Consider the following 109,564-nt stretch of genomic DNA (forward strand, 5'->3'; position numbering starts at 1 on the left):
AAGGAACGTACTCTGTAAAAATACCAGCGCAGAAAGCAGGCACTACTCTTACCGTGACGGCCAAAGATGTTGCGGGGAATGTTAGCAGCGGAGCGACAACAAAAGTCGTGAAGCATTAATCAAAGAAGGAGGTGACTATGGTCACCTCCTTCTTTGATATAGTTAAAAAATCGTTTTTTTATACAAAGCGGTTGTCAACGCTTTCTCTTTCAATCAATTCATAGTTAGAAAGTGTAAGCTTTTCAACTTCTTCTCCGTTGACTAGCTTAATAATTCGCTGTGCCCCCATTTGTCCCGCTTCTTTATAGTAATATTTTACGGTTGTTAAGCTAGGATGAATCACACCCGTAATTTCGTAGCCTCCAAAGCCGGTAATGGATACATCTTCCGGAACGCGAAGTCCGTTTAAATAAGCTGCCTTTAACGTGCCAAGTGCAATGTTATCGGTCGCACATACAATGATGGACGGATTAAATTCTTTCATCACAGCCGTAGCGGCCCCGATTGCATCGCTCATGTTAAAGCTTGTTTGATAACAGCGGATCTCGCAATCTCTGTCTTTAAGACCTTCCTTTACACCTTCTTTTCGCTTTACACCTACAGCTATGTCTTTTTCGGTTACGCCTAAAAAAGCGATTTTTTTATGCCCCTTTTCTCCTATGTACCTTCCAATGTCGCATGCCGCCTCGTAGTCTTGGTGAATTAAACTGTGGACTTCTTCATGCTGCTGTCCAATTAGCAAAACGGGAATTGAAATTGTGCGGAAAGCATCCAAATGAGCTTTTGTGATTTGAACGGCAAGAAGAATAATACCTGCTACCTTCTGCTTAGCCAGCGTATAGATATTTTCGATTTCTCTTTCTAAATCTTGATTAGAATTGGAAATAATCATTTGATAGTGGTGGTCTCTAAGTTCTTGGTCAATACCATCTAATGTGCGGGAAGTCGCAAAAGAACCCATGCGCGGAACAATTACACCAATGATGTTTGTTTTTTTTGCTTTTAAGCTTTGGGCAAACGCATTTGGGCTATAGTTTGTTTCTTTAATAATCTCTTCGATTTTTCGTTTCGTCGCATCGCTCACAGACCCTCCGTTAAGGTAGCGGGATACAGTGCTTTTTGCTACTCCTGCAAGCCGAGCGATATCTGCAATAGTTGTCATTCTCTCATCTCCGTATTTTGTTGCTGCTTCTTTCACAGTATACACGAATATCGCGCGTATATTAAGTAACTGCTTTACTTTTTGCTTCATAAGCGGTATGATAATCTAAACATGGATAATCATTATCCACGTTGTACACATAAAGCAGGAGATGATGTTTTTGCATATGAAAACAGGCGTTGAGCAATCGGTGTATGCCATTTTGCTACTTACGTTTTTACCTGAAAAAGCTGTGTTGCCAGGAGATGTCATCAGCACTCAGCTCGGGGGCTCGCCTACGTATTTTCAAAAGCTTCTTCGCAAACTGGTTAGCGCTGATTTACTTGCTTCCGTTCCTGGTAGCAAAGGTGGATTTCGCTTAAAGAAAACGCCGGAAGAAATTCGTATTTATGACGTATACGTAGCCATTGAAGGTAAGCAGTCTCTTTACTCATCAAGCGGTATTTTTCACGACATGCTTAACTTAAAAGACAAAGACATTTGCTTATTATCCGATTTAATGGAAGAAGCCGAATCTTCGTGGCAGTCTATCTTAAAACGGCAAACCATTGCTACGCTCACAAATGAAATTAACAAAAAATGTCCGAAAGAAAACCTGGACATGCTAAAAGCAACAGTAGAAGAAAAAATGGTGCTGTAGCACCCAAAGGAGATCATCATGGAAAACTTAAATAGATATTTTGATTTATTCGATCAATCACGTACAAGCGAACAAGCATTTGAAGAATTAGTGGGGCTTTTTTCAGCCGATATCGTATTTGTCTTAAACGGCCACGAAAAGCAAGGCATTGAAAACTGGAAGCTGTTTGTAAAAATGGTGTTTAAAGAAAATGCTGATATTAAGCATATGTTCGAAGGCTGGAAAGCAGTTGAAGGTACAGATAAGTTTGAAACGCCTTGGGCAGTATGCGGAAAACGTGCATCTGGCAGCGTCTTTACTCAAACGGGAAAAGATATTGCTAAGCTAGATGAAAACGGGAAAATCAGCTATTTAGAAAACGTACCTGACGACACGAACATGTTTGATACGTATAAAAACTAATATAAAAAAGAAGGGCTCTTCTAGCCCTTCTTTTTTTACGGGGCAAATCCCTCTTGAGAAAGATAAATCATCGAAGAAGGATAAAATTTTTCAAAATAACGAATGGCTTTGATATGAATGTCTTTGTCATACCAGTCTAGGAAACCGTACTTCTCAAATAATTCCGGCATTCCTAGCCTTTTAGACGTTTTACCTAAGGAACCGTCTCCTAAGTACAAGGTATCAATGCAAATTCGGTCCATCATTCCTTCTATTTTTTCAGGAAATTCAGGTGTGAAAGGAAGCATTGGAGCAATGGTTACTTGCGTTGAAATTCCGCTTTCTTTTACTTTTTTTAACGCGTTCATACGAAGTTTCATCCCCGGAGCATAAGGAGAAAAAATTTGTTTTACATCTTCTCGGTCCGTTTCAACAGTCATCGATACGCGAAGATCACATACTTTTTGAAGCTGTAAAAACAAATCAATATCCCTCGTCACAAGTGGCGACCTTGTTTGAATCAATAAAAAATCAGGGGGATGATTGATCATCGTTTCTAAAAGGGCACGTGTGATGCCTGCTTTGCGCTCAGCAGGCTGATAGGGATCTGTCGCTGAAGACATAAATATGCGTACCGGCTGCTCTTTTTTTCGCAGTTTTTGTATTTCTTTTTGATAGACTTCAGCTGCGTTGACTTTAAGCTCTAGCCATGTCCCCCACTCCATCTCTTTAAAACGCTGAATTGGCAGCTCTCGCACGTAGCAAAATTTGCAGGAAAATGCACATCCGGCATACGGATTTAAACTATGAGTATAACCAGATGCTAAAAAGCCGGTCGCTTTTGTTAAAATACTTCTCGAAACCACGTCTCTTTTGTTCATCTTTCTCACCTCGTTGTCCAATAAGTATATCAAGTTCGCAAATGAAAAAACTACTTTCCACATGGAAAGTAGCCCTTTATGTTTTCAATTCATCAACTTTGATTTTCTTTCTTTTCACTTGTCGTTTCAAGTAAAGAGGTTAAATATGAATTTAACTCAAATTGGTCCTTTTCAATAAAATCAGATAATACCGGCTGCTCTTCTTTTCTCATCTTTCTCCACTCCCTTTGTTTTTTATGTATGTGTTTTCATTCATCAATGGATAAAAGTAATGTACTTAACTCTACCCGTATTAAAACAAAAATAATCATGGTATTTTATACTATTTTTTAATTTATGCACGTTTTATTTGTATATTTTTTACAATATCACACACATTAATAGCAAGATTAGCAAACGTATATATTTTACTATGCAACATGAGAGGAATTTCATCATGACGATTAACAAATCAAACGATTGTTCTAGTCTAGCTGAAGTAGTTGACCGCATCTTAGATAAAGGCGTGGTAATTGACGTATTCGCTCGTATTTCCGTTATTGGTATTGAATTAATTACCATCGAAGCTCGAATCGTTATTGCCAGTGTGGACACATGGCTGAGGTATGCCGAGGCAGTTCGGCTGCTTCATAATGAAAGAGAAGATTTTCTTTCTTCGAATAACGGCGGAAAAAAACTTGAACAGCTAAACCTTTTACAAGATTTAGATTTATAAACTCATAAAGGTGGGTTAGAGAAGTGAAAGTAGCCGAAATTATGGAATCCGTGACTGATTTTTTTAAAGAACACGTTGCTCCTCCTCACCGAATTATTTCGTATGAATCGATTCAAAATGGAGGATGGAAAATAACACTTGAAGCATTTGAAGAACAGGAGTATATGAGGCGCTATGCAAAAGATGAACTGCTTGGTATCTATGAAGTGCTGGTCAATAAGCAGCACAACATTACGTCTTTTTCACGCACCAGCCTGCGCTATCGAAGCTCTCCAGCAGAGAAGTAAGCTGATTATTTTAATGGAAAGGAATGAAACAGAAATCAATGAGTGAAGAAACGGGCATTTATATTTTTTGCAGTATTCCCGCCACCGAGGCGCATACGTTTGGCAGCGTCACGATTGATCAGCAAGAAAGAGCTACTTTTACCATTCATTACCGAGATGCAGCTATAGTGGCTGCTGCCTTTCCTCTTAAAATTTATCATCCTACAAAAGAGAACGTCACAGCGCACCAGCAGGTGATTTCCAAAGTAATGAATGAGCATGATTCGGTCATTCCAATCAGCTTTGGCAACGTGTTTCATAGTCAACAAGATGTTGAAATGCTGTTAGAAAACTTATATCCACAGTTCGCCTCTCTTTTCCCACAGTTAAAAGGAAAAATAGAAGTCGGACTAAAAGTAATTGGGAAACCGGACTGGCTGAAACAAAAAGTGAATCAAGATTCTTCTTTGCAGCAAGTACGAAACCCGCGTTCTGCCAGTGCTGATTTTTATAAACAAATTGCGCACGGAGAAACAGCTCAGAAATTCTTTTTAAAGCTTCAGCACGACTGTAAAAAAGAGCTGTATCAACATTTAGAACCGATAGCTGAAGCGTCGAGACTCAATCCTCCTATTGTCGAAACAATGCTTTTGAACGCTTCTTTTTTAATTGACCGAGAAAAAGAAGCAGCGTTTGATGAACGTGTAAATGACCTGTATGAAAAATGGAAGCACAAAGCCGATTTTAAATATTCCGGACCGTGGGCTGCTTATAACTTTATTAATATTCAACTAAAGGTAGAAGAGAATGTATGATTCATAAACTGCTGCTGTCTCCTGTTACGCTCATTGTAAAAGTCGGACAGAAAATCAAGGAAGAAGCGGATAAAGAACTTTACGATGTCTCTTTTATTCAGCAAAAAATCGTTCATCTTCAAATGATGTATGAGCTTGGAGAAATACCAGAAGATGCATATATGGAAAAAGAAAAAGAACTGCTGCTGAGGTATGAAGCAGCAAAAGAATATGAATTAAAAAGATGGGAATCAATGACGAAGAAACAAAAGTGAGGTTAAAAGATGGAAAAGCTCATTTATTTATATGGTCTAGTTCCAACCGAAGAAGCTAATGAAATGCCCTTTCCTTCACTTGAAGGTATGGATCAGAACAACCCTATCTATGCTCTTTGCTTTGATGACATTACCGCATTTGTATGCGACTTGCCAAGCGATGAGTATTCGGAAGAAATGCTGAAAGAAAAGATCGAGCACGATATGAAATGGCTGCAGGACAAAGCCATGCATCACCATGAGATTCTTCTTTTCTTACAAAGTCACTACACGCTTCTTCCCATGAAATTTTGTACGGTCTACAAAAGCAAGGATAGCTGTCAAAAAAGTATTGCTGATAACAAAGAAAAAACCCTCTCTTCTCTTCAGCTTTTAAAAAGATCTGAAGAATGGAATATAAAAGTGTATGCCCATACGAATTCTTTAAAGAACTATCTGCTAACGAACAATGAAACGATCCAAAAGAAAAAAGAAGAAATAAATACGCTGCCTCCAGGCAGGCAGTTTTTTGAACGTAAAAAGATAGAAAGGCTGATCGAAGAAGAGACAGAAAAAGAACAGCTTTCGCTTTGTGATCACTTGCACAGTGAGATAAGCCGCTACGCCGCTTACCACACAATCAAAAATAACTGGAGTCAAAAAATAACCGGCGAGAGCTACAGCATGTGCTGGAACAGCATCTACCTTCTTTCAAAGAACAATGTAGAATCATTTTTAAAAGCCATTAGCGACAAGCAAACGTTTTATAGTGAAATGGGACTGAACATCGAAGTAACGGGACCATGGCCTGCTTATCATATCGACACTCTGCGCTCGGAGAAAGATGCGGGATGACATCGCTGCGAAAACAAACGCTGGAGCAAAAGGACATCGCCCTCATTGATATATTAGATGTGATCCTCGATAAAGGAATTGCCATTAAAGGTGATTTATTGATTTCAATTGCCGGAATTGATTTAGTCTATCTTGATTTGCGGGTATTGATTTCTTCTGTAGAAACGCTGATAGGCTCTCATGATCGTCAAATCATTTCTTCTCAGCAGCTTGAACAGGAAACGGAGGCGTTGAGAAATGGAAAATAACCTCAAACGAAACGGCCGCATTGAGCTGAGTGCGGAAAATGCTGAACAAGGCCTAGCGCAGCTTGTTTTAACCGTCATTGAATTACTGCGGCAGCTCATTGAAAAACATGCGATTCGCCGAGTCGACAGCGGAAACCTGACGGACGCTCAAATCGAAGACCTGGGCGTGGCGTTGATGAAGTTAGAGAACAAAATGGAGGAGCTAAAATCAGTGTTTAACTTTACAAATGAAGATTTAAATATTGATCTAGGTCCCCTAGGAAAAGTGCTATAACAAGGAGTGAAAAAATGGCGGTGGAACATAACGGGCATCTGGGCACCATTGTAGAAGTATTGGAAAAAGTATTAGATAAAGGTCTTGTTATTGCTGGAGATATTAAAGTGCAAATTGCTGATGTTGAACTCTTAACAATCAAAATCCGGCTGCTTGTCGCTTCTATTGATAAAGCAAGAGAAATTGGCATGGACTGGTGGGAAACAGACCCTTACCTATGTTCAAAAGCAAATCAGTCTTATCAAAAACTCCAGGCGGAAAATGACAGTTTAACGCAGCAAGTGGCATCTTTAACGCAGCGAATTCAAGATGATTTGCTTTCGCTTGATTAACAGCTCACTTTATATAAGGAGGAATAACAAACATGAATCCTGAACAAAAATCTACGCTGTCTCCTATTTCACAAGAGCAGCAAAGCCCCGATACTCAGCTAACGGAAAAAGAAGAGCGTATGCCCGAGTATACGCATACTTCGCTTAATCCAGATTCATAGAACCAAAAGAGAAATGCTTCGGCATTTCTCTTTTTAATGTTTCTATACTTTTCTTCATTAATCATGACATTGAAACAAATGGAGGTAAATACAATGAACATAGCGAATGAGTACCATTATCTATCAATTACAAAGGAGAACGAGCATGAAGAAAAGAGCATTTGGAGTAGTCTATACTCTTTTAACGCTGTTCATTTTAGGTGCCTGCAGTACCGAAGACGTTGTGACAAATAATTCTGATCCAAAAGTTTCTGTTTCTACTACAGTTAAACCGCTGACGAAAAAAGAATTTAGTGAAGTTGGAACATCAGGGTTAACAAGCCCTTCAAAAAAAGATTTTCACAAAGTACATATGACCCTTACCTTACGCGGCACGGATTACCTGTCGAATATTCAAGTTAAGCTACCTAACTATAAAGAAGCTTTTAATAACATCAAAGACGATCAGCAAATAAGATATTGGTTTGGCAACGGTGCAGATGAAGAGCAAGAAAATAAAAACATCTATACAAGAGAATTTGTCCTTTATATGAAAGGCTTAAACGATAAGCAAATTAAAGAAATTTTATCAGCAGCTAAGGTAAAGACGTCCTGGGTGGTAAAGGATACAAAAGCGAAGGATCAATCCGAATTTGCTGCTGGTAAAAACATAAAATTTGAAGCAAAATGAGAAATGCATCAATTAGCAAAAGCCCCCTTTATTAAAAGAGGGCTTTCTCTTATTATATGAAGAACGACTACCTTGTCACCTGCAGCTAAAGGTTTGGATTTGAGGCCAGACTTTCAGAATGCAGCATATTTTCTAAGCTATCTATCCGTTATAAACGCTAGCGCATGTTCCAGGCTTTGGCTCGTAGTAACAGTGATTTTTGTATTGACCAGAAGCGGGTTGACCGTACCAGGTTGGAGGGCATGGAGCGGATGGATTAAAGTACCACAGTGCATATTTCCCCGGGTGTTCTCTCCAATAATCCAAATTCTTTTTGGCTAACCTTTTTTCAACACCTCTTGCTCTTTGATAAAATACGTTTCCTTTTTGAACAGCTTCGAACGAATAGTTGCCTCCCTGCACCTGATAAATAACTTGCGGAACGGATCTTAAATTCTTGAAATCTAAACAGTTTGCTTTAAGACGATTTACAATGACATTTCCAACATACAGCATTCCTTGTTTTCCTTCGCCTTCAGCTTCTGCTCTCATCATCCTTGCCATTAAAGCAACGTCTGAATCTCGATAATTTACTCTTGGCATTTTTTCACCCCAAAAATATACTATGAAAAAAGGACGCTCTTGATGTCACTGTCCCTAAAATAACAATAGCTGGATGTTAAATACACGATGAGCACACTGACACTGCAGAAAGAGTTTTTATTACGAAAAGCTTATTCTTTTTCATAATAAAGCTGAGCAATTTGCCCGTACTGTTTTATATCGGTAAGCTTCAAGTTCATTTCGGGAATTCCTCGTTTAAACAGCGGAATACCAGCCCCAAGCAAAACGGGAATGACCGATATAATAAATTCATCCACCCTCTTTGCTGTTAAGAAATCAGCGAGAATATCAGCGCCTCCCACCAGCCATATTTTTTTAGTTTCTTGACTGAGGTTGTTGAGAAATAACGCCACGCTTTCGTTTATAAACTCGACATATTGATCTTTTCCTTGAGCTGAGCGGCTAAACACGTAGCATTTTTTACCGAGATACGGAAACTCAGGTGTGAGCTTCAGCACGTGGTCGTACGTAGCTTTTCCCATAACAACCGCATCACACGTTTGATAAAACGCTTCGTAGCCGTTGTCTCCCTCTCCTTCTACGCTTTCCAGCCAGTCAATCTCTCCGTTTTCTCTTGCAATATATCCGTCTAAGCTTGCCGCAATATATACGACGATTTTTTTCTTCATTCCCTTTTCTCCTTTCAACTTTACTGTTTCTGTATGATATCATCTTAATACGACACTTTTTGTCATATTAAAAGAAAAAGGTGAAAATAAATGGCTAAGTCTAGACGGCTTGTTGATATGCTCATGTTTATTAATACAAAAAGAACGTTTACGGCAAAAGAACTAGCGGAGGAATTTGGTCTTTCCGTGCGGACCGTCCAGCGCTATTTACTGGACTTAAGTGAATTAGGGCTGCCTCTTTACAATGAAAAAGGGCGGAGCGGCGGTTACAGAGTGCTAAAAAATCGTATTCTCCCTCCCATTTTGTTTACGGAAGAAGAAGCTATTTCTATCTTTTTTGCTTATCAAGCTCTGCAGTATTATCATGACCTTCCGTTTGATGCAGGAATTCATGCGGCTCTTCAAAAATTTTATGTGTACCTGTCTGAGGAAACAAAGAAAAAAGTAGATAAAATGAGTGCTCATATTGCGTTTTGGAATCCTAAAAGAAACCTTGACACTCCTTATTTAAAAGAGCTTTTAGAAGCAAGCCTTGCAGGAAAATATATTGAATTTCTTTATGATTCAAAGGCGGGTCAAACAAGAAAAGAAGTCAAACCCCTTGGAATTTATGCTCATAACGGTTTATGGTACTGTCCTGCTTATTCCTTCAATAAGCAAAAAGTGTTATTATTTCGAGCGGATCGTATTCACTCGTTAAAAGTTTTAGAAAAAGACGAAAATATGTCTCTTACGTTAAAGGAATGGCTTGAAACAGAACCGGTAAACTCACAGCCGATTTCGTTAAAAGTAACCTTGACACACGAAGGCGTTCGTCAGTGTAAAGGCGTTCCGTGGCTTGAAAATCATGTGAAGGTGGCGCGTGATGGGAATGGCTATATCGATACAATAACTGATGGAAATGAAATAAATTACATGGCTTCTTTTTTCTATACCTTAGGGGCTCATGCTTTTATTGAAGAACCTCAGAAGCTAATTGAAAAAATCTGCTGTCACGCAGAAGAAACGTTAAGACGCTATAAAAATGAAGTGGGGACAAAAGACGAATAAACGGGAGAAATGAACTCGTATAAATTGCTTTAGGCACCGGGGTTGATTTTCTTGCAAGACTTCGCCTTGCACTCCGATCAACCGCTACAAGTCACTAAATAGATGAAATCTACGTTCACTCTACCAATAAAAAGATCCGAACGATTCATCGTTCGGATCTTCCTTCAACCAACTAAACTACTTTTATCCTAGCCTCTTTTTAATTTACCCAGCCCACACGTCTTTTGCGTATCGGCCTTTTTCTTCTAGCTGCTGCAGCCATAAGCGAGCGTCTGCTTCACTCACTTGGTGAACGTCAGCATAGCTTTTCATAAGCGTTGCTTCAACTTCAGGTGCCATTTGGCCTCCGTCTCCGCAAATATAGAAGTGCGCTCCTTGATCAAGAAGTTCAATCAATTTCTTGCCGTCTTGTTCCATCACGTGCTGAACGTATGTTTTCGGCTGATTTGGCACGCGAGAAAAAGCGGTATGAAGCGTAATGATGCCTTCATTTTGGGCGTTTTCAAGCTCTTCTTGGTACAGATAGTCTTCATGAGGTGAACGGCAGCCGAAGTATAAATGCGCTTCTCCAAGCGACTGTCCTTGTTCTTTTAGCTGTTTGCGAGCCTGCACGAAACCTCTAAACGGCGCGACGCCTGTTCCCGGTCCGACCATGATAAGCGGCGTTTCAGGGTCTTTTGGCAGCGTAAATCCTGACTGCGGTGTGGAAATAAAGCACGTAATCGTATCTCCTTCTTGCAGCTCGGCAAGATAGTTCGACGCAATTCCTTTATATTCTCCATATCCGCTCCACGCTTCTCCTGAGACAACGCTGACCGTGATGCTTGCTTGTTTTTCATCGACACGAGGTGATGAAGAAATTGAGTAATAGCGCGGGCGTATGCTTGGCAGAAGGGCGATAAATTCGCTGAACTCCATTTCACACGCCGGGTATTTTTCAAGCAGTTCAAGCATTGTTAAACGTTTTGCCAGCACTTGTTCTTTGTAGGCTTGCTTTTCAAGCAAGGCTTCAAGCTCTACTTTATGCGGCGGGCAGACCGTTTTAGCAGCCATTGCGCGAAGCTGCGTGCGCGTAACAGGATCTTGAAGCTCCACGTATTGCAGAAGCTCTTCTACTGATACTGTTTTAGCGAGTGGCAAATGAGCTAATTTTTCTTCTTCTGCTTCCAGACGGATTTGCTGTGATGCATCTAGACCGAACCTTGCTGTTACACGGTTTACTATTCCTTCATAGTTGCGAGGAATAACGCCTAAATGATCTCCTTCTTGATAAGAAGCTTCTTTTGGAAGTTCAATTTCAAGATGACGCGTGCTTCGTGCACTGCCTGGCTGTTGAAGTTCTTTGCTTGCTACGACGTTCGCTGAAAACGCACCGTGCATTTTCGCAAGCGGCATATCCGCGGCGCTGTCGACGAATTGAAGTGAAAGTGTAGATTTATTATCTTCACTGTTTTCAATGTCGAGGTTAAAGTAGGCTGCTACATCACTCCACATATGTTCACGCCATTCTTCATATGTGCCTTCAAAGTCGTCGCTTGCATCTGCTTCACCGCGGTCAGCGATGTTTTCTGCCCCTTTAGCGGCAAGCGTTTCATCGATAAAAGCAGGCACTTTTTGATACGTTGTCGCCCAGTTTTTATCACCGCATCCAAATACGGAGTAGCGAACGCCTTTTACTTCATCAGCAGACGCTTGGTCTAACCAGTCGACAAATTGCTTTGCGTTATCAGGCGGGTGTCCGTTATAAGACGCCGTTACAATTAATACAGCTCCTTCGCGGGGAAGATTTCCGGCGTGCGAATCAAGGGTAGCGACCTGTGGTGCGAATCCTTTGCTCATTGCAATATCTGCTAAATCACGCGCCGTTCCTTCAGCTGTTCCCATATTTGAACCGTATAGCACAAGCAGCGGCGTATTATGAGCGTTTTCTGTCTTTTTGCGTACTTTTTTAGCAGACTGTTCAGTGCTAGGTGAAGGAATACCGCCAAGCGGAATTTTTTTCGATTTTGCTTTTACCACAAAGCCTTCAGGTTTTAACGTTAAAGTTTCTTTAATATCCAGCTCGTAGTTTGTATGATCTTCAAAGTCAAAGTGTTTTAGCATCATACCAAGTACAAGCGTTGCTTCATGAAGAGCGAACTGCTGACCGATACACGCACGCTGACCGTTTCCAAACGGTTTAAACGCATGCTGCGGAATCGCACTTGGATTTTCAAAACGCTCTGGACGGAACTCTTCCATATCGTCTCCCCAAATTGTTTTATCACGGTGAAGCTGAGGAATCAGAACCATTAGTTCGTCGCCTTTTTCTAAAGGATATTCTCCTCCAAGCACCGTATCTTCTTTTGCATATAGGGAAAACGCAGGAGCCGTTGGCCATAAGCGCAGCGCTTCGTTTAAGACCATGCCCACATATTTAAGCTGTTTGACTTGTTTGTAGCTTGGAACAGGATCTACTAGAACTCGTGCTGCTTCTTCTGCTGCTTTTTGTAATACATGTGGATTTTTCACTAAGAAATACAGCGCAAATGATAAAAGACCGCTTGTTGTTTCGTGTCCCGCAATTAAGAATGTAATAATTTGATAGCGAATGTTCTCGTCATCAAGCGGCTCACCTGTTTCTGGATCTTTTCCGTTTAGCATATGCGTTAACAAATCATCGCTTTGTTCACCGCTTGCTTTGCGATCTGCAATAATTTTATCTACTAGGTTGTTCATTACTTGAACATCTTCTTGAAACTGGCGCTTGTTTTCATCATAAGCTGGGTCATCTGGATTTGCTCGCTGCAGCTTGTTCATCGATTCATCCAGTGCACGGACCATACTCGTAATAAACGGATGCGGCTGATCTCGGTAAAAGCTGTTAAAGCGATAGTTAAAGCCGCAAAGACCGATTGTATCAAGCGTTAAACGCGTCATATCTTCCGGTACTTCAATATGCTCATCTGCATTTAGACGCTCCCATTTTTGAACAAGCTGCACGGCGATATCGACCATCATCGCATGATAGCCTTTCATTGCCTGCTGACTGAAGCTTGGAAGTAAGATATTATGCGCTTTTTTCCAATTTTTTTCGTGCGTCCAGCTTGTAAATAACCCGTCTCCTGCAAAATCACGTACAAATTTAAGCGCTTGACTTAAGTTTTTATCAAAACGTGATTCATCGCATGCTTCTTTAATTAGACGCTGACTTGATAAGTAACGCGTTACACGGCCAGGCGCCTCGAATTTAAAGATTTCTCCTAATTCATCCGCAATTTTCATCAAAGCTTGAACCGGTTTATCTGTGTTTAATAACGGTAAATTTTTAAGCTCTCCAAACGTTTTTGGCTGAGGCATTTCTTTAATTGTCATGTTATCCCTCTTTCACTTGTTAAGTTTCATGATTGTCTGCTAAGTGCTGCCCACAGACTCTCTTCTACACCAGTAAGAAGTTCATTAGTTAAAGATAAGTAGTCATTTTCAATCATTTCATATACTTCCATGAAACTTCCAAATAAAATAGCAATTAGCGCATTTTCAGGAAGATTTCTAATCACACCTTGCTTTTGTCCTTCTCTGAAGAACGTGCAAACAAATTCCACCAGCTTTTGATATGCGAAGCGGCTCTCTTCCGTTAAAAAAGCTCCTTGGCTATGAGTTTTAATAAATCCAAGAGCACGAGGATGATTTTTAGTAAATGTCACCATACCTTCAAAGATATGATGAAACCCATCTCGGTATCCATCTCTTTCGTTTGCCAGACCGCTTTCAATGCACTGTAAAAACTCGTTTACGTGCTGTTGAAATAATTCATTTACAAGGCTTTCTTTATTTTTAAAGTAGCGATAAATTGTTCCTGCTCCTACTTTGGCATTTTCTGCAATCATTGGCATCGTGGTTGCATCAAACCCTCTTTCTGCAAACAGCAGAAGCGAAGCAGAAAAAATCGCTTTTTGTTTTGTTGGAGTAGATTCCACTTTATCACCTCTTTCCAAAAGCGGAATGAACGTTCATTCCTCTACAATTACAAGTATAAAAAACTGCATCTTAATAGTAAAAAGATAACTAGAAAAGTGGAAAGAAAAGGTTCTTTCACTCTAACTTTCTACCATTTAAAGGTAATTAACCGAGTCTTTCAGAATCTTTAGTGCTTACAGAAAATTAGTCCACTTATCCCCTCTATTAGCATAATTTAGCACAACTTATTAAGGACAGAAGTTTAAAGGAAAAGCAACGTGGAAATAGAAAAGAGTTACACAAGGCGTAAAGGAGGATTAAAAATGAATCAAGCAAGAGTTATAGAATACGAAGAAATGCTTCGCTCAGCCATGCTTTCTAATAACATAGAGCTATTAGAAGAATTACTTTCAGATGAGCTTATTTTTGTGAATCACCTTGGGCAATGGTTGTCAAAAGAAGAAGATATAAATGTTCATCGTTCAAAAAGTCTTGATATAGCGGGCATGGAAGTGTTGGAACAAGAAGTTAAACTGTTTCAAGAACTTGCCGTTACGATTACAAAAATAGCGTTGAATGGGGCACTGGCAACCGGTGAATCGATCGGAGGCGAATACAGCTATACGCGAGTTTGGAAAGATGTTGAAGGGAAATTAAAGGTTGTTTCTTGTCACTGCAGTTCTAGCGTATAATCGACGCTGCCATAATAAAAAACATCCCTCCTGTACTAAGAGGGATGTTCCTTTTGCTCGTTAAAAGATTTTCTTCCTGTCTCTGTCATCTTTTAAAATCTCCACGGCCTCGCGGAACCGCTGTGAGTGAACAATCTCTCTTTCTCGTAAAAATCGTAAGCTATCGTTTAAATCAGGATCATCTGATATATCAATTAACCATTGATATGTAGCTCTTGCTTTTTCTTCTGCAGCTATGTCTTCATAAAGATCTGCAATCGGATCGCCTTTTGCCTGTATATAAGTAGCTGTAAACGGAACCCCAGCAGCATTATTGTAATAAAGTGCACTATCATGGTTCACATAGTGTTCTGCTAATCCCGCTGCCTTCAGCTGCTCCGGCGTTGCATCTTTTGTTAGCTTATAAATCATTGTAGCAATCATTTCAAGATGAGCAAACTCTTCTGTTCCAATATCGTTTAGCAGTCCAACAACTTTATCGGGAATTGTATAGCGCTGATTCAAATAACGAAGTGCTGCTGCAAGCTCTCCGTCCGCTCCCCCGTATTGTTCCATTAAATATTTGGCAAGCGTTGGATTACACGTGCTTACTTTCACTGGATACTGCAATTTCTTTTCATACACCCACATATAGCTCCCGCCTTTATCTGCTTATATTTGCCATGGCCAAGGGCTTGTTCCCCAGCTCCACTTTCCGTCGGTATAGCTGTTTCCATATTGCTGAAGCGGCCCGTACTTTGTTTCAAAGGTTCTTTTTAACTGCATAGCCTGCTGCGCGTATTCGTTAAACTGCTGCATAGCCTGCTGGTCATTTGGATGGGTATCTAAATACAGCGTTAATTCTACTAGTGCAAAATCAATCGCCTGTATTTCTTCTAAATCCTGATAGTACTCCGGAGGTAGATTTTTCATTCTTCATCCCTCTTCTTATCTTTGTATGGATTTTCATAGTAGTCCCAAAAAGCCGGCCACAGCGTTCCTTTTTTTAGCGCTTCTTTCGGTGAAAACTGCTGCAGATTCGGCGGCTGAAATCCCATGTATAATTGAGGCGGCGTAGAATAATATTTAACTCCTATCGGCCGGCAAGGATCATAGATACTGTGGAAAGGTTGATAGGTCTTAACCGGTGTAAACATCTTTTTCGGATTGTTATCCATGAAAAGTCCTCCTCTAAAAACACACTCTGTTTTATCCTATTCAGCTTTTATCGAGTTCATGAAGGAATTTATTTCCGACTTAGGAACCAAACTTTTCTTCATAAAAAAGACCTATGTAAAAAACGCTGTAATTGCCCAATCCCTTTAGGCAGCTTTCTCATACTTTATAAAATAGTGATAAAAAATAGAGGTGATTAAAAAATGGACATTAACTACATGGATTTTTATTTGTACCTGACAAGATTTCCTGGACCTCAACTCCCACCCGGTCCACCTAGACCACCAGGCGGTTTACCTACACCTAGCCCGGAGCAAGCCCCAACTTCCCCTCCGCCGGCATTTATTCCGGCTCAACAAACGGCAACTCCATTTGCCGTTGACCCAGGAGCCATTTCTCTATGTCTATTCCGCAACACGTTCATATGGCTTAGAAACGGCTCTAGCTTCTGGTATTTTCCTATTTTTGTAGGCCCGCGATCGGTTGCAGGATTTAGATGGAACGGACGTTTTTGGACCATTTTCGGTGTGGATACACGACAAATTGTTTCGTTTACGTGTTTTTAAACGTAAAAAAAGCCTTATTTTTCAATAAGGCTTTTTTGCTTACTAACTACGATTACACTATTGTTCTTATTCCAAAACCAATCAGCAGCACGCCACTGCATCGTTGAAAGGCTTTTTGAAACACCGGTTTTTTAAACCATTTTTTCACGTAATCTATTACATACACCAAGATTAAAAACCACCCTACCGCTATAAGCGTCAGAATAAAACCGAGTATCAGCAGCTGTTGATTTGTGTGTGCATCCAAGTTAATAAACTGTGGCATAAACGTAATATAAACTAATACCGTTTTAGGATTAAGAAAATTACTAAGAGCCCCTTGCATATATGATTCTCTATAGCAGCGACTAGATGAAGACTTTACAGTTTTTGTTTCTTCTGAAATGCCCTCTAATGAGAGCGTATTTTTGGTCAGAAATATTCTGATGCCTAAGTAAAATAAGTACGCTGCCCCTATGTATTTAATCGTGTTAAACAGATACACCGACTGCGCAATAGCAACAGACAAGCCAAGCACAGCAATTAACGTCCAAAACGTGAGGCCTGTAGCCATGCCAAGTATAGTAAAACGTCCTGCTTTTGCTCCGTGATGAAGCGTATTTTTCATGATAAGAATTGTATCAGCACCAGGTATCATCGACATAACCAGCGCCATCAGCATGTAAGCAGCTAAATGATCCACAGCTCTTCTCTCCCTTCTAAGCTATTACTAGCATCCTGTTTTCTTTTCACTTTCAAATATTTTCATGTATTGTTTTGGCGTTAGCCCAACCTGACTTTTAAAAAATTTAGTCAAATGACTTTGATCACTGAAGCCAGTTAAAAAAGATACGTCAATCGGTTTTTTTTCTTGCTCTAGCAGCTTTTTAGCCTGATTGATTCGAATTGTTTCCAAGTAGCTGTATGGAGAGATTCCTTTTTGCTTTGTAAAAGAGCGCAGCAGCCGGTATTTGCTCCATCCAATTAGCTGACTTAACTCATCCAGCGTGATCTTGTTTGTATAGTTGTCTTCCAAATAGCTGCAGATTGTTGTGATTTCATGGGACGTGTCAACGTCTGACGAAAGAAAAGAAAGATTTGAATGATCCTGCATGAGTTCTTCCAGCAAATATAAAAATAACTCTTCTTTCTTAAACTCCCGTTCACCATTTGAAATTTGTAAATGAAGCTCTTTTAAACTAGAGACAGCATCACTTCTTTGCACCACGCTGCTGTTAAAACGTGGAAGACTTTCACTGCCGTTAATGTCAAAAACAGCTTTTTTCATCACTTCTGGCGTCACGTTAATACAGCGATAATCAAGCGTTTTGCCGTCTATTTGTTCACAGCTATGGACATCATACGGATTAAACAGCAGCAAATCTCCTGGATTAATGATGTATTCTTTGCCTTGGCAAATTAAATGACGCTGACCTTCTTCAATAAATCCAATCACATAATACTCGTGAAAATGAGCAGGAAACTTTTGCATAATCCCTTTAAAACGATAAGCTTCAATATGTAAATCGGCGTCAACGTGCGCCGTGCGAATTTCTTTTGTCATCAATGACCCCTCCTTGTCACATACTAAGCTTTTTAAGCATACCTTTCACTCAAAAATTTTTCTTGTATGATATTGCAGATGAGACTTTTTTCCACTACTTTTATCCGTTCAGCTAGGGGTGGTACCAATCACTCTTAAGAGTGATTTCTCTTCTTTCCTCTAGTAATTTTCCGCTCAAATGATAAAATATAGACACATTTTATGGACGAAAGAAGGGATACCGTGAAATATAGACAAATTAAATGGCTGATTTTGCTTCTTCCAACTCTGACCATCGCGCTTTGGGAGTACGTTCGTCATGCCTTTTTGCTCCCTTACATCTCAATGGATATGGGAAATGTGCTTTCTCCGCTCCTTGTCTTTTTTGTAACGCTTGTATTTGTCCGCTATTTATTTTCTATTTTAGAAAAAATGCAAGAGGAACTAAGACAAGAAAAAGAAAAGAAAGCAGCACTTATTGAACGTGAAAAATTAGCTCGTGAACTGCATGACGGCATTGCACAGTCGCTGTTTCTCCTATCTGTTAAAATGAACAAGTTCGGAAGAAAAAATAAATTAGAACAGGATCCTGACTTTATCCGGATGAAACAAACTCTTCAGCATGTCCATGACGATACGCGTCAAGCGATTACGAATTTAAAGCACTCTCCGTCTGACTCTTCCGAAAGCTGGACCGAAAGCATTCATCAATACGTCGATGATTTAACACATACTCATTTACTAGATGTAAACCTAGATTGGAGACTGTCAGAAACAACGCTGTCGAGGAAAGAAAAAAACGAGCTGTTTGCTTGTGTAAAGGAAGCGGCTATGAATGTAATCAAACATGCAAAAACGAATAAAATCTGGATTACAGCCACTGAAACGGCCGGGGGATGGATTTGTGAAATTACAGATTTCGGTACAGGTTTTACGTCCGACTCTCTCAAGTCCGGTCTTGGTTTGCAAATTATGAAAGATCGTGCGAAGGACATGAACTGGGACTTTTCCATTGAGCGAAAACAGAACCAAACCATTGTTAGCATTAAAAAGGGGATTATGTAAATGCAGCCGTTTCGTATTTTGATTGTAGATGATCATGCTCATGCGAGAGAAGGCATTCGCGATATTTTAGAAGAATATGAAGATTTTATTATTGTTGGCGAAGGAACCAACGGGCAAGAAGCCATTGAACTGACCGGAAAATTAATGCCTGATATCGTACTAATGGACATTGGAATGCCTGTGATGGACGGGTTGGAAGCGACAAAACAAATTAAGCTTCGGTTTCCGTACGTTAAAATTGTGGTTATCACGGTTTCAGACGATATTACGGATTTATTTGATGCGCTGAAAAAAGGCGCACAGGGCTATTTGTTAAAAAACCTGCAGTCTGAAGTGTGGTACAGCTATTTGCGTGCGTTCGCTTTAGATGAAGTTCCTATGTCAAAAGAAATTGCGTTTCAAATTTTAAAAGAGTTTCCGCAAGAAACATCGATAAAAAAAACCGACACTCCCCTTTCTGCACGAGAGCTTGAAGTACTTCAATTAGTGGCTAAAGGACTGTCGAACCGCGATATCTCCGCGCAGTTATTTATTTCTGAACACACAGTAAAAAGCCATTTGAAAAATATTTTAAGCAAGCTTCATTTAGAAAATCGCGTGCAGCTGACAAGCTATGCGTTTCAAAACGGCTTAATGAACTAACAGCTTTCACGAGCTGTTTTTTTATTAGCAGCTTCCTCTTATAAGTCCCAACAATCACTCTCAGGAGTGATGGCTAATTCTCCCTTTCCTTCTATAATGAAAGCACGTTCGTTAGTAAAAAGGAGGAAAAAATGATGCAGGAAAAGCGCGAAGAAACAACAAGTACAACTAAAAAAAGCACGGCGCGTTCTCAAGGCCTATACAAAGCCATATGGCGCTGGCACTTTTATGCGGGCTTAGTGTTTACTCCGTTTCTTCTTATATTAGCTGTTACTGGAGGCGTGTATTTGTTCAAGCCTCAAATTGAAGAAAGACTGTACCACGACTTGTATCATGTTCAAGCTCAATCACAGTCTACATCCCCTTCAGCACAAGTGCAGGCTGTAAAGGAAAAGTATCCAGGCGCTGACGTGTTGACGTATAAGCCCAGTGAGCGCTCCACTCGTTCTTCAGAAGTAGGAATCTCATTAAAAGACCATACATATACGATTTTTGTTAATCCTCACAATGGTCACATTGTAGGAAAACTGGATGATTCGAGTCGCTTAATGAATCAAATTGAAGAATTTCACGGAGAGCTAATGGCAGGAACAGCGGGTGATCGTATCGTAGAACTTGCGGCCTGCTGGGCGATTGTCTTAATTGTAACCGGTGCTTTTTTATGGTGGCCGCGCAAAAAAGACAAAATAAAAGGTGTGCTGATTCCTCGTTTTTCAAAAGGTAAAAACGTGTTTGCACGAGACCTTCATGCGGTACCGGCCTTTTGGATTTCAGCTGGTATGCTTTTTCTCGTACTAACGGGCCTTCCGTGGTCAGGACTGTGGGGCAATGCGTTTCAGCAAATCGCCACAAACGCAGGTGTTGGGTACCCTCCGTCTATTTGGGTAGGCAGTGCACCTACTTCAACCGTGCAAACAAAAGATGTAGCGGACGTGCCTTGGGGAGCTGAAACGTTAGAAGTTCCAAACTCCACAGCTTCGCAATATACAAAAGTATCGCTTGATGACATTGTAGATATTGCAAAAGAACAGCATATGCACGACGGTTATACCATTTCTATTCCGCAAGAACCTCAAGGCGTGTATACGCTCTCTGTTTTTTCACCAAGAGCTCAGGATGAAGCAACCATTCACCTTGATCAATACACCGGCGCTGTGTTAGCCGATTATCGGTACGACAACTATGGATTTATGGGAAAATTGATTGCACTTGGTATTACGCTTCATAAAGGTACACAGTTTGGGTTTATAAATCAGCTTATGGGCCTCATTGTTTGTATCGGAATTGCTGGTATTGCTATCAGCGGAGCCTTACTGTGGTGGAAACGAAAACCAGCTAAAAACATAGGCGCTCCTAAAGTTCCTGAAGGAAATGCAATGCGCATTGTGACGTGTATAATCGTGGTGTTTGGTCTCGTCTTTCCTTTAGTCGGACTGTCCTTAGTTATCGTGTGGCTTTTAGATTTCTTTGTCATCAAACGAATTCCAGCATTGAAGCGGTTTTTAAACGCATGATGCATGAAACGATGTGAGGTGCAGTAACAATGAACAAATGGAAAATACCCGGATTGGTCATACTTAGTACGATTTTACTTTCCGCGTGCTCTGTAAACAGTAACGCAGACAAGCTCTACAAGCAGCCAAAGCCTCTGTCTGCGCATGTGATGCTTCCTGAAACTATAAAACCACGGAGCACACAGGTACTAGAAGTGCACGTAATGCAAGAAAATAAAACGGTGGATGATGCCAAAAGCGTTCAGTTTAAAGTGTGGAAAAAAGATGCTCCCGGTAAAGTTGAAATAATAAAAGCGCATTATGACGGCAGTATGTATAAAGCCAAAGCAACCTTTAAGGAAGATGGTATTTACTATATTAAAACGGATATTAACGCGCGCGGTGAACACATCCTTCCTACTCAGCAAGTCGCAGTAGGCGAATTATCGAAAGAAGAATTACGTTCACTGCAGCCAGCTGAAAACGAAACGCATCATCATCACTCTCATCATTAGACATAAGCTCACGTTCAGCGACTGTACGTGAGCTTATATTTTTCTTATGAATTTTGACTAGTTCCATTATATGTTTTTACATTTTTTTCTTATTACTTTAAAATAAAAGTGATAAACGTTTTATAAAGGAGTTTTACAGATTGAAAAAAATTGTTTCTGGTATTTTAATTTTAGTATTAGCCGTTATTGTTATGATTGAAGGAAATCCGTTAGAGCAGAACTCTTCAACGAATACCTCCTACGATGAAGTAATTACCTTCCCTGCTGATCGTTACCCTGAAACTGCAGCGCACATTCAACATGCAATCGATAAAGGAAAATCGGCTGTTTGTACAATTGACCGAGACGGGGCTGAGGAAAACCGCCGTGAGTCTTTAAAAGGCATTCCGACTAAAAGCGGCTATGACCGAGATGAGTTTCCGATGGCCTTTTGTGAAGAAGGCGGAAGCGGTGCTGATATTGAATATGTAAAGCCTTCAGACAACCGAGGCGCCGGGTCTTGGATCTCCCATCAAGTAGACGAGTTTCCTGACGGTACGAAGGTTTTAATTGAAGTGAAGTAAAAAGAATGGTCGTGATGACCTTTCTTTTTTTATATTAAAAGTCTATAAAAAATGAAAAATTGCTCTTGCCTAAAGATACTCTTCACTTTTAAAATAAAAACGTGTGTGTTACATATATGCATCATCGTTTTATAGGAGGAATGAGTTTCTTGGACAATCTATGGCAGCAGCTACTCCCTGCCTCATGGCAATTAACTTTATTTATTTTCTTTTTTGTTTATATCTTGCGCTACAAACAAGAGAATAAATTCAGCATGCAGCTTCACTTGCTGCTTAAGTTTCTTTATGCCGTTATTTTGATTTTAAATGCGGTGTTGTTTTTAGTGGAAAGTCAGCGCGATTTTCTTTTTTATGCAACGCTTTTCATGAGTATCCTGACAATTATTTTGATGGAGTTCACGCTTTCTGCAAAAAAACAGAACGAGCTTGATTTTATTTCAGCCGTTTCTTGCTGTGTTCTTCCGATTTTTATTTCTTTACTTGAACTTAGTTAATGAACCAAAGGCCTCTGATGATTCAGAGGCCTTTTTGATGTTATTGATCTTTGTTGTTACGATCCATCATATCTTTTGGATCTTCTACAATATCTTCTGGATCACGGTTGTTGTCTTTTTCATCATCTCGATACATCTTGTCATTTTTATCTACGCCAGGTACGTTATTGTTGTTGTTCATATTATCTAAGCCCGTGTTTACAAACGCCACGTATACTTTGTCGATTTTACTATCTGCTTCTCTTACGCGGTCTGCAATTTTTTGCTCAAAATCAGTTGAAACTTCATGATAAGTATCGCCGTTATACGTTACGGTGTTCACCTTGCCGTTATCATTGTTGTCCGCTGCGTCATTTCCAGCTAGGTCTACCGTTACATACGCGTTATTATTATCGCGAAGCACATATGCATCGTCAACTTCCTTCATATCTTCTACATTTTGTGCTGCTTCAACTGACTTTGTCGGCTGATCAGTGTTATCCATTGGGATATTGTTATTAACTCCATCGTTTGTAGAAGTGTTGCGTAAGTCATTTTGAGTATTGTCCATTGCGTTATTGTCTTTATTTCCTCCACATGCAGCTAAGCCGGAAAGAAAAAGAACTGAAGAAGCAATGATAAGCCCTTTTTTCATTTTTTCCATCTCCTTAAATATAGTTTGCAGTCGTATTATGCTTAATTTTTGCAAAACTATTCAAAGGAGACGGAGAAGTGAAAAAACCTTTTAAAAAAATATACTTAACGCTGCTAGCAATGTTATAAGATACATTTTAATATTACAGCTGTACTTATTCTCCTAATAGCTTTCGAACGGCTATTGAAAGCGTATTGACATGCCGTTCTACGTTTGCCGCCTCAGCAACTTGTTTCTTTTCATCGACGTTGTAAACCGGCGCTGGATTTTGTGTAATTCCGTTGATCGCTGTAGCCATAAAAGCTAGCAGATCATCTGTTGGTACAGCCGGAGAGAAATTCTTTACTTCTATTTGCTGCGTAATAAAGTCGTGAAGCTTTTTTTGAATATATTTAAGGTTAGAGACTTCAACTAGCTGATCTTCAATTTTCATAAAACGCTGAGGGTCTTTTGAATACAACGCTACTAGTTCAAAGTAAATTTCTCCTCCTGCTGTCATCGATTCTTGGATATGCTCTCCAATATACATAATAAAATCATGCAGCATTTCAAAGGAATCTTTTTTTGTCTGAAGTAGGGCTTCAATTTTATCTTTTACTTTATAGCTGACGCTTTCTTGATTAAGAAGTCCAACAAATACTTCATCAAGGTTTGAAAAATATTTGTACACGCCTCCCTGACTCATTCCAGCTTCCAAAACGATATCTCGCATGGCTACATCATGCACCGGTTTGCTCTTGCATACTCTTTTGGCTGCTTCTAAAATCTCTTGCTTCTTTTTTTCAGCGTATCCTTCCCTTACTTTTGGCATTTTTTCACGCTCGCTTACTTTTTTATTTATTTTCGAATGTCTCGAGTGCATCAATAATCACCTGAGCTGCTTTTTCAGCTCCTTTTTCAGCTCGGATTTGTTTTCCGATTTCTTGTGCTCTGGATCGAATTTCATTAACTTGCGTACAGGAAATGGCTGCGGATAATTTTTCAGCCGTCAATTCTTTTCTCGGAATGGCTTTTGCTCCAGCTCCTAGCTCGTGAATTTTTCTTCCCCAAGCGAATTGGTCATTTCCATAAGGAACAATAATACTTGGAACACCAGCTCGGAGGCCTTCGGCTGTTGTTCCTGCTCCTCCATGATGAACAACGGCAGACATTTTAGGAAACAGCCACTCATGAGGAATATCTTTTACAAATAAAATGTCTTCTGCTATCTCTTCTGTGTGATTCATTCCGCTTCCTCCTGTATTGATGATACCTCGTTTCCCGGCAAGTTTTAAGGCTTTAATCACTAAAGCAGTCGTTTCGCCTGCGTTTTTTTTATCACCAACACTTCCAAATCCAATATAAACTGGCGGTTCTCCAGCCTTTAAAAACCTTTCCAGCTTCTCTTCCGGCTGATAGCTATGGTCACTGTCCATAAACCAATTTCCGTAGGAATGAACGTGTTCAGGCCAATCTTTAGATACGGAAAATACAGTGGGACTTGACGAAATAATGGTTGGGTTAGCTGCTGTACGCTGCTTTGGATATGGACATGAAAAATCGTTAGGTCCTGTTCCGTGCTGCTGAACCCAATATTTTTTTAAAGGACCATTTACTACTTTCCAAAATCCCCATTCAAAAATACGATGCGTCAGCTTATTATATATTTTTCCAAATCGTGGTCGATCATAAAAAATTAAAGCTGGATAGTCTTTTGTTGGTGTCATTGGAAAAGGGCTGGCTAGAATGCTTGGTATATTCATCTCTTTAGCAGCAAAGTAACCAATTGCCGCACCTGGATGATATACAATTGCATCGGCTCCTTTGCATGCTTTGTGCAAATCTTCTTGTATATTCATCATCATACCCATCATCTTTTCATTTTTTAAGCTTGAAAAAAATTTGAGAGGATTGTCTGCATTAATCGCGTCGTCTGCTGCTCCGCTCTCTATAATTTTAGAAACATCTCCTCGAAGCATGGCATATTCGAATCCATACGATTTTATGAAGTTTTGATAAGCTTCTGAAGCCGCAATTCGTACACGGTATCCTTTCTTTTTTAGCTCTAATCCTAAAGCCATAAAAGGCTGGGTGTCTCCCCGCGTTCCTGTTGTTAACATCGTAATAAGCATCATTTCAGCCTCCTTATATTAAAACGACAATGTTGTCGTTTTAATATAATGTAACCTCCTGGAATTGATTCGTCAATGTAAAAACGACAATTATGTCGTTTTTATTACTATCCTTTATTTTCCTAAGGTGCTTTTTGTAAGGATTGCTGCTTTTAATTATAGCAAGGGAAAATTTCCTTTTTATAGTATTGTATAAAGAAAGGCTTATTCAGCTAACGGGCAGTCATATTGAATAAGATAGGATTTACTTATCCTTAAATAAAATATTTTCAAAACATCATAAAAGGAAGTGTGTACTATTGGGTAGTGAAAGTAAACTCATTATTTCTCCATTAAATAATGACTTAATAGAGGATATCAATATGACAAATGATTATTTTAAGCTATATGGCAGAGTTGTCCCCAGTTTACAATCAGGAAGGTGGTCTTATAAAGAAGTTCTTTTTGATGAAGCTAGAGAAACACGTTTTCCAGATGACAAACTTGATTGGAGCCAATATATAAACCGAGAGGATAAAGCTTTGTTTTTAGCTTATATGAATAATACTTGCATAGGACAGATTAGAATCATTAAGGATTGGAATCGCTTCTGTTATATTGAAAACATTGCTACTAAAAAAGACTATAGAGGCAGGGGAGTTGGAAAGTTTCTCTTAAATAAAGCAGAAGAGTGGGCAAAACAAAGAAAACTTATAGGAATGTCCTTGGAAGCACAAGATGATAATCTTGGTGCATGCAGATTTTATGTAAAACAAGGATTCATACTAGGTGGAGTTGACACACTAAAGCAGTCATATAACCCTACTATTGGAACCACTTTATACTGGTATAAGTTATTCAAGTAACGCGGGCTTTAGCAAAATAAGTAATAGAGTCGTTTTAACATAGGAATTTTAAAGAGTTAAATAGTTGAAACTGAAAAAAAGATGCTTCGCGTTTTAAACGAAGCATCTTTTTCAAGTACAGCTATGAATGCCTACCTACTTTTTTAAGTTAAACTGATCGTGAGGCAGCTAATTTCTCAATCGGGGCTTGTTCAATGTCTGCTGCTGAAATATTCAGCAGCTTTTCTAAAACAGCCGTTATGCTCTCATTTGTCTTATTACTTTTCTTGCAGTCATTAATATGCTGATTTAATTGCTTTTTATAAGCCTCTGTATGAATGAGCCACTGACTTAAAAGCTCTTTTGTCGCCTTTCTTTCTTCTTCGCTTTTAGCTCCAAATAAGCTTTCCATATCAGGTTCTTGAATAATTAGCTTACTAAAATCTTCGCTTACTGCAAGCCAAAAATAGTTTTTTTCGTACTCGTAATATCTGTGTTCTTTTAATAAAAAGTAGCCAATTTCAAATTCAATGCGATAGAGCGGCTGGTTAACTTTCGGCGCATGAAGGCTTTTAAAGTTAATATGTTCTACATCATCTACATAAACCTCTGAACCGTATTGGGTTTTAATCATCTTAGCATCTACTGTATTCATGGTGTTTACCTCTTTAAGGATATTATGAGAGAACGGGTGCATTCTTTTTCTAGAATGCGCACGTTCTTTATCTTTTACTTAATTTTGAACAGCATTTTTCCAATCAGCCGCAAATTTTTCGATTCCTTGTTCGGTTAAAGGATGTTTAACAAGCTGCTCGATTACTGAATATGGAATCGTTGCAATATGAGCTCCGGCAAGGGCTACGCGTGTAACGTGATCCGGATGTCTTACAGAAGCCGCAATGATTTGAGAGTCAATATTTTGAATGCGGAACAACTCGGCAATTTTAGCCACAAGCTGTACGCCGTCTTCTGAAATATCATCAAGGCGACCAAGGAATGGAGATACATATGTTGCACCTGCACGAGCTGCTAAAAGCGCTTGGTTCACAGTGAAAATAAGCGTTACGTTTGTTTTTACACCTTTTTTAGCAAGGTAGCGAGTCGCTTCTAATCCAGCGATTGTCATTGGAAGCTTAATCGTAATATTTTGATCCCCGCCATTAATTTTAATTAGTTCTTCTGCTTGCGCAATCATGTCTTCCGCTGTTTCGGCATCCGGCGTCACTTCTGCTGAAACGGATTCTACTTCTGGAACAGTTTTTAAAATTTCTTCAATACGATCTTCAAACTTTACGCCTTCTTTTGCAACAAGAGAAGGGTTTGTTGTGACGCCAGATAAAACGCCCACTTTGTATGCTTTTTTAATATCGTCAAGGTTTGCAGTATCAATAAAAAATTTCATTTTTTCATTCCTCCATTAGTTTTTTTTACTATACCCACTATTTCACTTGTTATTTCTTTTCCACAGCATGACCGCCAAACTCATTTCGAAGTGCGGAAACTACCTTTCCTGTAAAGGTATCATCTTCAAGCGAGCGATAGCGCATCAGTAAAGACATTGCAATAACCGGCGTAGCTGTTTGAAGGTCTAGAGCGGTTTCTACCGTCCATTTCCCTTCACCAGAAGAGTTCATAACTCCTTTGATGTCATCTAGCTTAGCATCTTTAGAGAATGCATTTTCTGTTAATTCCATTAGCCATGAACGAATAACAGATCCATTGTTCCATACTCTCGCTACTTTTTCGTAATCATAGTTAAATTGGCTTTTTTCAAGAACTTCAAATCCTTCTCCGATTGCAGCCATCATGCCGTATTCAATGCCGTTATGAACCATTTTTAAAAAGTGGCCGCTGCCTGCTTCACCAGCGTATAGATATCCGTTTTCTACTGCTGTATCGCGGAAGATAGGTTCAACAATTTCCCACGCTTCACGATCTCCGCCAATCATATAACAAGCTCCGTTACGAGCGCCTTCTATTCCGCCAGATGTTCCAACGTCCATAAAGCGGATTTTGTTTTCTTTTAACTCGTTATAGCGTCGAATAGACTCTTTGTAATGAGAGTTTCCGGCTTCAATTACGATATCTCCTTCAGCTAAAAGAGGCTTCACTTCACTAATAACAGAATCAACAACCGTATGAGGAACCATCAGCCATACAACTCTTGGTGTTTCTAGTGACTGAACAAGCTCCTGCAAGCTTGATACTCCTGAAGCACCGTACTCTTTCATTTGTTCCACTGCGTTTGAATTTACGTCAAATGCTACAACGTTATGACGCTGATCCAATAAGTTTTGTCCTAAGTTAATCCCCATTTTCCCTAAACCAACTAATCCTACTTTCATGTGAACAGCTCCTTCTATTTATCTTCTTATTTAAGCCTTTAGCAATTCTTTTGCTTGTGCCACTACGTTTTCTTCTGTAAATCCAAACAGCTTCATCACATCAGCTCCGGTTCCTGAAGCACCGAATGTGTCAATAGCTAACACTTTTCCTTTTGGTCCTACAAAGCGTTCCCAGCCAAGTGAAATTCCCATTTCTAGAGAGATTCGTTTTGAAACAGATTCAGGCAAGATGCGCTCTTGATACTCTTTTGACTGCTTGTTAAACAGCTCCCAGCTAGGCATTGCTACAACACGTACAAATATACCTTCACGCTCTAGCTGAGTTTTAGCACTGACCGCTAGTGCTACTTCAGAACCTGTAGCGATAAAAATCAGCTCCGGCTTATCGTTTGTTTCGGTTAATACGTAAGCTCCTTTAGCTAGGTCGTTGATATTTTGTTTTGTTTCTTCAAACACAGGCAAGTTTTGACGGCTAAGCACTAAGGCTACAGGACCTTCCGCTTGCTGAAGCGCATAAGCCCAAGCGCTAGCTGTTTCGTTTGCATCAGACGGACGGATTACGGTAAGCCCTGGAATTGCACGAAGAGAAGCTAAATGTTCAACGGGCTCATGAGTCGGTCCATCTTCTCCTACTGCTATGGAATCATGAGTAAACACATACGTGACCGGCAGCTTTTGCAGTGCAGCCAAACGAATCGCTGGACGCAAGTAATCATTAAAAACAAAGAATGTGCTGACAAACGGCTTCACACCGCCGTGAAGGGCCATTCCATTTCCGGCCGCTCCCATTGCATGTTCACGTACGCCGAAATAAATATTTCGATTTCCGAAATATCCTGGTGCGTAAGGGCCTTCTTCTTTAATGTCCGTCATCGTGGAATGCGATAAATCAGCGCTGCCTCCAAAAATAGATGGCACAGATTTAGTGAAATAATTAATAGCTTCTCCGCTTGCAACACGAGTCGAAATCGCTTTTTCTGATGAGAATGTTAAAATATCATTCACTTCAATTAACGCTTCGCCTGTGATAGCACGCTCTAATTCATCAGCGAGCATAGGGTATTCTTTTTGGTAAGAAGCAAACAGCTCGTTCCACTCTGCTTCTGCTTTCATCCCTTTTTCTTCTAGCTTTTCAAAATGGGCTTTTACTTCTTCTGGAACATAGAAGTTTTCTTCAGCTTTCCAGCCGTAGGCTTGTTTTGTTGCTTTTGCTTCTTCTTCTCCAAGCGGATTACCGTGTGCTTTATTTGTTCCCGCTACTTTTGGACTTCCGTAGCCAATAATTGTTCTCACTTCAATAAGCGTTGGCTGCTCGGTGTTCTGCTTCGCTTTTTCGATGGCTTTTGTGACTTCATCTACGTTATTTCCATCTTCTACACGCAAATACTGCCAGTTTGCAGATTCCGCTCTTTTTTGGATATTTTCACTAAACGAAAGATTTAATTCCCCGTCTAACGAAATATCGTTGGAGTCATATAAAGCGATAAGTTTGCCAAGCTTCATATGGCCAGCCATGGACATCGCTTCATAAGAAATGCCTTCCATCAAGTCACCATCGCCTACTAACGTATACGTATAGTGATCAATGACTAGGAATTTTGACTGGTTAAATTTTGCCGCTAAATGAGCTTCTGCCATTGCCATTCCGACTGCATTTGCAATTCCTTGACCTAAAGGACCTGTTGTGGCTTCCACGCCGTCCGTATGGCCAAATTCAGGATGTCCCGGTGTTTTACTGTTTAGCTTGCGAAAGCTTTTTAAATCTTCTATTGATACATTGTATCCGCTTAGATGAAGCATGCTATACAGCAAGCTTGAGCCATGACCGGCTGATAAGATAAAACGATCTCGGTTAAACCAGCTTGAATTTGCCGGATTATGCTGTAAGTGATTCGCCCATAGCGCATAGGTCATCGGAGCCGCTCCCATTGGAAGCCCGGGGTGGCCTGAATTGGCTGCGTTCACCGCATCGATTGACAGGGTGCGAATCGTATTAACTGCAAGTGTGTCTATGTTGGTACTCATGTGTCATCCTTCTTTCGCTTTGTTTGTATTAAACTGGCTGTACTTCGCGTGATCGGCGCGCTGTTTCTTCATCCAGCCACCATTTAAAACCGTCTTTTTCTAAAAGTGCATGTGATGCATCAGGGCCGTGTGAACCAGCTGCATATTTATAAAGCGGCACTGTATTTTCCTCAAACGCTTCAAGAAGCGGCTGAACCCATTCCCAAGCTAGCTCTACTTCTTTCCAATGAGCAAAAAATGTAGAATCTCCGGCGCATGCATCTGCAATAAGGCGTTCATATGCTTCAGGTGCTCCTTCTTGCTGGCCTGAAAAATTAATTTGTACAGGCTCAATATGACCATGATTAAATGGGTTTTTACTGTTCAACTGCAGCGTAATATTTTCATGCGGGTTAATTTCAATGATCAACAGATTTGGAGATGTTGTTTCTCCTTTGTCTAAGTACAACTCTTTTAACGAGTCTTTGAATTCAATAACAATTCGCGTCGCTTTTTCCGCCATTCTTTTCCCTGTACGAATGTAGAAAGGAACGCCTTTCCAAAGCGAATTATCGATATATAGTCTGGCTGCTAAAAACGTGTCCGTCTGAGAAGATGGTGATACGCCGGGCTCATTTACGTAGCTCTCCACTGAAGACCCTTTTATTTTTCCGGCCTCATATTGACCGCGAACAACGTCTAGATCCATATCTTCTTTTACAAGCGGACGAAGCGCTTTTAACACATTTATTTTTTCGTTTCGAATATCATCAGCGCTAATGCGAGCAGGTAAGTGCATAGCCGTCATCATCAGCATTTGCAGCATGTGATTTTGAACCATATCTCGAATGGCTCCTGAATGGTCATAATAGCTTGCTCTTTCCTCTACACCGACCGTTTCACTTGCTGTAATTTGTATATTCGCAATATGTTCGTTATTCCATAATGATTGAAGAATAGGATTAGCGAATTCCAGCGCTTCTAAATTTTGCACCATCGACTTGCCAAGATAGTGGTCAATGCGGTAAATCTCTTCTTCTTTAAACGCTTTGCTTAAGTTTTCGTTTAATTGACGAGCTGACTGTAGATCATGACCAAATGGTTTTTCAATAATTAACCGTTTCCAACTTTTTGTAGCACCTAAGCCACTGTTTTTAATATGCTCGGCGATCGTACCGAAAAATTCTGGTGCAACGGAGAGATAAAACATTCGGTTGCTTGGAATATTTAGTTCTGCTTCTCGTGCTTCTACTAGATTTAACACACTTTTATAGTCTTCAGCATTCGTTGCATCCAATTGGCTGTAGCGAAAAGCTGAAAGAAAATGCTCCATAAGAGATGAATCTTTTTCGATGCGACGTGAAAAAGTATGAATAGATTCTTTTACTTTTTTCTGAAAATCAGCATCGGACATCTCCCTTCTGCCTAGTCCCACAACAGAAATTGATTTAGGGATTTTCCCGTCTACAAATAAATTATAGAGTGCAGGATAAATTTTGCGTTTCGCTAAATCACCTGTTGAACCGAATAAAACAAAAGTCATCGCTTCCATATCTCTTCCTCCTGTTAGGAAAAATATAATCTTTTAAAAGTAACTTTTCTTTCACTCGTTACTTTATGTAACCTATCTTATTCCTGAAATATTTTTTCGTCAAGATATTAAACTCGTAAAAAATCATTTCAATTTTCTTTTTTGGTTTAAACCTTATAGCAGCTTATCTCGTTTAGTTTATGGAAAAATAATGAAAATACTTTTCGGTTGAATTTAAAAAATAAAACTGTTTTAATGGATTTGATAGAGTTGTATGAAAGTAAAAACATACATACTATTTACATGTGTGTCAGGTGAAAAATATCAAAAGGTGGAAGTGCTATGAAAGCTCAACTAATGAAGATGTTTGAAGTTCTATCTGTTTTTCGCATAAAAAAATCGCAAAGCACTTTAAAAGAGAAAGGAAGTTTGACCTCTTTCTTTTAAGCTGCACGCACGCCTTTAATGCGTGGCTACAGCAAGAAGTGCAAGCATCATATAGAGGTTAAAAACAGCCAGTAAAACAAGAACGGTATAGACTAGTTTTTTACCTGTTTTTCCTAAAAAGTAGACGTTTACTAAACTAAAATACACGCTTGCTGCGCATAAAACGAACGCAAGAAACTCTTTACACTCATTCAATGTCATTTGAAAATCTTGATTATAGTAAATTCGGAGATCCTTACTAACGGCAAACGGCACGGTCCACCACCTGATCAAAATTCCAATAAACATAAGTATCCCTATTGTGTTTAACGTGGACTGAAGTGTTCTCGGCTGTTTCTTTTTCATATTCACACCCGCTTGTGCGGACCTTTTGAAGTTTACTCGCATGTATTTCCCCCCATGATGTTTTTGCATACCACAAAAAAGATCATCAGCCATACGCAGGCCTCTCCCGCGGCTATTTCTTACACCGTCAAAAGATGCGTAATGATCATCACGCAAGGCTTCAATAAAGTTATATTCTTTATCTATATTCACTTTATGCTGCATTTGATGCTTTCACAGCTTCTGATCATACCAGCTTGTTATATACATACACAAAAATAAGCCTTGGCTCATAGAGCTAAGGCTTGCTTCATGTTTTGATTAAGTTATACCCCACACATTGAAGAGCTTGTTGAATATTTTTCACGACTTTTAACTGTAAGTTTTTCAAATCATGATTTTTAATTTGCTCTTTCGCAAATGTCGGCGTTACACCTGTTATAACTGCTTGAGCACCCATGAGCTGAAGTGCTGTAATCATTTTTAAGAAGAAATTCGGAAACTCTTTTTCTCTCAGAAGCAGCTTCGATAAATCAATGATAAAGTAATCTATTTCATTATGAGCTGCATCGTGAAGCACATCTGTCATAATCTGATCCGCACGCTCTTTATCAATAATACCTTGAAGAGAAAGAATCGAAACACCTTCTGTAATCGGAATGATTGGGACACTTAAAAACCCCATCTGATATCGTGTTTCATCCAGATCGATCATATGAGATAAGATACCTGCCATTGATTGTAAAAAAGCAATATCTTCTCCTGAAAATTCTTTTTCTTCCTTGTCCATTACACAGAGTGTTCCAAATACATTTCCTTTTAAATCTTTTAATGTAACACCTAAAAAACCTTTTACCTGCAATTGATCCGTTACTTCTAGCTGTCTGGTAACGGCATCCTTCATCAGATTTGCCGTATGCATAACGTCTCCGTCATTCATAATGATTAAGCGGCAGTATGTACCTCCGTATTCAACGCTGTATCCTTCAGGAATAATTTCTTCCTTCTCGTTATATGAGCTGAGGACCGTCATCGCTGTTTCTCCTTTTCTAGTTACGTACGTTGTGCGGACATTCAGCTGTTTGGTAATAACCTCAAATAATTTTTGCGAAACAGACCGCAGTGAATAAAAATGAGGAACTTTATTTTCTCCATCAACGTTCATCTAGTTACCTCCATCGCAACCATCATTCTCTCTGCCATAAGTGCATTCTTTCATAAAGATACACACAGTTTGTTTCTAACTTTTTTGTAGTAGGAGAGAGTACGGCTATATTGCCTCTTTTCTATCTTATACATGCTAGATTTGACATATGACATGATTTCACATAAGAAAAACTTCTTCCGTTCATGAAAGAAGAAGTTTTAAATTATATAAAAATCTTACACGTCCCCATCTCCCCTCTATTCCCCGTATTAGGATATATCAAACTAAACTGCTTAGTTCAATTATGGATAAAAAACAAACGTTTACAGGAAAACATAGTACACAGGGTATTAGAGCTCCTGCTGCACCTTTTTGTTCCATTCCCTTCGCAGCACTCCCATTTTGATGCTATCAACATATTCACCGTTTACGATACGTGCTTCTCTGACTCTTGCTTCTTCTTTCATACCTATTTTTGCCGCTGTTTTGATCATTCTGATATTGCCTGACCATGTGGACATACCGAGTCTATGTAAATGTGTAGATTCAAATAAAAAATCAATCCACATGCGGTAAGCTTCCGTTCCGTATCCTCCGCTCCAATAGTCTGGGTCGTAAATGACAATTCCGGTTTCCAGCCAGTTTGTATGCTTGTCCACCCAATAGCAGCTCACGGTCCCCACCGTTTTTTCATTAATAATAATCGCAAGTATTCGAGGAACTGACGGAAAAAGCTCATATTCTTTTTTCCATGAGTTTATATACTTTTCTTTCGTGAGTCTTCGTTCTGGTATGTACGGAGCATTCCACTTTTTTGCTTCTTGGTTTTTTTCTTCGTACTTCCAGTAATAAAGTTCATTAACGTTTTCCTGTGTCGCTTCTCTTAACGACACTTTTTCTCCTATTAGTTTTATCATGAGAAGCATCACTCCTTGACTTATAAAATAGCTTATTACGTTCTGTAGAAATAAAACGAATATTAATACACGTGTGTACAAGCACACCTTTGCATAACGAATAAAATATAGTAGTTATGATGAAAGGAGTGAATCCTATAAAAAAATATTATTGCTACTACAATTCAGCAGATGACAAATATTATGTAGAAAGCGATTATTCTTTTAAAAAGCGTCCGCGCAAGAAAAAAACATGCTGTGTAACCATTAATTATTATACAAATATTGCATATGAAGGCGGACAAATTGCTATAAACGGTGGACAAAACGCATCTCAAGGTGGACAGATTGCCAAAAACGGCGGGCAAAATGCTAATCAAGAAGGACAAATCGCAGGAAAGTACGGGCGAAATAAGCTAACTGAATTTAATTTCACTAATGATAATCAAGAGTAATTCCTCCTGTTTTGCCTGTAAAACACCGAGAAGAATGTATATGCTCCCGGTGTTTTTTGTTTTTCTTCTATTTATTACTCACGGTTTCCATAACTGCAAAATAGTTATCTTCACTGTCTGAAAAGTTAAAGACTTTTCCTGAAGGCATGGATACGATTTCTCCCACTGTTACGCCTTTAGCTGTTAAATCTCCGTATAGTTCATCCACATTCTCTGTAAAAAACAGCAGCGAAGGAGTCCCGACATTTAACTCTGGCTGCATTTTTGCTATTAGCTGTTTGTTATGAAGGATAATAGTTGTTTCAGCACCCGCTACCGGCGCTAGCTCAATCCACTTCATGCCTTCTTCATTATTTTGTTCAGACATAACTTGAAATCCCATTTTTTCTGTCCAAAACTTTACCGCTTGATCTTGATCGTTTACATACACCATAATTTGACCGACTTTTTTAATCATTGCTTTCACTCCTTTTCTCATCGTTTCATCACCTTTTTACTATTTCTTCATTGCCTTTTCATTTCCTGTTTCTTATTTTCTTCCTTCCTAAATAGCGTTGTTTTATTTTGGCTACACGCTTTTTAAAGAAGTGGAATATGAATAACTAACCCATCTACTAATAAAGAAGCAAACGTATGGAAGCTCCAAATCGAGACGACAAATATATGCACAATGAAGAACGCAAAAAAAGTGCTGCTCTTGTCAAGAGCAGCACTTTTTTAAACTTGCACGCTGTTTGATTCTACTAATTTTCCATCTTCCATCCACACAACGCGGTCACATAAATCCAGCATTCTTTGGTCATGCGTAACCATTACAGCTGATTTGCCCCTTAGCTTTACTTCATCTGCGAGCATTTGCACGACTGCTCTTCCTCGCTCTGAATCCAAGCTTGCCGTCGGTTCATCTGCAAAGATAATTTCAGGGTTATTCATCCACGCTCTTGCAATCGCTGCCCGCTGGCGTTCTCCGCCCGATAGACTTTCAGGATAGTGATGCTTGCGATGAGCAAGCCCTAGCTTTTCAAGCAAATCATCCGCTCTGTTTTTGGCGTCTTTGTCTCGATTTCCTTCTAGTTCCGTTACAAGCAGCAGCTGATCGCGAACCGTTAAATACGGAATTAAATTAGCTGCTTGAAAGATAAAGCCAATTTTCTTCAGGCGAATGCTGTTCATTTGTGATGGAGACATTTTATTAATCTCGTCTCCGTCAATAATCACACGTCCGCTAGACGGCGAAAGCAGCGCGCCTGCAATGGATAAAAAGGTACTTTTCCCGGAACCAGAAGGACCGACAATCGCCACAAGCTCTCCTGCTTTTACACGCAGCGATAGGTCATTTAACACGACTACAGCGTTTTCTCCGTCTCCAAATGACTTGCTAACACTCTCTAAAACTAATTTTTCTTCACTCATTAAACAGCCCTCCCAATCGCTTCAACCGCATCTACTTTTGCTACGCGATACAGCGACAATAATGAACTCAGTACAGAAACAGCTACAAACAGCGCCGAACAGCCGGCGATTAGCGATAAATCCAAGTAAAATGGCATCGAATCAGGCAAAATGGCAGCTACTCCGTACGTCAGTCCAATACTAATAGCGAGACTGCATAAAGTTAACACAACCACTTGAGATAAAATCGTTCGCGCTAAATAACTTGTTTTTGCTCCTATCGCTTTTAACACCCCAAACTGATTCATTTTTTGAAGCGTCATCACGTAGAAAAAAACGGCTAATACAAAAGCGCCAATGATAAACAGAAACACGACCATCATTAAAAGCGAGCCTTGTTCTTCTTGATAGCCAGGAATTCCTTTTAACGCTTCATCTTTACTAATCACATCAATGTCCGACTTCTTTTTTTGAAGAGCATGTGCTTTTTTATCGTTCATGTTTAACACCACTGCATTAAAGGCACCTGTGCTTTCAATTGTCTTCCACTCTGTAAAATTAATATGAATAACAGGCGCGTGACTAAACGACTGATTTTTTGTAAAACCAACAATTCTAAAGCTTTTTCCTGAAGCCGTATCTTTTATCATATCACCTAGCTTTACTCCTTCTTCTTTTAGCGAAGAGTCCGCCACGGCTTCATGTTTCGCATCGTCCGTAATCATCTTCCCTTCTGTTACGTTCGGAGCTAAAAAGCCGCTTGTGCTTATGGCAAAAAACAAGGCGTCTATTTTTTTTGCTTTTCCTTCATTTATAATTGCTGTCATCATCACACCAAGCGGCTCAGCATTTTTCTTGCCGCTTAGCTGTTGAATATCTTCTGTTTTGTTTATGGATAAAACAGAGCGCGTCAGGCGTTGATCCGCTTCTTTTTGAAGCACAACGTAATTTCCTTTCATTTCTTGAACAGCTGAAGCATTGTCAGAGGAAAGCCCCTTTGCTAAGCCTGATACAAAAAGCACAAGCCATACAATTAACACCATAATCACGCCAATGAGTAAGTAGCGCAGCTTCGCATGTTTCAATTCACGTAAAGCCAAAAACATGTTTCTTTCATCTCCTTTTTTAATTCTATTTAAAGTATAAAAATAGAAAATGAATGGAAGATGAACGGCTCATTACATTTTCGGAAGATAAACGTGAAAGGTGCTGCCTTTTCCTTTTTCGCTTTCAACGTGAATGGAACCTCCGTGCATTTCGACAATTTGCTTTACAATCGCTAAGCCAAGACCGCTGCTTCCTTCCGTCCGGCTTCTTGCTTTATCTTCTTTATAAAAACGATTAAAAATATGCGGGAGGCTTTCTTTTGACATACCGATTCCCGTATCTTGAAATTCCACGTGGCAATGCGTGTCTTCCATGCCAACGCGAAGAGAGAGCGTTCCTCCTTCTTCCGTAAACTTTACGCTGTTTGTAATCAAATTTGTCCACACTTGATGAAGCAGTTTTTGATCGCCTGAAATCATCGTTGAAGGAAGATCCATTTCAATAGCCAGCTCTTTTTCACGCCAGCTCCACTCCGTCATAAACAGCACTTGCTTGATTTGAGCTGCAACATCAAACGTACTTTTTTCGATATGCTCACTTTCTTTATCAAGTGAAGCAAGCGTAAGCAGCTGTTTGCTGAGTGACGACATGCGCCGGCTTTCTTCTTCAATAATAGACAGGTACTCATTTCTCTGTTCATCTGAAAGATTAGCAGAACGGAGCGTTTTCGAAAATCCTTGAATGGACGCCAGCGGAGACTGAATTTCATGTGACACGTTGGATACAAATTCTTGGCGCATCTCTTCAAGCTGCTCTAAACTTTTAGCCATCTCGGAAAAATGTGAAGCAAGCGCGCCGATTTCGTCTCGGCGCTTTACGTACAGCTCGACGTTGTATTTTCCTTTTGCCACTTGTTTTGTCGCTTCCGTTAGCTTGACAATTGGCTTTACTAAATAACGCGTACTAATAAGTACAAATAAAATACTTAATACAATCATCAGCAGTAAAATGACCGAGAAAAAAATGCGCATTTCCCCGAACTGCAGCTGAATATCAGGGCGAATAAACAGCGCTTGCTGCTTGTTACTTTCTCCTTTTAACGGCACGCCGATGCTATTGGCTAACACATTATCAAAAAATCCCGTCACAAACACCTGTGAAGGAAAGTTTGCAATTCCGTGATACATTTTTCCGTCCAGTACTTGTTTGACAGCACTCTTTTCTAAGCGCTGATTTCTAAATTCCCGTCCGTAAAACGTCTCATGTCCGCTCCTGTCCACCACATATATTTGATAGCCCAATTTACTAATATGCTGTAAATAAGCTTGTTGATCCACGCCCCTATTGCTTTCGTAAAAGCTCGCAATGTCTTTTGCCATACGCGTAAGCTTTTGATCGTTATAAGGTTTTAAGCTGTACTGATAATAAACGTTTGCTAAAATAAACGCTAGGAGACTGCTAAATACCATTACAGCAATGGTCGTCAGAACAATCCGCAAATAGAGCGTCTTCATTTTGCCCTCACCTCAAGCTTATAGCCGACGCCTCGAACCGTCGTAATGACAAAATCATCGGTATGTTCAAACCTTTCGCGCAGCCTTTTCACGTGTACATCGATTGTGCGGTTATCTCCGTTAAAATCCGCTCCCCATATCAGATGAATTAATTCTTCTCTTGTGAAAATTCTTCCTGGATAGCTCGCGAGCTGAGCTAATAATTCAAATTCTTTCATTGGAAGAATTAACAGTCGGCCGCTGCAGTGCACTTCATAGCTTTTTCGGTCGATAGAGGTGCTGTTCAGCACGATCATCTTTTCATTTACCACTTCGTATCGGCGAAGCAGTGCTTTGATTCGGAAAATCAATTCTTTTGGTTCAAACGGCTTTGTAACATAGTCATCCGTTCCTGCTAAAAAGCCTTTTTCTTTGTCTTCGAGCTGATCTTTTGCTGTTAATAAAATAATGGGAAAATCATAATAGCTGCGTATTTCTTCGCAAACTTCATATCCGTCTTTATGAGGCATCATAATATCGACAACCGCTAAATGAATGTGCTGCTTAGCAAGCAGACCCGAAGCTTCCTCGCCGTCTTTTGCTTCATGTACCATATAGCCTTCAAGCTGCAAATAGTGACGAACTAATTGCCGCATATGCTCATCGTCATCCGCCAGTAAAATGTGAATCATTTTTTCTGCCACTCCTTTTATCAACCATTTAAAATGGCGGCCTTTTGGCCGCCATCACTTATTCTTTCAGTATCTATCTGTTTACTAGTGTAACCAAACGCGGTGGTCCTATTGCGTTTTTATTAGGATAAGAACTTATTGTGAACAGCAGATGAACGGCTTGTTACAAAATCCATTCACCGCGCGCAATCATCTCTACTTTTCCGCCTACTTGAATGTGAAAAGCTTCTCCATCATAACTAGCTTTTACATAAAGCCGTGAAGGTCTTCCTATTTCGTATCCTTGTTCTACACGTATGTCAATAGCTTGCTGATTAAAATAACGGTATTTAACTAAATATGCTGCTAAACAGCCGTTGGCGCTGCCGGTTGCTGCATCTTCTGGAACGCCGTAGTAGTCGGCAAAGTCTCGTACGTTTAGCTGATGATCTTGGTGATAGGTTTCCGGCGAAAAGACCATAATCGCTTTCGCTTCTGTATTTTCTATCAGTTTGAAATATTTTTCTTTGTCTACATGTATCTCTTTAGCTGCTTCTAATGATGTTAACGGGACAAGGATGACCGGCAGACCGGTGGATACTTCTTGAACGGGAAAACGCATATCGATATAAGCTTCATCAAGGTTTAACACATCCGCAACTTGCTTTTTATCTAACACTTTCCCAAACGTCGGCTGACCTTGTGTCATCCACAGCACATCTTTTTGTTCATCATATGTAACGGGCGTAGGACCTGCTTTATAATGAAGAATAAGTTCCTCTGTATCTTTTTCTTCTAGTTCTTCTCGGATAACATGAGCGGTTCCGAGCGTCGGATGTCCTGCAAACGGTACTTCTTCATTAGGCGTAAAAATCCGCACGTTATATTCTCCTTTTGCAGAAGAAGACGTGATAAACGTCGTTTCAGAAAAATTAATTTCTTTAGCCATTTGCTGCATCTCTTTATCTGAAAGTCTTCCTGCGTCTTTAAAAACAGCGAGCTGATTTCCCGTATATTTTCTCTGTGCAAATACATCAACAATGGAATACTGAATACTTTTCATTTATGTGTTCCTTTCTAAAGCAAATTTTCATGTATAAAATAGGTCATTACGTTTTTCTTTAAAGCCTCATATTGCTCCTTATTGGTATCCATAAACGCTTCTTCCCGACTGGATAAAATGTCTGCATATTGGAGAGACTCAGGAAATTGTTCTTGTGTAAAGTCATAGCGCTGTTCATCAAGCTGATTATAAAAATGCCATCCTTCTTTACACGGAGTTTTTAAAATATATCCTCCTTTAATATCTTGAACGACAAGAGCTGTCACGCCGCACTGTCCCTTAGAAGGATTGTCAGCCGTCCACTTTGTGCTTGAATGAATTGACCACGATTGGTACAGGGCTTTCTTTAAATGATTCATGTTCAAGGAGCTCCTTTTTCTTCAAATCTACCATATTCTTCTTTTTTATGAAAGTTCCCGTTAAAAAACCAACAGCGTAAATATTCTTACTTTAAAAATAATTTAAGGAAGAATAGAAAAATACTAGAAATAATGTATAATAATAGAGTTATTTTAGATGATAGATTATAACCAATGAAAGGTGTTTTAAATGGAAGAACAAGCAGTAGATGAACTCATGTCTTTTGAAGAAGAGCATAAAGTAGTTCGAACAAATACGTCCTATTATGATTTGAAGTGGGGAAAAACAGCTAATCCAGCTAAAAACAACACGTGGAACTGGGCAGCCTTTTTTCTGACAAGCGCTTGGTTTGCATACCGAAAAATGTATAAGCACTTTTTTATTTTAACGCTTATTGAGGTAATTTGGTTTTCCCTTTTGTGCTTTGTAGACATACCAGAGTGGTCCGATGCAATTGTGTTCGGCGGTGCTTCACTTATTACAGGGCTATGTGCCAACCGCTGGTATTATAAGCACGTTAAAAACGTGTTAGCTCGAGCCGGAGCTCAGCCGGAGCAGCGGAAAGAAGCTTATCTGCAAATAAAAGGCGGCACTCACATCGGAATTGCTATTGGTTTAAGCATCTTAGCGCTTGTGATTACTTTTGGAGTCGGAGCGGGATTATCATTTTTACCAACAAAAACGAATATTAAAGATGTAGTTCGCTACGGCGACGAAGCAATTACGCTTGAAACGTACAACGATCATCCAAAATGGACCTACATCAAGCAAGAAGGCCGTCATCACGTTGTACAATTTACCGGCTACGATTATACAGAAAAAGAGCATGTGCGCATTGTGTTTAACGTTTATTTGGATAAACAAATTTACGAGTGGGACAAAATTTACATCAACGGCAAAAAGTTAAATAAAAAAGATGCGGAAGACTATGAATACTGGATTGAAGACAGTTCAGCATATTAAAAAGGTCAGCAAAAAAGAAAGGATGAGTGCTTGCTCTCCTTTCTTTTTTGTTTTATCTTAAAGCGTCAAAGGCAGCTTAACCGTCACCACTGTCCCGTTCTCATCACTTTCAATCGCAAGCTTACCGTTATGCTCGTTGATGATCGTTTTACAAATAGAAAGCCCTAACCCCATGCCTGTTCCATCTTTTGTTGAGAAAAATGGATTTCCTACTTTATTAATAATGGATAGCGGAATCCCAGAACCGGTATCTTGAATGTCAATAAGAGCCCAATCTTCCCATTCTTTGATAATAAGATTTACTTCCCCGCGTTTCTTTTTCTCCATTGCTTCAATGGCGTTTTTCAAAAGATTCATAAACACTTGTCTCATTTGAGCAGGATCGATTGATACAAGGGGAATGGCTCCTTCTATTCTTACGTTCATTTCGACATTATATAGCGCAGCTTCACTTTTCAAGAAAGCAACGGTATCATGAATAACTTCTACAATCGATACGATTTCTTTTTTAGGCGCTGTTGGCTGCGTGACAAGCAAGAAGTTGTTAATAAGTTCATTCATGCGGTCCAGTTCATCAAGAACAATTTTTTGAAAAGGCTCTGCCTGTTCATTTTCATTAAATAAAAATTGAATAAAGCCACGCACCGACTGCATTGGGTTTCGAATCTCATGCGCTAATCCTGCTGCTAGCTGCCCTACGAGCGCCAGTTTATCAAGCTGCAGAATTTTCTCTTCAATTTTCGGCAAAACAGCCGCTTGATTTTTATAAATAATATGAGACAAAATACCAGCCAGCCGGTTTAACCCTTGAATTTCACTTTCGCTAAACTGATAAGGATCCGGATCGACCGCACATAAGGTACCAAACATTCTCCCGTCTTCTAGCACAATCGGTGTTCCTAAATAAGAACCTACCCGGGCACCATCAATGATGGCTAAATTAGACGTTCTAACATCGCGTTTTGTATTGGGAATAACAAGGGGTTCATTACACGTAACTAAGTTGCATACCGCAAGCTCTAACGGTAGCGTCAGTCCATCCTCTACAAGGCTTCCCCCTTCTTTATTAAAGGCTTTCATAACTGAAAATTGTTCGTCGAAAATCCCTACAAACAGCGTCCTGCTTCCGACTACTTCGCTAGCCATCTGCAATACATCCCAAACGGCTTTTTCATTGATGTTCCTCTCTTCCATTACCTTAGTCACCTACTATTTAAATATAGACTGTTCTATTCTCTTATTCTCATTATAAATTTTAAATGTAAAAACGTATATCAAAATTTTAAGAACTCGTTTATTTCTTCTATTTCATCATTGGGGTTAAGAATAGCCAAGACTTGATGGTCTTCCCATATGCCATTAATATTTACATTTTTTCTAGCAATTCCTTCCCTATGAAAACCTGCTTTTTCTAATACGCGCTGAGAAGGCAAATTACGTGGCATAACGCCGGCTTCAATGCGGTGAAGATGCAGCTCTTCAAACGCATAGTCAACAAGTGCTTTTACGGCTTCTGTTGCGTACCCTTTTCCATTATGATGCTGATCTAGGAAATAGCCGATAAACGCGCTTTGTAAAGATCCGCGCAGCACTTGAAAAAGACTAATGGTGCCAATCAGCTTATTATTCTCTTTTTGAAAAAGACCAAAATAGTATTCTTCATCGTTTTTTCTATTCTCTTCGTGACGCTGAATTTTTTCTACTTGGCTCTCTAACGTATAAAAAGAATGCTCTCGAATCATAGAAAACTGTTCAAAAAAGCCGCGATTGTCCTTTTGCAATCGAAGGCTGTCGTGCGCATCGCTGACAGTTAACGGGCGTAAATAAATAGTATGACTTTCGATCATGTTATGTCTCTCCCTCTTTTACTTCTCACAGAAAGTTATGTAAAAAGAATGCTTCATTAACATTTCCATTTTCTCACATAGTAAGCGTTTCTTACTGTAATGTAAAGAACAAAAAGCACGATTCTAACATCTTTTCTTTATCTCTTTCTGCCGCTATTTTTTATTTCTTCCCTATGTAAAAATCAAAAACCACCTGGAAATTCACCAGATGGTTTTTTATATTAAGTGGGGTGCACGCTCTGATTAACTGTGGATGGATATAAAGCCTTACGTTCCAAAACAGATTTCTTTATAGAAAAGAATGATGTGAAAAATATTTCTTCTGAGATTTTTCTTTTATTTACGTTTAACAGCAGCCGCCGAAGCCATAGCCGTAACCGCCAAAGCCACCATAAGGATAACCACCGTAACCGTAGCCGCCAAAGCCATATGGTGATAACAGTGAACCTGCTACTAGCCCTCCTGCTAACCCTCCTAAAAATGGACCTCCAAAGCCAAAGCCGAATGGTCTGCCAAAGCCAAAGCCAAACGGGCGTCCGAAACCAAACGGTCTGCCAAAGCCAAACGGTCTGCCAATAAACCTTTCATCTGTGTGTTGAAATTGATGATGATCTTGAGAATACATAGTAGGAAAAAAATGCATTTCTGAATTCATAAGAGAAACCTCCGTTTTTTGTTTTTGCTTTCACCCATGAATATGCATTTACCTATTCGCTGTCTTGGGCAAATATCTTGGTTATGCTGAAAATAAGGGAAAAGAATTACGAAAAAAAGAAAATTACTAGGTTTATATGAAAATGAGCTTGATTTCTCTTTAGTACCTAATACATACAAAAAGAAGCGGACCCTGACTTAGAATGGTATAGGGAAAGTACTAACGTGTTTATTTCATAGTAAAAAATAAGAAGCCGAAGAAAAAATTCTTCGGCTTCTCCTTCATTATGTACGCAGGCTAAGGAGGAAGTGGTATTAGCCTGCTTTGTTATAACATGGGGGCTCATATATGAGATCTTGGGATGATTCATCCTATGTAGAAAGTGAAAAAAAGTACCGTGTCCATCTTATTTTCTTATCTTTTTTTATTTTCATTGAAATCGTTGGATATTTTTGGAGCATTTTTGCATTTCAGGCATATGTTAAAAATGTACTCAGAACTTGGAGGTGAAATATATGGGCTTCTATGGTGGCTGTGGTTATGGCGGTTACGGCGGTGGCGGCTGCGGATTTGGCAGTGGCTTTGCTTTAATCATCGTATTATTCATTTTATTAATCATCATCGGCTGTGCTTGCTGGGGAGGATTTGGCGGTTGCTAATCATTAGAAATAGTGATGAACAGCTTCATTTCCGCTAATTTTTTTACCAAAAGCTAGCTTTCCACTTTATTATGAAAAAGCAGTGTCCACATAATGGGCACTGTTTTTAAATGTGCTTATCAACCAGGTCATAATAAGGCTAACTATTATAAAAAAAATAGATCTTTTTAATCTGCCGTTTCTTGTCTGCTTCTTCCCATCACCTTATTTTTCTTGTTCATACTTCCTTTTCTTCTACATATTAATAGATAAAAAGATTAATTAAAAAGAGAGTCACTCTGCAACTCTCTTCCTGCTCTATGTAGGTGCTAAACATTAAACAAACGTTTTTTTCAAGACAACGCGCTGATCATTGACACTATAGCCGTTTCTTTCATAAAAAGCCTGTGCAGCTCCTCCAGTCGCCGTCAAGAGATACAAGCTGTTAATCTCGTGTTTTTGAAGTTCGTTCTCAAACCGGCTTAAGATAGCTGAACCGTACCCTTTTCCCTGCGCGCTTGCGCTGACGCAAAGCTCGGCCACGTAAAAGGTCATACTACTGTATGATTTTTTCGCGTGACCTGCAATCATTCCAATCAACTCTCCTTGGTCATAAAATAAATAGCCCATAAATTTAGGTGTGTTCAGTAAATCAGTCAGCCTTTCTCTAGCAGATTTCTCTGTCCACGGCTCATTCCAAGGTGTTTTTGTAAATACATTCATATACAAGTTAATGCACTGCTGCATATTCTCCGCAGTGAGAGGTACTACTTTTTCGATCATTTTTACGCTTCCTTTTTTATTTAGTTTGAAGGCTTGTTAACAATTCGCTCGTACATTTCCGGCAGGTGCTTAATTTTATAATCAATCGTCTCAAGCTTGTGATGGATTTCTTCGATTTCTTTTTGTACCGCTTTTTTATGATCCATCAGCATTTGCAGGCTTTTATCAAGCACGGCATTTTCAAGCGTACAGTTTTCAATAAGCGTCCGAATGTCCTTGATTTGCATACCTGTGCTTTTTAAACAGCAGATTAAATCAATCCATTCAATATCTTGTTCTTTAAAAATACGATTCCCTGACGCTGTACGATCTAAAAATGGAAAAAGCCCTTCTTTATCATAATAGCGAATGGTATAAATTGTCACGTTCAATTTTTTTGCCACTTGTGAAATGGTATACGTCATACTGCTTCCTCCTACACCTTAAACTTCTCAGAAAAACATGATGAGTTTGTCTTGACCTCTAGTTATCTCGAGGATTTATTCTTTTATAGTCTTCTTCATTGAGCTCTTTATGCTGCAGACTTTTTGTACAAGCAGCAAGCAACATATATTTAAACCTGAAAGGATGAATACGATGAATACTGCTCACATGATGCTTACCATTGTAATTGGCGGTTTTATTGCCTTTTTGTTAGGTCTTGGCGTCACAAAAATAATTGAGCTGCTGCTAAATCTTTTTCTAGCTTAACCAGTAGTTACTTATCGTAAAACGCAGGTAACTCCGTTCCATATTCGAACGGAGTTACCTGCTTTATTTTAAGAACTGCAGCGCTTAAGGCACCATGTTGCCAGCGGCTTTATAAATATCGTACCACTCTTCGCGCGTTAACTTGATTTCTGAACCTTTACTTGCATCTTTCATACGCTGAATATTTGTAGTACCAAGCACCACTTGAATATTTGCAGGATGAGTTGTGATCCACGCAACGGCAATCGCTGTATTCGTCACGCTATACTTACTTGCGATGCGATCAATCACTTCGTTTAGCTTTCCAAATTTCTCTTTGTCGCCTAAGAAAGGTCCTTCGAAAAATCCGTTTTGGAATGGCGACCACGCTTGAAGCGTTATATCATTTAAACGGCAATATTCAAGCACGCTGCTGTCGCGGTTCACAGCTTGGTCGATGCCCATATTTAAAGAAATACCAGAGTCTATAATTGGCGTATGTGCAATGCTGAACTGCACTTGGTTTACGACAAGCTTTTGGTTGATATATTTTTCAAGCAGCTGAATTTGCGCTGGGTTGTGGTTCGACACACCGAAGTGACGTACCTTTCCGCTGCTTTGAAGCTCATTAAACGCTTCTGCTACTTCTTCAGGATCCATTAGCGGATCTGGGCGATGAAGTAATAAAAGATCTAAGTAATCTGTTTTTAAGCGCTCTAAGCTGCCGTTAACAGAGTCTATGATATGCTTCTTTGAAAAGTCATAGTAATTTTTCGCTGCGTTAATGCCGCATTTACTTTGAATCACCATTTTCTCACGAAGACTTGAATTCATTTGTATAGCGTTTGCAAAATACTCTTCGCATTGTCCCACATAATCAGGACCGTAAATATCAGCATGGTCAAAAAAGTTAATTTCTTCTTCCATCGCTGTGCGGATTAGCTTCTCTGCTTCTTGTAAAGAAAGCTCTGTTAAACGCATATTTCCCATAATCAAATTTGATACGTGTAAGTCAGTATTAGCAATTGTATGATACTTCATATAAAGCCCCTCCTTGAAATGATACTACTACAAGATAAACCATAGAGTTAACTCTAGGTCAAGCAGAAAGAATAAAAGTTTTTATAAGCAGCGACGGTAAAACACCCTATCTTTTTTGGTAAAAAGATGAAATACTAGGTTGTGGTGTGATAAAAGTCACTGCCGCTCTGCATTTCATTTAGTAGTATATGTTACGTTCTTTTATTCCTTTTTATCGAAGCTTATTTCATAGCAATACATCAATTTACCAGGCAAAGGAGCTTATCAATCACTATGCAGAAAACGAAAGCAAAACGATTTGAAATACAGTATTCCGTTCTAAAAGATGAAGCCAAAATCAAAGGAACTTTTGTGATAGAATCTGCTAAAAACCGAGATGACGCATCAAGACTTGCTAAATTAAATGTCTCTACAAAAGAAAGAGTGTTTATTCAATATGTAAAGATTTTAAAAGTCAAACGAGTTTCTACAGATTCGGCGGAAAAGTGACATTGGTTTGCTTCTTCTTTTAGCAAGCCCCTATTTATGCTGAAAGTGTCGTCTTAGAAGATGCTTGTTTCGTTCGTGTGAGTAATAAAACTAATCCAATAATACAAGCTGTGCCTATCCATTGATAAAAACCAAAAGGCTCTTTCAGCCAAACAACGGTTGTAATAACAGCAGCTAGAGGCTCTAAACTTCCAAGCAAACTCGTTTCTTTAGGTAAAAGACTTTGCAGGCTTTCTACATAAAACCAAAAAGCAAGCATCGTGCCAAAAATAATGACAAATAAAATATATCCCCAGGTTATTGGTGATAAGCTTGACGCTTCCCAAGGAGGATGAATAAAGCTCATTACGCTTCCCCCAATTACCATTGACCAGCCAACGATGACAAGCGAACTGTACTTTTTGATCAGCGGCACGGCATACAGCGTATAAAATGCTGCTGCTACACCTGACAGCACTCCCCAAACAACGGCAGATACAGGAACAGACAGCTGAGAAATAGAGCCGTTTGTTAATAAAAAAAAGCAGCCCCCCAGTGCTAGCAAAACAGTGATGACGTCTTGTCGCGTAAATATAGACTGCTTGCGCAAAAGCAAATAAATGATAATCATCACCGGTGATAAATACTGCAGCAGCGTAGCTACTGCTGCATTTCCATGCTTAATAGAAGCCATATATGTATACTGAACGGCGAGCATACCAAATATGGCAAAAACGACGAGCTGAAGAGCTGCCTTTCGGTTCTTCCATACTCCAAATACGTGAGAATGATTATTTTTTATACATGAAATCATTAGCAGCAAAAAACCCGCAATGAGCAGCCGTACTGAAACAAGCCAGTCTACACTGATTTCAAATTCTTGAAAAAGCTTTTGAGCAACCGTCCCTCCCATCCCCCAACATATAGCTCCAGTTGTTACAAAGAAGAACCCTTTTTTTCGGCTGAGATCGTTCATCTTCCATCCCTCACTTTTATTATAAGAATAGTGTTATAATAAGTGAAAAACGGGGCAGAAAATACGCATATTGCATTAAAAAATATAAATATATTGAGGTGAACATGTATGCCAGCAGCCCATTTTAAAATTGATGAAAACTTAAAAGAGCTAACGACCCATCGCACCGTTGAGCTGCCAGTAGCATGTTATCAAACGACGATCAGTGATCACATAAACGGCTACATCCCTCTTCACTGGCATGATGAACTTCAATTTGTATTGGTTATAAAAGGTGATGCGTCTTTTCAAATAAATGAAAAAACAGTGATTGTAAAACAAGGCTACGGACTGTTTATTAACAGCGGATGTCTTCATATGACTGAAGATATAAACAAATCCGGCTGCGTGTACATTTGTTTAAATGTTTCTCCTCATTTTCTTGTGCCGCAAGAGCTTTTTACAAATTACGTTTATCCCTACATTCATGCAACGAATCTATCACATTTATTCATCAGTCCAAAGCAAGCCTGGGGAAACAACGTGTTAGAGTCTATACATAAGATACACACATGGATTCATAAGCAGCCGCACCACTATGAAATAGAGATTGCCTCTGAACTCAGCATACTTTGGAAAAATTTAATTCTTAACGGTTTGCAGCTGAAATACAATGAAAAAGAAATGATCAAAAATCAGCGGATGAAGCAAATGCTCAATTGGATTCATTTGCACTTTGCTGAAAAGATTACGCTTGATGATATTGCCAAATCCGGACAATTGAGCCGTTCTGAATGCTGTCGATATTTTAAGAAAATGTTAAAAAAATCGCCTTTGACCTATGTATTAAACTATCGAATTCAGCAAAGCTTAGTTATGCTGCAGCAAGCAGAAGCAAATGTGACGGACGTCGCTTATCAAGTAGGGTTTAATAGTACAAGCTATTTTATTAATCAGTTTCGAAAAGAAATGAAGATGACTCCCCTCATGTATCGAAAAAAGAAGCTGCACATGTCATCACATCACTAAAAAACGGCAGGGCAATCACCCCGCCGTTTTTTATGAACTCTTTTTACTCGTTGATTTTGCATCAGAAATCTTTCCTAAGAAAAACCCGTCTACTTCTGCTATTTTCCCTCTCCAAAAGATCTTTCCTTTAGAAGGAGTAGATTTACTGTCTCCACAGTAAATCTTTGTATTTTTTAAATGAATAAAATGGGCTTCTGCTTCTCCGTTTGATTCGCTCGCTTCGCTTGCTAAAGAGAATTGTTCGCTTAGCGCCTGAGCCACTTCACTGCCTTCTTCAAACGTTTCGCTTAAGTAATCAAAGTATTCTTTTGCTGAAATCATGGTACCGGAAATCACAGCGCCGTTTACATTTAATGAAATATCAAGTGAAAAGCCGTGTTTATTAGAAGCTTTCACAAAGTATTCAAGCGTACTGTCTTTAGTTGAAAAAGAAGGGCCTGTACTCATGTCTTTCTTTCCTCCTTTACGTCTTAGGCTGTTGTATCGTCTTCACTAGAAAGAGATGTTGCTTCATCATCTTCTTCGTCCGTGTTTTTCTTTGCTTTTGTATTTTTTGATTTTTTAGCTGTTGACTTTTTTGGTTTCGCTTCCTTTTTTTCTTCTTCGCTTTCATCTTCGTCTTCTTCTTCTGATTTTACTTTTTTATTTTTTTTGTTTGAGCGAGAATCTTCCTCTTCTTCCTCGCTGTCTTCGTCACTTTCACTTTCACTTTCACTTTCTTCTTCCTCTTCTTGCTCAGCTTCTTTTTTATCCTTTTTACGAGGCTTAGATGTTTCTTCTTCGTTTTCGTCGTCCTGCTCGTTTTCTTCGTTTTCATCGTTCTCTTCTTCGTCGGAATCTGTATCTTCCGCTTCTTCGTCTTGATTTTTATTGAGGCTAAGCTCAACAAGCATGTTCATTTTTTCTTCAAGCTGTGATAAGCGATCTTGAAGAGTTTGATTTTCTTCTTTTAACTCGTCGTACTCTTGAACGTTATCGTCTTCTGTTTCGCTACTAGAAGAATTTACGTTTTCTTCATCATCTTTTGATTTATCTTTATCTTTATCTTTTTTAAACAAGCTTCCCGCAGATGTTTTCAGGCTGGCCACACTGCTTTTTGATTTTTCTTTTACCTTTGTTCCTAAATCAGATGCTTTGCTTTTTAATTCGTCTGTATCAATGCGGTCAAGGAGACTTTTTCGATTTTCAGGAGTCGATACATATCCAATCGTTGCACCGATGATGCCTCCTGCTACCGCTCGTTTGATTGGCCCGCTGCTTGTTGTTTTGCTTGCTTTTGAACCGTTCTTTTCTTTTGAACCGTTTTCCGTATTTTTATTTTCCTTGTTTTCTGCCTGTGTGTTATCTAATTTTGTTTCAGTTGCCATTGTAAATCCCTCCATTTTTTAAGTAGCGTACAGTTTTTAACGTTTCGTTTCTATTTTTTCTTCAAGCGTTTTTAACCGCTCATGCAGCATTTTATTTTCTTCTTCGAGCGCTTTGTTATTGGCTCCTTTTGAACTGAGATAGGGATCATTTTCCCACCAGTCCATGCCGATTTCTTTTGCTTTATCAACCGAAGCCACAATCAAGCGGATCTTTATCGTTAATAGCTCGACATCTGCAATTCCTACGGTGATGTCCCCCGCTATGACGACTCCTTTATCCAAAATCTTTTCGAGCACATCTACAATCGTACTTGACTGCATATTATGTTCGACTGCCATACTGTTCCTCCTACTGACCGCTTAAAGCAGGCTGCCTAGCGGTCCAAGATCAATATTTAAATCTTCTGCATCCAGACCGAACACCTCTTTCAACTCGTCCATTTTTTCTTCTAAGTTCATTAGTGCAATTCCTAAGTTTTCAATTTGTTCGTCCGTCAACGTTCCACCCTCCACCCGCCTCATGGCATGACGTTCAACGATTTGCCTCAATAGCTCAATAACTGTCATCACAAGCTGCGCTAAGCCTTGTTCAGCTTGATCAGGATCCAAGTGGATTCGTCCATTTGCTTGGCTGACCGGTTGCATCCATTAATTCCTCCTTTTGTTTATCAAATTGTTCAGAAGTGATTGGTTTGCGATTTCCTTCTTTTGCTTGAACCAGGGTTTCAACCGAAGAAATAAGCACCCGCAAATCCAAATACACTAAATCGACGCCGGCTATGGAAATGATTAAGTCTCCTTTAATGGCGACTCCTTTATCTAAAATGACATCTAAAATATCAATAAGAGCAATATCTTTATTCTCCATGGATTGTTTAAGAGACATAATGTTAATTCCTCACTTTACGCAAAGCTCGAGAAATGATAGGGCGGCCATGGTCCCGTCACTTCAAATTTCCAGCCTTTATTTTCAAGCTTTTGCTGAAGCTCTTCTATTTCGGTTACAAACTTAGTGATCTGCAGAGACGGGAGAAGAAACACGCTGTTCCACGCCATCTGTTCAGCTGCGCCCGTTACGTCCTTGCTCCAATTCTTTTTAACAGAGTCATAAAGCGATAACTCTTTAAGCTTGTCATGTATCTCTTCACACACTTTATTTTTGTGAAGTTCTAATTCTCTTTCAATCAGCTGATCTATTTTTTTCTTTTCAAAAAACTGTCTTCCTGGTGATAAGTGACTAATTTCTTCTTTTTTCGCTTTCACGCTTTCATTCGTTTCGCTGATTCCTTTTTTTAGCTCCGTATCATCACAGTAAATCTTCAAGTTCCACTCTTCATTTCCTTGAAGCAGCGTCAGTGAATTCTCTATCTTTTCTTTGTTAAGCTCAATCGCTGCCTGCAGACTTTCTTCACCTTTATAAATGGTACAAAATTTTAATGGAATGATCGTAAATTCTTCGTACAAAGCGGCTACCGTCTCGTGATGATGAAATGCTTTTTCCTGCAGCCAGCTCATATCCTGCTCCATTTTTTCTTGAATCACTTTTTCTGAATAGGTGTCAGCATCCAGTTTAGAAACTACAGCCGTCACCTGATCAAACGCAATTGGGTGCAGTGAGTGTTCTCCGTCAAACCCTTTATAAGATGGAAACGGCTCTATGGCTGCTGCTTCTTTTGTTGGAATTAGACCGTATAAATACAGTAATTCTCCCATCTAGGATTCCTCATTTCTTTTTTTTGTTAGCTCTTCCCATTGTTCAATTTCTCTGCGCTTCGCAATTTCGTACCTCATTAACAATTCATCTTCTTTTTCTTGAAACGCTTCTTCGGGAATTTCACCAAGCTCAAACATCATTTGAAGCTGAATGAGTTTTTGCTGAATCGTCGGAAGGTCATATAGCTGTTTATCAGCTTCTTCCTGTACTTTTTCGCCGATTTTCACTACAAGGTTAATAGGGGCGGTTACTAATTTGTGAAGCACGTTATTTCTCTTCTACTTTTAGGCGAATGTTCACAAAATTATAAGCAGGCCATGGACCGCTGTAATGAAAATCGGCTTTGTCTTTCCAGTTTTCATGCGCTTCATTCACTTTTTCATCAAACTTCGCTTCATCTTCTCGGTTAATTAAGAAAGATGCGTTTAAAAGCATCGTTTCGCCCGTTGGCTCATTTGCTTTTGCTGCTTCCGCTGCTTCTTCAAGCGGTGAAAACACATCTGTCTTGACTTCTTTTTGCAGGGAAGTAAACATCTTTTGAGCCATTCCCCCAAGTTGAATACGCTCATAATAACCGGCTGCTTCTGATTTTCCTTTTACGGAGGCTGATACTTTTTCAAGTTCAGGATTTTCATTTACTTTTTTCTCAAGCCATTCTTTTTTCCCAATTACTTTTAAACCGACTTCAATTTTTCCTTTGATCGCTGGAAACAGTTTTTCAAACTGCGGATAAAGGTTTTCCAAAAGAACTTTTACATCTTCTTTTGATTTGAATACATTCCCAAAGCTGATCGGAATAACCGTATCATTTTTGTCCATAATTGCTGCTACTGCGTTTTGATGCATTAATAAATTTTGGCGATTAGGATGATAAATTTTCATCGGTACTTCAGCTGCTACCATAGCTGCGTCTTTGTAGCGAATCAAAAATGTTTCAGCTTTTGTTCCTTCTACTTCCACGGCGCCAAATTCTTCGTCTTTATCCGTTTGAATGGCGCTAAAAATATAAATACCTGTTTCGTTTGTTTCACTCATGTTTTCAAGCTCCTTTACTTTTCTTCCGTGTCTATATTCTTACATTCTTCTAAAATGATTTTTTCGGCTTTGCTTTTTGCATTTTCTTCATCCAAACATTTGGTAAGCGGATGATGCAAAATATCGATACATAACGTTTGAAAATCTTCGTCATTTCCATCGATAGCAATGTCTTGCTGCGTGGCGAGAGTAGCGATCATAAGCGAAGCCCGAAGGCTAAGTCCGCTGCTGTTTTCGTCTCCAGAGCGGTTTCGCACGTTTGCTACAAGCGTTACAATTGTGCGCGCTTCGTCTTCTTCTACGTCCGTTTTCTCCGTTAAAATCGCTGTCTCTCTGTCGATGTCTTTATAATCAATAAACATGGTAATTAACCTGTCAAGAAGCGCATCTTGCGTATCATATACGCCGGCATACTCAGCTGGATTGCTTGTGAAGATGACGCGAAAATCGGGATGCACGCGCACAAAAGGATCGGTCATTTTCACTCCATACAGCGGAAGCACGCCTTCTTCTAATATTGATAGAAAGATATTATTCGTTGCAGGCTTAGACCGAGTAAATTCGTCGTAAATCAGCGTATAGCCATTTTTTACAGCTTCAAGCAATCGGCCATCCTGCCAGTTTTCACTCACTTGTTCATCTTTTTTATAGACAGAACGAACATATTGGTCGATTACTTTTTTGCTCGTGTATCCCGTAAAATCGCCAATTAAATCTTTATTGTTGAGCTCGTGATTCCCGTGCATCAGCATTACAGGACGCTTTCTCTTTTTAGCAAGCGCTCGCGCTAAAGAGGTTTTGCCTCCGCCGGCAGGACCTGTAAAATGAATGGAATAGCCGGATTTTAAATAGCTCAGCGCTCTTGAAAGAACCTCTTTTGTCTCGTCATCTTGTATAAAAGCTCCACTGCCTTTTTTCCTTTTGTCTGTTAAGACGGTCATTTTTACGTTCCTCCTGCCATCTTATCGTCTATGCTTCAATGCCAATGGCGCTTCTATATCTGACGTCGAGTCGTTTGAATGAAATGACTTCTTTTTCTTTATTTAAAAAGCACTCGTACGTTCCGAGCATTTCATCTTTGGCGTATTTTTTCATGTATTCTCGTTCTTCAATGACTTCAACAATAACTCTCCAGCCTTCATCTTCAGTAGCTTCCACCGAGGTAATTTTATGAGGAGGAGCTACGTGTTCACCGAAAAAGTCGTTCACGGCTTGCATAATTTTTTTAATTTCCATTTTTAGTAGCCTCCAATAGTTAAATCTAAAAGCTGGAACCACCCTCAAAAAAGGAAGGTTCCATATCACTTCATATTAAATACTAAAACGCGGCTGTCCTTCACTTGAATTTGAACGTTCAGGAAGACCGTTTTCTTCTACGTCGTCACGAAGAAGCCCTACTGCTTCTGCATAGCGTAACCATGTATCAACACTGGCAATAACCACTCGTGCTTCAATCGTTAAAATCTCAATTCCTACAACAGAAACTCTTGCAAAAGCATCAATAACAATTCCTTTATCTAAAATACGGTCAATGACTTCTGCTAAACTTGAACTATTAGTACTTTTTTGAATAGACATATCTCATTTCTCCTTTCGCTTATGATCCCATTGTTTTTAAATCTGTAGATGATTTAATATCATTGGAACTTTTAATCTTAGTAGAGCTTTTAATATCCGTTGCTTTTTTAATCTGATTTGCGCCTTTTATTTTCCGCTTATTTTTTGACTTCTCTTTATCGTCTGAAGAAGAAACTTTTTCTTGAAAGTTTTCTCCAGCTTCTTTCACATCGCTAAGCTTATCTTTTACTGATAGTAAGACGTCTTGGAGCTTTTCTTTTGCGTCTTCCCCTTTGCCGTGTACCTTTTGGGCATTTTTTTCTTTTGTTTCCTGCAGTTTTTCTGACGCTTCATTTGCTTTTTCCTGCAGTTTCCCTTCAGTTTTTTCGACAAATTTTTCTTTCGCTTTTTCTTTAACCTTTTCTTCTACCTTTTCCTTAACAGGTTCAGGCGTATGATCGATGATCTTTTTTCCTGCTTTTAAGGCTGCTTTCTCCACATCTTTTTTATCCATGAAATTCCCCTTAAGGACGGATATCTTACTTCTTCGCGTCCATGAGTTTGTTTAGCATCTCTTCAATGCGCTGCAGCTGGTCGTTCATATTTTTATTTTCTTCTTTTAGCTCTTCGTACTGAGACGTTTCCATTTCTGCGCTTTGGCTGACTTCTTCCTGCGAATTTCCCTGTTCATTTGATGCATCTTCTTTTTTCTTTTTAGGTGCCAGCAGCTTGCTTAAATTGTCTTTTTCAAGATAGCCTGTAGCCGTCTGTCTTAATGCTCCCATCGCTTGCTGCGTTAGAATATCCTGTGCGTTTCTTCTTAACTCTTGTCCTGTCGCACGTACAATTTCTGATTGTCCTAAGCGGCTGAGTACTTTTTTACTCGTTTGAGGACTTGAAAGAAGTCCAATTCCCGCTCCTACTACGCCTCCTAAAATAGCAAGATTTAAAGAATTTTGCGTTTTTTCTTCCTGCTGCTGATTTTCTTGTTTTTCATTTTGCACATTGTTATCAGTTGTTGACATGTTTCATCCTCTTTTCTCTTATTATTATTTATTTAATGAATTTTCTTACGATTAAAAGACTTAAAAGCTAAGCCCTGCACCTCGCTCTTCTGTTCGGCCAGGCAGCCCTTCTTCCTCTACTTTGTCCGTTAATAACCCGACGGCTTCTGCGTAGCGAAGCCACGTATCGACACTTGCAATAACGACTCGTGCTTCAATCGTTAAGATTTCAATTCCTACGAGTGATACTCGGGCAAAAGCATCGATGACAATTCCTTTGTCGAGAATTCGATCAATCACTTCTGCTAAACTAGAACTATCTGTACTTTTTTGAATACTCATTTTAGCAGCTCCTTTCGAAATTTAACTAAATGAATGATGCTACTAATCAACCTGCTTAACTTTTTAAGTAAACATACTTTTGAAATATACTTTTTAGCCCTCTTTCAAACATGAATAATTTGCTAAAAAGTAATTTCTGAAAATAAATTAGAAAATTATTCTACTACGTATAATAATTAACAGTTAATTATTGGATGGAACTTGCACGTAAATCCTTCTATTAAAGCTTTCATCAAGATTTCGATCCCAAAATAAAACAATAAATACATTATTGTTACAATAATATTACATTATAATTTAAGGCATATTATTATTTTATACACCATGACATGTTTTGATATTTTTAACTATTATGGAATATTATTGTCAATAAAGTTCACTTAAATAAAACCAGCGCATAAAAAAAACTGCCGCACTGCGACAGATTTCTCCTACGTATCTTACGTTCTATAAAATCATTCCGGTTAAAGGAGCTTTCGGGTTTCCATCATGATCTGAGTCTTCTTTGTCTACTAAAACAAGCAAGCTGCCTTCTTTGACTGAATCATTATATTGTTCGGCCTGCTGTTTTGGAATTCCCATACTTACTAAAATACCAGACAGACCTCCTACGCTCGCACCAGCTGCCGCACCTGTTAATGTAGCTACAATCGGACCAGCCGCCACAATTGGACCTATTCCCGGTATGGCAAGAGCCCCGGCACCTGCTAATATTCCGGTCAAGCTCCCTAGCGTACCTCCGGTAAGTGCTCCAGTTGCTGCCCCTTCTGCTTTTGTATTCGTTTCTTTCTGAACTTTTTTGGTCTTTTTATGTTTGCCGATGATAGATATTTCTTCTGATGTATACCCTTCTTTTTTCAAACTCTCTACAGCTTGAATTGCTTCTTGTTCCGTTTCGTATACCCCCACAACATTCTTTGCTTTTGCTTCCATACTATCTCCTCCTCATTAATGTTGTGTGTACCCGGGAGCATGGCTTTGAAACGTTTTAGAGGATAAGAGGTCTTCTCTATTCTTAAATAAATAGCCCTAAATCACTTTTTATTTAGTGACGTTTTTATTTAAAAATGAATGAACTCGCTCTTTTTTTAACCATATTCCTCCACAAGCAATGAAGCATGCAACCGTACTAAAAGCCAACGTGTAACTCCGGAGCCAATCCACAAGGAGCCCAAACCAAATCGGTGCGAGCACGATGGCAAATTGATTGAGCGTTAACGCAATGCTTACCGTTAAACCAATAAAACGATCATCCGCTTTTTCTGCTATTAGCACGATAAACAAACTAAACCAGCCAATTGCAAAAAAACCGAGGCTAAAACAAACTGCAGTTAGTAGCCAAAAAGGCAAAGTAAATCCAATATAAGAAATAGTTATTATTAGTCCTGCAGCCATCCAAACCGTCACTTGCAAAGGAGTTCTTCGATTTCCGTTATACACATAATCACTTACCCAAGCTAAAACAATTCTCCCCACCATTCCGCCTAACAGTGTGATGCTCAGCAGGATGCCAGCTGAAGCAAAATCCATCTTTATGGCTTTCGTTAAATAGCTCATAAAGTGCGCAACGATAATCATTTGAAGAGAAATCATTGAAACACCTACAAAAAACAGCGGATAAAGCGTTTTATCTTGAGAAATGCGCTTGATTTTATGACGAAGCGTAAATGTTTCCTTTTTTTCTGACGATGATGATTGCTCTCGGTAGAATACAAAAAAAAGAATGCCTCCTCCGATAGCTGCCGCTGCCTGTACGAGAACCGCCCCATGCCAGCCGTATTGATGAAACAGCAGGGGTAATGCTGCTGAAGCGACAGCACCTCCAATCGGTATCCCCGTTTGCCGAATCCCCATGGCAAGGCCTCTATGATGAGAAGGAAACCACTTCACCACTGCTTTGCTTCCTCCTGGCTGTGCTGTTCCATACCACACGCCTGCTGCGAGAAGTACGCCTGTTAGATACAAATAATGATCAGCGCTATAGGCAAAAAGCATGCTTACCCCCAGCAAAATAGATCCTCCTCCTACAAGCCACCTTTCTCCATAACGATCCATCCAGTTTCCAAAAAGCAGCATGGAAAAAATCGGACCAATTTGAACAGCTGATACGAGCAGTCCTGTTTGAAACTGCGATAAATCATATAGTCTTTGCCAAAACGCGGCCAATGGCCCCGCCCCGTAGGTGACAAACGTTGCACATGCCTGAGAAAGAGTGGCAACAAATAAAATCATCCACTTATAAGAAGCTTTTTGTCTGCTCATTTTCTCTCCTCCACCTCTACTTTCAGTGTAGAGAAGGAATGGTATCATGTAAAATAAGTAATAAAGATAAAAGTCATCAATAAAAATGATAGCTGAAGGAGGAGATTTTATGGATATAAAAGATTTGCTTGTTTTTACAACGGTAGCAGAAGAAAAAAATATTTCAAAGGCAGCCAAAAGCTTAAGCTACGTGCAGTCGAATGTGACGATGCGAATTCAGCAGCTAGAAGCTGAACTCGGCACACAGCTATTTGAACGAAGCGGTAAAGGCGTAACGTTAACTTCTAGCGGAGAGCTTTTGCTTCGTTATGCTGAAGAAATTCTTCGTTTAACCAATGAAGCCACTATAACTGTTCAAAGCAGTGCGCACACGCCGATAGGGCCTTTAAAAATAGGTGCAACTGAATCTACCGCGGCTCTTCGGCTACCGCCTTTGCTTTCTACTTATTGCACTGCCTACCCGGATGTAGACTTCATTTTAGAAACACATACAACCGATGTTCTTATTCACCTGGTTTTAACCCGAAAACTTGAAGGCGCATTTGTTGCAGGCAGCTGTGAACATCCTGATCTAAACTCTTTATTTACTCAAGATGAAGAGCTTGTACTTGTGAGCCGCCACCCTCTTCCTTCTCTTTACAGCCTAAACGATATGAATTTATTAGCATTCAGCAGCGGATGCGCATATCGACATACGTTAGAAATGCTGTTGACAAAAGAAAGCGTGTTTCCAAAACGGATATTAGAATTTGGTACGATTGAAGCGATTATTGGGTGTGTAAAAGCTGGTATGGGCGTAGCTGTAATGATGAAATCCATTGTATCTCATCACGACCATTCATTAACGTTAACTCCGCTGCCGCAGCCATATAGAAAGGTTCCCACTTTTTTTATTACGCGAAAAGATGCCTTTGTATCGGCGGCTTTACGTGAATTTTCTTCTCTTCTTACCAAGCAGCTTTGCATAACAAAACCCTAAGAAAATAGGCGTTCTTAGGGTTTTGACTTAAGCCGCTGCCGGATTCTTTTTCACAAATTTCATAAACAATAAACGAACTAAAGGTCCCATAATAAGAAGCTGAAGCGGGTAGGCTACGATAAAGTTTTTCATCACGATAAATGCATAGCTTGAAAGAAGCGGCTCTCCTTGCAGGCCTTTCGTAAGTGACATCGTAATTAATCCATATACAGACATGGAAAGCACCATTCCAATAACCATACATGATGACAAAATCAACACGACTTTTAACTGTTTAGACTTATCAAACGGCAGTGAAAATGCTACTTTTTTTGCTACGGGACCAACGAAAAAAGTTTCGACAGCCATTGCGACTACAAACGTGATAACCAAGTTCAAAATACCTTCTGCAAGGGTGATATGCCCGATGACATCATTCATTAACATGTTATACACCGTCATTACAAGCACCATTCCTCCGCACATCATCATTCCAAAATACATACTCTCTTTTTTAGTTGTTGGCACATTCCTCATCCTTTTCATCTTTTTTACTTGGCTTAGTATAGCTTTTTATCTTCCTTCTTCGTAAGTGAACATTTTGTGAACATTCATCTAAAAAATGCCCTGTGACCAAAAAACAGTCACAGGGCATTTTTTTAGACTTAAGCGGCGCGTCCTCTTTTTTTGAATAGGGCTGAATATGACAAATTACTCTAGTCTACATCGTTAATAAATATTTAGAGATTTAACAAAAAACCCCCGCTTTATGAGCTAAAGCGGGGGTTGGTTTTATAGAGATTCCGTGTGAGATGCAGGCGGGATCGGCGTTTGGGTGCGGAATACTTTTTCCCATTTTGAGACGACGATACAGGCGATCGCGTGGCCTGGAACGTTGACTCCTGTTCTGGCCATATCCATGATGCGGTCTACTCCTGCAATAATTGCCACTCCTTCAGCCGGCAGACCTACTGCGTTGGCTGTTGCTAAAAGAACAACAAGTGAACCTGACGGGACAGCCGCAATTCCTTTACTTGTCATCACCAGTATAAGCATCATAAATAATTGCTGAGTTAATGGCATATCGATGTTAAAAGCCTGCGCTAAAAAGACGCATGAAACGGATAAATACAGCGTGGAGCCATCACAGTTTAATGACAGGCCCGACGGAATAACGAACGACACAACTCGTTTAGGACATCCGTACTTTTCCATCCGCTCCATCAGCTGTGGCAGCACCGTTTCCGTACTTGTTGTTGAAAAGGCAATAAGAAACAAGTCCCAAATCATTTTGAATACTTCAAAGTAGTTGAATTTGAACAAAAACCCAACAAGCGGAAATAAAACAAATAAAATAATAAAAAGACCTAAAAAGACGGTTCCAATTAGCTTTAGCATTGGAAGCAAAAGTGCAATGCCGTATTGCCCTACAGATGCAGCCATTAGCGCTAGTACACCAAGAGGCGCTGTGACCATAACAATTTGCGTTAATTTAAACATAATTTTAGCCGTAGATTCAAAAAATTTCATTGCAGGTTCGGATGCTTTACCGACTCCTGAAGCGGCAACACCGAATAAAATAGCAAAGAAAATTACGGCCAGCAAATCATTTTTTGCCATCACATCTACGATATTCGTTGGAATGATGTTTAAAATCATTTGTTTAAAGTCTACGACTTTGTCGGTGTACTGAGACAATTCACCGATATCTTTTTTTACAAGATGAGAAAGATCGAGGCCTACTCCGGGCTTTAGCAAATTCACTAACAGCAGACCGATTGCTAATACGATGGTAGTAATGATTTCAAACCAAATAATCGTCTTTAACCCTAGACTCCCCATTTGTTTCATACTGCCGCTTCCCGCAGCACCTATGACGATGGTTGAAAAGACAATCGGCACCACAATCATTTTAATGAGCCGGATAAACCCGTCTCCTACCGGTCTTAAAGCCATTCCAAAGTCCGGGAAAAAGTGCCCGATAACAGCTCCGATTACTAATGCAATTAAAATTTGAAACGCTAAAAACTTTTTCACATTTCTCCCTCCCTTTTGTCTTCATGAAACGGACATTCATTCCATTAATATCCAAATTCTGAGACACTTTAAGTAAGTTCGGGACATTTAGCTAGATTCCTTCTAAAATAGACAAATTGGTCTATATATTTCGCTTTATCAGTTAAAACACATAGAAAAAAGCCAGAGTGAAGTTGTTCTTCATCCTGGCTTTTTTAATTCTTATGCTTTTTTAACAAACTGAGATTTTAAGCTCATGGCTCCAAATCCGTCAATTTTGCAGTCGATGTTATGATCGCCTTCTACTAAACGAATGCTTTTTACTTTTGTTCCGATTTTGACAACCGATGAGCTTCCTTTTACTTTTAAGTCTTTGATGACGGTAACTGAATCTCCGTCTTTTAAAAGGTTCCCGTTTGCATCTTTTACAGTCAGCTGTTCTTCCGTGCTTTCTGTTTTTTCATCTTGTCCCCATTCATGCCCACACTCCGGGCAGACGAACAGGTTTCCATCTTCATATGTATACTGTGATTGACAGCTTGGGCAATTAGGTACATTCATTTTCTTTTCCTCCAGCAGCAGCTCGTAACCAATGGTATGATCACGAGATTACATTTTTTATCTGTTTTATACTGTCACAATTTCATGAGATTAACAAGCTTTTCTATTTCCTTGCTGCTGATGTTTTCTTTTCCAAATAAGTGAGCCGATAAACAGAACAAAACCCGCTCCAAAGACAAGAAGCTGATCTAAATAAAAGTCACCTGTTTTTACATACCGTATAATAAATAATCCTCCAAACATCAGCATCAGCATACATGAAAACCGAATGAGGTATGAATTGATTTCCATTTTTCATTCCTCCTTTTTTTAAGACTTTGTATTACGAAAAAAACGCGAACCATATGCCGAATGTAACCGCATATAACGGTAAAATGACGGCCAGTTTTTGCTTCCACCCTTTAAAAAAAGAAGCATTACGAGGCGCAAACCAAAGCTCTAACGTGCCGTATAATAGCAGTGCTCCCGCTGCTAATATCGCAATCACAGTCTCTCCTACCTCCATACATACTCCTCGCTTTCATTCTGCGCACTTGAAGCTAAGCACAGCGTATATAGTAAATCTCATCATTATAAAAGAGCTTATATCGTGATGCGTGCGGGTTTTGAATACTTTTTCAACCATACATTTATTACCATTATATCATAATAAAAGCATTTTTAAGACTTTTTATACATGTAAATTATTGTATAATAAAAAGTAGACACAGAGAAAAAGGGGGAGGATTTTTTGAAAAGAACTCAGCTTATTTTTGTTATTACACTGCTTATGGAAGCTGGATTAACCTATGCGTGCTCATCCTTTTTGTCTATCCGCTTTATTGAGCTTATGTTTTTTAGCGGACTTTTGTTTTCAGTTTTGACTTTTTGGTTTTCAAGCAGCGGAAGCAACAGCGCTCATTCTCACTATAAAACTCATTCCATGAGGTTAATGTCTGGGGCCAATATCGAACACAATCCGTTTCGTTTGCGCTGGACGGCTTATTTTCTTGCTTCTTTAAGCTTTACGGGAGTGGGCCTGATTTTTTTCATTCTGCTGCTGACCGACATTATTCCTCCAGTAAGCTAAAAAACCTGCTCTTCACAGAGAGCAGGAACTTACGAGAACAGCTTGAGAAGCAGGCATTTTCGCTTTACTTTATTCGCAACAGCTTGAGTCACATGATCTTTCAAAGGCCGCGTCAATATTCGTTTCAGCGGATGTTTTAGCATCCGTTTGCTCACGGGAACTTTAAAGATAACGCTGAGAACCACTGTTGCTAAAACCGAGAGCAGTAAGACCGCAAAAGGCTTTTTTTGAAACCATCTCGAGAAGATAAGCATCATTACGTAAATAAGTGCTGACCACCCTAAATGCCAGCCGTGCCTAAAGGTAATGGCTTTACACCTGAGTCCAATCCATTCTACAAAGGAAGCTGTACATACCCATTTTGTAATATATTTCACCTGCTTAGCCAGTGTAGGCGGATAAGTAGCTAAGAACGACCCAATCATAAGAGGGGTAATGAATATAAGATGCAGCACGCGCAGTCCTTTTAGTGAAAGGTGGGAAGATTTAAAATCCCAAAGCAATTTATCATTACATAAAAAGTAGTAGAGAATATTAAAAAAGCTCACGTATAATCCCCCAGCATAAAGCTCGTGAATTTTTTTCCATGTTTTCTTTTGGATATTTTGAAAAATCAGCCATAGAAGGATAGAAATATGCACCTTTGTTCACCTCTCTAACGTCGTTTTTAGAATCTCTGCTATTGTATTTTTGTTTCTTCCTGCTTCTTTTCAATTTTTCGAATCCATCCAATCAGCATTCGGTTAAGATACGATTTTAACGTTACGCTAGTAAAAGTGTGATACCACATCCAGCCTGTTTTCCACTCGATGAGCTTCGTTCGTTTTTCAGCCCATAATTCAATAAAAAACATTGGAATCGTAAAAAGCACAATTTTATATAAAACTTTTAACCCTTTATCGTAATACGTAGCTTGATTAATCATGACGGATATCATAGGATACAGCAAAAAGTCGAACAACACGTTAATTCTAAACTGTTTTTTCAATAAGCGAGTTGGATATCGAAGAAGGCCGTGAGTTACAATAAATTTATCAATAATACCATTTGTTAAGGCGTTAAATACATAGGCCAGCAGCCAGTCTTTAATCGGTGGTTTTCTAAATAAAAAAGGGAGAATTCCCAGGGCGATAAGTAGCATTACACGTAAAAATTTCACTTCAAACTTTTTATTTCTCATCACCTTTTCGCTCCTTTCACCAAGTGTTGTTAGCCTACCCTCATGTCAATTGGCAGCTTGAGACGGCTGTTCTCACCACGCTCAATTATTGCTTATATTAATTTATAAAGATACGCAGCAGCGTCTAATGTAAATTTTCCGTACATAACCCCTAAGTTCACGCTATCCATACATACGTAAATGTTTGTTTTAGTTTTAAGTTCTTTGAAGAGATTTATACATGTGGTTGAGACATGAAAAAAGCCCAACTTTAATCAGTACGGGCTTCTTCCTCCACCTATTGTGTTTTTTTTAACGTTACCATCCAGCTACAAATCCATCCGTTCGTGATTCACTTCCTCCGCATAGCACGCCGCTTTCAGGATCTCTCCAAATAATCTGTCCGCGCCCAAATGCCATTGAATCCACGGCTACTTCAATTTTATGTCCTTTTCGTTCAAGCGCTTGTGCCACGTGGGATGGAAAAGCCGGCTCAATAAGCACCGTTTTATCTTTTTTCCACTGCCATCTTGGCGCGTCTAAAGCGGCTTGAGGATGAAGCTGAAAGTCAATCGTATTCATGACAACTTGCATATGTCCCTGCGGCTGCATAAAACCTCCCATCACGCCGAACGGTCCTACGGGCTCCTTATTTTTAGTGAGAAAGCCTGGAATAATGGTATGAAACGTTTTTTTATTAGGAGCAAGGCAGTTATCGTGATTAGGGTCCATTGAAAAATTATGGCCGCGGTTTTGCAAGGCAATTCCCGTTTCTGGCACAACGATTCCAGAACCAAAGCCCATATAATTACTTTGAATAAGCGAAACCATGTTTCCTTCTTCATCAGCCGTTGCTAAATACACCGTTCCGCTTCCGACAGGTTCTCCCGCTTCAGGCTGAAGAGCATGTTCTTTTATAAGACTGCGGCGATAGCCTGCATATGTATCAGACAGCAGCTCACTAACAGACACGCTCATTTTTGCTTCTTCCGTAATGTATTTTTCTCCGTCCGCAAACGCAAGCTTTATCGCTTCTATTTGTTTATGATACGTATTCACGGCATCTTTTTCTTGAAGCTCAAAGCCTTTGACGATATTTAATGCCATTAACGCAATAAGCCCCTGACCGTTCGGAGGAATTTCCCACACATCATATCCACGGTAGTGAGCGGAAATCGGGTTCACCCACTCAGGCTCATAAGCAGCCAAATCTTCCTTGGATAAAAAGCCGCTATATTTTTTGCTGAATGCATCAATACGATCCGCAAGCTCACCTTTATAAAACGCTTCTGCATCTGTTTCGCCAATGAGCTGAAGCGTATGGGCGTGATGGATGGATGACCACATTTCTCCTGCTTTTGGTGCTTGTCCATTTGGGGCAAACGTTTGAAACCATGACTCAAATTCTCCGCTTGTATGTAGTCGTTTGAACGTATCGTACGCTTGTTTCCATTGTTTCGCGAGAGTAGGCGCTAGCGGAAATCCTTCTTTGGCGTACTGAATAGCAGGCTGCAGTACTTGAGAAAGAGGCAGTTTGCCAAATCGCTTCGATAAAGCAGCCCAAGATGCCGGAGCCCCGGGAACCGTAACGGGAATCATTCCGTACTTAGGAATATCTCTGTATCCTTTTTCCTTTAGCGCATCAATGGAAATAGACCGCGGAGAAGGTCCGCTAGCGTTTAGTCCATACAGCTGATTATTTGTCCAAACAAGCGCAAACGCGTCTCCTCCGATTCCATTTGACGCAGGCTCTAATACAGTAAGGCTCGCTGCTGTGGCGATTGCTGCATCAATGGCATTGCCTCCTTTTTTTAAAATATCAAGGCCTGCCTGCGCTGCGAGCGGCTGAGATGTAGATACCATTCCTTTTTTTGCATAAACGGGAACTCGGTAAGATGGATATGGATGATAATGCGGATCATAGGTCATAAAAGCGCCTCCTTTTTTAGATATTTTAATTTTCAGAATAATATAACTCCTTTATTTTACCATATTCATAACGCATCGGCTTTTTTTATCTTAGAATGACATGACTCCTTTTACCTAAAATTGGTATACTGATAGAGTAGAAGAATCGCCAAGGAGGATGATGTATGAAAAAAGTAAAAGCTGCCCTTCCACTCGCTGTTTCTTTAGCACTCGGGCTTCAAGTACTTCCTATGTCCACTTCACCTGTTCAAGCTGAAGCAGCGGCAAATGCTGCTCATCACTCAGCAAAAGTTGAAGTCAAACGAGCAAACGCATTTTTAACGAATGTCGCCAACGGCAAAACCAAAGAAGCTAAGCGCCATTTTTCCCGCAGCCTGCAGTTAAAAATGAGTGAAGACAACCTAAAAACATGGTGGTCAGCTCTAACGGCTCAGCTTGGTGCTGTAAAAAAGATTGGGACAGCTGTACAAGGTGAAGTCAATACGGTTCATCGAAATATAGAAATCCCAATTGAATTTGAACACGTATCAGCTACTTTAACCGTTCGATTTAGTCAAAATCGTCAAATTGATGATTGGCGAATCGTACCGGAGGAGCGCCAGTTTTCGTTTTCCACACCGCCTTATGACACCCCTAAGAACTACAGTGAAAAACAGCTTTCAATCGGCAAAGCACCTTACGAACTTCCAGCAACGCTTACTCTTCCAACACGTTCAAAACATCAAAATGTACCCGTTGTCATATTCGTTCACGGATCAGGACCTTCTGATCAAGATGAAACGTTTATGAGCTTAAAGCCGTTTCGAGATCTGGCTTCTGGACTGGCTTCTCAAGGAATCGCCGTTTTACGCTACAACAAGCGTACATACGAACATACAGCTAAAATGTCCGGTGAAAATAAAATAAACGTCGACGATGAAACAACGGATGATGCCGTACTCGCAGTGGAAGCAATGGCGAAACAAAAAGGCATCGACAGCCGCAATATTTTTATACTAGGACACAGTCAAGGCGGCATGATGATGCCCAGGATTTTAAATCACACGCCGGATAAAAGCGTGCGCGCCTCTATTTTACTTGCTGCACCGAGCCGCACACTTCCAGAGTTAATGCTTGAACAATTTGCCTATCTTGTATCGCTGAATCAGCTTCCGAAAGAGCAGCTTGCTTTTTTCCAGCAGCAGTTTGCCATTTTACAAGACCCAAGCTTTTCACCAGCTCAGCCGCCAAAAGAATTTCTGCTTGGCACGCCTTATTTTTGGTATGACGTAGCTCACTGGCACCCTGCAGAAGTCGCAAAATCTCAGGACACGCCTCTGCTTCTTTTACAAGGAGCACGTGATTATCAAGTAACGACCGAAGATTTTGAAGGCTGGAAACAAAGCTTATCTCAGCGTTCCAACACTTCTTTTAAGCTTTATCCAAAGCTCAACCACTTTTTCACAGAAGGAACTGGTAAAAAAAGCACGCCCGATGAATATGCTGTTTCAGCCAACATTCCTTCTTATGTCATTGATGATATTGTCAAATGGGTTCGTGAAACACAAAAGTAAAGAAACAAGGCGCTGTTTTATCAGCGCCTTGTTCTCTTATTCATTAAACCTGCCCATTACAACCGTACTATAGTACTTGCCGTCAGACAGCATCTTGTCATTTTTTAATACTCCTTCCATTTCAAACCCGAATTTTGTATATAAATCAATCGCTTGTTTATTGGTCTCTAGCACATTCAGCGTTATTTTCTTCATGCCCGCGCTATCTGCCCATCGTATGGACTGCTGTAAAAGCTCTTTGCCAATTCCATATCCCCACCATTCTTTTGCGATGCATACGCCAAACTCTACTTTGTGGGCAAATCGTTTCAAGTCATGACCTTCGCATCTTGAAAACCCGACAATTTCATTATGTACACTTGCTACTAAAAATAAGTTTCGTTTACTTTCTGTGTCACGTTGAATAAGTTTTTCAAAATCGGATTCGTCCATATACCCTTCTCCTGGTTCACGATCTAAGTTTTCCGTTTCTCCGTCTAGCTGAACTCTAAGGTGAGACAGTTCGTGTGCATCGCTGGTGTCAGCTGAACGAATGATGTACTGAAGTCCTTTTACATAGTAAATTTGCTGGCTGATGACCATCGTATTCCTCCAAGCGTCTTTCATAAATCTATCAATTGAATTTAATTTCCTTTAATATAAATATTATACATAAAGAAAGAGAGCTGAACGAGTTGCTTTGGTTACTGCTTTTAATTCTATACGGCATTTATAAGTTCTATAAATCAAGAAGACCGCTAACGAAGTTTGACCATTTTTATGAGAAAGCGTTTGAGCTAGAAGAAAAAAAGCGATATGAAGATGCTCTTGATATACGCAACCAAGGGATCGAACTCCATACCCTTACCGATTTAGAGCGAGCTGATTTACATTTAGCAAACGGGCGTATGCTTTTGAAACTAAAGCAGTATGAACAAGCAACGAAACACTACGACGCCTCATTTAAGCTAGCCAAATATGAAAAATTCCCTTACTCAGAAGGATTTGACGAAGTCATTGAAGCCTACTTGTATGCAGGGCGTAAAGAAGATGCCTTGATAATTACTAATGACATGTTAAAACGGCAAAGCTATGATCAAAAATTTAAAAAGCTAGAGCCTTTAAAAGAAAAGCTTCTTTCATATGAAGACTTATGGTAAAATTAAACAAATGAAAGCGTATTATTAAGAGCGATTGAGGTGAATGTAATGGTCATAACCGTTATTGTAGGAGTGCTGGGTTTGATTGGTTTAATTGCAGCAGGATTTGCGACGAATTATAAAGATACGAAGTAAAAATACATAAAAAAGAACAAGAACCAAATAGGTTCTTGTTCTTTTTTAACGAGCCAATAGCTTTTCTGTTATGCGCAAAAACATCTTTACTCCAATTTCAAGCGAGGCTTCATCTACCGTAAACTTCGGATGATGATGAGGGTATACAATGCCTTGTTCTTCATTTCGTGCTCCGATGTTAAAAAATGCTCCTTCCGTTTCCTGCAGATAAGCTGAAAAATCTTCTCCTCCCATTTTAGGGGACAGCGTCTTTACACGTTCTTCTCCATATTCTTCGATAGCTGTTTCTTCAATTAAACGCGTAATTTCTTCAGAATTAATGACGGGATGATAGCCTTTTTCATATGTGAAGGTGTACTCTGCACCGTAGGCTTCTGTTAGTCCTTTTACCATACGGTCAATTTGTGCCGGAACTTTTTCTCGCAGCGCCGCGTCAAAGCTGCGAACGGTACCGTTCAGCTCCACTTTATCAGGAAGTACGTTGTGCGTAGTTCCTCCATGGAACTGTGTAACTGATACGACTAATTTATCAATTGGATTGGTCGTTCTTGAAACAATGGTTTGGAGGTTGGTCACAATCTGCGTTCCTACCACAATGGCATCAACTGCTTCGTGAGGCGCTGCGGCGTGTCCTCCTTTTCCTTTAATCGATATATTAAACGTGTCAGGCGAAGCCATCATAGGACCTGCAAGCACGCCGATTTCTCCGACGGGAAGACCAGAATTCAAATGCGTACCAATTACATAATCCACCCCTTCCATCACGCCTTCTTTCACAAGTTCCTGCGCTCCCCCGGGCAGCAGCTCTTCTGCGTGTTGAAAAATCAAGCGAATTTCTCCTTTAAATTCATTTCCTAACTGAGAAAGAACGGAAGCTACTCCTAATAAAATAGCCGTGTGACCGTCATGTCCGCATGCATGCATCACGCCTTTATGAACCGAGGCAAATGCAAACGTGTTTTCTTCTTCAATCGGCAGCGCGTCCATATCCGCTCGAATCGCAACCACTTTCCCCTGCTCTTTTCCTATTAATCTAGCCACCACGCTTGTTGGTGTAGGACGAGTAATAATAAAGCTTCCAAACGAACGAAGCGTATCTTCAACAAACTGAGACGTTCGATGTTCTTGAAACGATAATTCAGGGTAGCGATGAAAATGCCTTCTCCACTCAATTACCTGCTTTTTTAAGCTTTCTATGACGCTGTAGTCACTGATTAATTTGACTGTCATACACATACTCCTCCTTTGTTTGACTATATTGATTGGCTGGAACGGAAAGGTTCAAATTTCCTCGCAGCGTACTGCTTTCATATGAAGTGTCGTAAAGCCCACGCTCTTGTAAGATAGGCACTACTTTTTCCACAAATTGATGAAACGTATCGCTCATAAACGGACGAAGTACAAATCCATCCGCTGCTTCCTGCTCATGCCATTTTTGCATTTCATCCGCTACGTGTTCAGGTGTTCCTGAAAACGGCGAACGCGGCAAAATTGTTTCAAGCGCCACTTGTCTTAACGTTAACTTTCGAGCAGCCGCCGCTTGTTTAATTTTATTTGTCGTACTTTGAAAGGCATTTGCTCCGATATCCCCTAACTCTGGAAACGGGGCGTCTAGGTCAAATTGCTGAAAGTCGTAGTCATCAAAAAAACGAGCTAAATATGTAATGGCGTGATCAATTGGAATTAGCGCAGCAAGCTCTCCATATCTTCTTTCGACATCTTCCTCGCTATCTCCTATAATTAAATCAATACTTGGAAAAATGAGAAGCTCCTCGGGATTTCTCCCGTGATTTCTTGCTCTGTTTTTCATATCTTGATAGAATGCCTGCGCTTCTTCTAGTGTATGTGCATTTGTATAAATCGCATCGGCATTCTCTGCTCCGAATCCTTTTCCTCTTTCTGACGAACCTGCTTGAAACACAACCGGATGTCCCTGCTTTGAACGAGCAATATTTAACGGCCCTTGAACTTGAAAATGCTTGCCTTTAAATCCAAGCGTATGCATTCTCTTTGGATCAAAAAACTGACCGGTTTCTTTTTTGTAGATAAAAGCATCGTCTTCCCATGAATCCCACAGTCCTTTTACTACGTCGAGATGCTCTTTTGCAATTTCGTATCGTTCGCTGTGAAGAGGAAGATACCCTCTCCTGTGATTGCGCGCTGCCCCTTCTTGCGGAGAAGTAACTACGTTCCACCCCGCTCTCCCGCCGCTTATATGATCAAGAGACATCAGCTGACGAGCGATTGTAAAAGGCTCACTGAAACTTGTTGAAACCGTCCCAACCAGTCCGATGTGACTCGTAGAAGCAGCGAGAGCTGACAGCAGCGTAATGGGCTCAAAACGATTTAAAAAGTGAGGAATAGACTTTTCAGATATGGCTAATCCGTCCGCAATAAAGATAAAGCTGAACAGTCCTTTTTCCAATATGCGCGCTTGTTTCTTATAAAACTCAATGTTAATGCTTGCATCAGGCTCTGCGTCCGAATGTCTCCATCCATCCGTCGTACTTCCAAGGCCTTTAATATTTGCTCCTAGCTTTAGCTTTCTTTTTTCACTCAACATATACTTCCTCCTTTTTATGACAAATAAAAAGAGATGCTTTGATTGTTCAAAGCATCTCCAGTCGTCTGGTCGATCGGTTTTTAATAGATGTTTAGTTGACTTATCTGCATGTTATACCTACTATCCAGGTAAGTCAAATTAGCTTTTTAAATATGTGCTTTTATTTCTTTAAAACTATAGCTACATTTCCTATTTTACGCACATCGCTTTCATAACAGCTCTCCTTTTTTCACTAGAGTTCAATATATGTTTATAAACTATGCTCGTCGAAAGCTATTCTTTCACATTTTATAAAGAACGCTGGTGAATCTACTATCACATATGGTAAATAAAAGGATATTGCTATAAAATAAGTATAAAAACAGAAAGCGTGGTACGTGTTATTGTTTAAACTTCTTTTAATTGAAGACGATGTAACGCTGTTTAACGAACTGAAAGAACGGTTGGAGCAATGGTCTTATGATGTTTACGGCATCCGTGATTTCAGTAACGTTATGCAGGAGTTTAGCGAGGTAAAACCTGATTTAGTTATTATGGATATTCAGCTGCCGAAGTATGACGGATTTCACTGGTGCAGAATGATTCGTTCTCACTCAAAAATCCCTATCATTTTTCTATCTTCACGTGATCATCCTTCTGATATGGTAATGTCTATGCAGTTTGGCGCAGACGACTTTGTGCAAAAGCCGTTTCATTTTGATGTGCTTGTAGCAAAAATACAGGCCCTTCTCCGCCGCGTGTATAATTACAGCGTTGAACAAGTAAACCTTCTTTCGTGGCAAGGAGCTACGATTGATTATGAAAAAAATAAAGTATCAGCAGGATCTACAGCTATCGATTTAACCAAAAATGAAATCTTTATTTTAAAATGTTTAATACAAAAAAAGAATATGATTGTAAGCCGAGATGAACTGATTAATAGTTTGTGGGAAGATAAACGGTTTATCAGTGACAATACGCTGACGGTAAACGTCAATCGCCTGCGAAAAAAATTAGATGAAATTGGACTTGGAGCTTTTATTGAAACAAAAGTCGGCCAAGGCTACGTAGCCATTGAAGAGGAACGCTATGATTAAACTCTTTATTCGCGAGCGTTTAAGCTGGATCTTTTTCTTTTTCATCATGCATTTTTTTATGCTTTTTATCGCGTATATTGATGAATCCATTCCTCTGTCTTCGATTCTCTATATCGTGTTTTTATCATCAATTATCTTTCTTATTTTCTGCGTCTTCCGCTATCAGAAAGAAACGAAATTTTATCAAAAACTAAAAGATGAAGAAGACTTCTTTGATTCTTCTACTCTTTCTCATCCACTGCGTCCGTTTGAAAAGATTGTTCAGCGAAACCTGATGCAACAATTAGAACAAGCGAAAAAAGATGGTGTGCAAACTCTGCTGCACGTGACGCAGGAAAAAGATGAACTGTTAGCTTGGATTCACGAAATTAAAACGCCGTTAACTGCGATGCATTTAATAATTGAACGCTTAGAAAATCGAGAAGTTAAAGCAAACTTGAAGTTCGAGTGGCTACGCATTCACTTTTTGCTTGATCAACAGCTGCATCAAAAGCGCATTTTCTTTATCGAAAATGATATGTATATTGAACATCTTGATTTAGAGTCCCTTATTTTCACTGAAATCAAAACGCTGCAAGCTTGGTGCATGCAAAAAAATATTGGGTTTGATGTGGACCTACAGGCAGAACGTGTACTGTGTGACGCAAAGTGGCTTTCGTTTATTATGAGACAGCTGTTAACAAACGCAGTCAAGTACAGTGAAGAATCTGATGTGATGATTAGAAGCTACGAGCACCGCGGTCAAGTATACATCGAGGTAAAAGATAACGGACGGGGCATTTCTCCTCAAGATATGCCGCGCATTTTTGAGAAAGGTTTCACCTCAACTACGCAGCATGAAGACAGCCGCGCTACAGGCATGGGCTTATATCTCGCTCAAAAAGCTGCGCACGCTCTTTCTATTCACATTGGCGTGCAGTCTGCCCTTAATGAAGGCACAACGTTTACACTTGCCTTTCCTAAATCAAATGATTTTGTGGATATGAAAAGCATGTGACAAAAATGTCACATGCTTTCGTTATTTGTTCGGTGAATCAAAGGAAAAGCTAAAGCCCTTTTTCTATAATAAACGTATCAGATCAAAGGAGTGAGTACATATGAACATATTAGAAGCAACTAATATTCATAAAAGCTACGGAAATAAATTTAATAGACAAGAAGTATTAAAAGGCGTAGACATTACGATTATGAAAGGAGAATTTGTAGGAATTATGGGCGCTTCAGGATCAGGCAAGACGACTCTTCTGAACGTGCTTTCCTCCATTGACAAAATCAACGGAGGAACCATCAAAATCGAAGGAAATGAAATTAGCAGAATGAAAGAAAAGCAGTTAGCAAACTTCCGAAAAACGCATTTAGGCTTTATTTTTCAAGACTATAACTTGCTCGATACGCTGACAGTAAAAGAAAATATCCTCTTGCCTCTTTCCGTTGCAAAAACTCCTTCAGCAGTAGCTCACAAAAAATTTGATGCGCTTGCCAAACAGCTCGGCATCTATGAGCTGAAAGACAAATATCCAAGTGAAATTTCCGGGGGACAAAAACAGCGTACTTCCGCTGCAAGAGCCTTTATTCATGAGCCAAGCATGATTTTTGCTGATGAACCCACAGGTGCTCTTGATTCAAAAGCGGCCAGCGATTTGCTAAACAAACTGACCGAGCTTAATGACAAAAGAAGCGCAAGTATTGTGATGGTAACGCATGACCCAGTGGCAGCCAGCTATTGCAGCAAAGTCATTTTTATAAAAGACGGACAAATTTATACGCAGCTGTACAAAGGCGATCAAACGCAAAAAGCCTTTTTTGACGATATTATGAAAACGCAAGGCGTGCTAGGCGGAGTTCAACATGAACATTAATCAGCTGATTTTCCGCAACTTCAAAAAGAATGTAAAAAACTATTATTTATACGTTTTTGCACTAATTTTCAGCGCAGCTTTATATTTTGCTTTTGTCACGCTGCAGTATGACCCCGCTCTTGATGCAACCAAAGGTTCAATTAAAGGAGGCGCAGCGGTTCGGGCCGCTTCTGTTTTACTTGTAGCTATTGTTTCTATCTTTCTATTATATGCAAATACGATTTTTATTAAGCGGCGCAGTAAAGAAATTGGCTTATTTCAGCTAATTGGCATGACCAAAACAAAAATTTTCCGTATTTTGACCGTTGAAAATTTTATGTTGTACTTTAGCTCGCTGATTGTCGGCATTTTAATTGGATTTTCGTTTTCTAAAGTAATCATTATGATTTTATTTAAAATTACGGACACCAAAGGCATTGCCAAGCTTCACTTTTCAGAAGAAGCCTTGATTCAAACGCTGATTGTATTCGGAGTCATCTATTTGTTAATTATGACGATGAACTATCTTTTTATTAAAAGACAGACCATTTTAGCACTATTCCGCATTACGTCATCAACAGAAAGCAAAACAAAAAAAATCAGTATTCTTGAAATTATTATTGGAATTCTTGGCATGATCTTTATTGCTTCCGGCTACTATATTTCTGCTAAATTGTTTGACGGATCTTTTACAAGCATGAATGCTTTGTCTATCGCAATGGTATCCATTTTAGCTTCGGTTATCATCGGAACCTATTTGTTTTATAAAGGCTCAGTTCGCTTTTTATTAAATCTCATGCGAAAAAGCAAAAAAGGCTATTTATCGATTAACAATGTATTATCTCTTTCTTCCATTATGTTTCGCATGAAATCAAATGCACTGTTGCTGACGGTTATTACAACCGTATCTGCTCTGGCTATTGGTCTATTGTGCTTGAGCTACATCTCTTATTATTCTGCTGAAAAGTCGGCCGAAGATTATGTGCCTAACGATTTTTCTATCAATAATACAAAAGATGCAGCTTCGTTTAAAGCCGCGCTGAATCGAAAGAAAATAGCCTACACGGAAAAAAAGATCGACGTCACCCAAGTAAAAGCAAACGTAAAAAACATCTTAGAAAATAATTTGGAAGGCCCGATGGTAGACTCGTCCGCTATGGTTTTTTCGGTTGTTAGCGAAAAATCTGTTAGTGGTGTAAATGTAGCTCAAAATGAAACTTTGTTTACCGGCTATAATGATATGCTTCAACGAGTAAATTCATTTAAAGATTCCGGGGAAATTGAGCTAAAAGGAAAGAAAAAAGTCATTCCGCAAAAGTATATAGGTTTAAATCGAAAATTTCTCTTATCTACCTATTTTACAAGCGGTATGCCTACTATGATTGTAGCCGATTCCGTGTTTAATGAACTGGAACAAGACGTGGATCCTTCTATTCAAAGAGAATCTTCTGTGTACACAGGGATAGATATATCACAAGAAAATGACTTACCAAAAGCAAATGAGATTTTCAAAGAAATGAAATTGGGCAATCATACCTTCAATGATGCGCGTATCGAAACGGTAAAAAGCCAAAAGCAGAATATGGGTCTAATTATGTTCATTGTCGCTTTCCTTGGACTAGCCTTTTTAATCACATCAGGGTGCATTCTTTACTTCAAACAAATGGATGAAAGTGAAGATGAAAAGCCAAACTATACGATTCTTAGAAAATTAGGCTTTACCGAAAAAGACTTACTAACTGGCATAATGATTAAGCAGCTTTTTAACTTCGGCATCCCGTTAACCCTAGGCTTGCTTCACAGCTATTTTGCCGTACAGTCTGGCTGGTTCTTGTTTGGAACAGAGCTTTGGACACCAATGATTATCGTCATGATTATCTATACGGTCCTCTACTCTATTTTTGGTATTTTATCTGTTCTTTACTATAAAAAAATTATTAAAGAAGCTCTTTAACGATCAAAAGGCACAAGCTAGAGCTTGTGCTTTTTATCTTTAAATGCCATTAATTGCTGGCATTTTCTTTATTTCCTTGACTGGCTGCATGTAAAAAACCTTCTAGTCGCTTTTTGACAAACGGCCACTCGTCGTCAATTATACTGAAGATAACCGAATCTCGTACGTATCCATCAGGTAAAACCATATGTTTTCTGCTGATGCCTTCCTGGGTAGCCCCTAACCGTTTAATAGCAGCTCTGGACCTATTGTTTCGCACATCCGTTTTGAATTGAACGCGGTGAAGCTTCAGCTCTTCAAAACAGTATTTTAACAATAAATACTTACACTCCGTATTAACCCGGGTGCGCCACACGGACGGATGGTACCACGTCCAACCTATTTCTACGCTTTTGTTGGGAAGTGATATATCTAAAAATCTCGTGCTTCCTACAATTGAACGTGACTCTATATCAAACACAGCAAAAGGCAGCTCTCTTCCCTCTTGCTTTGCTTCTAAAGCACTTTCAATCAGCCGTTTCATATCACTTAGACTATGAACTTTTACGGGGAGATGCTCCCAAATTTCTTTCGGTTTTGCAGCTTCATAGAGTCCTTGCTCATGCATTTTCCCAAGCGGCACTAGCTTTACCGCTGTTCCTACAAGCTCACCTGACTGTAGCATAACCTCGCTCCTTTTCGATACGTCTAAAGAAAATGTTAATACATGTATATGTACTGGAAAAGAGTCAGTTTCTGCTTATTGTAAGGTATCACTTTCAGAATACATAGCTAGTGATCAGCTAATTGTTTTTCGAGAAAATCACTTATTGTTTGCAAGGCTTGGTCTGCTGATTCTTTATTAAAGGTTTGTGAAAAAGGATTCATAAAACCATGAACGCCATAAAACTTTTTAATTTCCAAAAGCGGCTCTCTTTTTTGCTCTAATGAATTTATTAAAGAGTCTACATCAAATGTTTGCTCTTCAGCAGGAAAAATAAGAAGAGTTGGGCAAACAGGACTTCTATTTACATAATCTCTAATGCGTGATCCGTAACAGCCAATCACAAAGTTACACAAATTGCTTTCACTGCATAGCCACGACATTGTCGCTCCTACACTGAAGCCTATAACTCCTACTTCTTCATATTCTTGTTTTAGTTGAATTAACATGTTAGTAATTTGTCTTGAACCCTCATCAATACCAATGTTTTGAACAAAGTTTTGATAAGCCATTCCTTCTTCTTCATAACTATAAGGAGCGTCTTTAGATAATAAGTTAGGGCAGATAATATCTGCCTCTAACTTAGACAATTTCTCTTTCATAAACTTCATATGATCATTCACACCGTATATTTCATGAATTAATAAAATCGCTTTATTTGATTTTTCCATTACTTTTATAAAACAGTCGTTTCCCTTGTCAATTCACGATGCAATACGTCTCCCATACGCTTCATGCCTTCAACGATTTGTTCAGCAGACATATTAGAATAATTCAAGCGCAGCGCATTGTTTCTTGTGCCGTTTGGAAAGAATGGCGTTCCAGGCACACAGGCTACGTTATTTTTTAGACATTCTGAAAAGATATGTGCTGAATCGATTCCTTGGGGCAGTTCCACCCAAATAAACAATCCGCCTTCTGGCTTACTGTAAGACAAATTCTCCGGGAAAAATTCTTCGATGCACGATAGCATTTGGGTACATCGCTCTTTGTATACGGCTTTAATTTTTTGAATGTGCTCTTCGATATCATAAAGCTCCATGTACTTAGCCGTTACGCGCTGAGCAAAGCTGTCCGTATGCAAGTCAGCCACTTGCTTAAACGCTACGTACTTATCAATGAAAGCTTCGTCTGCACATACCCAGCCGATTCGAAGACCTGGTGCAAAAATTTTAGAGAATGTGCTGATGTAAATCACTCTGTTTTCTGTATCAAAATGCTTAACCGGGGGCAGCGCTTCTCCTGCAAATCGGACTCCTCCGTACGGATTATCTTCTACAATCAGCACTTCGTATGCGTTCGCAAGTTCGATCATTCGCTGACGTCTTTCTCGCGTTAAGGTGCGCCCTGTAGGATTTTGAAAATCAGGAATCGTATAAATAAATTTAGCCTGTGGATTTTCCTGAAGCTTTTTCTCTAGCTCTTCCATAATCATTCCGTCTTCGTCCATGTCTACTTCTACAAACGTCGCATTGTAGGATTTAAATACGTTAATGGCTGCTAGGTACGTTGGGCTTTCACAGATTACCACGTCTCCGTCATTAAGAAACAGTCTTCCGGTCAGATCGATTGCCTGCTGAGATCCGGACGTAATTAAAATGTTCGAAACCGTGGACTCAATGCCGATGTCCTGCATTCGTTTAGAAATTGCTTCTCGTAAAGGGATATACCCCTCTGTTGTACTATATTGAAGCGAAGCGGCTCCGTCTTCATTTAATACGGCGCGGCACGCATCGTTCATTGCTTCAACGGGAAATAGCTCCGGTGCTGGAAGTCCTCCTGCAAACGAAATGACTTCTGGTCGTTCCGTTACTTTTAAGATTTCACGCGTTTCAGAGGATTTTACAAGACTAGCTCGTTGGGCAAATTTATCTTTCATTGATGATCATTCCTTTTCTAGATTTTAAACTTTTAATAACGAGTTAATTATTCGAATAGTCAGAAAAATTAAAACAAAAGCCTTCCCTATGAGCTCAGGCTTCTTTTAAGCCTTGGAAGATGCCTTTTTAATAGACAACCAGCATCTGCTTGCTCTCTGACTCTTCATTTCTTCTTGATGTCACATTCTCCTTTCCGTACATATTTTTCTTATTCACTATTTGTAATACAAATCAAAGGTCGTACGATAAATATGGCCTTGTATTTAATGTATGTTAAAAAGGATAACATAAAAATCAAATAAATAAACAATAAATTCTATAAATTCTTAATTTTTTATGCAAATATATTTATCTTAGTAAACTATTTTGTAAGATCTCTTCCCTTTTCATTGACCTACCGTGCAAAACCCTTTATAATCCTTATTAACTCGATAAGATTTAAAGGTTTTAGTACAGGAGTGATGAAAAGTGAAATGGCTTCATTTGCTGTTTAATGAACGATGCCCTAAATGCAAGCAAGTGTTAAATACATCAAAATCCAATGCGCTTCGCTCTACTGTTGTAAAAGTATGTCCGTCGAACCACTATCAAAAAGAATTTCACCCTGCGCTTGAAGCGTTTGTGGAAAGTCATGAAGTGCTATAAAAAAAGCTAAAGCTATGGGAACCCATAGCTTTAGCTTTTTTATAGCAGCCCCCACCAAATCTTAATTGCCGTTGTTAAAATTAAACCGGCAAGGATCCACTGAAGCACTTTTGTATTCATTTTCTGCCCCGCTTTTGCACCGATTGGAGAGGCAATCAGGCTTGCCGCCACTAAAATAAGTGCAGGTATAAATGGGATTTGATGCGTTATCAGCTTTCCAACCGTCGAACCAATGGAAGAAATAAAGGTAACGGCTAGTGAAGTTGCGATGGTAATTCGAGTTGGGATTTTAAGCACTACGAGCATCACAGGAACTAAAATAAAGGCTCCTCCTGCTCCTAACACGCCTGCTACGGCTCCGATAAGCAGTGATAAAATAGAAGCTAACCCTTTATTGAATTGAAGTTCGCCTTCTTTTATCTCATCTAAATTTTTCTTTGGAATAAACATCATAACAACCGCAATAAGAGCTAAAACTCCATATACAACATTTAATCCTTGTTCATTCATATAATGTGAGCTGTAGCTTCCAAGCATGCTGCCGATTAGAATATTGCTGCCCATATATAAAATTAATGATTTGTTTAAAAATCCGCTTTTTCGATACGCCCATACGCCGCCTATTGTCGCAAAGAACACTTGAACAGCTCCTGCACCTGAGACTTGATGAGCCGTTAATGCTCCTACTCCTACTAATGGAGGAATATATAACAGCATCGGATAATTAATAACAGACCCGCCAATACCGACCATACCGGAAATAAACGACCCAATAAATCCAATAAGAAAAAGCGTGATGATAAATATAAGATCCATCTATAGTCGCTCCGTTTCATATAAGGAAAGGGTACCTTTTACAAGAGATACCCTTTTCGTCCATTATTTCTTATCCTTTTTTAATCCAAAACTTAAAAACGTCGCCTTCTTCTGTATGAAGAAGCTCGTGACCGCCAGATTTTGCCCAGGCTGCAAGATCGTTTTTTGCCCCTTTATCCGTTGCATGAATTTCTAACACTTGACCTGCTTCAAGTTCATTCATTGCTTTTTTTGTTTTAACAATCGGCATTGGACATGCCAGCCCTTTTGCATCTAGTACTTTAGTTGATTCCATTTCTCTCTCTCCTTTGTTTAAGCTGAACTTTTTACTTAGCGAATCGCACAGCGGTTTGGTCCAATTTCCATTTCACGCTGTTTTTCTTCATCTGGACTTACTTTCCCCATATTGGTTTCACGGATTTCTTGATATGCATTTGGCTGCGGCGGTAAATTATCTGTTACTAAGTGTCTGAACTCTGCTTCGTCTTTGATGTTTAATCCATGATTTTTCGCAAACAAAGTACCTAACTTTTCAGCTACGCTGCCGTTATCATTTAGCTCATCAATAATCATAAAATGAGCTGGCAATACGATTAACTCATCTGATAATGCTTTATAGCGTTTATAAAGCGTCTCGCGCAGATCGCCTACCCAGTCTTCAGCCATACCAGCTAAATCAGGACGTCCAATTGAATCGATGAACAAAATATCACCTGAAAGTAAGTATTGATCGTCTACGATAAAAGAAGTTGATCCAATCGTATGACCCGGTGAATAAAGAGGCTGAATCGTAATCATTGTGTTACCAATCACGACATCACTGCCTTCTTCTAACGCCTTGTAGTCAAAAATCACTTCTTCTGCATCTTTTGGAGGCAGCCAGTACGCTGCATTTGTTGCTTCAGCAATAACTCTTCCTCCTGAAATGTGATCTGCATGAAGGTGCGTATCAAACACATGCTTAACAGTGACACCAAGTTCTTTGGCAAAGTTAATATACACATCCGCCATACGCGTCGCATCAATAATAGCCGCTTCACCGTTTGATACGATCATATAAGATAAGCATCCTTTACCGATACGAACAAACTGATAGATCTCTCCGCCGTCTTTTAAATCTCCGACTTTAACAGGCTCTAAATATTCACTCCACGCTTTCATACCGCCTTTAAGGTACGATACGGTAAGCCCCTCTTCTGAAAGCATGTCAGCTACCATCACGGATGAACCTTCTTTGGCGCAGACAACTAATACTTCTTTATCAGAAGGGATTTTTTCTAAGATTTCTTCTACTCCGTCTAAAAGATCGAAGTATGGAACATTTAAATGCTGAAATTGATGACCTTCAATTTTCCAATCGCTAAAATCACTTTCGTTACGAACGTCCAAGATAAATAACGCTTCTTTATTGATAATTTTAGATGTAACTTCTTTTGCAGTAAGTACATGTACTGTCATATTAAAATACCTCCTATAGTATTTTTTCAGTTATAGTCATTCGTTAAAATTAAAAGGTTAATGACACATTTGCATCTTTGGCGAAATCTAAAAACGTAACTGCTCCGCCTACTTCAATACCGTCTACAAAATCTTCTTTTGTTAATCCCATTACATCCATTGTCATTTGACAGCCAATGAATTTAACACCCATTTCTTGCGCCATTTCAACAAGCTCCGGAATAGACGGAACATTTGCTTTTTGAAAACCTTCAGCGAAATGCTCTTTCCCTGCAGGCATAGTTAATTGTTTATGTCCCTCTTTATGAATAAGATTTAACCCTTCAAATGTAAAGAAAATCGATACTTCTTGATCGCTTGCTGCCGCCGCAGTGGCAATGTTAAATACTTTATATGCATCAAATAATCCACCGTTTGCTGCGATAATTGCTACTTTTGAACTCATATTTAGTTCCTCCTTTATTTGGTTATTTACTCTGTTTTACCTGTCCAGTCACGCATACCAGGAACCACATTAATTAAGTTTTTAAACCCTTGCTTTTTCATCGTTTGCCCTGCCATTTCACTTCGTCTTCCGGAGTGGCAAATAATGTAAATTTCATTCTCTTTATTTAGCTCATTCGAACGTTTTTCTACTTCACCAAGCGGAATATGAACTACGCCTGGAATATGAGCTTCATCGTATTCTTCTACTTCACGAACGTCTAAAATATGAAGATGTTCATCATTCTCTACTTTTTTCGCAAATTCTTCTAATGAAATTTCAGGAATTGGCGTTACGTTTTCTTCAGCGCCGCCTTTACGAAGAAAGTGGTGAAGAACGTCACCTGCTGCCTCGGTACCTAAATACTCATGACCTGTGCTTTTTGCCCACGCTTGTAAGTCAGCCGTAGAGCCTTTATCCGTTGCTTGAATTTCTAGTACTTGACCTGCTTCTAATTCATTCATTTTCTTCTTTGTTCTTACGATTGGCATTGGGCATGCTAACCCTTTTGCATCTAATACGAAGTTTGCTTGCATCATTTCTTTTTCCTCCTTGGTTTAAATACTAGTAGGGGTATATTTTTATCTAAAAAAATTAGACCGTTTCCCCTTTCCATTCCATCATTCCGCCTGTCATATTCGTTACATTGTAGCCTTGCTGTTCAAGAAAACGAGCTGCCATACCGCTTCTGCCTCCAGAACGACAGACAACAATGTAGTGGTTTGTTTTGTCTAACTCATGCATACGGAATTCTAATAAAGGAAGCGGGATATTTAACGCGTTTGGAATTTTACCTGTTTTTACTTCCTCTACTTCACGCACGTCTAAAATGTGAATTTGTTTTTGGTTCTGTACTAATTGTTCTACTTCTTGTGCTGCTATTGTCTTCACGCTACGTCTCCTCCTTCTTGATTTATCTCCACGTATTCATGCCGCCTTTAATGTTGGTGATAGATGTAAAACCTTGCTTTTTCAAAAGCTTACTTGCTTTCATACTTCTCATTCCGCTTTGACAAATAACGACTACTTCTCTGTCTTTTGAAAGCTGGCCTGTTTGCGCAGGCAGTTCTGATAAAGGAATGTTTCGAAATCCTTTAATGTGTTTAGTCCGAAATTCATGCGGTGTTCGCACATCGATAAACTGTTTATGTTTATTTTTTAACTCTGCTTTTAATTCCATCGTCGATATTTGCTGTATTCCTTTTACTGGTGCAAAACGCTGATACAAAAACCACAAAAGAAAGACGATAATAAGCGCATTGATAATCATATTAACCCTCGCTTCATTGAGTTATCTTTTAGATGAATAAGTTTACGTTTCCGTCTTCTGCGTCAGCTAAATACGCCGCTACGCCCGCATATTCAATATTATCTAACAGTTCTTTTTCCTGTAACCCTAGAAGATCCATCGTCATCGTACAAGCCACTAGCTTCACATCTTGTTCTTGTGCCATTTCGATAAGCTGCGGCAGCGTTAGAGCATTATGCTTTTTCATTACGTTTTTAATCATTTTAGGTCCCATACCTGCAAAGTTCATTTTAGATAAGCCCATTTTATCCGCACCGCGCGGCATCATTTTGCCAAACATCTTTTCTAAAAATCCTTTTTTCACCGACACCATTTCTTCTTTACGAAGCGCATTCAATCCCCAAAACGTATGGAATATCGTCACTTCATGGTCATAAGCAGCCGCTCCGTTGGCAATAATATAAGCTGCCATCGCTTTATCATAATCACCGCTAAATAATACGATTGTTGTTCGTTTCTTTTGTTCAGTCATGTTGTTCCTCCTATTACCCTATGGGGTATATTTAATTCTAAAAAAATTATCCTTTTTGAATGTAAAAGATAAATGTGCTCCCTTCTTCTTTAAAATCAATGAGCTCGTGTCCTGTTGATTTTGCCCACGCGGTTAAGTCACTTTTAGCACCTTTATCTGTCGTTTGCACTTCTAATACTTGGCCTGTTGTTAAAGTATCCATTGCTTTTTTTGTTTTTACGATTGGCATTGGACACGCTAATCCTTTTGCATCTAAAACTTGATCAATTTTCATAGTAGCTATCTCTCCTTTTATATACATATACCTGTAAGGGTATATTATATTAAATAATGATATTCGTCAACCTTAAATAAGGTGACAATGATTAACGACTTTTCACTAACAGCTGTACAGCTTCTTGCACTAACCCTTCGGTTGGCTCTCCATGCTGCAGGCTCTCTCTGACGCACTGTTCAAGATTGCTGCTCACAATAACTCCCATTGTGCGATCAATGGCACTTCTTGCAGCAGATAATTGAGTCACGACGTCTCGGCAGTCTTTTCCTTGCTCCATCATGCTAAGCACGCCTTTTAGCTGCCCTTCAATTCGGCGCAGGCGATTTTTCACCTGTTGGTTATACTCCATAATCAAATACCCCTTTCTTTCCTTTACTTTTACACTTACATGCTGCTAACTCATAGCTGCGTACTTCAAAACCTTTTTTTCGTAAGAACCTTACGCCCAAATTTAACTCCACTCTATCTCCGGCAATCAGATGAACACTGCCCTGTGGAATTTGTGAATAAAAGCGTTTTAGATACGCATACGGAATAACTATACCAATAGAATCGCGAACTTCATGGTAATGACGAATATCTACAACCGTTCGCCCAAGTTCTTTTGCTTCAGATTCACGTATGCACTGTATTCCTTTAACGGGATAATAACGTCTGTATGCAATAAATAAAATAGCAAGCAACAACACTGCTATATAGAGCATAACAATCACCGCCTTGCTATTGAATTAATGTTGTTTACATGCTCTATATTATACCCCTATAGGTATATTGTCAAGCGAGAAAATTATATTTAATTTTGCTCATTTACATAGTTGCTTTACCTCGAACTAGTCCATTTTATACAGCTTAGGCATTATGAATGTTGGTCTTTAACTCGCTTTATATATGTACCCCCTACCCTATTGACCAAACATATTCTTCATCATCGTCGCTCGTATACAGCTTTGAAAATCAAGCTTACTGCATCATTCACGTCTATACACAAAAGATCCAGTTCCCAAGGAGAACCGGACCTTTTATGGTAAAAAGCTGATTAGCTTTGATGATAAATATTATGCCATTGATTCCACGAACTGTGTGGATGCTGCTGGTGCCACTGATTCCATGGCACATATGGATTTTGCTGATGCCACTGATTCCACGTACCGTGCGGATACTGATGATGCCACTGATTCCATGGTGTGTATGGATGTTGTTGATGCCATTGATTCCATGTGCCGTGCGGATACTGTTTATGCCACTGCTCCCACGGTACATGAGGATGTTGCTGATGCCATTGATTCCACGTGCCTTGAGGATGCTGATGATGCCATTGTTCCCATGGAATATAATGTTGCTGTCCTTGATGCATATTTCGTCAACTCCTTTTCCTTTGCCACATCATATGTTCTTTTTAGGATTTAGAGCTTATCTATTTTAAAATATAGGCGTTTGATTAATTATGAATTAAATTATATATTTCTTACCTTTATTAATGAGGGTCTCACTTATAGGAGTAAGCTCTTCACTTATAAGCAGAAGCGCAAACTTATCTGGAAGTATAGAATGGATATTTCTTATTATTAGCCTTATTACTAATATTACTGCCGTGATTAGCCTTTCTTTACACGTATTTGTTTACCTTCCTATGAAAAAGGCTGAGAAAAATCCAAAAGAAATGTTTAAATAAATATAAGTAAAAGAAGCAGGTTCCTTATAAGAAATCTGCTTCTTTTGCCTGCTTGTATTAAACTTGTTTTTCTCGACTTCTATACACCAAAAGATGCATGTAGCCTTTTATTCGGAAGGAGATGGAAATCTTGCTGCTTCGAAATGCGACACATTTTCTGTTGTGACAATTGTGCCGTCAACATTACTTTCCGCGAAGACTTCAACTCGATCTCCTTTTTCTAAATTGTAAATAGTAGAGACCGATACTACGTTAACAAATATAGTGTTTCCTCCAAAGAAATCGTTATCAATCGCGATAACCGCCGTGCCATTGACACGAATTTCTACGCGCGCTCGATAATCGACAGTCGTATCGTTAGGAAGAAATCCAATTGTAGCAACAAGGGAATATACGCCATCTTTTTTAATCGTAATCATCCTTTCTTTGTGTCTATCTATTTTATTCATTCGCAAGAAAAATGCTTGGATGCTTGTCTTTTGACTGATAATTTTAATAGAAACAGAATAGGAAACGATAGATTTCTCAGTTTTCTACAAAAAAACACCTTCTCATTCGAGAAGGTGTTTTGGAATTAACCTACAATATTATAACCAGCGTCCACGTGTACGATTTCTCCCGTTACGCCGCGTGAAAGGTGGCTCAGTAATACAACCGTCATGTCGCCAACTTCTGCTTGCGTTACGTTACGCTTAAGAGGTGCTTTTTCTTCAACATGGTGAAGAATTTGGTTAAAGTCAGAAATGCCTTTCGCTGCAAGTGTACGAATTGGGCCTGCTGAAATAGCATTTACGCGGATATTGTCTTTTCCTAAGTCTAATGCTAAGTATTTTACTGAAGACTCAAGCGCTGCTTTTGCTACGCCCATTACGTTATAGCCTTCAACTGCGCGCTCTGCACCAAGATAGCTCATCGCTACAAGAGAACCGCCTTCTGTCATAAGAGGTTTTGCTGCTTTCGCTACGGCGATAAATGAATAAGCGCTTGTATCTTGAGCAAATGCATATCCGCTTCTTGATGTATTGATGAACTCACCGTTTAAATCTTCTGAGTGAGCAAACGCAACAGAGTGAATCACTCCGTGAACTGTGCCTGCTTCTTCTCCGATTTTTTTGAAAGCTGCTTCAATGCTTTCGTCGCTGTTTACATCACATTCTGCAATTAATGTCGCTTGAATTTCATTTTTTTCTAACAGCTTGTTCAATTTTCCTAGTGAACGTTCTTTACGGTATGTAAAAATTAAGTTTGCTCCTACTTGATGAAGGGCTTTTGCAACACCCCAAGCAATACTTCTGTCGTTGGCAACTCCCATAATAACAAAGTTCTTGTTCTTTAATTGTAATAAATCTTCCATATTATCCTCCAAAAAAAATTAGTCATCAATGATGACTAATAGGTAATTGTATAGCTTTATTATAGCACAAAGATGCGCTTAGTTCCTAAGAGTCTTATGAATTAACCGATTTTGCTCTATAAATAATCTCCTACTTATCCGAATCCTGCAGCCATGCTTGCGTTGTTTCAGCAAATTTTTTGGCTGCAGGTGAAAGATGATAACGAGTAGCTAGACCAATTGAACGGTAGCTGTCTACTTGAAACGGAATCGCACGCAACTCTTGCGGGATCGAATCCAAAAGCATTTCAGGTAAAATGCTAATTCCTAAGTGATGCGTAACCATCGATAAAATAGCACTTTCATCCATTAATTCAAAACGAATGTCAGGCTGAATGCCACGTTCCTCAAACAGTTGCTTAATATCATGATAACCGCCGTATGTCGGCATAATAAACGGTTCTTTCTCTAGATCTTCAAAAGAAACGGTTTTCTGATGGTATAGAGCACTTTGATTCGATACGACGCACAGCAGCCGGTCTTTTTTTAAAGAAATAATATGAAATTGACTTGAATGCGTAATGTTGATAAAGCCGCAGTCTATTTCTCCGCTCAGCAGCCACTGTTCAATTTCAAGGTAGTCGCCTTCCTTGAGCTGAATTTGAATGTCAGGGTAGTTTTTCTCCATCAGCCGAATAATTTCAGGAAGCCATTTGGTTGACACGCTTTTAAAAATACCGATTTTAATCGTTCCTTTTGCAAGACCCAATAGGCTGGCTGCTTCTTGATGAACTTTTTCATTTTCTTGCAGCACTTTCCGAATAGCAAGCAGCATCGTTTCGCCTTCTGTTGTTAAGGTAATCCCCGCCCTGTTTCGATTTACAAGCGGAAAGCCAAATTCCGATTCAAGGTTTGTAAGGGCATGACTGACCGCTGACTGCGTGAGCGCCATCGCATCTGCCGCTTTTGTAAAGCTTTGCAATTCCGCTACTTTGTTTAAAATTTCGTATTTTACTAAGCTCATTTTACCCCGCCTCAACATGAATTTAATTCATGTTCATCATTATAAAGATTCATTTTATTAATATCAAATTCCTTTGTATACTGTGAGTACATGATAAACAATGGAGGGTTGAACGTGAGTTACCGCACACGAGCAAATATGATGATGATTGGGGTAAACGTATTTTGGGGTATGTCGTACGTATTTATGAAAATGGGGCTGAGTTCACTCGGATCATTTACCATTATTGCGCTTAGATGTTTGATTGCTTTTTTCATTGCCGGGCTGTTTTTTCATAAGCCTTTACGGCAAATCACGCGCAAAACGATTTTATCATCCGCTATTTTAGGCTTTTTACTGTTTTCCGTTTTTGCATTTGTCACGTTTGGCGTCAGCATGACGTCTGCTTCAAATGCCGGATTTCTTGTCAGTTTAACGGTCATTTTTGTTCCATTGCTTAACTGCTTTTTAGTGAAGAAGCTTCCTTCTTGGCCGATTGGGCTTGGCGTTATCACTACCCTAACCGGTATAGGTGTTTTAACTTTAAAGCACTCCTTTCATATGAATGCTGGTGATTTACTTTGCATTGGAACGGCGCTATGTTATGCCATTCATATCACGCTGACCGGCACGTTTACGAAAAACGAAAACCCAATTGCTCTCGGCATTTTACAGCTAGGGTTTGCTGGATTATTTGCACTGACTTGTAGCTTTTTATTTGAACACCCTAGCATCCCAACTACTTTATCATCATGGATTGCAATATTAGGTCTTGGCGTTCTTTGCAGCGCGATTGGATTCATTTGTCAAGCTATTGCGCAGCGCTATACAACTCCTACTCACACAGGACTTATTTTTGCAACAGAGCCTATTTTTGCTGCGCTGTTTGCCGTTCTCTTTTTGCATGAGCTGTTTACGCTTAAAGAACTGATTGGTTCTGTTATTGTGGTTGCGGGGATTTTAATTGCTCAGTTAGACAATTTGCTACTTAAAAAAAGAGTTCATTATCAAGAGACATTGCCAAAGTAAAAGCCGCTAGATTCCTTAACCTAGCGGCTCACTTTATACCTTATATGTATAAAACTTTTTATCTACGTTCATCACCGGGAAATTCTCAGGCAGCTTTTCTTTCTCTATATGTTGAAACCCATTTTTCTCATAAAATCGATGAGCAGCTCTATATTGTAACGTGGTTCCTAAATATATTCTTTCCACTTCTCTCTCTTTTGCCCACGCGATGGCTGTATGCAATAATCGGTGAGCTGTTTTCAAGGTTGCTCCTCTATAAGACTTTGCTACAAACATTTTCCGCAGCGCTACTTGACGGCTGCCAATGTCTATTAAAGCTACGCTTCCTACTACTCTTTCGTTGCAAACAGCAACCCAGAAGTTTCCGTTTCCATGTTGATAAAAGCTTTCGATTTCAAACAAATCAGGCTGATCTTTTTCCGTTATTGGAATTTGGTATTCTTGCTGCTGAATATGAAGAATTAAATCCACTACTTGCTGTTGATACTTGCTAGCATATGGCTGAATAATGATACTTTCACTCAAAACCTCCACCACCTCTAATCAGTTTATTCCATCTTACTTTTGACTGTTTTTAATACTGCACAGCTTATGTTCATTATAAAACCAATCACAGCACCTGCAAGAATCGATATCGCACCTACAGCGATAAAATCGCCTTTAGTCGGCTGAAATAAATTCATGGAAAGCAAACCGAACATAAAAAGCATGGGAATAAGATAACTCAGCATCTTTTTCAACTTCGCACCTCATTTCCTTATCTTTATAAACCCTGTAACCATTTTATCGTATAGTAATTTCCTATTTATTACAATCATTATCTTATTTCATATTTTTATCGAAAAAATGAAATAAAGTGCCTGCCTCTCGTTCCTTACTAATTGAGAGACAGACACTTTTTTTATAAAACATGACTAGTTGCTTGTAAAAAGAACTGAGATTGTTCGTAGTTGTACGTTACTTTTGAAAAGTCAAACGGCTGGCCGTTGGCTAAGTGAAAAAGCGTTTCAATAAACAATTTAGGATCCCCTTCTTTTAACCCTAAGTACGTGGCTTCTTCTTTGTTCAGCTTGCCAACGTGAAGATATAGATCAGAAAACCCGATTTTTAAGCCAAGTCCTTCTTTAATGTAATGAAAAATAGACTGAGAAACAATTTCGTTATTCAAGTACGTAACGATGGATTTATTATAAAACGATTCTTCTAGACAAAGCGTCTGGCCGTTGATATACCGTACTCTTTTTACATAATAGACGTCACTATTTTCTTCTATGTTTAAATTTAACGCGGCTTCTTGCGTCGGCTTTCGTACATCTAACTCAATCACTTCCGACGTTAGCTGAAAATCTTCAAGTTCACTCGTAAATCCTTGATTGGAAAGCAAGCCAATATAGCCTGTTCGTTTATGGCGACGGACAAAAATGCCGCTTCCTCTTACTTGAAAAACCACGCCTTTTTTCTCAAGCAGATCTAGAGCTTTTGTTACCGTACTTTTGCTTGCCTTAAACTGCGCCATCAGCGTTTCTAATACCGGCAGCTTATCTCCTTGCTGAAGCTTATGGTCTTCAATATAGGTTTCAATTTCAATTGCAATTTGTTGGTATTTGATCATAGCTATACCTCTTTACTGAATTTGTCTCAAGAATAACACGATTATACCATAATCTAACTCCATACCATAAACTTTAATTATTCATTAATTATTATTTTATTAGGGTATTGATAAATTGTATCGATACAATTATACTGAAAGCGTATAATCAACAAAGAGGTTAACAATCACGCCGGTTATTATCACCAATTTAAGCGCTTATCGAGAAGTGATTGTTGAAGATATTGAAAATAGCGGGCTGAATCAAACATTATTTACCGTAGTGAAATAAGGAGGAACTAACAATGACAAAGATGCCAAAGAATTTTTTATGGGGCGGCGCATTAGCAGCTCATCAATTTGAAGGTGGATGGAACCAAGGCGGAAAAGGACCGAGCGTAGTAGACGTTATGACTGCAGGAGCGCACGGTGTAGCGCGACAAATCACTGAAACAGTGGAAGAAGATAAATTTTATCCGAATCACGAAGCGATTGATTTTTACCACCGCTACAAAGAAGATATCGCGCTGTTTGCAGAAATGGGCTTAAAATGTTTGCGTACGTCGATTGGCTGGAGCCGTATTTTCCCTAAAGGCGATGAAGCTGAGCCAAACGAAGAAGGACTAAAATTCTACGACGATGTATTTGATGAACTGTTAAAGCACGGAATTGAACCGGTTATTACGCTGTCTCACTTTGAAATGCCCCTGCATTTAGCTCGAGAATACGGCGGATTTAGAAGTCGAAAAACGGTGGACTGCTTTGTGAAGTTCGCTGAAGTTTGTTTCGACCGCTATAAAGACAAAGTCACGTACTGGATGACGTTTAATGAAATTAACAACAAAATGGACGTACACAACCCGCTATTCTTATGGACGAACTCAGGTGTTTCTGTAAAGCCGGGTGAAAACGCAAAAGAAGTGATGTATCAAGCAGGACATCATGAACTGCTTGCAAGCGCTCTTGCCGTATCAAAAGGAAAAGAAATTAATCCGAATTTCCAAATCGGAGCGATGGTTTCACATGTGCCAATCTATCCTTATTCTTCAAATCCTGAAGATGTGATGTTAGCAGAAGAAACAATGAGACAGCGCTACTTCTTCCCTGACGTTCAAGTTCGCGGCTATTACCCAAGCTATGCGTTAAAAGAATTCGAACGAGAAGGCTATCATATTCCGTTTGAAGAAGGCGACGAAGAAATTTTACGAAACGGAAAAGTTGATTATTTAGGGTTCAGCTATTACATGTCCACAACGGTTAAAAGCGACGTTGAAGCTGATAACACGGGCGATATCGTAAACGGCGGATTGCCAAACGGCGTAGCAAATCCTTATATCAAATCAAGCGATTGGGGCTGGTCAATTGATCCAACGGGCTTGCGCTATACGTTAAACCGCTTCTACGACCGCTATCAAATTCCGCTGTTCATCGTAGAAAACGGATTTGGTGCCATTGATACGGTTGAAGAAGACGGATCCATTCATGACGCATCACGAATTGAATATTTAAAATCGCACATCGAAGCGTTAGAAAAAGCTGTGATGTACGATGGTGTTGATTTAATGGGCTATACGCCATGGGGAATTATTGATATTGTTTCCTTTACAACAGGCGAAATGAAAAAGCGATACGGCATGATTTATGTCGACCGTGACAACGAAGGAAACGGATCAATGAAGCGCTACAAAAAAGATTCCTTTAACTGGTACAAACATGTAATTGAAACAAATGGTGAAGAACTATAAGAAATTAGAAAAAGCCGGACTCCTGCGTAAAAACATAGGAATCCGGCTTTTTTAAAACGTGTAAAAATAAAGGCAAATACGTTATCTCGGTTTATCTACTAACTGTGTTTGCGCAATTTCCGTTTGCTTAATTCCCGCTCGTTGAATTTCATCAGCAAACGATTCATGTTTCAGCGTTTTGATGACCTTTTCGCTTCCATCCCGAAGAGTATACACTCTAAATTCATACATACTCTACCCTCTCCTTTAAGCTATGATTGATGCGATACATTAGATGCGCTCCTGTAAAAGCAACTCACAATAGAGGTAACTTTTTTCTCTTCTTTACTTTACCCACTTTTTAGGAAACTAGACAAAGAGATTTAATCTGACGCGATAAAAGCCTTTGCAGCAAGCAAAGGCTTTTATCGATGGAATGTTAGTATTCAAAGATGGTTCCTTTTTTAAATTTTGAATGTTTAAAAGCAAATTTCGTTAAAAGAATATACGCAACTCCTGCAACTACCACTCCTATAATCCAGCCTAAATCGACTTCGATAAACGCAGCACCTGCGCCGATGAGCATCGCAAGCATGGCGCATGGATTGTAGCCGGAAAACGGCCCTTTTTCTTGATACAATTCTTCTACGTTTACTCTTTGTTTTCGTAAAATATAGTAATCAACCAGTAAAATAGAAACAATTGGACCTAAAAAAGCAGAGTAAATCAAAATGAACAGCCCAAGACCTGCAGCTGACGAATCTTGAACAAGCACCCAAGGGAACGAGCAAAAGGCAAGGAGTCCAGTAATGGTCACCGCCACTTTATAATTTGCTTTTGTCAGCAGCGTAATCACATACGTAGGTGGAATAATGTTCGCCACCATGTTTACGGCAATAACGCCAATCACAATAAAAGCCGATACAGCGACGGTGATATACGAATTATCCACTACAACCGCGAACGCTTTAACTGGATTGGAAATACCCGTAGCAGAAGCAAGCATTGCCCCGATTGTAAGAACGAATCCATAGGCTACTAGAATTGGTGTAAAGTATAAGAACCCACGCTTTGTGTCGCTAATTCCTGGCTTCAGTTCTCTAGAGTAATCGGCTGCGCTTAGAAAAATCGCTGCATAATTCCCCATGAACATCATAATGAAAGAAAAGAACGGAAGTCCCCATGAACCTTTTGTATGTACCCACTTCTCCCCTACTACCTCAATATGAGAAGTTAAAAGAACACCAAATACGTAAACAAGGCCAAGCAATATGATGATTGAAGCAAGCATCTCTACCCATTTAACCGCGTGGAAGCTGTACAGGGAAAGCACGATTTGCAGCAGCTGAATGATAATAAAGCAAAGAACAAGATTGTCAAAAGACCCTTTACTCACAATTTTCCCGATTTCGTTTAAAGCGGTACCGCCTGTCCAGCTTTGGAAACCATACCAAATGATAGCTGGAATACCTCGTAAAAGAGACGATATGACGGATCCTTTTATTCCAAAAGACATTCGAAGCTGCATCACATACGGTATGCCCGTCTTATAGCCAATTCGATCGTTTAACACAAAAAAAGTAGAAATAATACCAATGGCAATAATCGCTGCCACAAACGTTTGAAAAAGATTTAATACCGCAGTACCTGCTACTACTAAGCTTGCGCCAAGCGTCATATTTCCTAAATTAACGCCGTCTCCAATCCACATAAACATATAAGACATCGGAGTTAGCTTTCGATCACTTTCCGCTTTTGGCTTCAGTGACGGCTCAAGACCTGCATCTTGATGAGAATGCACCTCTTCTATAACGGAACTTGTTGCATTTGTAGACACTATACACTCAACTCCTTTTGTATGATGTTTCCACTCTAACTTCTAACATCGTATGTAAGTTAACTTAACATGTACATAGTGTATACGAATTCCAGCGCAAGTTCATTATTATTTTTGTGAATTTTCTGATATTATTTTGTGCGGTTTGACTAATTTTTGACCTCAACTCGCAACATACAGGAGTTGATGATAATAAAAAATCCAAGCGCTTACAATAAGCGCTTGGAGGAGTCAGCTAGTATTTATTTTTCACAGGCAATGTAGTCTTTATCTCGATCTAGCTTTGTATTGGCATCATACAGTGATTTTGACACATACGGTTTGTACTTTGTTTTGCCGCCTTTATTTGTTACATTAGCCGCACGAGCTACGCCGCCTTTGTAGTCTTTGTTTAATTCCGTACAGTTTTTGTAAGATTTAGCTGCCGCATCTACGTTTGAAACTGTGCTAAAAGATACGCTCGTTAATAAACCGAAAGATAGAACAATTGGAAAAATCTTTTTCATAAGAGATACTTCCTTCCTATATTTTTTCTAATTAATAATAGAATGTTCTATCGATCTTTTCAATCTTTTTTTTACATTTAAACTACTATTATCCAATTTTATTTACGAGTAACTTTAAGAGTCTTCACCGCTTGTTTAGCCGCTTCTGCAATTAGTTTATCATTATACTCCGCATCTTTTTCCGCACGATTGGAAAGGATCGCAAGAACAATTGGATCTCCTTTTGGCGGCCAAAGGATAGCAATATCATTTCGCGTCGCGTATGAGCCTGCGCCTGTCTTATCGGCTACTTCCCAGCTTTTCGGCACGCCCGCTCGTATTAACGCATCCCCTGTTGTGTTTCGCTTCATCCAATCTGTTAAAAGTGCACGTTTGTCTTCAGGAAGTGCCTGTCCAAGTACATATTTTTGAAGACTTGTAGCGAGCGCTCTCGGTGTACTTGTATCGTGGGTTTCTCCTGGATTCACTTCATTTAAATCCGGTTCAAAGCGCTCAGGCAGCGTCACATCGTCTCCTATTTTTTCTAAAGCTTCTTTAAATCCATCCGGTCCGCCCAGCTGCTGCAGAATTAAGTTCCCTGCCGTATTGTCGCTGTAGCGAAGCGATGCATCCGCAAGTTCCCGAAGAGTCATGCCTGTATCCACGTGCTTTTCTGTAATGGGATTATAGTTTACAAGGTCATCGCGCGTATAAAAGATTCGTTCATTGAGATCTTCGATTGACTTCTGCTGTAAAAGTGCACCGACAGCAAGAGCTTTATGAGTAGACGCATAAGCAAAACGCTCATCTGGATGATACGTTACCGTTTTATTGGTACCCGTATCTAATGCAAAAACGCCAAGATTCGCATCATATTTTTCTTCAAGCTTAGCAAACTCTCGATCACTCTTAGTTTCTTGTCTTTGACATTTTACCGTTTCAGCATGTACCTCGCTGCTTGAAAAGCTTACAGCCGCCGCGCACGACAGAGCGAGTACAGGCATCATTTTTTTAAGCTTTGAAGTACGAAACATCTCTTTCCATGTCTTCATTACCCTTCAACACCTTTCAAAAAAGTATTTAGTATGTATTCTCTTAGGTAGAGATTCCCAACAATGCTATTTTATCAATTGTTTATCCCCACGAACATGATAGCTTTATCACATTTATATAATAAAAGTGGCTAACACTGAAGATGAGCAGTATGAAAACCGTAAGTATTTTAAAAAACAGGCGGTGTAACTGAGAATAAAATCACCGCTTTCTCCTCAAACGGATTGTCCCATTTGTGCTTCAGATGCGAAGGGATTTTGACGCTGTCTCCTTTTTCTAGCACGTATACTTCCTCTTCCAAATACACCTTAATTTTTCCTTCTAAGACATATGCCACTTCCTCCCCTTTATGCGCTAAAGGAGATTCTGATGAAGACTTCATCGGCGGTACTTCCATAATCGCCGTAGCTAGATTTCCCGTAAAGTCTGGTGATACTAGCGAATACGTTAACTCTTTTACTTTCATCGTTTTACGCTCGTTCGACCGTACGACTAAATGAGAGGTGTGTATTTCTTCAAGTAAAAAACTGAAAGTAGGAACATCGAGGCATTTAGCTAAAATTTTAAGCGTTGAAATGGACGGATTAGCTAATCCCCGTTCAATTTGACTTAACATAGACGGCGTAATCTCCGCTAATTTGGCTAATTCTCGACTGCTTAGCCCCTTTGCTTTTCGAAATTTCTCTACTTTTTTTCCAATATCTATGTTTTCCATGATGATTCCTCCGTAAAAGATGTTTAATTATATTTAATTTTATTAAATTAGACTTAATAAACCTAGTGAAATATGTTAAATTATATTTAATAAATAAAATGTAGTTGTATTTTATCACAGCAAGGAGGAAGAAAAAAATGAATGACATCTTGACCTTTTTAGTTCTTACATTGTTTGTTATTATGAGTCCCGGTATTGATACGGCTCTTATCACCAAACGAACGATGGCAGATGGACAAACGGGCGGCTATAAAATGGCGTTAGGATTGGCAAGCGGCTCTTTAGTTCATACGCTCGCCGCCGCGTTTGGCTTATCTGCTCTTCTTCTTCAGTCAGCTCTGGCATTTGAAGTGGTAAAATATGCAGGAGCCCTTTACTTAATGTACTTAGGGATCTCTTCTTTATTTTCTAAAAAAAGCGATACAGCTTCTCCTGTAAAAGAAGAGAAGTCAAAAGAAACGTCTGCTTTTCGTCAAGGTCTTGTCTCAAACGTCCTTAATCCAAAAGTGGCGGTGTTTTTCTTAACTTTTTTACCTCAATTTGTCCAAAGTGATCAAAATGTAACGCTTCAACTTCTTCTTATGGGCATAACGTATACGTTTCTTGCTATCACGTGGTTTTTCGTATTCGTCTTTTTTATTAACTACTTACGAAAATGGCTCACAACACCTAGCGTTCAGCGCTTTATGGATAAAGCAACAGGAGTCGTTTTAATTGGTTTTGGATTAAAGCTCGCTTTTGAAAAACATAAATAACAAAAAAAGCTATCTATTTCAGATAGCTTTTTTGTTATTTATACACGTCAGGTTCATAGAGATAGACTTTAAGATCAAGCTTTCCATCCGAAGAAACGAGTATTCCTTCCGCTTCAAGTGAAAGTTTTTGAACAACGTACATTTCTTCGTCTTTAAACCCAATTTCTCCTTTAGAATTAATGACTCTGTGCCAGGGGAGATTATGTTTCTTACTCATCGAATGCAGTACTCGTACAACTTGCCTTGCACCTCGCGGACTACCAGCCAGGCCGGCAATTTGTCCGTATGTCATTACTTTCCCGGATGGTATTTGTTTAATAAGTGCTACTGCTCGTTCTGTAAAACTCATGCTGCCCCTCCTTTTATTCTTTAGTACAACATTACCATAATCATTAAACAGTGAAGTAATCACTCGATTTTTCTTCAGCAACATTATAAGATAATAATAAGAAGTACGCTCATCATTGTTCAACATACTCCAAACAAATGCTTACTGATTATTTCCTATTCTTCAACTAACAAATCTTTGTGCGAGTGGCAGCTTATACCTCATTTATGACACTGTGATTATAAAAACGTTACAGAAACCAACACAGCAAGGTACGTAGAAGCGTTACATGATAAGATAAACAGTAGATACTAGTACAATTTCAAATTGATGCTGACGAATAAGTAATCATTTAAAAAGTGGTGAGAAAATGACAAAATGGCTTAGTGTAAAAGAGTTATCTGAAGAAACGAGTATTCCTACTTCAACGATTAGAAGATATATAGATAAATTCCAATATTTCTTTATACAAAAAGAGGATCATCGACCAAAACAATATGAAGCTGCGGCTGCGACCGTTTTACTGAAAATTAAGCAGCTTTATGATGAGGGCTGTCAAGCAGAAGAAATCAATGAAGCGCTGCAAAAAGAATTCTCTTTAACTACAAGCGAGGATCAAGCTGCCGTGTCTCTAGAAGAAGCCGAAGACAAAGAGAACACAGAGAACACAGCAGAAGCAGCTGACCAGCAGCCGACACCTCCCGAACAGCCGGTACAGCCTTCACCCCAACAAGAGCCTGATACAAAACAAATTCTTCAGGAAAAAGATAAGCAGCTTATTCAATCTTTGCGTAAAAGCTTGCGTGAACAGCAGGCCATTTCAGAATTAGTAGAAGCTTCAAAAGAAAGCAGCGTAGTAGGTAAAAAGAGATCGATTTTAAAAAGGTTATTTAAAAGAAAAAAGGACTAAGTTTGTAAACAAGTCTAGGCTACGAAACACCTTTATTTCTGGTCATTAAATTTATGTAAAACAAAGTTTCTAAACTGCTTAACAGCCGGTGATAGATATCTTCCTTCAATCCATGCTAGTCCAATTACTCGGTGGCAATTGGCTTTAGCTAATGGAATTTTCACTATTTTGCTTTGATCTATTCCGTGTAAATCTGGAAGGATAGAAATTCCTAAGCCGGCTCCTACAAGTCCCGCTACGGTATCAGCTTCCTCTCCTTCAAACATAATGTGAGGCTTTACCCCTGTCTCTTCAAATAACTGCTCAAACGTAAGACGAAGAGAAAAGCCTTCTTTTAAGTGAATAAATGATTCTTCAGCAATTTCTTCTAGTGAGATACTCTCACAGCGAGCGTACCGATGATTTTTTGGCACAATCACAAACAGCTCTTCACTCCAAAGGTGCTGCCACTTGATGATCGATTTCTCTTCCATAGGCGCAATCAAACAAAGATCTAGTTCGCCCAGCTGCAGCTGCTCAAGAAGAACGTGAGAAGGGCTCTGCCTCAGCTGAAAATTCACCTTAGGATACAAACTGCGAAACGAAGCGATTAAATCTGGAATCAAATCTGTGCTGAGCGTATGTAAAAATCCAAGTGACACCTGCCCTTTTTCAGGATCTAGCAGCGCTTGAATTTCCTCCTGTCCTTTATCAAATTCTTTCATTATGTTATCTACACGCTTTAAAAAAACTTTACCATATTGATTTAATATAATGGAACGTCCTTGCCGGTCAAATAGCGGCGCTCCTACTTCCTCTTCAAAACGAGCAATTGAACGACTGAGCGCAGGCTGCGTAATTAACAGCTCTTCTGCGGCGCGCGTCATATGCTGCGTACGTGCAAGCGTTTGAAAATATTTAAACTGCTGCCACTCCACTTTGTACCATCTCCTTATTAACCGTTCTATTCATTACATAGATGTATGAAAAATATGATTATAATGAATTATACATTATAAATAGCTGGTGTTACGATAAAAAATGGAAACATACTCGAGGATGTTTTTAGTTTCTTTTAACGACTGCTGTATACAGCTCCTACAAAATTTTATGATCATCATTTTCTAGCAGAAAGAAGGATTTGTTATGAAACGTATCGTACATCTGAGAAAGCGTAAGCTGGTTGCTCTATGAGTTACATAAAGAAAGGAACGCCCGTTTTTCGCAAAACGAGCTTTGCATTTTTTGCAGCAGGGTTTAATACGTTTGCGATTTTATACTGCGCTCAGCCTTTAATGCTGGCGTTCACAAAAGAATTTCATATTTCTCCGACGACTTCTAGCCTATCGCTTTCCGTTACAACCATAGCTTTGGCTATTAGTATGCTTATTTTCGGTTCGTTATCGGAAGTATGGGGAAGAAAGCCTGTTATGGTCTATTCCATGCTTGCTGCTTCTGTGTTATGCCTATTGACTGCATGTAGTCCTACTTTTCACGTTCTATTGTTTTTTCGAACAATGCTAGGAATTACGCTAGCCGGGCTGCCTTCAGTGGCAATGGCTTATTTAGGAGAAGAAATCGAAGCAAAAAGCCTAGGTTCAGCAATGGGCCTCTACATAAGCGGCAATGCAATTGGCGCCGTTGGCGGAAGAGTGATCTCCGGCACGCTTAGTGAGTATTTCGGCTGGCACGGTGCAATAGCAGGAATTGGTATTATAAGTATAGCAGCGACCGTTATCTTTTGGATTAGCCTGCCTCCTTCACAGCACTTTCAATCTCGTAAATTAGAGGTTGGAAAGCTAGGGAAATCGCTGCTTGATCATCTTAAAGATCCAGGATTAGTTTGTTTATACGGCTTAGGCTTTTTGCTGTTAGGCAGCAACGTCGCCTTATTTAACTATATCGGTTATGTACTAACCGCTACCCCTTATTCCTTAAGCCAAACGATTGTCAGCTGGATCTTTTTAATTCTTATTATCGGAATGTTTAGTTCGATGTGGACCGGCAGGCTGGTAGACCGCTACGGAAAACAAAAAATACTTATGATCAACCTTTCGATTACGCTAGCTGGTGTCGTTTTAACGTTAGATCCTGCTTTACTTGCTAAAGTAGCTGGCTTGGGCTTGTTTACGTTTGGGTTTTTCGGCAGCCATTCGATTGCCAGCAGCTGGGTAGGTCAGCGCGCTTTAACAAATAAAGCTCAGGCTTCTTCACTTTATTTGTTTCTATATTACACGGGTTCAAGCGTAGGCGGAACGCTAGGAGGAGTCTTTTGGTCAATGTTTGGCTGGAAAGGCTTGATTTGTATGATTATTGTTTTTTTACTAATTGCTTTTATCCTTTCTGGTTTTCTTTTAAAAAGCTCAATAAAGACAAGACGCGCTGCCAATGTTAAAGAAAATTATTAAAAAGATACTTGATCTATCATAGTAACTACACATCAAAAAGACCTTTCTATCACCATAAAAGAAAGGTCTTTTTTGAGAACGTAAAACACATATTTTCTTGTATGTACCCCTTAAAGTAACCTTTTTTAGAGTTTAACTCGTTCTACTAACTGCAGCAACTCATCATTAGGTCCGTGAAATAAAATCATACGGCCGCCTTCAAGCGTTGGCTGAGGCTCAGATGATAAAAATTCAATTCCTTTGCTCTTATAATGTTGAATCGCCTTATTTATATCCTCTACCGTAAAGGCAAGGTGGTTAACAATCCCGCTTTTGTTATACTTGCCAATCGGATCAATATCTCGAATGAGCTCAATTTCAATTCCCGGCTGTTCTTCAAGATACAAAAAAGCCATCTCTCTTTTTTCGGTAGAGCCTTTAAGGCGAACTTTAAAGCCAAACATATCCGAGTAGTAGTGAATCGTTTCATCCATATCTCCAACAATAATGGCTGTATGTTCCATTTTCTTAATCATGAATATTCTCCCTTTCCCCATGTTTAGTGAGTACAAGTAAACTATACAGCAATTTAGTTAATATGTATTTACATATACCTTAATTCCTCTTGCTACGATAAGGAAAATTCAAGCACTCCATCAACGCATTTGCGCTATAATTTTAAAAAAGAACAAATAAAAAAACAAACCTCACTGGTTTGTTTGGGTTACGTATTTTATAGTCAGTCTCTGTTTCAACAACGTTCGATAAGCCATGTTTTGTACCTTTGTACTGCAAACGATTTTACTCTCGTACTCAGGCGGTAATCATCTATCTACGATTACACATGTAACCGTCCGTCTCTCCGTTTGATTCCTTAGAGACAGTTCCCCTACCATTGTTTGGGTTTCTCGCTCGTGGGGTTTACCGCGTTCCACCTTTGCTGTTTCCAGCAAAGCTTCGTCACTGTGGCACTTTCAGGGATACTCGACCATATCCGAAGACTTAGGTGGTTTTTCCCGCCGTCAGCTAAGCTATAAGCCAAGCTGCCCTAGCTTATTTTTTCACTAGGCACGAACACTACGGACATCTCAGCACCGTGCGAGCATGGACTTTCCTCTACATCAAATGATGCAGCGATTACCTGAACGTTATTTCAGATCGTGTATGAGTAGTATATGCGTTTTAGCTTGCCGAATCAAATGTAACTTTTGGTATGGATTCCATGTCAATTTTTGCAGCAAATTAAATAAAATAACCTCTTTCTGTACAATCTTTTTAGTAGATGACTCACCAGCAAGCCAAGAAATATTCTCTTCATCCATTTCTACGGGGGATACTTTGTTTCTTTGTAGAATATTTTATACACTACATAAAAAGGTAACAGAGGTGATGAAAAATGAACGCTGATTTAAAATTTGATTTTCATACCCATCACGACCGATGCGGACATGCTCGCGGAACGATTCGAGATTATATAGAGGCATCTATTGATAAAGGCTTTGATATCATTGGGATTTCGGATCATTCTCCTTATTTTGGGAGCGAAGAAGACCAGCCGCATCCTCACATTGCGATGGGAAAAAGCGCATTCTCCGGATATGTAGCTGAGATTTTGAAACTAAAAGAAGACTATAAAGAAAAAATTGAAGTGCTGTTAGGCGTAGAGTCTGATTTCTTTCCCGAGCATGCGGAGATATATCGTAGCTACTATGAAAAATATCCGTTTGACTACATAATCGGCTCTGTCCATCAAGTTGATGAAGTCAGCATCTTTCATAAAACGCGCTGGGAAGGCCTTTCTCAGCAAGAAAAGCAGCGCACGAAAGAAACGTATTATCAATTGATCGAAGAATCTGCCCGGAGCAGAATGTTTCAGATTCTTGGACATATTGATGCCATGAAAGGATTCTATCCTTCTTTTTCTTCTATTCAGACAGCTGTTATTGATCAAACGCTAAAAGTGATTTCAGCACATGACATTGCCATAGAAGTGAATACATCAGGCAAAACCAAAGACTGCGGAGGCTGGTATCCTGCAGATGATATTTTGGAAAGAGCCCTGCACTACGGGGTACGCATTACATTTGGTTCCGATGCCCATGACCCGGAGCGCATTGGCGACGACTTTGAACTAGTAAAAAAGCGCCTTAAAGAAATCGGCTTTAAGGATTGGGTCTTTTTTAGACAGAAAAAAATGCAGGTAGCTTCTTTGTAAAACGGTAAACTTAAATAGACTGTAAATACAAATATGCCTGAAGACACGCAGATGAAGGAACATCGCGTGTTTTCAGGCATGTGTTTTTTACTGAGAAACTTTGACTTTTGTAGTTGAAGATAAATCTTCTCCATTTGTCTGGATCACTTGCTTATACCAGTAAAAAGAATCTTTTTTAGATCGTTCAAGCGTACCATTTCCTTCATCATCTTGATCTACGTAAATAAAGCCGTATCGTTTTGACATTTCGTTTGTTGATACACTGATTAAATCAATAGGTCCCCACGCGGTATAACCCATTAAGTCTACACCATCTTTGACCGCTTCTTTCATCTGTTCAATATGCTGTCTTAAGTAATCTACACGATACGGATCATGAATTGAGCCATCTTCTTCTACTTTGTCATGAGCTCCTAACCCATTTTCAACGATAAACAGCGGTTTGCCGTAGCGGTTATGAAAATCTTGTAACGTATAGCGCAGTCCTTTCGGATCGATTTGCCATCCCCAATCAGACGTTTGAAGATGAGGGTTTTTTACACTTCCTGCAATCATATTTCCTAGGACATTTTCTTCTTCACTTTGAGTTGTGACAGAAAGAGACATATAGTAGCTAAATGAAATAAAGTCAACGGGATATTGTTTGATAATCTCGTCATCCCCTACTTCTTTTACGATTTGAATGTTGTTTTCTTTAAAGTAACGTTCCATTACCTTTGGATATTCTCCGCGAACTTGAACATCTGTAAAAAATAAGTTCAAGTCATTTTTATGCTGAGCTAGTAAAATATCATCCGGATGATTCGTCACAGGATACGTTGTCATACGCGCAAGCATACATCCTACTTTTACATCAGGAATAATCTCGTGAGCTAACTTAGTGGCAAGTGCACTCGCAACAAACTGATGATGCGCCCCTTGATACGCAATTTGCTCCGCTGACTGATTTGGAACATTTTCAACTAAAATACCGCCGCCTGTATAAGGGCTATGCGTAATCACATTGATTTCGTTAAACGTGAGCCAATATTTGACTTTGTTTTTATAGCGTGTAAATACCGTTTCCGCGTAGCGTGTATAAAAGCCAATTAGCTTGCGGCTGTACCAGCCGTTGTATTTACGGGTAAGCTCAAGCGGCGTTTCATAATGCGAAAGGGTCACTAGCGGCTCAATTCCGTACTTTAACATTTCATCAAATAGGTTATCGTAAAATTGCAACCCTGCTTCGTTTGGATTCACGTCATCTCCATTTGGAAAAATTCTCGCCCAGTTGATCGAAATGCGAAGCGTTTTAAACCCCATTTCTGCGAACAGTGCGATATCTTCTTTATAGCGATGATAAAAGTCGATGGCCGTACGCTTTGGAAAACGATCGTTTACTTTGTTGTTAAGCACATCTTCAATATAATCTGCTTTTACATCCATTGAATAACCAGTTCGCTCGTCTTTTGGGACAAATCGAATCATATCTGCAGTAGACAGCCCTTTTCCATCAACGTCATAAGCTCCTTCAATTTGATTAGCAGCTGTTGCTCCTCCCCATAAAAATCCCTTTTTAAATACAGTATCATTTGTTAACATAGTCCCCACGTCCTTTTCTCATATTTTTATTAAAAATAGCATTTATTTGACTACAGAAAGTAGCTGTTCCCCTTCAAAAATTGGACCTGTTTCATTGACAGGCAGCACATCTAAATACTCCGCTGTGTTTGTGATGATAACCATCGTAACAGTTTCAAATCCAGCTTCTGCAATCGCATGTCGGTCAAATTCAATGAGCGGCTGCCCTGCATTTACATAATCTTTTTCTTTTACAAGTGCTTTAAAATGCTCTCCTTTTAAAGAAACGGTATCAATTCCAATATGAATTAAAATTTCGGCTTCGTCCTCTCCTTTAATGCCAATTGCGTGTTGAGAATCAGGCAGCACCATAATCGTTCCAGCGATAGGCGAGACTACGCGGTTTTCACTAGGTTTAATCGCAATTCCTTTGCCCATAATTTCTTGAGCAAATGTTGGATCTGACACTTGATGCAGCGGTACAAGTTCACCGTGCAACGGAGAGAATACGCTTTTTGTTTTACCACTTTTTTTCTCCTCTACTGCTAGAGAAACATTTTGCAGTGGTGCTTCTTCTTTGACAGGATGTTCTTCAAGTTTTATTGTATTTTTTTCTGGTTCTTCTGAAGCAATATCTTTAAACCCAAGAGTAAGGACCAAGACGGCTGGTAAAATAACGGCCCCTGCCAGCAGCGCCACAGCGACAATCAAATTGCCTGCTGCTCCGCTTGGATCTGCAAACGTAGGAATAGCAAAGATTCCGACTAATCCTCCTAATGTAAATGCTTTAAACCCATACCACCCGGCAAAGCCACCGAGCAGTGCACTAGAGGCAATAGCGTAATAAAAAGGCTTTTTCAACTTCATGTTTACTCCGTACATGGCAGGCTCTGTAATTCCGATAACAGCTGAAATAGCTGATGAAAACGCAACTTGTTTTAAATCTTTATTTTTTGTCTTCAACGCTACTCCAAAAGCCGCTCCTCCTTGAGCAAGGTTGCTGATATACATCATCGGCATCAAAACATTGTCAAACCCATACACTTTTAGGTTTTGTATCGCAATTGGACCTATTGCATAGTGCATACCTGTCATAATAATAAGAGGCATAAGCCCTGCCAGTAAAAGCCCTGCCAGCGGACCCGCTGTTTCAAACATCCATGAGAATATACTTGCTAATCCGTCTCCCATATACGTTCCAAGCGGACCGATTAACCATAGCGTAATAGGTGCAGCGATTAGAAGTGCAATCAGTGGTGAAAACATGACCGTAACGGTAGCCGGCATCCATGAACGAACAAATTTGTATATATATTTCAATAAAAGTACACCTAAAATAATCGGTATTACACTAGACGTGTAGTTCACGACTGGAATGGATATAAAATCGATTCCAAATAACGTGAATTCTTTTATTTTCGTAATGCCTCTCGCTGCATCTACAAAGGTCGGATACAGCATGGCAGCTGCTAAAGCAAGGGCTAAGTATTCATTTGTTTTAAACTTGCGAGCTGCTGAAACAGCTAAGAAAAATGGCAGAAAGTAAAAGACTCCGTCCCCAATTGCATTCAGCACTGCGTACGTATCACTTTCTATGCTCAGCCATCCTAGCGTAGCAAATAAAGCGATAAAAGCTTTTAGCATACCCGCACCAATAAGAGCTGGTAAGATAGGAGTGAAAATTCCTGAAATACTATCCATTAGAAGTGAAACAACGCCTTGTTTTTGGCTGCTTTTCTCCTCGGTAGCTCTTCCACTGCCCAGCAATGGTTCAACTTCTTCAAAAACTTCAGCAACTCTGTTTCCAATAATGACTTGAAACTGATCCCCGGAAAATTGAGCACCCATCACTCCTTTTATTTGCTTAATTTCCTCCACCTGCACCTTATTCTTGTTATGAAGATTAAAGCGAAGTCTTGTCACGCAGTGCCAAGACTGGTTAACATTCTGTGCTCCACCGATTTTATCTACTACTTGTTTAGCCGTTTCTTTATATGAAGTCATTTATATCCCTCCTTTTTTCAATAAAAAAACCCAAACAGATCACCGCATGTTTGTAACATGCAAATGTCTGCTTGGGTAATGCCTGATCGAGTCAGTAACAATCCTCCAATGAAGAATGTTTATTCAGTTTCTACAAGATTCGTTACACGCCAAATGTGTAGCGTTAAGTAAAGCTTTTCGTCTGAAGTTAAAGGCCAGCCATGCTGTTTATGAAGCAAATTAGCCACTTTTTCAACAGCTTTATATGCTTTTTCATACTTTGTTTTTACAACATCAAGCAGCGTAGCATCAACTTCAGGAGAAACATGTGGGTTCTGATCCAGCTGACGCAAAACAAAAAATCGTAGATGTGTGACAAAACGAGAATAGTTCATGGATTCTTCATCAAGTTTTAGCTGAAAATGATATTGAACAACATCAATAATTCGATTAATCACTTCAGTCATCTTCATCGTTTCTTCCACTTTTGCTTGTACATTCTGTGCGTTTACAAAATGATAGGTGAGAAACGTTTCTTCACTTTTAGGAAGCAGCACATCAAGCCGGTCATACACTAGTCGAATCGCGTTAACCGCAGCATTATACTCTTTCGGATAAAGCTTCTTGACTTCCCAGCGGCTTGGCTGCGCGTATTCAAGGCCATTATGGCTTCGCTCAATCGCAAAATTCAAGTGATCCGCAAGAGTCAAGTGAATATTGGTGCGAAAAGGCTCACCTATTTCTTTTTCTGCTTGCTTGATTAACTCTACAGAAACCTCGAGAATTTCTGGTTTGATGCTCTCTAGAATTTGAGCCAGCGGTCGACGAATATTGGACGACTCCGCCACAAACTTTCGTCGAATGACAGCCTTATCAACTGGATCACCTTTTTTCTTTTGGAAACCGACGCCTGTTCCCATGATGACCCATTCTACATTAGAGGAGTCTTTGACCAATGCTACGTTATTATTAAATACTTTAACAAATTTCATAGATGCTTCCCCCACATCAGAACAAACGTAAAAATCCCATCTTAAAAACACATGAACACATCACGTATTTTTAACACAGGTAATGCCTGATCGAATCAGTAACAATCCAGTTTTAAGTTATTACTGAAATTATATTCTACTATGAAAGCGATGTCAATATATAAAATACTGAATCTTTAATAATTTACTAGTGAAAGAGAAACAATTCTTATAGACTATCCATCTACTTCCTTCGCTGCTACTAAATCCCTAATAAAACATCCACATTTTATTTCAACTGTGCTACATTTAACTAAAAATGCTTTCTTAATGAGGGATACAATTGTGAATTTAGATTTAACCGCTTATATAACGCTTATCTGTACGTCTGGTGTTCTTAATTTAT

139 protein-coding genes, 1 other RNA gene and 1 pseudogene (2 of these 141 only partly in view) are annotated in these 109,564 nt (G+C 39.4%); 45 read left to right on the plus strand and 96 right to left on the minus strand.

Features of this window, described 5'->3' with window-relative positions; translation table 11 throughout:
• Positions 1-119, plus strand: the 3' end of a protein-coding gene (locus AC1DEF_RS13760; RefSeq protein ID WP_318331174.1) for an Ig-like domain-containing protein. It extends 1,039 nt beyond the left edge of the window; 119 of the gene's 1,158 nt are visible here — the last part of the coding sequence; its start codon lies off the left edge, out of view; it ends in the stop codon at positions 117-119.
• A gap of 59 nt (positions 120-178) precedes the next feature.
• Here AC1DEF_RS13760 and AC1DEF_RS13765 read toward each other — a convergent pair whose 3' ends face one another.
• Complete coding sequence (locus AC1DEF_RS13765) at positions 179-1,162, minus strand: LacI family DNA-binding transcriptional regulator (RefSeq protein WP_176521186.1); 984 nt, start codon at positions 1,160-1,162, stop codon at positions 179-181.
• 160 nt (positions 1,163-1,322) lie between these two features.
• Between AC1DEF_RS13765 and AC1DEF_RS13770 the strand changes: the two genes are divergently transcribed.
• Both AC1DEF_RS13770 and AC1DEF_RS13775 read left to right on the plus strand, forming a co-directional pair.
• Positions 1,323-1,802, plus strand: coding sequence for an RrF2 family transcriptional regulator (locus AC1DEF_RS13770; RefSeq protein WP_043981394.1), 480 nt, complete (start codon positions 1,323-1,325; stop codon positions 1,800-1,802).
• Between the two features lie 18 nt (positions 1,803-1,820).
• Positions 1,821-2,204, plus strand: a complete 384-nt coding sequence (locus AC1DEF_RS13775; protein WP_097822784.1) for a nuclear transport factor 2 family protein — start codon at positions 1,821-1,823, stop codon at positions 2,202-2,204.
• 35 nt (positions 2,205-2,239) lie between these two features.
• Here the strand turns inward: AC1DEF_RS13775 and AC1DEF_RS13780 are convergent, their stop codons facing one another.
• A complete protein-coding gene (locus tag AC1DEF_RS13780) occupies positions 2,240-3,064 on the minus strand; it encodes an SPL family radical SAM protein (protein ID WP_097822785.1) in 825 nt (274 codons plus the stop codon).
• Between the two features lie 436 nt (positions 3,065-3,500).
• On the opposite strand from AC1DEF_RS13780, the gene gvpA (AC1DEF_RS13785) reads away from it, so the two are divergent.
• The 10 genes from gvpA (AC1DEF_RS13785) to AC1DEF_RS13830 all read left to right on the plus strand — a co-directional run bounded on the left by gvpA (AC1DEF_RS13785) (position 3,501) and on the right by AC1DEF_RS13830 (position 7,633).
• Complete coding sequence (gvpA, locus tag AC1DEF_RS13785) at positions 3,501-3,779, plus strand: gas vesicle structural protein GvpA (RefSeq protein ID WP_013057921.1); 279 nt, start codon at positions 3,501-3,503, stop codon at positions 3,777-3,779.
• Between the two features lie 23 nt (positions 3,780-3,802).
• On the plus strand, positions 3,803-4,066 hold the full coding sequence (locus AC1DEF_RS13790; protein WP_013057922.1) for a gas vesicle protein GvpO: 264 nt from the start codon (positions 3,803-3,805) through the stop codon (positions 4,064-4,066).
• Positions 4,067-4,089: 23 nt separating this feature from the next.
• Positions 4,090-4,860, plus strand: coding sequence for a GvpL/GvpF family gas vesicle protein (locus AC1DEF_RS13795; RefSeq protein WP_097822786.1), 771 nt, complete (start codon positions 4,090-4,092; stop codon positions 4,858-4,860).
• Positions 4,857-5,114 carry a gas vesicle protein GvpG gene (locus AC1DEF_RS13800; RefSeq protein WP_014459264.1) on the plus strand — a complete coding sequence of 86 codons (258 nt, stop codon included), beginning with the start codon at positions 4,857-4,859 and terminating at the stop codon, positions 5,112-5,114. The genes AC1DEF_RS13795 and AC1DEF_RS13800 overlap by 4 nt, the downstream gene beginning before the upstream one ends.
• Before the next feature lie 9 nt (positions 5,115-5,123).
• Complete coding sequence (locus tag AC1DEF_RS13805) at positions 5,124-5,948, plus strand: GvpL/GvpF family gas vesicle protein (RefSeq protein WP_097822787.1); 825 nt, start codon at positions 5,124-5,126, stop codon at positions 5,946-5,948.
• On the plus strand, positions 5,945-6,196 hold the full coding sequence (locus AC1DEF_RS13810; RefSeq protein ID WP_013057926.1) for a gas vesicle protein: 252 nt from the start codon (positions 5,945-5,947) through the stop codon (positions 6,194-6,196). Before AC1DEF_RS13805 ends, AC1DEF_RS13810 begins: the two co-directional genes overlap by 4 nt.
• Positions 6,186-6,470, plus strand: coding sequence for a gas vesicle protein K (locus tag AC1DEF_RS13815; RefSeq protein ID WP_013057927.1), 285 nt, complete (start codon positions 6,186-6,188; stop codon positions 6,468-6,470). Before AC1DEF_RS13810 ends, AC1DEF_RS13815 begins: the two co-directional genes overlap by 11 nt.
• 14 nt (positions 6,471-6,484) lie before the next feature.
• A complete protein-coding gene (locus AC1DEF_RS13820) occupies positions 6,485-6,802 on the plus strand; it encodes a gas vesicle protein (RefSeq protein ID WP_097822788.1) in 318 nt (105 codons plus the stop codon).
• A gap of 32 nt (positions 6,803-6,834) precedes the next feature.
• Complete coding sequence (locus AC1DEF_RS13825) at positions 6,835-6,963, plus strand: hypothetical protein (protein ID WP_013083966.1); 129 nt, start codon at positions 6,835-6,837, stop codon at positions 6,961-6,963.
• A 145-nt stretch (positions 6,964-7,108) separates the two neighbouring features.
• The gene (locus tag AC1DEF_RS13830) at positions 7,109-7,633 is read left to right on the plus strand and encodes a hypothetical protein (protein WP_477727411.1); all 525 of its coding nucleotides are present in this window, start codon (positions 7,109-7,111) and stop codon (positions 7,631-7,633) included.
• A gap of 141 nt (positions 7,634-7,774) precedes the next feature.
• On the opposite strand, the gene AC1DEF_RS13835 is transcribed toward AC1DEF_RS13830, so the two are convergent.
• Both AC1DEF_RS13835 and AC1DEF_RS13840 read right to left on the minus strand, forming a co-directional pair.
• On the minus strand, positions 7,775-8,215 hold the full coding sequence (locus AC1DEF_RS13835) for a cell wall hydrolase (RefSeq protein WP_013083968.1): 441 nt from the start codon (positions 8,213-8,215) through the stop codon (positions 7,775-7,777).
• Between the two features lie 131 nt (positions 8,216-8,346).
• Entirely contained in the window at positions 8,347-8,865 is a 519-nt protein-coding gene (locus AC1DEF_RS13840) for a dihydrofolate reductase family protein (protein WP_025751048.1), read from the minus strand.
• A gap of 90 nt (positions 8,866-8,955) precedes the next feature.
• Here AC1DEF_RS13840 and AC1DEF_RS13845 point away from each other — a divergent pair, with 90 nt between their 5' ends.
• A complete protein-coding gene (locus AC1DEF_RS13845; RefSeq protein WP_097822790.1) occupies positions 8,956-9,915 on the plus strand; it encodes a helix-turn-helix transcriptional regulator in 960 nt (319 codons plus the stop codon).
• A gap of 204 nt (positions 9,916-10,119) precedes the next feature.
• Here AC1DEF_RS13845 and AC1DEF_RS13850 read toward each other — a convergent pair whose 3' ends face one another.
• Both AC1DEF_RS13850 and AC1DEF_RS13855 read right to left on the minus strand, forming a co-directional pair.
• A complete protein-coding gene (locus tag AC1DEF_RS13850; protein WP_097822791.1) occupies positions 10,120-13,269 on the minus strand; it encodes a bifunctional cytochrome P450/NADPH--P450 reductase in 3,150 nt (1,049 codons plus the stop codon).
• Between the two features lie 26 nt (positions 13,270-13,295).
• Complete coding sequence (locus AC1DEF_RS13855) at positions 13,296-13,874, minus strand: TetR/AcrR family transcriptional regulator (RefSeq protein WP_097822792.1); 579 nt, start codon at positions 13,872-13,874, stop codon at positions 13,296-13,298.
• 303 nt (positions 13,875-14,177) lie between these two features.
• Here AC1DEF_RS13855 and AC1DEF_RS13860 point away from each other — a divergent pair, with 303 nt between their 5' ends.
• Positions 14,178-14,546 (plus strand): nuclear transport factor 2 family protein, encoded by a 369-nt coding sequence (locus AC1DEF_RS13860; RefSeq protein WP_043981384.1) that lies wholly within the window; start codon positions 14,178-14,180, stop codon positions 14,544-14,546.
• 60 nt (positions 14,547-14,606) lie between these two features.
• Here the strand turns inward: AC1DEF_RS13860 and cotJC are convergent, their stop codons facing one another.
• Genes cotJC through AC1DEF_RS13875 form a run of 3 tightly spaced genes read right to left on the minus strand, consistent with a single transcriptional unit; the run spans position 14,607 to position 15,703 of the window.
• Positions 14,607-15,176, minus strand: a complete 570-nt coding sequence (cotJC, locus tag AC1DEF_RS13865) for a spore coat protein CotJC (protein ID WP_013083974.1) — start codon at positions 15,174-15,176, stop codon at positions 14,607-14,609.
• 21 nt (positions 15,177-15,197) lie between these two features.
• Complete coding sequence (locus AC1DEF_RS13870) at positions 15,198-15,458, minus strand: spore coat protein CotJB (RefSeq protein ID WP_028409289.1); 261 nt, start codon at positions 15,456-15,458, stop codon at positions 15,198-15,200.
• Complete coding sequence (locus AC1DEF_RS13875; RefSeq protein ID WP_013057939.1) at positions 15,455-15,703, minus strand: spore coat associated protein CotJA; 249 nt, start codon at positions 15,701-15,703, stop codon at positions 15,455-15,457. Before AC1DEF_RS13875 ends, AC1DEF_RS13870 begins: the two co-directional genes overlap by 4 nt.
• 201 nt (positions 15,704-15,904) lie before the next feature.
• On the opposite strand from AC1DEF_RS13875, the gene AC1DEF_RS13880 reads away from it, so the two are divergent.
• The gene (locus AC1DEF_RS13880) at positions 15,905-16,267 is read left to right on the plus strand and encodes a transporter (RefSeq protein ID WP_097822794.1); all 363 of its coding nucleotides are present in this window, start codon (positions 15,905-15,907) and stop codon (positions 16,265-16,267) included.
• Positions 16,268-16,319: 52 nt separating this feature from the next.
• Here AC1DEF_RS13880 and AC1DEF_RS13885 read toward each other — a convergent pair whose 3' ends face one another.
• Both AC1DEF_RS13885 and AC1DEF_RS13890 read right to left on the minus strand, forming a co-directional pair.
• Entirely contained in the window at positions 16,320-16,949 is a 630-nt protein-coding gene (locus AC1DEF_RS13885; protein ID WP_097822795.1) for a LysE family translocator, read from the minus strand.
• A gap of 27 nt (positions 16,950-16,976) precedes the next feature.
• Positions 16,977-17,810, minus strand: a complete 834-nt coding sequence (locus AC1DEF_RS13890; protein ID WP_477727412.1) for an AraC family ligand binding domain-containing protein — start codon at positions 17,808-17,810, stop codon at positions 16,977-16,979.
• A gap of 222 nt (positions 17,811-18,032) precedes the next feature.
• Here AC1DEF_RS13890 and AC1DEF_RS13895 point away from each other — a divergent pair, with 222 nt between their 5' ends.
• From AC1DEF_RS13895 to AC1DEF_RS13920, 6 genes are all read left to right on the plus strand, one after another.
• Complete coding sequence (locus AC1DEF_RS13895) at positions 18,033-18,854, plus strand: sensor histidine kinase (RefSeq protein WP_097822797.1); 822 nt, start codon at positions 18,033-18,035, stop codon at positions 18,852-18,854.
• Complete coding sequence (locus AC1DEF_RS13900; protein WP_097822798.1) at positions 18,855-19,496, plus strand: response regulator; 642 nt, start codon at positions 18,855-18,857, stop codon at positions 19,494-19,496.
• Positions 19,497-19,627: 131 nt separating this feature from the next.
• Positions 19,628-21,010 (plus strand): PepSY-associated TM helix domain-containing protein, encoded by a 1,383-nt coding sequence (locus AC1DEF_RS13905; protein WP_097822799.1) that lies wholly within the window; start codon positions 19,628-19,630, stop codon positions 21,008-21,010.
• Between the two features lie 29 nt (positions 21,011-21,039).
• Positions 21,040-21,504, plus strand: coding sequence for a FixH family protein (locus AC1DEF_RS13910; protein WP_097822800.1), 465 nt, complete (start codon positions 21,040-21,042; stop codon positions 21,502-21,504).
• A gap of 140 nt (positions 21,505-21,644) precedes the next feature.
• On the plus strand, positions 21,645-22,067 hold the full coding sequence (locus AC1DEF_RS13915) for a NucA/NucB deoxyribonuclease domain-containing protein (protein ID WP_013057949.1): 423 nt from the start codon (positions 21,645-21,647) through the stop codon (positions 22,065-22,067).
• Positions 22,068-22,207: 140 nt separating this feature from the next.
• Positions 22,208-22,561, plus strand: coding sequence for a DUF1516 family protein (locus AC1DEF_RS13920; RefSeq protein ID WP_225049451.1), 354 nt, complete (start codon positions 22,208-22,210; stop codon positions 22,559-22,561).
• A gap of 40 nt (positions 22,562-22,601) precedes the next feature.
• Here the strand turns inward: AC1DEF_RS13920 and AC1DEF_RS13925 are convergent, their stop codons facing one another.
• From AC1DEF_RS13925 to AC1DEF_RS13935, 3 genes are all read right to left on the minus strand, one after another.
• Positions 22,602-23,195, minus strand: coding sequence for a hypothetical protein (locus tag AC1DEF_RS13925; RefSeq protein WP_097822801.1), 594 nt, complete (start codon positions 23,193-23,195; stop codon positions 22,602-22,604).
• Between the two features lie 154 nt (positions 23,196-23,349).
• Positions 23,350-24,057, minus strand: coding sequence for a TetR/AcrR family transcriptional regulator (locus AC1DEF_RS13930; protein WP_241771379.1), 708 nt, complete (start codon positions 24,055-24,057; stop codon positions 23,350-23,352).
• Positions 24,029-25,309, minus strand: coding sequence for a glycosyltransferase (locus AC1DEF_RS13935; protein WP_237074380.1), 1,281 nt, complete (start codon positions 25,307-25,309; stop codon positions 24,029-24,031). Before AC1DEF_RS13935 ends, AC1DEF_RS13930 begins: the two co-directional genes overlap by 29 nt.
• A gap of 296 nt (positions 25,310-25,605) precedes the next feature.
• Here AC1DEF_RS13935 and AC1DEF_RS13940 point away from each other — a divergent pair, with 296 nt between their 5' ends.
• Positions 25,606-26,151, plus strand: a complete 546-nt coding sequence (locus AC1DEF_RS13940; RefSeq protein WP_097822802.1) for a GNAT family N-acetyltransferase — start codon at positions 25,606-25,608, stop codon at positions 26,149-26,151.
• Positions 26,152-26,299: 148 nt separating this feature from the next.
• Here the strand turns inward: AC1DEF_RS13940 and AC1DEF_RS13945 are convergent, their stop codons facing one another.
• The 8 genes from AC1DEF_RS13945 to AC1DEF_RS13980 form a co-directional block, all read right to left on the minus strand.
• Positions 26,300-26,785 (minus strand): hypothetical protein, encoded by a 486-nt coding sequence (locus AC1DEF_RS13945; protein ID WP_043981373.1) that lies wholly within the window; start codon positions 26,783-26,785, stop codon positions 26,300-26,302.
• 78 nt (positions 26,786-26,863) lie between these two features.
• Positions 26,864-27,532 (minus strand): fructose-6-phosphate aldolase, encoded by a 669-nt coding sequence (gene fsa / locus AC1DEF_RS13950; RefSeq protein WP_014459236.1) that lies wholly within the window; start codon positions 27,530-27,532, stop codon positions 26,864-26,866.
• Positions 27,533-27,581: 49 nt separating this feature from the next.
• Complete coding sequence (gene gnd, locus AC1DEF_RS13955) at positions 27,582-28,475, minus strand: phosphogluconate dehydrogenase (NAD(+)-dependent, decarboxylating) (RefSeq protein WP_097822803.1); 894 nt, start codon at positions 28,473-28,475, stop codon at positions 27,582-27,584.
• A 30-nt stretch (positions 28,476-28,505) separates the two neighbouring features.
• Positions 28,506-30,500 carry a transketolase gene (gene tkt / locus AC1DEF_RS13960; RefSeq protein WP_097822804.1) on the minus strand — a complete coding sequence of 665 codons (1,995 nt, stop codon included), beginning with the start codon at positions 30,498-30,500 and terminating at the stop codon, positions 28,506-28,508.
• A gap of 28 nt (positions 30,501-30,528) precedes the next feature.
• Positions 30,529-32,031 (minus strand): glucose-6-phosphate dehydrogenase, encoded by a 1,503-nt coding sequence (zwf, locus tag AC1DEF_RS13965; protein WP_097822805.1) that lies wholly within the window; start codon positions 32,029-32,031, stop codon positions 30,529-30,531.
• Between the two features lie 441 nt (positions 32,032-32,472).
• Entirely contained in the window at positions 32,473-33,006 is a 534-nt protein-coding gene (locus AC1DEF_RS13970; RefSeq protein WP_255255676.1) for a hypothetical protein, read from the minus strand.
• An 85-nt stretch (positions 33,007-33,091) separates the two neighbouring features.
• Positions 33,092-33,946, minus strand: coding sequence for a GAF domain-containing protein (locus AC1DEF_RS13975; RefSeq protein WP_097822806.1), 855 nt, complete (start codon positions 33,944-33,946; stop codon positions 33,092-33,094).
• A 332-nt stretch (positions 33,947-34,278) separates the two neighbouring features.
• Positions 34,279-34,845, minus strand: a complete 567-nt coding sequence (locus tag AC1DEF_RS13980; RefSeq protein WP_097822807.1) for a GNAT family N-acetyltransferase — start codon at positions 34,843-34,845, stop codon at positions 34,279-34,281.
• A 116-nt stretch (positions 34,846-34,961) separates the two neighbouring features.
• Between AC1DEF_RS13980 and AC1DEF_RS13985 the strand changes: the two genes are divergently transcribed.
• Complete coding sequence (locus AC1DEF_RS13985; RefSeq protein WP_477727413.1) at positions 34,962-35,279, plus strand: hypothetical protein; 318 nt, start codon at positions 34,962-34,964, stop codon at positions 35,277-35,279.
• A 67-nt stretch (positions 35,280-35,346) separates the two neighbouring features.
• Here AC1DEF_RS13985 and AC1DEF_RS13990 read toward each other — a convergent pair whose 3' ends face one another.
• From AC1DEF_RS13990 to AC1DEF_RS14020, 7 genes are all read right to left on the minus strand, one after another.
• Positions 35,347-35,736, minus strand: a complete 390-nt coding sequence (locus tag AC1DEF_RS13990; protein ID WP_097823069.1) for a VOC family protein — start codon at positions 35,734-35,736, stop codon at positions 35,347-35,349.
• A gap of 260 nt (positions 35,737-35,996) precedes the next feature.
• Positions 35,997-36,692, minus strand: a complete 696-nt coding sequence (locus tag AC1DEF_RS13995) for an ABC transporter ATP-binding protein (RefSeq protein ID WP_097822808.1) — start codon at positions 36,690-36,692, stop codon at positions 35,997-35,999.
• The gene (locus AC1DEF_RS14000; protein ID WP_097822809.1) at positions 36,692-37,777 is read right to left on the minus strand and encodes an ABC transporter permease; all 1,086 of its coding nucleotides are present in this window, start codon (positions 37,775-37,777) and stop codon (positions 36,692-36,694) included. Before AC1DEF_RS14000 ends, AC1DEF_RS13995 begins: the two co-directional genes overlap by 1 nt.
• 72 nt (positions 37,778-37,849) lie before the next feature.
• Positions 37,850-39,232, minus strand: a complete 1,383-nt coding sequence (locus AC1DEF_RS14005) for a sensor histidine kinase (RefSeq protein ID WP_097822810.1) — start codon at positions 39,230-39,232, stop codon at positions 37,850-37,852.
• The gene (locus tag AC1DEF_RS14010) at positions 39,229-39,903 is read right to left on the minus strand and encodes a response regulator transcription factor (RefSeq protein ID WP_097822811.1); all 675 of its coding nucleotides are present in this window, start codon (positions 39,901-39,903) and stop codon (positions 39,229-39,231) included. The genes AC1DEF_RS14005 and AC1DEF_RS14010 overlap by 4 nt, the downstream gene beginning before the upstream one ends.
• Before the next feature lie 163 nt (positions 39,904-40,066).
• Positions 40,067-40,945 carry a PhzF family phenazine biosynthesis protein gene (locus AC1DEF_RS14015; protein WP_097822812.1) on the minus strand — a complete coding sequence of 293 codons (879 nt, stop codon included), beginning with the start codon at positions 40,943-40,945 and terminating at the stop codon, positions 40,067-40,069.
• Positions 40,946-40,959: 14 nt separating this feature from the next.
• Positions 40,960-41,304, minus strand: a complete 345-nt coding sequence (locus tag AC1DEF_RS14020) for a YunG family protein (protein ID WP_043981360.1) — start codon at positions 41,302-41,304, stop codon at positions 40,960-40,962.
• A 190-nt stretch (positions 41,305-41,494) separates the two neighbouring features.
• Between AC1DEF_RS14020 and AC1DEF_RS14025 the strand changes: the two genes are divergently transcribed.
• A complete protein-coding gene (locus AC1DEF_RS14025; protein ID WP_043981359.1) occupies positions 41,495-42,268 on the plus strand; it encodes a DUF2628 domain-containing protein in 774 nt (257 codons plus the stop codon).
• Between the two features lie 57 nt (positions 42,269-42,325).
• Here the strand turns inward: AC1DEF_RS14025 and AC1DEF_RS14030 are convergent, their stop codons facing one another.
• The 3 genes from AC1DEF_RS14030 to AC1DEF_RS14040 all read right to left on the minus strand — a co-directional run bounded on the left by AC1DEF_RS14030 (position 42,326) and on the right by AC1DEF_RS14040 (position 44,770).
• Positions 42,326-43,462 (minus strand): GAF domain-containing sensor histidine kinase, encoded by a 1,137-nt coding sequence (locus tag AC1DEF_RS14030; protein ID WP_097822813.1) that lies wholly within the window; start codon positions 43,460-43,462, stop codon positions 42,326-42,328.
• Between the two features lie 80 nt (positions 43,463-43,542).
• Positions 43,543-44,115 (minus strand): GNAT family N-acetyltransferase, encoded by a 573-nt coding sequence (locus AC1DEF_RS14035; protein WP_043981357.1) that lies wholly within the window; start codon positions 44,113-44,115, stop codon positions 43,543-43,545.
• Positions 44,116-44,461: 346 nt separating this feature from the next.
• Positions 44,462-44,770, minus strand: coding sequence for a hypothetical protein (locus AC1DEF_RS14040; RefSeq protein WP_176521187.1), 309 nt, complete (start codon positions 44,768-44,770; stop codon positions 44,462-44,464).
• 515 nt (positions 44,771-45,285) lie between these two features.
• On the opposite strand from AC1DEF_RS14040, the gene AC1DEF_RS14045 reads away from it, so the two are divergent.
• Positions 45,286-45,429 (plus strand): YjcZ family sporulation protein, encoded by a 144-nt coding sequence (locus AC1DEF_RS14045; protein ID WP_097822814.1) that lies wholly within the window; start codon positions 45,286-45,288, stop codon positions 45,427-45,429.
• Between the two features lie 315 nt (positions 45,430-45,744).
• Here the strand turns inward: AC1DEF_RS14045 and AC1DEF_RS14050 are convergent, their stop codons facing one another.
• From AC1DEF_RS14050 to AC1DEF_RS14060, 3 genes are all read right to left on the minus strand, one after another.
• On the minus strand, positions 45,745-46,191 hold the full coding sequence (locus AC1DEF_RS14050) for a GNAT family N-acetyltransferase (RefSeq protein WP_043981356.1): 447 nt from the start codon (positions 46,189-46,191) through the stop codon (positions 45,745-45,747).
• 20 nt (positions 46,192-46,211) lie between these two features.
• Positions 46,212-46,595, minus strand: coding sequence for a MerR family transcriptional regulator (locus tag AC1DEF_RS14055; protein WP_025751010.1), 384 nt, complete (start codon positions 46,593-46,595; stop codon positions 46,212-46,214).
• A 370-nt stretch (positions 46,596-46,965) separates the two neighbouring features.
• The gene (locus AC1DEF_RS14060; protein WP_034650444.1) at positions 46,966-47,901 is read right to left on the minus strand and encodes an aldo/keto reductase; all 936 of its coding nucleotides are present in this window, start codon (positions 47,899-47,901) and stop codon (positions 46,966-46,968) included.
• A 273-nt stretch (positions 47,902-48,174) separates the two neighbouring features.
• Between AC1DEF_RS14060 and AC1DEF_RS14065 the strand changes: the two genes are divergently transcribed.
• The gene (locus AC1DEF_RS14065; RefSeq protein ID WP_028409323.1) at positions 48,175-48,390 is read left to right on the plus strand and encodes a hypothetical protein; all 216 of its coding nucleotides are present in this window, start codon (positions 48,175-48,177) and stop codon (positions 48,388-48,390) included.
• Positions 48,391-48,424: 34 nt separating this feature from the next.
• Here the strand turns inward: AC1DEF_RS14065 and AC1DEF_RS14070 are convergent, their stop codons facing one another.
• Positions 48,425-49,345 carry a DMT family transporter gene (locus tag AC1DEF_RS14070; RefSeq protein ID WP_097822815.1) on the minus strand — a complete coding sequence of 307 codons (921 nt, stop codon included), beginning with the start codon at positions 49,343-49,345 and terminating at the stop codon, positions 48,425-48,427.
• Positions 49,346-49,453: 108 nt separating this feature from the next.
• On the opposite strand from AC1DEF_RS14070, the gene AC1DEF_RS14075 reads away from it, so the two are divergent.
• Positions 49,454-50,353 carry an AraC family transcriptional regulator gene (locus AC1DEF_RS14075; RefSeq protein ID WP_097822816.1) on the plus strand — a complete coding sequence of 300 codons (900 nt, stop codon included), beginning with the start codon at positions 49,454-49,456 and terminating at the stop codon, positions 50,351-50,353.
• Positions 50,354-50,383: 30 nt separating this feature from the next.
• On the opposite strand, the gene gvpU is transcribed toward AC1DEF_RS14075, so the two are convergent.
• From gvpU to AC1DEF_RS14155, 16 genes are all read right to left on the minus strand, one after another.
• Entirely contained in the window at positions 50,384-50,800 is a 417-nt protein-coding gene (gene gvpU / locus AC1DEF_RS14080; protein ID WP_014459206.1) for a gas vesicle accessory protein GvpU, read from the minus strand.
• A gap of 23 nt (positions 50,801-50,823) precedes the next feature.
• Positions 50,824-51,720 carry a YtxH domain-containing protein gene (gvpT, locus tag AC1DEF_RS14085; protein ID WP_097822817.1) on the minus strand — a complete coding sequence of 299 codons (897 nt, stop codon included), beginning with the start codon at positions 51,718-51,720 and terminating at the stop codon, positions 50,824-50,826.
• Between the two features lie 36 nt (positions 51,721-51,756).
• Positions 51,757-52,059 (minus strand): gas vesicle protein, encoded by a 303-nt coding sequence (locus tag AC1DEF_RS14090; protein ID WP_013057989.1) that lies wholly within the window; start codon positions 52,057-52,059, stop codon positions 51,757-51,759.
• A 21-nt stretch (positions 52,060-52,080) separates the two neighbouring features.
• On the minus strand, positions 52,081-52,365 hold the full coding sequence (locus AC1DEF_RS14095) for a gas vesicle protein K (RefSeq protein WP_013057990.1): 285 nt from the start codon (positions 52,363-52,365) through the stop codon (positions 52,081-52,083).
• A complete protein-coding gene (locus AC1DEF_RS14100) occupies positions 52,319-52,606 on the minus strand; it encodes a gas vesicle protein (protein ID WP_013057991.1) in 288 nt (95 codons plus the stop codon). The genes AC1DEF_RS14095 and AC1DEF_RS14100 overlap by 47 nt, the downstream gene beginning before the upstream one ends.
• A 17-nt stretch (positions 52,607-52,623) precedes the next feature.
• Positions 52,624-53,433 carry a GvpL/GvpF family gas vesicle protein gene (locus tag AC1DEF_RS14105; RefSeq protein WP_097822818.1) on the minus strand — a complete coding sequence of 270 codons (810 nt, stop codon included), beginning with the start codon at positions 53,431-53,433 and terminating at the stop codon, positions 52,624-52,626.
• On the minus strand, positions 53,434-53,700 hold the full coding sequence (locus tag AC1DEF_RS14110) for a gas vesicle protein GvpG (protein ID WP_013084016.1): 267 nt from the start codon (positions 53,698-53,700) through the stop codon (positions 53,434-53,436).
• Between the two features lies 1 nt (position 53,701).
• Positions 53,702-54,469 (minus strand): GvpL/GvpF family gas vesicle protein, encoded by a 768-nt coding sequence (locus tag AC1DEF_RS14115; protein ID WP_013057994.1) that lies wholly within the window; start codon positions 54,467-54,469, stop codon positions 53,702-53,704.
• A gap of 14 nt (positions 54,470-54,483) precedes the next feature.
• Positions 54,484-55,410, minus strand: coding sequence for a gas vesicle protein GvpN (gvpN, locus tag AC1DEF_RS14120; RefSeq protein ID WP_025751003.1), 927 nt, complete (start codon positions 55,408-55,410; stop codon positions 54,484-54,486).
• Positions 55,411-55,438: 28 nt separating this feature from the next.
• Positions 55,439-55,705, minus strand: a complete 267-nt coding sequence (gene gvpO / locus AC1DEF_RS14125; RefSeq protein WP_013057996.1) for a gas vesicle protein GvpO — start codon at positions 55,703-55,705, stop codon at positions 55,439-55,441.
• Between the two features lie 75 nt (positions 55,706-55,780).
• Positions 55,781-56,047: a gas vesicle structural protein GvpA gene (gvpA, locus tag AC1DEF_RS14130; protein WP_013057997.1), complete on the minus strand. Its 267-nt coding sequence runs from the start codon at positions 56,045-56,047 to the stop codon at positions 55,781-55,783.
• A gap of 19 nt (positions 56,048-56,066) precedes the next feature.
• A complete protein-coding gene (gene gvpQ / locus AC1DEF_RS14135) occupies positions 56,067-56,540 on the minus strand; it encodes a gas vesicle protein GvpQ (protein WP_025751002.1) in 474 nt (157 codons plus the stop codon).
• Between the two features lie 25 nt (positions 56,541-56,565).
• Complete coding sequence (gvpT, locus tag AC1DEF_RS14140; RefSeq protein WP_097822819.1) at positions 56,566-57,051, minus strand: GvpT/GvpP family gas vesicle accessory protein; 486 nt, start codon at positions 57,049-57,051, stop codon at positions 56,566-56,568.
• A 60-nt stretch (positions 57,052-57,111) separates the two neighbouring features.
• On the minus strand, positions 57,112-57,372 hold the full coding sequence (gvpA, locus tag AC1DEF_RS14145) for a gas vesicle structural protein GvpA (protein ID WP_013058000.1): 261 nt from the start codon (positions 57,370-57,372) through the stop codon (positions 57,112-57,114).
• Between the two features lie 447 nt (positions 57,373-57,819).
• Positions 57,820-58,305, minus strand: coding sequence for a general stress protein (locus tag AC1DEF_RS14150; protein WP_043981350.1), 486 nt, complete (start codon positions 58,303-58,305; stop codon positions 57,820-57,822).
• 108 nt (positions 58,306-58,413) lie between these two features.
• Entirely contained in the window at positions 58,414-59,634 is a 1,221-nt protein-coding gene (locus AC1DEF_RS14155; protein ID WP_097822820.1) for an MFS transporter, read from the minus strand.
• 109 nt (positions 59,635-59,743) lie between these two features.
• On the opposite strand from AC1DEF_RS14155, the gene AC1DEF_RS14160 reads away from it, so the two are divergent.
• On the plus strand, positions 59,744-60,613 hold the full coding sequence (locus tag AC1DEF_RS14160; protein WP_097822821.1) for a LysR family transcriptional regulator: 870 nt from the start codon (positions 59,744-59,746) through the stop codon (positions 60,611-60,613).
• A gap of 27 nt (positions 60,614-60,640) precedes the next feature.
• On the opposite strand, the gene AC1DEF_RS14165 is transcribed toward AC1DEF_RS14160, so the two are convergent.
• From AC1DEF_RS14165 to AC1DEF_RS14185, 5 genes are all read right to left on the minus strand, one after another.
• Complete coding sequence (locus tag AC1DEF_RS14165; RefSeq protein WP_097822822.1) at positions 60,641-61,120, minus strand: DUF2798 domain-containing protein; 480 nt, start codon at positions 61,118-61,120, stop codon at positions 60,641-60,643.
• Positions 61,121-61,384: 264 nt separating this feature from the next.
• Entirely contained in the window at positions 61,385-62,629 is a 1,245-nt protein-coding gene (gene gltP, locus AC1DEF_RS14170) for a glutamate-aspartate/proton symporter GltP (protein ID WP_097822823.1), read from the minus strand.
• A gap of 201 nt (positions 62,630-62,830) precedes the next feature.
• Entirely contained in the window at positions 62,831-63,169 is a 339-nt protein-coding gene (locus tag AC1DEF_RS14175; protein WP_016764918.1) for a zinc ribbon domain-containing protein YjdM, read from the minus strand.
• Between the two features lie 90 nt (positions 63,170-63,259).
• Entirely contained in the window at positions 63,260-63,460 is a 201-nt protein-coding gene (locus AC1DEF_RS14180; protein WP_014459191.1) for a hypothetical protein, read from the minus strand.
• A gap of 31 nt (positions 63,461-63,491) precedes the next feature.
• Complete coding sequence (locus tag AC1DEF_RS14185; protein ID WP_097822824.1) at positions 63,492-63,674, minus strand: hypothetical protein; 183 nt, start codon at positions 63,672-63,674, stop codon at positions 63,492-63,494.
• 225 nt (positions 63,675-63,899) lie between these two features.
• Between AC1DEF_RS14185 and AC1DEF_RS14190 the strand changes: the two genes are divergently transcribed.
• Positions 63,900-64,238: a hypothetical protein gene (locus AC1DEF_RS14190; RefSeq protein WP_097822825.1), complete on the plus strand. Its 339-nt coding sequence runs from the start codon at positions 63,900-63,902 to the stop codon at positions 64,236-64,238.
• Between the two features lie 29 nt (positions 64,239-64,267).
• On the opposite strand, the gene AC1DEF_RS14195 is transcribed toward AC1DEF_RS14190, so the two are convergent.
• The 3 genes from AC1DEF_RS14195 to ggt form a co-directional block, all read right to left on the minus strand.
• Positions 64,268-64,786, minus strand: coding sequence for a hypothetical protein (locus tag AC1DEF_RS14195; RefSeq protein WP_477727414.1), 519 nt, complete (start codon positions 64,784-64,786; stop codon positions 64,268-64,270).
• A 131-nt stretch (positions 64,787-64,917) separates the two neighbouring features.
• Positions 64,918-65,418: a CBO0543 family protein gene (locus tag AC1DEF_RS14200; protein ID WP_016764921.1), complete on the minus strand. Its 501-nt coding sequence runs from the start codon at positions 65,416-65,418 to the stop codon at positions 64,918-64,920.
• Positions 65,419-65,715: 297 nt separating this feature from the next.
• The gene (gene ggt / locus AC1DEF_RS14205) at positions 65,716-67,326 is read right to left on the minus strand and encodes a gamma-glutamyltransferase (RefSeq protein WP_097822827.1); all 1,611 of its coding nucleotides are present in this window, start codon (positions 67,324-67,326) and stop codon (positions 65,716-65,718) included.
• A gap of 164 nt (positions 67,327-67,490) precedes the next feature.
• Between ggt and AC1DEF_RS14210 the strand changes: the two genes are divergently transcribed.
• On the plus strand, positions 67,491-68,879 hold the full coding sequence (locus tag AC1DEF_RS14210; protein WP_097822828.1) for an alpha/beta fold hydrolase: 1,389 nt from the start codon (positions 67,491-67,493) through the stop codon (positions 68,877-68,879).
• A 36-nt stretch (positions 68,880-68,915) separates the two neighbouring features.
• On the opposite strand, the gene AC1DEF_RS14215 is transcribed toward AC1DEF_RS14210, so the two are convergent.
• On the minus strand, positions 68,916-69,461 hold the full coding sequence (locus tag AC1DEF_RS14215) for a GNAT family N-acetyltransferase (protein ID WP_097822829.1): 546 nt from the start codon (positions 69,459-69,461) through the stop codon (positions 68,916-68,918).
• Positions 69,462-69,496: 35 nt separating this feature from the next.
• On the opposite strand from AC1DEF_RS14215, the gene AC1DEF_RS14220 reads away from it, so the two are divergent.
• Entirely contained in the window at positions 69,497-70,018 is a 522-nt protein-coding gene (locus AC1DEF_RS14220; RefSeq protein ID WP_477727415.1) for a hypothetical protein, read from the plus strand.
• Between the two features lie 180 nt (positions 70,019-70,198).
• Here AC1DEF_RS14220 and AC1DEF_RS14225 read toward each other — a convergent pair whose 3' ends face one another.
• On the minus strand, positions 70,199-71,383 hold the full coding sequence (locus tag AC1DEF_RS14225) for a M20 family metallopeptidase (protein WP_097822831.1): 1,185 nt from the start codon (positions 71,381-71,383) through the stop codon (positions 70,199-70,201).
• Positions 71,361-72,713, minus strand: coding sequence for an LLM class flavin-dependent oxidoreductase (locus AC1DEF_RS14230; RefSeq protein WP_097823071.1), 1,353 nt, complete (start codon positions 72,711-72,713; stop codon positions 71,361-71,363). Before AC1DEF_RS14230 ends, AC1DEF_RS14225 begins: the two co-directional genes overlap by 23 nt.
• Before the next feature lie 386 nt (positions 72,714-73,099).
• Between AC1DEF_RS14230 and AC1DEF_RS14235 the strand changes: the two genes are divergently transcribed.
• From AC1DEF_RS14235 to AC1DEF_RS14250, 4 genes are all read left to right on the plus strand, one after another.
• Positions 73,100-73,792, plus strand: coding sequence for a response regulator transcription factor (locus AC1DEF_RS14235; RefSeq protein ID WP_057244713.1), 693 nt, complete (start codon positions 73,100-73,102; stop codon positions 73,790-73,792).
• Positions 73,785-74,789 (plus strand): sensor histidine kinase, encoded by a 1,005-nt coding sequence (locus AC1DEF_RS14240; protein ID WP_097822832.1) that lies wholly within the window; start codon positions 73,785-73,787, stop codon positions 74,787-74,789. The genes AC1DEF_RS14235 and AC1DEF_RS14240 overlap by 8 nt, the downstream gene beginning before the upstream one ends.
• Before the next feature lie 100 nt (positions 74,790-74,889).
• Entirely contained in the window at positions 74,890-75,651 is a 762-nt protein-coding gene (locus tag AC1DEF_RS14245) for an ABC transporter ATP-binding protein (protein WP_029323043.1), read from the plus strand.
• A complete protein-coding gene (locus AC1DEF_RS14250) occupies positions 75,641-77,584 on the plus strand; it encodes an ABC transporter permease (RefSeq protein ID WP_097822833.1) in 1,944 nt (647 codons plus the stop codon). Before AC1DEF_RS14245 ends, AC1DEF_RS14250 begins: the two co-directional genes overlap by 11 nt.
• A gap of 49 nt (positions 77,585-77,633) precedes the next feature.
• Here AC1DEF_RS14250 and AC1DEF_RS14255 read toward each other — a convergent pair whose 3' ends face one another.
• The 3 genes from AC1DEF_RS14255 to AC1DEF_RS14265 form a co-directional block, all read right to left on the minus strand.
• Entirely contained in the window at positions 77,634-78,248 is a 615-nt protein-coding gene (locus tag AC1DEF_RS14255; protein WP_097822834.1) for a GNAT family N-acetyltransferase, read from the minus strand.
• Positions 78,249-78,355: 107 nt separating this feature from the next.
• Positions 78,356-78,958, minus strand: coding sequence for a dienelactone hydrolase family protein (locus AC1DEF_RS14260; protein ID WP_097822835.1), 603 nt, complete (start codon positions 78,956-78,958; stop codon positions 78,356-78,358).
• 5 nt (positions 78,959-78,963) lie between these two features.
• Positions 78,964-80,166: an aminotransferase-like domain-containing protein gene (locus AC1DEF_RS14265; RefSeq protein WP_097822836.1), complete on the minus strand. Its 1,203-nt coding sequence runs from the start codon at positions 80,164-80,166 to the stop codon at positions 78,964-78,966.
• Positions 80,167-80,635: 469 nt separating this feature from the next.
• Here AC1DEF_RS14265 and AC1DEF_RS14270 point away from each other — a divergent pair, with 469 nt between their 5' ends.
• A complete protein-coding gene (locus tag AC1DEF_RS14270) occupies positions 80,636-80,812 on the plus strand; it encodes a hypothetical protein (RefSeq protein WP_176521189.1) in 177 nt (58 codons plus the stop codon).
• A 39-nt stretch (positions 80,813-80,851) separates the two neighbouring features.
• Here AC1DEF_RS14270 and AC1DEF_RS14275 read toward each other — a convergent pair whose 3' ends face one another.
• The 12 genes from AC1DEF_RS14275 to AC1DEF_RS14330 form a co-directional block, all read right to left on the minus strand.
• Entirely contained in the window at positions 80,852-81,628 is a 777-nt protein-coding gene (locus AC1DEF_RS14275; RefSeq protein ID WP_097822837.1) for a sulfite exporter TauE/SafE family protein, read from the minus strand.
• A 70-nt stretch (positions 81,629-81,698) separates the two neighbouring features.
• A complete protein-coding gene (locus AC1DEF_RS14280; protein ID WP_013058035.1) occupies positions 81,699-81,923 on the minus strand; it encodes a sulfurtransferase TusA family protein in 225 nt (74 codons plus the stop codon).
• 35 nt (positions 81,924-81,958) lie between these two features.
• Positions 81,959-83,086 carry an MBL fold metallo-hydrolase gene (locus tag AC1DEF_RS14285; RefSeq protein ID WP_043981330.1) on the minus strand — a complete coding sequence of 376 codons (1,128 nt, stop codon included), beginning with the start codon at positions 83,084-83,086 and terminating at the stop codon, positions 81,959-81,961.
• 49 nt (positions 83,087-83,135) lie between these two features.
• On the minus strand, positions 83,136-83,531 hold the full coding sequence (locus AC1DEF_RS14290; protein WP_097822838.1) for a DsrE/DsrF/DrsH-like family protein: 396 nt from the start codon (positions 83,529-83,531) through the stop codon (positions 83,136-83,138).
• Positions 83,532-83,557: 26 nt separating this feature from the next.
• Positions 83,558-84,109: a sulfurtransferase TusA family protein gene (locus tag AC1DEF_RS14295; RefSeq protein WP_097822839.1), complete on the minus strand. Its 552-nt coding sequence runs from the start codon at positions 84,107-84,109 to the stop codon at positions 83,558-83,560.
• Positions 84,110-84,164: 55 nt separating this feature from the next.
• Positions 84,165-84,461, minus strand: coding sequence for a rhodanese-like domain-containing protein (locus AC1DEF_RS14300; RefSeq protein ID WP_097822840.1), 297 nt, complete (start codon positions 84,459-84,461; stop codon positions 84,165-84,167).
• Between the two features lie 22 nt (positions 84,462-84,483).
• Positions 84,484-84,840 carry a rhodanese-like domain-containing protein gene (locus AC1DEF_RS14305; RefSeq protein ID WP_097822841.1) on the minus strand — a complete coding sequence of 119 codons (357 nt, stop codon included), beginning with the start codon at positions 84,838-84,840 and terminating at the stop codon, positions 84,484-84,486.
• 28 nt (positions 84,841-84,868) lie between these two features.
• Complete coding sequence (locus tag AC1DEF_RS14310; protein ID WP_097822842.1) at positions 84,869-85,351, minus strand: DsrE/DsrF/DrsH-like family protein; 483 nt, start codon at positions 85,349-85,351, stop codon at positions 84,869-84,871.
• A 46-nt stretch (positions 85,352-85,397) separates the two neighbouring features.
• Entirely contained in the window at positions 85,398-85,625 is a 228-nt protein-coding gene (locus tag AC1DEF_RS14315) for a sulfurtransferase TusA family protein (RefSeq protein ID WP_014459166.1), read from the minus strand.
• Between the two features lie 91 nt (positions 85,626-85,716).
• Complete coding sequence (locus AC1DEF_RS14320; RefSeq protein ID WP_014459165.1) at positions 85,717-85,977, minus strand: metal-sensitive transcriptional regulator; 261 nt, start codon at positions 85,975-85,977, stop codon at positions 85,717-85,719.
• The gene (locus AC1DEF_RS14325; RefSeq protein ID WP_097822843.1) at positions 85,967-86,332 is read right to left on the minus strand and encodes a sulfurtransferase; all 366 of its coding nucleotides are present in this window, start codon (positions 86,330-86,332) and stop codon (positions 85,967-85,969) included. Before AC1DEF_RS14325 ends, AC1DEF_RS14320 begins: the two co-directional genes overlap by 11 nt.
• Before the next feature lie 332 nt (positions 86,333-86,664).
• Complete coding sequence (locus AC1DEF_RS14330) at positions 86,665-86,982, minus strand: hypothetical protein (protein WP_025750968.1); 318 nt, start codon at positions 86,980-86,982, stop codon at positions 86,665-86,667.
• A 123-nt stretch (positions 86,983-87,105) separates the two neighbouring features.
• Here AC1DEF_RS14330 and AC1DEF_RS14335 point away from each other — a divergent pair, with 123 nt between their 5' ends.
• Complete coding sequence (locus AC1DEF_RS14335; RefSeq protein ID WP_228540834.1) at positions 87,106-87,300, plus strand: hypothetical protein; 195 nt, start codon at positions 87,106-87,108, stop codon at positions 87,298-87,300.
• Positions 87,301-87,407: 107 nt separating this feature from the next.
• Here AC1DEF_RS14335 and AC1DEF_RS14340 read toward each other — a convergent pair.
• The 3 genes and pseudogenes from AC1DEF_RS14340 to AC1DEF_RS14350 form a co-directional block, all read right to left on the minus strand.
• A pseudogene (locus AC1DEF_RS14340) lies at positions 87,408-87,713 on the minus strand (hypothetical protein); the annotation flags it as partial.
• 161 nt (positions 87,714-87,874) lie between these two features.
• Positions 87,875-88,654 carry an enoyl-ACP reductase FabI gene (gene fabI, locus AC1DEF_RS14345; protein ID WP_013058045.1) on the minus strand — a complete coding sequence of 260 codons (780 nt, stop codon included), beginning with the start codon at positions 88,652-88,654 and terminating at the stop codon, positions 87,875-87,877.
• 130 nt (positions 88,655-88,784) lie between these two features.
• The gene (locus AC1DEF_RS14350) at positions 88,785-89,657 is read right to left on the minus strand and encodes a LysR family transcriptional regulator (protein WP_097822844.1); all 873 of its coding nucleotides are present in this window, start codon (positions 89,655-89,657) and stop codon (positions 88,785-88,787) included.
• Positions 89,658-89,771: 114 nt separating this feature from the next.
• Here AC1DEF_RS14350 and AC1DEF_RS14355 point away from each other — a divergent pair, with 114 nt between their 5' ends.
• Positions 89,772-90,665, plus strand: coding sequence for a DMT family transporter (locus AC1DEF_RS14355; RefSeq protein WP_097822845.1), 894 nt, complete (start codon positions 89,772-89,774; stop codon positions 90,663-90,665).
• 33 nt (positions 90,666-90,698) lie between these two features.
• On the opposite strand, the gene AC1DEF_RS14360 is transcribed toward AC1DEF_RS14355, so the two are convergent.
• The 3 genes from AC1DEF_RS14360 to AC1DEF_RS14370 all read right to left on the minus strand — a co-directional run bounded on the left by AC1DEF_RS14360 (position 90,699) and on the right by AC1DEF_RS14370 (position 92,277).
• On the minus strand, positions 90,699-91,190 hold the full coding sequence (locus AC1DEF_RS14360) for a GNAT family N-acetyltransferase (protein ID WP_097822846.1): 492 nt from the start codon (positions 91,188-91,190) through the stop codon (positions 90,699-90,701).
• Between the two features lie 23 nt (positions 91,191-91,213).
• Positions 91,214-91,396: a hypothetical protein gene (locus AC1DEF_RS14365; RefSeq protein ID WP_237074491.1), complete on the minus strand. Its 183-nt coding sequence runs from the start codon at positions 91,394-91,396 to the stop codon at positions 91,214-91,216.
• 170 nt (positions 91,397-91,566) lie between these two features.
• On the minus strand, positions 91,567-92,277 hold the full coding sequence (locus AC1DEF_RS14370) for a GntR family transcriptional regulator (RefSeq protein WP_043981319.1): 711 nt from the start codon (positions 92,275-92,277) through the stop codon (positions 91,567-91,569).
• A gap of 284 nt (positions 92,278-92,561) precedes the next feature.
• On the opposite strand from AC1DEF_RS14370, the gene bglA reads away from it, so the two are divergent.
• Entirely contained in the window at positions 92,562-94,001 is a 1,440-nt protein-coding gene (bglA, locus tag AC1DEF_RS14375) for a 6-phospho-beta-glucosidase BglA (protein WP_043981318.1), read from the plus strand.
• An 81-nt stretch (positions 94,002-94,082) separates the two neighbouring features.
• On the opposite strand, the gene AC1DEF_RS14380 is transcribed toward bglA, so the two are convergent.
• The 5 genes from AC1DEF_RS14380 to AC1DEF_RS14400 all read right to left on the minus strand — a co-directional run bounded on the left by AC1DEF_RS14380 (position 94,083) and on the right by AC1DEF_RS14400 (position 98,070).
• Positions 94,083-94,232: a hypothetical protein gene (locus AC1DEF_RS14380; RefSeq protein ID WP_013058052.1), complete on the minus strand. Its 150-nt coding sequence runs from the start codon at positions 94,230-94,232 to the stop codon at positions 94,083-94,085.
• Between the two features lie 187 nt (positions 94,233-94,419).
• Positions 94,420-95,817: an NCS1 family transporter gene (locus tag AC1DEF_RS14385; protein WP_097822848.1), complete on the minus strand. Its 1,398-nt coding sequence runs from the start codon at positions 95,815-95,817 to the stop codon at positions 94,420-94,422.
• 242 nt (positions 95,818-96,059) lie between these two features.
• Positions 96,060-96,323, minus strand: a complete 264-nt coding sequence (locus AC1DEF_RS14390) for an excalibur calcium-binding domain-containing protein (protein ID WP_013058054.1) — start codon at positions 96,321-96,323, stop codon at positions 96,060-96,062.
• 98 nt (positions 96,324-96,421) lie between these two features.
• Positions 96,422-97,354 (minus strand): class A beta-lactamase, encoded by a 933-nt coding sequence (gene bla / locus AC1DEF_RS14395; RefSeq protein WP_097822849.1) that lies wholly within the window; start codon positions 97,352-97,354, stop codon positions 96,422-96,424.
• Between the two features lie 170 nt (positions 97,355-97,524).
• A complete protein-coding gene (locus AC1DEF_RS14400; protein WP_477727416.1) occupies positions 97,525-98,070 on the minus strand; it encodes a cupin domain-containing protein in 546 nt (181 codons plus the stop codon).
• Positions 98,071-98,207: 137 nt separating this feature from the next.
• Between AC1DEF_RS14400 and AC1DEF_RS14405 the strand changes: the two genes are divergently transcribed.
• Positions 98,208-98,825, plus strand: coding sequence for a LysE family translocator (locus AC1DEF_RS14405; protein WP_013058057.1), 618 nt, complete (start codon positions 98,208-98,210; stop codon positions 98,823-98,825).
• Positions 98,826-98,859: 34 nt separating this feature from the next.
• Here AC1DEF_RS14405 and AC1DEF_RS14410 read toward each other — a convergent pair whose 3' ends face one another.
• The gene (locus tag AC1DEF_RS14410; RefSeq protein ID WP_013058058.1) at positions 98,860-99,174 is read right to left on the minus strand and encodes an MGMT family protein; all 315 of its coding nucleotides are present in this window, start codon (positions 99,172-99,174) and stop codon (positions 98,860-98,862) included.
• A 349-nt stretch (positions 99,175-99,523) separates the two neighbouring features.
• Here AC1DEF_RS14410 and AC1DEF_RS14415 point away from each other — a divergent pair, with 349 nt between their 5' ends.
• A complete protein-coding gene (locus tag AC1DEF_RS14415; RefSeq protein WP_029323102.1) occupies positions 99,524-100,063 on the plus strand; it encodes a MerR family transcriptional regulator in 540 nt (179 codons plus the stop codon).
• A 32-nt stretch (positions 100,064-100,095) separates the two neighbouring features.
• Here the strand turns inward: AC1DEF_RS14415 and AC1DEF_RS14420 are convergent, their stop codons facing one another.
• Positions 100,096-100,980 (minus strand): LysR family transcriptional regulator, encoded by an 885-nt coding sequence (locus AC1DEF_RS14420; protein ID WP_097822850.1) that lies wholly within the window; start codon positions 100,978-100,980, stop codon positions 100,096-100,098.
• 252 nt (positions 100,981-101,232) lie between these two features.
• On the opposite strand from AC1DEF_RS14420, the gene AC1DEF_RS14425 reads away from it, so the two are divergent.
• Complete coding sequence (locus AC1DEF_RS14425; RefSeq protein WP_057273610.1) at positions 101,233-102,450, plus strand: MFS transporter; 1,218 nt, start codon at positions 101,233-101,235, stop codon at positions 102,448-102,450.
• A gap of 125 nt (positions 102,451-102,575) precedes the next feature.
• Here the strand turns inward: AC1DEF_RS14425 and AC1DEF_RS14430 are convergent, their stop codons facing one another.
• Together AC1DEF_RS14430 and rnpB are read right to left on the minus strand one after the other, a co-directional pair.
• The gene (locus tag AC1DEF_RS14430) at positions 102,576-102,965 is read right to left on the minus strand and encodes a VOC family protein (protein ID WP_013058062.1); all 390 of its coding nucleotides are present in this window, start codon (positions 102,963-102,965) and stop codon (positions 102,576-102,578) included.
• 224 nt (positions 102,966-103,189) lie between these two features.
• An RNA gene (gene rnpB, locus AC1DEF_RS14435) (RNase P RNA component class B) lies at positions 103,190-103,578 on the minus strand.
• 247 nt (positions 103,579-103,825) lie between these two features.
• Between rnpB and AC1DEF_RS14440 the strand changes: the two genes are divergently transcribed.
• On the plus strand, positions 103,826-104,644 hold the full coding sequence (locus tag AC1DEF_RS14440; protein WP_097822851.1) for a histidinol-phosphatase: 819 nt from the start codon (positions 103,826-103,828) through the stop codon (positions 104,642-104,644).
• 87 nt (positions 104,645-104,731) lie between these two features.
• Here the strand turns inward: AC1DEF_RS14440 and AC1DEF_RS14445 are convergent, their stop codons facing one another.
• The 3 genes from AC1DEF_RS14445 to AC1DEF_RS14455 all read right to left on the minus strand — a co-directional run bounded on the left by AC1DEF_RS14445 (position 104,732) and on the right by AC1DEF_RS14455 (position 109,179).
• Positions 104,732-106,225 (minus strand): glycoside hydrolase family 1 protein, encoded by a 1,494-nt coding sequence (locus tag AC1DEF_RS14445; RefSeq protein ID WP_097822852.1) that lies wholly within the window; start codon positions 106,223-106,225, stop codon positions 104,732-104,734.
• 42 nt (positions 106,226-106,267) lie between these two features.
• Positions 106,268-108,208 (minus strand): beta-glucoside-specific PTS transporter subunit IIABC, encoded by a 1,941-nt coding sequence (locus tag AC1DEF_RS14450; protein ID WP_097822853.1) that lies wholly within the window; start codon positions 108,206-108,208, stop codon positions 106,268-106,270.
• 119 nt (positions 108,209-108,327) lie between these two features.
• Entirely contained in the window at positions 108,328-109,179 is an 852-nt protein-coding gene (locus AC1DEF_RS14455) for a PRD domain-containing protein (protein WP_097822854.1), read from the minus strand.
• A 309-nt stretch (positions 109,180-109,488) separates the two neighbouring features.
• Here AC1DEF_RS14455 and AC1DEF_RS14460 point away from each other — a divergent pair, with 309 nt between their 5' ends.
• Positions 109,489-109,564, plus strand: partial view of a histidine kinase N-terminal 7TM domain-containing diguanylate cyclase gene (locus tag AC1DEF_RS14460; RefSeq protein WP_477727417.1) — the beginning only. Its footprint extends 1,520 nt past the window's final position; only the first 76 of its 1,596 coding nucleotides appear in the window; it begins with the start codon at positions 109,489-109,491; its stop codon lies beyond the right edge, outside the window.

It is taken from the genome of Priestia sp. 10L35, assembly GCF_056395685.1.

Bases quoted from the DNA above. Each gene is read 5' to 3' on its own strand.
- AC1DEF_RS13765 (WP_176521186.1), bottom strand. From the start codon at position 1,162: ATGACAACTATTGCAGATATCGCTCGGCTTGCAGGAGTAGCAAAAAGC.
- AC1DEF_RS13845 (WP_097822790.1), top strand. From the start codon at position 8,956: ATGGCTAAGTCTAGACGGCTTGTTGATATGCTCATGTTTATTAATACA.
- AC1DEF_RS14245 (WP_029323043.1), top strand. From the start codon at position 74,890: ATGAACATATTAGAAGCAACTAATATTCATAAAAGCTACGGAAATAAA.
- AC1DEF_RS14250 (WP_097822833.1), top strand. From the start codon at position 75,641: ATGAACATTAATCAGCTGATTTTCCGCAACTTCAAAAAGAATGTAAAA.
- AC1DEF_RS14455 (WP_097822854.1), bottom strand. From the start codon at position 109,179: ATGAAATTTGTTAAAGTATTTAATAATAACGTAGCATTGGTCAAAGAC.
- AC1DEF_RS14415 (WP_029323102.1), top strand. From the start codon at position 99,524: ATGACAAAATGGCTTAGTGTAAAAGAGTTATCTGAAGAAACGAGTATT.
- AC1DEF_RS13775 (WP_097822784.1), top strand. From the start codon at position 1,821: ATGGAAAACTTAAATAGATATTTTGATTTATTCGATCAATCACGTACA.
- AC1DEF_RS14225 (WP_097822831.1), bottom strand. From the start codon at position 71,383: ATGACAGTCAAATTAATCAGTGACTACAGCGTCATAGAAAGCTTAAAA.
- AC1DEF_RS14180 (WP_014459191.1), bottom strand. From the start codon at position 63,460: ATGGAAATCAATTCATACCTCATTCGGTTTTCATGTATGCTGATGCTG.
- AC1DEF_RS14015 (WP_097822812.1), bottom strand. From the start codon at position 40,945: ATGAAAAGTATTCAGTATTCCATTGTTGATGTATTTGCACAGAGAAAA.
- AC1DEF_RS14280 (WP_013058035.1), bottom strand. From the start codon at position 81,923: ATGGAATCAACTAAAGTACTAGATGCAAAAGGGCTGGCATGTCCAATG.
- AC1DEF_RS14060 (WP_034650444.1), bottom strand. From the start codon at position 47,901: ATGAAGTATCATACAATTGCTAATACTGACTTACACGTATCAAATTTG.
- bla (WP_097822849.1), bottom strand. From the start codon at position 97,354: ATGAAGACATGGAAAGAGATGTTTCGTACTTCAAAGCTTAAAAAAATG.
- AC1DEF_RS14210 (WP_097822828.1), top strand. From the start codon at position 67,491: ATGAAAAAAGTAAAAGCTGCCCTTCCACTCGCTGTTTCTTTAGCACTC.
- AC1DEF_RS14025 (WP_043981359.1), top strand. From the start codon at position 41,495: ATGGAAGAACAAGCAGTAGATGAACTCATGTCTTTTGAAGAAGAGCAT.
- AC1DEF_RS14330 (WP_025750968.1), bottom strand. From the start codon at position 86,982: ATGCATCAAGGACAGCAACATTATATTCCATGGGAACAATGGCATCAT.
- ggt (WP_097822827.1), bottom strand. From the start codon at position 67,326: ATGACCTATGATCCGCATTATCATCCATATCCATCTTACCGAGTTCCC.
- gvpA (WP_013058000.1), bottom strand. From the start codon at position 57,372: ATGAGTATTCAAAAAAGTACAGATAGTTCTAGTTTAGCAGAAGTGATT.
- AC1DEF_RS14260 (WP_097822835.1), bottom strand. From the start codon at position 78,958: ATGGAAAAATCAAATAAAGCGATTTTATTAATTCATGAAATATACGGT.
- gvpT (WP_097822819.1), bottom strand. From the start codon at position 57,051: ATGTCAACAACTGATAACAATGTGCAAAATGAAAAACAAGAAAATCAG.
- AC1DEF_RS14035 (WP_043981357.1), bottom strand. From the start codon at position 44,115: ATGATCGAAAGTCATACTATTTATTTACGCCCGTTAACTGTCAGCGAT.
- AC1DEF_RS14410 (WP_013058058.1), bottom strand. From the start codon at position 99,174: ATGAGTTTTACAGAACGAGCAGTAGCACTTATTAAACAAATACCATCC.
- AC1DEF_RS13870 (WP_028409289.1), bottom strand. From the start codon at position 15,458: ATGAAAAATCTACCTCCGGAGTACTATCAGGATTTAGAAGAAATACAG.
- AC1DEF_RS13830 (WP_477727411.1), top strand. From the start codon at position 7,109: ATGAAGAAAAGAGCATTTGGAGTAGTCTATACTCTTTTAACGCTGTTC.
- AC1DEF_RS14365 (WP_237074491.1), bottom strand. From the start codon at position 91,396: ATGCTGAGTTATCTTATTCCCATGCTTTTTATGTTCGGTTTGCTTTCC.
- AC1DEF_RS14390 (WP_013058054.1), bottom strand. From the start codon at position 96,323: ATGAAAAAGATTTTTCCAATTGTTCTATCTTTCGGTTTATTAACGAGC.
- zwf (WP_097822805.1), bottom strand. From the start codon at position 32,031: ATGGAAGCGATGACTTTTGTTTTATTCGGTTCAACAGGTGATTTAGCG.
- AC1DEF_RS14285 (WP_043981330.1), bottom strand. From the start codon at position 83,086: ATGACAGTACATGTACTTACTGCAAAAGAAGTTACATCTAAAATTATC.
- AC1DEF_RS14045 (WP_097822814.1), top strand. From the start codon at position 45,286: ATGGGCTTCTATGGTGGCTGTGGTTATGGCGGTTACGGCGGTGGCGGC.
- AC1DEF_RS14450 (WP_097822853.1), bottom strand. From the start codon at position 108,208: ATGACTTCATATAAAGAAACGGCTAAACAAGTAGTAGATAAAATCGGT.
- AC1DEF_RS14020 (WP_043981360.1), bottom strand. From the start codon at position 41,304: ATGAATCATTTAAAGAAAGCCCTGTACCAATCGTGGTCAATTCATTCA.
- AC1DEF_RS13935 (WP_237074380.1), bottom strand. From the start codon at position 25,309: ATGATGCTTATTACGATGTTAACAACAGGAACGCGGGGAGACACCCAG.
- AC1DEF_RS14325 (WP_097822843.1), bottom strand. From the start codon at position 86,332: ATGCTCTATATAGCAGTGTTGTTGCTTGCTATTTTATTTATTGCATAC.
- AC1DEF_RS13795 (WP_097822786.1), top strand. From the start codon at position 4,090: ATGAAACAGAAATCAATGAGTGAAGAAACGGGCATTTATATTTTTTGC.
- AC1DEF_RS14175 (WP_016764918.1), bottom strand. From the start codon at position 63,169: ATGAATGTACCTAATTGCCCAAGCTGTCAATCACAGTATACATATGAA.
- AC1DEF_RS14070 (WP_097822815.1), bottom strand. From the start codon at position 49,345: ATGAACGATCTCAGCCGAAAAAAAGGGTTCTTCTTTGTAACAACTGGA.
- bglA (WP_043981318.1), top strand. From the start codon at position 92,562: ATGACAAAGATGCCAAAGAATTTTTTATGGGGCGGCGCATTAGCAGCT.
- AC1DEF_RS14010 (WP_097822811.1), bottom strand. From the start codon at position 39,903: ATGATTCACATTTTACTGGCGGATGACGATGAGCATATGCGGCAATTA.
- AC1DEF_RS13835 (WP_013083968.1), bottom strand. From the start codon at position 8,215: ATGCCAAGAGTAAATTATCGAGATTCAGACGTTGCTTTAATGGCAAGG.
- AC1DEF_RS14265 (WP_097822836.1), bottom strand. From the start codon at position 80,166: ATGAAAGATAAATTTGCCCAACGAGCTAGTCTTGTAAAATCCTCTGAA.
- AC1DEF_RS13930 (WP_241771379.1), bottom strand. From the start codon at position 24,057: ATGCACTCGAGACATTCGAAAATAAATAAAAAAGTAAGCGAGCGTGAA.
- AC1DEF_RS14075 (WP_097822816.1), top strand. From the start codon at position 49,454: ATGCCAGCAGCCCATTTTAAAATTGATGAAAACTTAAAAGAGCTAACG.
- AC1DEF_RS13990 (WP_097823069.1), bottom strand. From the start codon at position 35,736: ATGATTAAAAAAGTCGGTCAAATTATGGTGTATGTAAACGATCAAGAT.
- AC1DEF_RS14320 (WP_014459165.1), bottom strand. From the start codon at position 85,977: ATGGAGTATAACCAACAGGTGAAAAATCGCCTGCGCCGAATTGAAGGG.
- AC1DEF_RS13910 (WP_097822800.1), top strand. From the start codon at position 21,040: ATGAACAAATGGAAAATACCCGGATTGGTCATACTTAGTACGATTTTA.
- AC1DEF_RS14000 (WP_097822809.1), bottom strand. From the start codon at position 37,777: ATGTTTTTGGCTTTACGTGAATTGAAACATGCGAAGCTGCGCTACTTA.
- AC1DEF_RS14055 (WP_025751010.1), bottom strand. From the start codon at position 46,595: ATGACGTATACCATTTCACAAGTGGCAAAAAAATTGAACGTGACAATT.
- AC1DEF_RS14255 (WP_097822834.1), bottom strand. From the start codon at position 78,248: ATGCTACAGTCAGGTGAGCTTGTAGGAACAGCGGTAAAGCTAGTGCCG.
- gvpQ (WP_025751002.1), bottom strand. From the start codon at position 56,540: ATGGATAAAAAAGATGTGGAGAAAGCAGCCTTAAAAGCAGGAAAAAAG.
- AC1DEF_RS14050 (WP_043981356.1), bottom strand. From the start codon at position 46,191: ATGATCGAAAAAGTAGTACCTCTCACTGCGGAGAATATGCAGCAGTGC.
- AC1DEF_RS14155 (WP_097822820.1), bottom strand. From the start codon at position 59,634: ATGAGCAGACAAAAAGCTTCTTATAAGTGGATGATTTTATTTGTTGCC.
- AC1DEF_RS14445 (WP_097822852.1), bottom strand. From the start codon at position 106,225: ATGTTAACAAATGATACTGTATTTAAAAAGGGATTTTTATGGGGAGGA.
- gvpA (WP_013057921.1), top strand. From the start codon at position 3,501: ATGACGATTAACAAATCAAACGATTGTTCTAGTCTAGCTGAAGTAGTT.
- AC1DEF_RS13890 (WP_477727412.1), bottom strand. From the start codon at position 17,810: ATGACAAAAGAAATTCGCACGGCGCACGTTGACGCCGATTTACATATT.
- AC1DEF_RS14115 (WP_013057994.1), bottom strand. From the start codon at position 54,469: ATGAGTGAAACAAACGAAACAGGTATTTATATTTTTAGCGCCATTCAA.
- gnd (WP_097822803.1), bottom strand. From the start codon at position 28,475: ATGAAAGTAGGATTAGTTGGTTTAGGGAAAATGGGGATTAACTTAGGA.
- AC1DEF_RS13805 (WP_097822787.1), top strand. From the start codon at position 5,124: ATGGAAAAGCTCATTTATTTATATGGTCTAGTTCCAACCGAAGAAGCT.
- AC1DEF_RS14335 (WP_228540834.1), top strand. From the start codon at position 87,106: ATGAGGGTCTCACTTATAGGAGTAAGCTCTTCACTTATAAGCAGAAGC.
- AC1DEF_RS13945 (WP_043981373.1), bottom strand. From the start codon at position 26,785: ATGAATACAGTAGATGCTAAGATGATTAAAACCCAATACGGTTCAGAG.
- gvpO (WP_013057996.1), bottom strand. From the start codon at position 55,705: ATGGAAATTAAAAAAATTATGCAAGCCGTGAACGACTTTTTCGGTGAA.
- AC1DEF_RS14405 (WP_013058057.1), top strand. From the start codon at position 98,208: ATGAATGACATCTTGACCTTTTTAGTTCTTACATTGTTTGTTATTATG.
- AC1DEF_RS14005 (WP_097822810.1), bottom strand. From the start codon at position 39,232: ATGAAGACGCTCTATTTGCGGATTGTTCTGACGACCATTGCTGTAATG.
- AC1DEF_RS14305 (WP_097822841.1), bottom strand. From the start codon at position 84,840: ATGATTATCAATGCGCTTATTATCGTCTTTCTTTTGTGGTTTTTGTAT.
- AC1DEF_RS14430 (WP_013058062.1), bottom strand. From the start codon at position 102,965: ATGATTAAGAAAATGGAACATACAGCCATTATTGTTGGAGATATGGAT.
- AC1DEF_RS13820 (WP_097822788.1), top strand. From the start codon at position 6,485: ATGGCGGTGGAACATAACGGGCATCTGGGCACCATTGTAGAAGTATTG.
- AC1DEF_RS13840 (WP_025751048.1), bottom strand. From the start codon at position 8,865: ATGAAGAAAAAAATCGTCGTATATATTGCGGCAAGCTTAGACGGATAT.
- AC1DEF_RS14095 (WP_013057990.1), bottom strand. From the start codon at position 52,365: ATGCAACCGGTCAGCCAAGCAAATGGACGAATCCACTTGGATCCTGAT.
- AC1DEF_RS14200 (WP_016764921.1), bottom strand. From the start codon at position 65,418: ATGAGAAATAAAAAGTTTGAAGTGAAATTTTTACGTGTAATGCTACTT.
- AC1DEF_RS14370 (WP_043981319.1), bottom strand. From the start codon at position 92,277: ATGATCAAATACCAACAAATTGCAATTGAAATTGAAACCTATATTGAA.
- AC1DEF_RS14090 (WP_013057989.1), bottom strand. From the start codon at position 52,059: ATGGCAGTCGAACATAATATGCAGTCAAGTACGATTGTAGATGTGCTC.
- AC1DEF_RS13815 (WP_013057927.1), top strand. From the start codon at position 6,186: ATGGAAAATAACCTCAAACGAAACGGCCGCATTGAGCTGAGTGCGGAA.
- AC1DEF_RS13780 (WP_097822785.1), bottom strand. From the start codon at position 3,064: ATGAACAAAAGAGACGTGGTTTCGAGAAGTATTTTAACAAAAGCGACC.
- AC1DEF_RS13900 (WP_097822798.1), top strand. From the start codon at position 18,855: ATGCAGCCGTTTCGTATTTTGATTGTAGATGATCATGCTCATGCGAGA.
- fsa (WP_014459236.1), bottom strand. From the start codon at position 27,532: ATGAAATTTTTTATTGATACTGCAAACCTTGACGATATTAAAAAAGCA.
- AC1DEF_RS13825 (WP_013083966.1), top strand. From the start codon at position 6,835: ATGAATCCTGAACAAAAATCTACGCTGTCTCCTATTTCACAAGAGCAG.
- AC1DEF_RS14160 (WP_097822821.1), top strand. From the start codon at position 59,744: ATGGATATAAAAGATTTGCTTGTTTTTACAACGGTAGCAGAAGAAAAA.
- AC1DEF_RS14240 (WP_097822832.1), top strand. From the start codon at position 73,785: ATGATTAAACTCTTTATTCGCGAGCGTTTAAGCTGGATCTTTTTCTTT.
- AC1DEF_RS14030 (WP_097822813.1), bottom strand. From the start codon at position 43,462: ATGGAAGAGAGGAACATCAATGAAAAAGCCGTTTGGGATGTATTGCAG.
- AC1DEF_RS14105 (WP_097822818.1), bottom strand. From the start codon at position 53,433: ATGGGAGAATTACTGTATTTATACGGTCTAATTCCAACAAAAGAAGCA.
- gvpN (WP_025751003.1), bottom strand. From the start codon at position 55,410: ATGACCGTCTTAACAGACAAAAGGAAAAAAGGCAGTGGAGCTTTTATA.
- AC1DEF_RS14295 (WP_097822839.1), bottom strand. From the start codon at position 84,109: ATGATGCAAGCAAACTTCGTATTAGATGCAAAAGGGTTAGCATGCCCA.
- AC1DEF_RS14310 (WP_097822842.1), bottom strand. From the start codon at position 85,351: ATGACTGAACAAAAGAAACGAACAACAATCGTATTATTTAGCGGTGAT.
- AC1DEF_RS14315 (WP_014459166.1), bottom strand. From the start codon at position 85,625: ATGAAAATTGATCAAGTTTTAGATGCAAAAGGATTAGCGTGTCCAATG.
- AC1DEF_RS14215 (WP_097822829.1), bottom strand. From the start codon at position 69,461: ATGGTCATCAGCCAGCAAATTTACTATGTAAAAGGACTTCAGTACATC.
- AC1DEF_RS13985 (WP_477727413.1), top strand. From the start codon at position 34,962: ATGATGAAAGGAGTGAATCCTATAAAAAAATATTATTGCTACTACAAT.
- AC1DEF_RS13810 (WP_013057926.1), top strand. From the start codon at position 5,945: ATGACATCGCTGCGAAAACAAACGCTGGAGCAAAAGGACATCGCCCTC.
- AC1DEF_RS13850 (WP_097822791.1), bottom strand. From the start codon at position 13,269: ATGACAATTAAAGAAATGCCTCAGCCAAAAACGTTTGGAGAGCTTAAA.
- AC1DEF_RS13975 (WP_097822806.1), bottom strand. From the start codon at position 33,946: ATGAACGTTGATGGAGAAAATAAAGTTCCTCATTTTTATTCACTGCGG.
- gvpT (WP_097822817.1), bottom strand. From the start codon at position 51,720: ATGGCAACTGAAACAAAATTAGATAACACACAGGCAGAAAACAAGGAA.
- AC1DEF_RS13970 (WP_255255676.1), bottom strand. From the start codon at position 33,006: ATGCAGCATAAAGTGAATATAGATAAAGAATATAACTTTATTGAAGCC.
- gvpA (WP_013057997.1), bottom strand. From the start codon at position 56,047: ATGTCTATTCAAAAAAGTACTAATAGTTCAAGTTTAGCAGAAGTCATT.
- AC1DEF_RS13980 (WP_097822807.1), bottom strand. From the start codon at position 34,845: ATGATAAAACTAATAGGAGAAAAAGTGTCGTTAAGAGAAGCGACACAG.
- AC1DEF_RS13860 (WP_043981384.1), top strand. From the start codon at position 14,178: ATGAATCAAGCAAGAGTTATAGAATACGAAGAAATGCTTCGCTCAGCC.
- AC1DEF_RS14425 (WP_057273610.1), top strand. From the start codon at position 101,233: ATGAGTTACATAAAGAAAGGAACGCCCGTTTTTCGCAAAACGAGCTTT.
- AC1DEF_RS13880 (WP_097822794.1), top strand. From the start codon at position 15,905: ATGGACATTAACTACATGGATTTTTATTTGTACCTGACAAGATTTCCT.
- AC1DEF_RS13905 (WP_097822799.1), top strand. From the start codon at position 19,628: ATGATGCAGGAAAAGCGCGAAGAAACAACAAGTACAACTAAAAAAAGC.
- gvpU (WP_014459206.1), bottom strand. From the start codon at position 50,800: ATGAGTACAGGCCCTTCTTTTTCAACTAAAGACAGTACGCTTGAATAC.
- AC1DEF_RS13920 (WP_225049451.1), top strand. From the start codon at position 22,208: ATGAGTTTCTTGGACAATCTATGGCAGCAGCTACTCCCTGCCTCATGG.
- AC1DEF_RS14185 (WP_097822824.1), bottom strand. From the start codon at position 63,674: ATGGAGGTAGGAGAGACTGTGATTGCGATATTAGCAGCGGGAGCACTG.
- AC1DEF_RS13875 (WP_013057939.1), bottom strand. From the start codon at position 15,703: ATGGATAACAATCCGAAAAAGATGTTTACACCGGTTAAGACCTATCAA.
- AC1DEF_RS14380 (WP_013058052.1), bottom strand. From the start codon at position 94,232: ATGTATGAATTTAGAGTGTATACTCTTCGGGATGGAAGCGAAAAGGTC.
- AC1DEF_RS13925 (WP_097822801.1), bottom strand. From the start codon at position 23,195: ATGAAAAAAGGGCTTATCATTGCTTCTTCAGTTCTTTTTCTTTCCGGC.
- AC1DEF_RS14100 (WP_013057991.1), bottom strand. From the start codon at position 52,606: ATGTCTCTTAAACAATCCATGGAGAATAAAGATATTGCTCTTATTGAT.
- AC1DEF_RS13995 (WP_097822808.1), bottom strand. From the start codon at position 36,692: ATGAGTGAAGAAAAATTAGTTTTAGAGAGTGTTAGCAAGTCATTTGGA.
- AC1DEF_RS14290 (WP_097822838.1), bottom strand. From the start codon at position 83,531: ATGAGTTCAAAAGTAGCAATTATCGCAGCAAACGGTGGATTATTTGAT.
- AC1DEF_RS14065 (WP_028409323.1), top strand. From the start codon at position 48,175: ATGCAGAAAACGAAAGCAAAACGATTTGAAATACAGTATTCCGTTCTA.
- cotJC (WP_013083974.1), bottom strand. From the start codon at position 15,176: ATGTGGGTGTATGAAAAGAAATTGCAGTATCCAGTGAAAGTAAGCACG.
- tkt (WP_097822804.1), bottom strand. From the start codon at position 30,500: ATGAGTACCAACATAGACACACTTGCAGTTAATACGATTCGCACCCTG.
- AC1DEF_RS14400 (WP_477727416.1), bottom strand. From the start codon at position 98,070: ATGGAAAACATAGATATTGGAAAAAAAGTAGAGAAATTTCGAAAAGCA.
- AC1DEF_RS13800 (WP_014459264.1), top strand. From the start codon at position 4,857: ATGATTCATAAACTGCTGCTGTCTCCTGTTACGCTCATTGTAAAAGTC.
- AC1DEF_RS14440 (WP_097822851.1), top strand. From the start codon at position 103,826: ATGAACGCTGATTTAAAATTTGATTTTCATACCCATCACGACCGATGC.
- AC1DEF_RS14150 (WP_043981350.1), bottom strand. From the start codon at position 58,305: ATGGAAGCAAAAGCAAAGAATGTTGTGGGGGTATACGAAACGGAACAA.
- AC1DEF_RS14275 (WP_097822837.1), bottom strand. From the start codon at position 81,628: ATGGATCTTATATTTATCATCACGCTTTTTCTTATTGGATTTATTGGG.
- AC1DEF_RS14350 (WP_097822844.1), bottom strand. From the start codon at position 89,657: ATGAGCTTAGTAAAATACGAAATTTTAAACAAAGTAGCGGAATTGCAA.
- AC1DEF_RS14040 (WP_176521187.1), bottom strand. From the start codon at position 44,770: ATGAATTCAGAAATGCATTTTTTTCCTACTATGTATTCTCAAGATCAT.
- fabI (WP_013058045.1), bottom strand. From the start codon at position 88,654: ATGGAAGATTTATTACAATTAAAGAACAAGAACTTTGTTATTATGGGA.